Source organism: Methanoculleus sp. UBA374 (genome assembly GCA_002508705.1).
GTDB lineage: Archaea > Halobacteriota > Methanomicrobia > Methanomicrobiales > Methanoculleaceae > Methanoculleus > Methanoculleus palmolei.
Window position 1 is genome coordinate 1 of sequence record DAYL01000032.1, and the last position, 99,547, is coordinate 99,547.

General features: G+C 61.6%; 100 protein-coding genes and 3 tRNA genes. 49 read left to right on the forward strand and 54 right to left on the reverse strand.

Annotated features, from left to right (window positions below; genetic code table 11):
- The 5 genes from BRA42_RS10350 to BRA42_RS10370 form a co-directional block, all read left to right on the forward strand.
- Positions 1 to 405 (forward strand): hypothetical protein (locus BRA42_RS10350; protein WP_342772151.1); only part of this gene is annotated, 405 nt, incomplete at its 5' end.
- 70 nt (positions 406 to 475) lie between these two features.
- Entirely contained in the window at positions 476 to 1,666 is a 1,191-nt protein-coding gene (locus BRA42_RS10355) for a TolB family protein (RefSeq protein ID WP_292410588.1), read from the forward strand.
- A 1-nt stretch (position 1,667) separates the two neighbouring features.
- The gene (locus BRA42_RS10360; RefSeq protein ID WP_292410589.1) at positions 1,668 to 1,925 is read left to right on the forward strand and encodes a hypothetical protein; all 258 of its coding nucleotides are present in this window, start codon (positions 1,668 to 1,670) and stop codon (positions 1,923 to 1,925) included.
- 289 nt (positions 1,926 to 2,214) lie between these two features.
- Entirely contained in the window at positions 2,215 to 3,333 is a 1,119-nt protein-coding gene (locus BRA42_RS10365; RefSeq protein ID WP_292410591.1) for a TIGR04084 family radical SAM/SPASM domain-containing protein, read from the forward strand.
- A 61-nt stretch (positions 3,334 to 3,394) separates the two neighbouring features.
- On the forward strand, positions 3,395 to 3,559 hold the full coding sequence (locus BRA42_RS10370; RefSeq protein ID WP_292410593.1) for a hypothetical protein: 165 nt from the start codon (positions 3,395 to 3,397) through the stop codon (positions 3,557 to 3,559).
- Between the two features lie 6 nt (positions 3,560 to 3,565).
- On the opposite strand, the gene BRA42_RS10375 is transcribed toward BRA42_RS10370, so the two are convergent.
- Positions 3,566 to 4,141, reverse strand: coding sequence for a flavin reductase family protein (locus BRA42_RS10375; protein WP_292410595.1), 576 nt, complete (start codon positions 4,139 to 4,141; stop codon positions 3,566 to 3,568).
- Between the two features lie 79 nt (positions 4,142 to 4,220).
- On the reverse strand, positions 4,221 to 5,150 hold the full coding sequence (locus tag BRA42_RS10380) for a DUF475 domain-containing protein (protein ID WP_342770603.1): 930 nt from the start codon (positions 5,148 to 5,150) through the stop codon (positions 4,221 to 4,223).
- Between the two features lie 113 nt (positions 5,151 to 5,263).
- Here BRA42_RS10380 and BRA42_RS10385 point away from each other — a divergent pair, with 113 nt between their 5' ends.
- Positions 5,264 to 5,716: a CBS domain-containing protein gene (locus BRA42_RS10385; protein ID WP_292410599.1), complete on the forward strand. Its 453-nt coding sequence runs from the start codon at positions 5,264 to 5,266 to the stop codon at positions 5,714 to 5,716.
- Between the two features lie 44 nt (positions 5,717 to 5,760).
- Here BRA42_RS10385 and BRA42_RS10390 read toward each other — a convergent pair whose 3' ends face one another.
- From BRA42_RS10390 to BRA42_RS10415, 6 genes are all read right to left on the reverse strand, one after another.
- Complete coding sequence (locus tag BRA42_RS10390; protein ID WP_342770604.1) at positions 5,761 to 6,219, reverse strand: YbhB/YbcL family Raf kinase inhibitor-like protein; 459 nt, start codon at positions 6,217 to 6,219, stop codon at positions 5,761 to 5,763.
- 57 nt (positions 6,220 to 6,276) lie between these two features.
- Positions 6,277 to 6,558 carry a YbhB/YbcL family Raf kinase inhibitor-like protein gene (locus BRA42_RS10395; protein ID WP_342770605.1) on the reverse strand — a complete coding sequence of 94 codons (282 nt, stop codon included), beginning with the start codon at positions 6,556 to 6,558 and terminating at the stop codon, positions 6,277 to 6,279.
- Positions 6,559 to 6,607: 49 nt separating this feature from the next.
- Positions 6,608 to 7,066 carry a YbhB/YbcL family Raf kinase inhibitor-like protein gene (locus BRA42_RS10400; RefSeq protein ID WP_342770606.1) on the reverse strand — a complete coding sequence of 153 codons (459 nt, stop codon included), beginning with the start codon at positions 7,064 to 7,066 and terminating at the stop codon, positions 6,608 to 6,610.
- Positions 7,067 to 7,303: 237 nt separating this feature from the next.
- Positions 7,304 to 7,771: a YbhB/YbcL family Raf kinase inhibitor-like protein gene (locus BRA42_RS10405; protein WP_292410607.1), complete on the reverse strand. Its 468-nt coding sequence runs from the start codon at positions 7,769 to 7,771 to the stop codon at positions 7,304 to 7,306.
- Positions 7,772 to 7,825: 54 nt separating this feature from the next.
- Complete coding sequence (locus BRA42_RS10410; protein ID WP_342770607.1) at positions 7,826 to 8,317, reverse strand: YbhB/YbcL family Raf kinase inhibitor-like protein; 492 nt, start codon at positions 8,315 to 8,317, stop codon at positions 7,826 to 7,828.
- A 93-nt stretch (positions 8,318 to 8,410) separates the two neighbouring features.
- Positions 8,411 to 9,115, reverse strand: a complete 705-nt coding sequence (locus tag BRA42_RS10415) for a phosphoribosyltransferase (protein WP_292410608.1) — start codon at positions 9,113 to 9,115, stop codon at positions 8,411 to 8,413.
- 86 nt (positions 9,116 to 9,201) lie between these two features.
- Between BRA42_RS10415 and BRA42_RS10420 the strand changes: the two genes are divergently transcribed.
- The 6 genes from BRA42_RS10420 to BRA42_RS10445 all read left to right on the forward strand — a co-directional run bounded on the left by BRA42_RS10420 (position 9,202) and on the right by BRA42_RS10445 (position 13,065).
- Positions 9,202 to 9,645: a ribonuclease HI family protein gene (locus BRA42_RS10420; RefSeq protein WP_292410609.1), complete on the forward strand. Its 444-nt coding sequence runs from the start codon at positions 9,202 to 9,204 to the stop codon at positions 9,643 to 9,645.
- A gap of 4 nt (positions 9,646 to 9,649) precedes the next feature.
- Entirely contained in the window at positions 9,650 to 10,108 is a 459-nt protein-coding gene (gene tsaA, locus BRA42_RS10425; protein ID WP_292410611.1) for a tRNA (N6-threonylcarbamoyladenosine(37)-N6)-methyltransferase TrmO, read from the forward strand.
- Between the two features lie 139 nt (positions 10,109 to 10,247).
- The gene (locus BRA42_RS10430) at positions 10,248 to 11,144 is read left to right on the forward strand and encodes an Mrp/NBP35 family ATP-binding protein (RefSeq protein WP_292410613.1); all 897 of its coding nucleotides are present in this window, start codon (positions 10,248 to 10,250) and stop codon (positions 11,142 to 11,144) included.
- A gap of 3 nt (positions 11,145 to 11,147) precedes the next feature.
- Positions 11,148 to 11,468: a hypothetical protein gene (locus BRA42_RS10435; protein WP_292410615.1), complete on the forward strand. Its 321-nt coding sequence runs from the start codon at positions 11,148 to 11,150 to the stop codon at positions 11,466 to 11,468.
- A gap of 125 nt (positions 11,469 to 11,593) precedes the next feature.
- Positions 11,594 to 11,998: a hypothetical protein gene (locus tag BRA42_RS10440; protein ID WP_292410617.1), complete on the forward strand. Its 405-nt coding sequence runs from the start codon at positions 11,594 to 11,596 to the stop codon at positions 11,996 to 11,998.
- Positions 11,999 to 12,048: 50 nt separating this feature from the next.
- On the forward strand, positions 12,049 to 13,065 hold the full coding sequence (locus BRA42_RS10445; protein ID WP_292410619.1) for a PDDEXK nuclease domain-containing protein: 1,017 nt from the start codon (positions 12,049 to 12,051) through the stop codon (positions 13,063 to 13,065).
- A 241-nt stretch (positions 13,066 to 13,306) separates the two neighbouring features.
- Here BRA42_RS10445 and glnA read toward each other — a convergent pair whose 3' ends face one another.
- Complete coding sequence (gene glnA / locus BRA42_RS10450) at positions 13,307 to 14,638, reverse strand: type I glutamate--ammonia ligase (protein WP_292410621.1); 1,332 nt, start codon at positions 14,636 to 14,638, stop codon at positions 13,307 to 13,309.
- Between the two features lie 105 nt (positions 14,639 to 14,743).
- Between glnA and BRA42_RS10455 the strand changes: the two genes are divergently transcribed.
- The 5 genes from BRA42_RS10455 to BRA42_RS10475 all read left to right on the forward strand — a co-directional run bounded on the left by BRA42_RS10455 (position 14,744) and on the right by BRA42_RS10475 (position 19,930).
- A complete protein-coding gene (locus BRA42_RS10455; protein WP_292410623.1) occupies positions 14,744 to 15,790 on the forward strand; it encodes a hypothetical protein in 1,047 nt (348 codons plus the stop codon).
- Positions 15,787 to 17,307, forward strand: a complete 1,521-nt coding sequence (locus BRA42_RS10460; protein ID WP_342770608.1) for a glutamate synthase-related protein — start codon at positions 15,787 to 15,789, stop codon at positions 17,305 to 17,307. The genes BRA42_RS10455 and BRA42_RS10460 overlap by 4 nt, the downstream gene beginning before the upstream one ends.
- Before the next feature lie 7 nt (positions 17,308 to 17,314).
- Positions 17,315 to 18,052 (forward strand): hypothetical protein, encoded by a 738-nt coding sequence (locus BRA42_RS10465; RefSeq protein WP_292410627.1) that lies wholly within the window; start codon positions 17,315 to 17,317, stop codon positions 18,050 to 18,052.
- A 4-nt stretch (positions 18,053 to 18,056) separates the two neighbouring features.
- A complete protein-coding gene (locus BRA42_RS10470; protein WP_292410628.1) occupies positions 18,057 to 19,076 on the forward strand; it encodes a Coenzyme F420 hydrogenase/dehydrogenase, beta subunit C-terminal domain in 1,020 nt (339 codons plus the stop codon).
- 206 nt (positions 19,077 to 19,282) lie between these two features.
- Positions 19,283 to 19,930, forward strand: coding sequence for a DUF3267 domain-containing protein (locus BRA42_RS10475; RefSeq protein ID WP_292410630.1), 648 nt, complete (start codon positions 19,283 to 19,285; stop codon positions 19,928 to 19,930).
- 87 nt (positions 19,931 to 20,017) lie between these two features.
- Here BRA42_RS10475 and BRA42_RS10480 read toward each other — a convergent pair whose 3' ends face one another.
- Positions 20,018 to 20,416: a hypothetical protein gene (locus tag BRA42_RS10480; RefSeq protein ID WP_292410632.1), complete on the reverse strand. Its 399-nt coding sequence runs from the start codon at positions 20,414 to 20,416 to the stop codon at positions 20,018 to 20,020.
- Positions 20,417 to 20,522: 106 nt separating this feature from the next.
- Here BRA42_RS10480 and BRA42_RS10485 point away from each other — a divergent pair, with 106 nt between their 5' ends.
- Positions 20,523 to 20,684: a hypothetical protein gene (locus BRA42_RS10485; protein ID WP_342686152.1), complete on the forward strand. Its 162-nt coding sequence runs from the start codon at positions 20,523 to 20,525 to the stop codon at positions 20,682 to 20,684.
- Positions 20,685 to 20,879: 195 nt separating this feature from the next.
- Here the strand turns inward: BRA42_RS10485 and BRA42_RS10490 are convergent, their stop codons facing one another.
- The 9 genes from BRA42_RS10490 to BRA42_RS10530 form a co-directional block, all read right to left on the reverse strand.
- Entirely contained in the window at positions 20,880 to 24,494 is a 3,615-nt protein-coding gene (locus BRA42_RS10490; RefSeq protein ID WP_292410633.1) for an SdrD B-like domain-containing protein, read from the reverse strand.
- A 490-nt stretch (positions 24,495 to 24,984) separates the two neighbouring features.
- On the reverse strand, positions 24,985 to 25,521 hold the full coding sequence (locus BRA42_RS10495) for a type IV pilin N-terminal domain-containing protein (protein WP_292410635.1): 537 nt from the start codon (positions 25,519 to 25,521) through the stop codon (positions 24,985 to 24,987).
- A gap of 5 nt (positions 25,522 to 25,526) precedes the next feature.
- A complete protein-coding gene (locus BRA42_RS10500) occupies positions 25,527 to 26,054 on the reverse strand; it encodes a type IV pilin N-terminal domain-containing protein (RefSeq protein ID WP_292410638.1) in 528 nt (175 codons plus the stop codon).
- Entirely contained in the window at positions 26,048 to 26,980 is a 933-nt protein-coding gene (locus tag BRA42_RS10505; protein ID WP_292410640.1) for a hypothetical protein, read from the reverse strand. Before BRA42_RS10505 ends, BRA42_RS10500 begins: the two co-directional genes overlap by 7 nt.
- The gene (locus tag BRA42_RS10510) at positions 26,977 to 27,444 is read right to left on the reverse strand and encodes a type IV pilin N-terminal domain-containing protein (protein WP_292410641.1); all 468 of its coding nucleotides are present in this window, start codon (positions 27,442 to 27,444) and stop codon (positions 26,977 to 26,979) included. The genes BRA42_RS10505 and BRA42_RS10510 overlap by 4 nt, the downstream gene beginning before the upstream one ends.
- 10 nt (positions 27,445 to 27,454) lie before the next feature.
- Positions 27,455 to 29,251, reverse strand: coding sequence for a type II secretion system F family protein (locus BRA42_RS10515; protein WP_292410642.1), 1,797 nt, complete (start codon positions 29,249 to 29,251; stop codon positions 27,455 to 27,457).
- Positions 29,248 to 30,798, reverse strand: coding sequence for a type II/IV secretion system ATPase subunit (locus tag BRA42_RS10520; protein ID WP_292410644.1), 1,551 nt, complete (start codon positions 30,796 to 30,798; stop codon positions 29,248 to 29,250). The genes BRA42_RS10515 and BRA42_RS10520 overlap by 4 nt, the downstream gene beginning before the upstream one ends.
- Positions 30,795 to 32,483 carry a hypothetical protein gene (locus BRA42_RS10525; RefSeq protein ID WP_292410646.1) on the reverse strand — a complete coding sequence of 563 codons (1,689 nt, stop codon included), beginning with the start codon at positions 32,481 to 32,483 and terminating at the stop codon, positions 30,795 to 30,797. The genes BRA42_RS10520 and BRA42_RS10525 overlap by 4 nt, the downstream gene beginning before the upstream one ends.
- A gap of 2 nt (positions 32,484 to 32,485) precedes the next feature.
- Positions 32,486 to 35,005: a hypothetical protein gene (locus tag BRA42_RS10530; protein WP_342771591.1), complete on the reverse strand. Its 2,520-nt coding sequence runs from the start codon at positions 35,003 to 35,005 to the stop codon at positions 32,486 to 32,488.
- Between the two features lie 247 nt (positions 35,006 to 35,252).
- On the opposite strand from BRA42_RS10530, the gene BRA42_RS10535 reads away from it, so the two are divergent.
- The 11 genes from BRA42_RS10535 (at position 35,253) to BRA42_RS10585 (ending at position 43,146) form a co-directional block, all read left to right on the forward strand.
- Positions 35,253 to 35,975, forward strand: coding sequence for a type IV pilin N-terminal domain-containing protein (locus BRA42_RS10535; RefSeq protein WP_342770610.1), 723 nt, complete (start codon positions 35,253 to 35,255; stop codon positions 35,973 to 35,975).
- Complete coding sequence (locus tag BRA42_RS10540) at positions 35,969 to 36,640, forward strand: type IV pilin N-terminal domain-containing protein (RefSeq protein ID WP_292410653.1); 672 nt, start codon at positions 35,969 to 35,971, stop codon at positions 36,638 to 36,640. The genes BRA42_RS10535 and BRA42_RS10540 overlap by 7 nt, the downstream gene beginning before the upstream one ends.
- 26 nt (positions 36,641 to 36,666) lie before the next feature.
- Positions 36,667 to 37,305, forward strand: a complete 639-nt coding sequence (locus BRA42_RS10545; RefSeq protein WP_292410655.1) for a type IV pilin N-terminal domain-containing protein — start codon at positions 36,667 to 36,669, stop codon at positions 37,303 to 37,305.
- Positions 37,302 to 37,943, forward strand: a complete 642-nt coding sequence (locus BRA42_RS10550) for a type IV pilin N-terminal domain-containing protein (protein WP_292410656.1) — start codon at positions 37,302 to 37,304, stop codon at positions 37,941 to 37,943. The genes BRA42_RS10545 and BRA42_RS10550 overlap by 4 nt, the downstream gene beginning before the upstream one ends.
- 35 nt (positions 37,944 to 37,978) lie before the next feature.
- The gene (locus tag BRA42_RS10555) at positions 37,979 to 38,707 is read left to right on the forward strand and encodes a type IV pilin N-terminal domain-containing protein (RefSeq protein ID WP_292410658.1); all 729 of its coding nucleotides are present in this window, start codon (positions 37,979 to 37,981) and stop codon (positions 38,705 to 38,707) included.
- The gene (locus BRA42_RS10560; protein ID WP_292410660.1) at positions 38,707 to 39,399 is read left to right on the forward strand and encodes a type IV pilin; all 693 of its coding nucleotides are present in this window, start codon (positions 38,707 to 38,709) and stop codon (positions 39,397 to 39,399) included. The genes BRA42_RS10555 and BRA42_RS10560 overlap by 1 nt, the downstream gene beginning before the upstream one ends.
- Positions 39,400 to 39,787: 388 nt before the next feature.
- Complete coding sequence (locus tag BRA42_RS10565; RefSeq protein ID WP_292410662.1) at positions 39,788 to 40,450, forward strand: type IV pilin N-terminal domain-containing protein; 663 nt, start codon at positions 39,788 to 39,790, stop codon at positions 40,448 to 40,450.
- Complete coding sequence (locus BRA42_RS10570) at positions 40,444 to 41,103, forward strand: type IV pilin N-terminal domain-containing protein (protein ID WP_292410664.1); 660 nt, start codon at positions 40,444 to 40,446, stop codon at positions 41,101 to 41,103. The genes BRA42_RS10565 and BRA42_RS10570 overlap by 7 nt, the downstream gene beginning before the upstream one ends.
- Positions 41,100 to 41,711 carry a type IV pilin N-terminal domain-containing protein gene (locus BRA42_RS10575; protein WP_292410666.1) on the forward strand — a complete coding sequence of 204 codons (612 nt, stop codon included), beginning with the start codon at positions 41,100 to 41,102 and terminating at the stop codon, positions 41,709 to 41,711. Before BRA42_RS10570 ends, BRA42_RS10575 begins: the two co-directional genes overlap by 4 nt.
- Positions 41,708 to 42,358: a type IV pilin N-terminal domain-containing protein gene (locus tag BRA42_RS10580; protein WP_292410668.1), complete on the forward strand. Its 651-nt coding sequence runs from the start codon at positions 41,708 to 41,710 to the stop codon at positions 42,356 to 42,358. The genes BRA42_RS10575 and BRA42_RS10580 overlap by 4 nt, the downstream gene beginning before the upstream one ends.
- A 212-nt stretch (positions 42,359 to 42,570) precedes the next feature.
- Positions 42,571 to 43,146, forward strand: a complete 576-nt coding sequence (locus tag BRA42_RS10585; RefSeq protein ID WP_342771213.1) for a helix-turn-helix domain-containing protein — start codon at positions 42,571 to 42,573, stop codon at positions 43,144 to 43,146.
- 58 nt (positions 43,147 to 43,204) lie between these two features.
- Here BRA42_RS10585 and BRA42_RS10590 read toward each other — a convergent pair whose 3' ends face one another.
- The 4 genes from BRA42_RS10590 to thpR all read right to left on the reverse strand — a co-directional run bounded on the left by BRA42_RS10590 (position 43,205) and on the right by thpR (position 47,886).
- Positions 43,205 to 45,184: a cation-translocating P-type ATPase gene (locus tag BRA42_RS10590; protein ID WP_342770612.1), complete on the reverse strand. Its 1,980-nt coding sequence runs from the start codon at positions 45,182 to 45,184 to the stop codon at positions 43,205 to 43,207.
- A gap of 15 nt (positions 45,185 to 45,199) precedes the next feature.
- Positions 45,200 to 45,625, reverse strand: a complete 426-nt coding sequence (locus BRA42_RS10595; protein WP_292410674.1) for a MarR family winged helix-turn-helix transcriptional regulator — start codon at positions 45,623 to 45,625, stop codon at positions 45,200 to 45,202.
- A gap of 351 nt (positions 45,626 to 45,976) precedes the next feature.
- Positions 45,977 to 47,350 (reverse strand): CCA tRNA nucleotidyltransferase, encoded by a 1,374-nt coding sequence (cca, locus tag BRA42_RS10600; protein ID WP_292410676.1) that lies wholly within the window; start codon positions 47,348 to 47,350, stop codon positions 45,977 to 45,979.
- Positions 47,347 to 47,886, reverse strand: a complete 540-nt coding sequence (gene thpR / locus BRA42_RS10605; RefSeq protein WP_292410678.1) for an RNA 2',3'-cyclic phosphodiesterase — start codon at positions 47,884 to 47,886, stop codon at positions 47,347 to 47,349. The genes cca and thpR overlap by 4 nt, the downstream gene beginning before the upstream one ends.
- Positions 47,887 to 48,095: 209 nt before the next feature.
- On the opposite strand from thpR, the gene BRA42_RS10610 reads away from it, so the two are divergent.
- The 3 genes from BRA42_RS10610 to BRA42_RS10620 are packed head-to-tail and all read left to right on the forward strand — an operon-like array spanning position 48,096 to position 54,431.
- Entirely contained in the window at positions 48,096 to 48,353 is a 258-nt protein-coding gene (locus BRA42_RS10610) for a glutaredoxin family protein (RefSeq protein WP_292410680.1), read from the forward strand.
- The gene (nrdD, locus tag BRA42_RS10615; RefSeq protein WP_342686155.1) at positions 48,350 to 53,356 is read left to right on the forward strand and encodes an anaerobic ribonucleoside-triphosphate reductase; all 5,007 of its coding nucleotides are present in this window, start codon (positions 48,350 to 48,352) and stop codon (positions 53,354 to 53,356) included. The genes BRA42_RS10610 and nrdD overlap by 4 nt, the downstream gene beginning before the upstream one ends.
- 43 nt (positions 53,357 to 53,399) lie before the next feature.
- Positions 53,400 to 54,431 carry a DUF1786 domain-containing protein gene (locus BRA42_RS10620; RefSeq protein ID WP_292410686.1) on the forward strand — a complete coding sequence of 344 codons (1,032 nt, stop codon included), beginning with the start codon at positions 53,400 to 53,402 and terminating at the stop codon, positions 54,429 to 54,431.
- A gap of 15 nt (positions 54,432 to 54,446) precedes the next feature.
- On the opposite strand, the gene BRA42_RS10625 is transcribed toward BRA42_RS10620, so the two are convergent.
- The 9 genes from BRA42_RS10625 to BRA42_RS10665 all read right to left on the reverse strand — a co-directional run bounded on the left by BRA42_RS10625 (position 54,447) and on the right by BRA42_RS10665 (position 64,221).
- On the reverse strand, positions 54,447 to 55,685 hold the full coding sequence (locus BRA42_RS10625) for a hypothetical protein (protein ID WP_292410688.1): 1,239 nt from the start codon (positions 55,683 to 55,685) through the stop codon (positions 54,447 to 54,449).
- Between the two features lie 143 nt (positions 55,686 to 55,828).
- Positions 55,829 to 56,278 carry a NusA-like transcription termination signal-binding factor gene (locus tag BRA42_RS10630; protein ID WP_292410690.1) on the reverse strand — a complete coding sequence of 150 codons (450 nt, stop codon included), beginning with the start codon at positions 56,276 to 56,278 and terminating at the stop codon, positions 55,829 to 55,831.
- A gap of 4 nt (positions 56,279 to 56,282) precedes the next feature.
- Complete coding sequence (locus BRA42_RS10635) at positions 56,283 to 56,570, reverse strand: 50S ribosomal protein L30e (protein ID WP_292410692.1); 288 nt, start codon at positions 56,568 to 56,570, stop codon at positions 56,283 to 56,285.
- A 12-nt stretch (positions 56,571 to 56,582) separates the two neighbouring features.
- Positions 56,583 to 57,755, reverse strand: coding sequence for a DNA-directed RNA polymerase subunit A'' (gene rpoA2, locus BRA42_RS10640; RefSeq protein ID WP_292410694.1), 1,173 nt, complete (start codon positions 57,753 to 57,755; stop codon positions 56,583 to 56,585).
- Positions 57,752 to 60,400, reverse strand: a complete 2,649-nt coding sequence (locus BRA42_RS10645) for a DNA-directed RNA polymerase subunit A' (protein WP_292410696.1) — start codon at positions 60,398 to 60,400, stop codon at positions 57,752 to 57,754. The genes rpoA2 and BRA42_RS10645 overlap by 4 nt, the downstream gene beginning before the upstream one ends.
- 23 nt (positions 60,401 to 60,423) lie before the next feature.
- Positions 60,424 to 62,238, reverse strand: a complete 1,815-nt coding sequence (gene rpoB, locus BRA42_RS10650; RefSeq protein ID WP_342770863.1) for a DNA-directed RNA polymerase subunit B — start codon at positions 62,236 to 62,238, stop codon at positions 60,424 to 60,426.
- Entirely contained in the window at positions 62,235 to 63,776 is a 1,542-nt protein-coding gene (locus tag BRA42_RS10655; protein WP_292410700.1) for a DNA-directed RNA polymerase subunit B'', read from the reverse strand. Before BRA42_RS10655 ends, rpoB begins: the two co-directional genes overlap by 4 nt.
- 43 nt (positions 63,777 to 63,819) lie before the next feature.
- Positions 63,820 to 64,071, reverse strand: coding sequence for a DNA-directed RNA polymerase subunit H (locus BRA42_RS10660; protein WP_292410703.1), 252 nt, complete (start codon positions 64,069 to 64,071; stop codon positions 63,820 to 63,822).
- Between the two features lie 76 nt (positions 64,072 to 64,147).
- Positions 64,148 to 64,221: transfer RNA gene (locus tag BRA42_RS10665), tRNA-Lys, on the reverse strand.
- Positions 64,222 to 64,414: 193 nt separating this feature from the next.
- On the opposite strand from BRA42_RS10665, the gene BRA42_RS10670 reads away from it, so the two are divergent.
- Entirely contained in the window at positions 64,415 to 64,846 is a 432-nt protein-coding gene (locus BRA42_RS10670) for a phosphate-starvation-inducible PsiE family protein (RefSeq protein ID WP_292410705.1), read from the forward strand.
- 79 nt (positions 64,847 to 64,925) lie between these two features.
- Here BRA42_RS10670 and BRA42_RS10675 read toward each other — a convergent pair whose 3' ends face one another.
- Together BRA42_RS10675 and BRA42_RS10680 are read right to left on the reverse strand one after the other, a co-directional pair.
- The gene (locus tag BRA42_RS10675) at positions 64,926 to 65,561 is read right to left on the reverse strand and encodes a response regulator (RefSeq protein ID WP_292410707.1); all 636 of its coding nucleotides are present in this window, start codon (positions 65,559 to 65,561) and stop codon (positions 64,926 to 64,928) included.
- Entirely contained in the window at positions 65,561 to 65,938 is a 378-nt protein-coding gene (locus BRA42_RS10680) for a roadblock/LC7 domain-containing protein (RefSeq protein WP_292410709.1), read from the reverse strand. Before BRA42_RS10680 ends, BRA42_RS10675 begins: the two co-directional genes overlap by 1 nt.
- Positions 65,939 to 66,320: 382 nt before the next feature.
- On the opposite strand from BRA42_RS10680, the gene minD reads away from it, so the two are divergent.
- The 4 genes from minD to BRA42_RS10700 all read left to right on the forward strand — a co-directional run bounded on the left by minD (position 66,321) and on the right by BRA42_RS10700 (position 68,338).
- Complete coding sequence (gene minD / locus BRA42_RS10685; protein ID WP_292410711.1) at positions 66,321 to 67,106, forward strand: cell division ATPase MinD; 786 nt, start codon at positions 66,321 to 66,323, stop codon at positions 67,104 to 67,106.
- Positions 67,103 to 67,303: a hypothetical protein gene (locus BRA42_RS10690; RefSeq protein ID WP_292410713.1), complete on the forward strand. Its 201-nt coding sequence runs from the start codon at positions 67,103 to 67,105 to the stop codon at positions 67,301 to 67,303. Before minD ends, BRA42_RS10690 begins: the two co-directional genes overlap by 4 nt.
- A gap of 63 nt (positions 67,304 to 67,366) precedes the next feature.
- Positions 67,367 to 67,440: transfer RNA gene (locus BRA42_RS10695), tRNA-Pro, on the forward strand.
- Between the two features lie 40 nt (positions 67,441 to 67,480).
- Complete coding sequence (locus BRA42_RS10700; RefSeq protein WP_342771214.1) at positions 67,481 to 68,338, forward strand: damage-control phosphatase ARMT1 family protein; 858 nt, start codon at positions 67,481 to 67,483, stop codon at positions 68,336 to 68,338.
- 533 nt (positions 68,339 to 68,871) lie between these two features.
- On the opposite strand, the gene BRA42_RS10705 is transcribed toward BRA42_RS10700, so the two are convergent.
- The 14 genes from BRA42_RS10705 to BRA42_RS10770 form a co-directional block, all read right to left on the reverse strand.
- Entirely contained in the window at positions 68,872 to 70,086 is a 1,215-nt protein-coding gene (locus tag BRA42_RS10705; protein ID WP_292410717.1) for a phosphoglycerate kinase, read from the reverse strand.
- Between the two features lie 20 nt (positions 70,087 to 70,106).
- Positions 70,107 to 70,733, reverse strand: a complete 627-nt coding sequence (locus tag BRA42_RS10710; protein ID WP_292410719.1) for a V-type ATP synthase subunit D — start codon at positions 70,731 to 70,733, stop codon at positions 70,107 to 70,109.
- Positions 70,734 to 70,739: 6 nt separating this feature from the next.
- Positions 70,740 to 72,125 (reverse strand): ATP synthase subunit B, encoded by a 1,386-nt coding sequence (locus tag BRA42_RS10715; protein WP_292410721.1) that lies wholly within the window; start codon positions 72,123 to 72,125, stop codon positions 70,740 to 70,742.
- A 2-nt stretch (positions 72,126 to 72,127) separates the two neighbouring features.
- A complete protein-coding gene (locus BRA42_RS10720) occupies positions 72,128 to 73,882 on the reverse strand; it encodes an ATP synthase subunit A (RefSeq protein ID WP_292410722.1) in 1,755 nt (584 codons plus the stop codon).
- Positions 73,882 to 74,184: a V-type ATP synthase subunit F gene (locus BRA42_RS10725; protein WP_292410724.1), complete on the reverse strand. Its 303-nt coding sequence runs from the start codon at positions 74,182 to 74,184 to the stop codon at positions 73,882 to 73,884. Before BRA42_RS10725 ends, BRA42_RS10720 begins: the two co-directional genes overlap by 1 nt.
- Positions 74,185 to 74,186: 2 nt before the next feature.
- A complete protein-coding gene (locus BRA42_RS10730; RefSeq protein WP_292410725.1) occupies positions 74,187 to 75,242 on the reverse strand; it encodes a V-type ATP synthase subunit C in 1,056 nt (351 codons plus the stop codon).
- 13 nt (positions 75,243 to 75,255) lie between these two features.
- Positions 75,256 to 75,834 carry a V-type ATP synthase subunit E family protein gene (locus BRA42_RS10735; protein ID WP_292410727.1) on the reverse strand — a complete coding sequence of 193 codons (579 nt, stop codon included), beginning with the start codon at positions 75,832 to 75,834 and terminating at the stop codon, positions 75,256 to 75,258.
- Positions 75,835 to 75,845: 11 nt separating this feature from the next.
- On the reverse strand, positions 75,846 to 76,094 hold the full coding sequence (locus tag BRA42_RS10740) for an ATPase (RefSeq protein WP_292410729.1): 249 nt from the start codon (positions 76,092 to 76,094) through the stop codon (positions 75,846 to 75,848).
- Between the two features lie 4 nt (positions 76,095 to 76,098).
- The gene (locus tag BRA42_RS10745; protein WP_292410731.1) at positions 76,099 to 78,063 is read right to left on the reverse strand and encodes a V-type ATP synthase subunit I; all 1,965 of its coding nucleotides are present in this window, start codon (positions 78,061 to 78,063) and stop codon (positions 76,099 to 76,101) included.
- Entirely contained in the window at positions 78,050 to 78,403 is a 354-nt protein-coding gene (locus BRA42_RS10750; RefSeq protein ID WP_394339234.1) for an ATPase, read from the reverse strand. Before BRA42_RS10750 ends, BRA42_RS10745 begins: the two co-directional genes overlap by 14 nt.
- Positions 78,404 to 78,430: 27 nt before the next feature.
- Positions 78,431 to 78,967 (reverse strand): alpha/beta hydrolase, encoded by a 537-nt coding sequence (locus BRA42_RS10755; RefSeq protein ID WP_292410733.1) that lies wholly within the window; start codon positions 78,965 to 78,967, stop codon positions 78,431 to 78,433.
- Entirely contained in the window at positions 78,951 to 79,103 is a 153-nt protein-coding gene (locus BRA42_RS10760; protein WP_248534680.1) for a hydrogenase maturation nickel metallochaperone HypA, read from the reverse strand. Before BRA42_RS10760 ends, BRA42_RS10755 begins: the two co-directional genes overlap by 17 nt.
- Before the next feature lie 145 nt (positions 79,104 to 79,248).
- Positions 79,249 to 81,144, reverse strand: coding sequence for a type II secretion system F family protein (locus BRA42_RS10765; RefSeq protein ID WP_342770860.1), 1,896 nt, complete (start codon positions 81,142 to 81,144; stop codon positions 79,249 to 79,251).
- Entirely contained in the window at positions 81,144 to 82,778 is a 1,635-nt protein-coding gene (locus BRA42_RS10770) for a type II/IV secretion system ATPase subunit (protein ID WP_342686157.1), read from the reverse strand. The genes BRA42_RS10765 and BRA42_RS10770 overlap by 1 nt, the downstream gene beginning before the upstream one ends.
- A gap of 489 nt (positions 82,779 to 83,267) precedes the next feature.
- On the opposite strand from BRA42_RS10770, the gene BRA42_RS10775 reads away from it, so the two are divergent.
- Positions 83,268 to 84,101, forward strand: coding sequence for an RAD55 family ATPase (locus tag BRA42_RS10775; RefSeq protein ID WP_292406825.1), 834 nt, complete (start codon positions 83,268 to 83,270; stop codon positions 84,099 to 84,101).
- Positions 84,101 to 84,793 carry a KaiC domain-containing protein gene (locus tag BRA42_RS10780; protein ID WP_292406821.1) on the forward strand — a complete coding sequence of 231 codons (693 nt, stop codon included), beginning with the start codon at positions 84,101 to 84,103 and terminating at the stop codon, positions 84,791 to 84,793. Before BRA42_RS10775 ends, BRA42_RS10780 begins: the two co-directional genes overlap by 1 nt.
- Before the next feature lie 444 nt (positions 84,794 to 85,237).
- Here BRA42_RS10780 and BRA42_RS10785 read toward each other — a convergent pair whose 3' ends face one another.
- Genes BRA42_RS10785 through lonB form a run of 4 tightly spaced genes read right to left on the reverse strand, consistent with a single transcriptional unit; the run spans position 85,238 to position 90,068 of the window.
- Positions 85,238 to 85,501, reverse strand: coding sequence for a pro-sigmaK processing inhibitor BofA family protein (locus BRA42_RS10785; RefSeq protein ID WP_292406817.1), 264 nt, complete (start codon positions 85,499 to 85,501; stop codon positions 85,238 to 85,240).
- A complete protein-coding gene (locus tag BRA42_RS10790; protein ID WP_342770859.1) occupies positions 85,502 to 86,794 on the reverse strand; it encodes a TldD/PmbA family protein in 1,293 nt (430 codons plus the stop codon).
- Positions 86,791 to 88,119 (reverse strand): TldD/PmbA family protein, encoded by a 1,329-nt coding sequence (locus BRA42_RS10795; RefSeq protein WP_292406837.1) that lies wholly within the window; start codon positions 88,117 to 88,119, stop codon positions 86,791 to 86,793. The genes BRA42_RS10790 and BRA42_RS10795 overlap by 4 nt, the downstream gene beginning before the upstream one ends.
- 5 nt (positions 88,120 to 88,124) lie before the next feature.
- Complete coding sequence (gene lonB, locus BRA42_RS10800; RefSeq protein WP_292406811.1) at positions 88,125 to 90,068, reverse strand: ATP-dependent protease LonB; 1,944 nt, start codon at positions 90,066 to 90,068, stop codon at positions 88,125 to 88,127.
- 81 nt (positions 90,069 to 90,149) lie between these two features.
- Here lonB and BRA42_RS10805 point away from each other — a divergent pair, with 81 nt between their 5' ends.
- From BRA42_RS10805 to BRA42_RS10830, 6 genes are all read left to right on the forward strand, one after another.
- Positions 90,150 to 91,007: a ribose-phosphate diphosphokinase gene (locus BRA42_RS10805; RefSeq protein ID WP_292406808.1), complete on the forward strand. Its 858-nt coding sequence runs from the start codon at positions 90,150 to 90,152 to the stop codon at positions 91,005 to 91,007.
- Positions 90,994 to 91,977, forward strand: a complete 984-nt coding sequence (gene rtcA / locus BRA42_RS10810; RefSeq protein WP_342771215.1) for an RNA 3'-terminal phosphate cyclase — start codon at positions 90,994 to 90,996, stop codon at positions 91,975 to 91,977. The genes BRA42_RS10805 and rtcA overlap by 14 nt, the downstream gene beginning before the upstream one ends.
- A complete protein-coding gene (locus BRA42_RS10815) occupies positions 91,974 to 92,429 on the forward strand; it encodes an NOB1 family endonuclease (RefSeq protein WP_292406802.1) in 456 nt (151 codons plus the stop codon). The genes rtcA and BRA42_RS10815 overlap by 4 nt, the downstream gene beginning before the upstream one ends.
- Before the next feature lie 22 nt (positions 92,430 to 92,451).
- Positions 92,452 to 93,066 (forward strand): orotate phosphoribosyltransferase-like protein, encoded by a 615-nt coding sequence (locus BRA42_RS10820; RefSeq protein WP_292406799.1) that lies wholly within the window; start codon positions 92,452 to 92,454, stop codon positions 93,064 to 93,066.
- Positions 93,067 to 93,216: 150 nt separating this feature from the next.
- Entirely contained in the window at positions 93,217 to 94,818 is a 1,602-nt protein-coding gene (gene thsA / locus BRA42_RS10825) for a thermosome subunit alpha (protein WP_342770857.1), read from the forward strand.
- Between the two features lie 153 nt (positions 94,819 to 94,971).
- Positions 94,972 to 95,056, forward strand: a tRNA-Ser gene (locus BRA42_RS10830).
- Between the two features lie 314 nt (positions 95,057 to 95,370).
- Here the strand turns inward: BRA42_RS10830 and BRA42_RS10835 are convergent.
- Both BRA42_RS10835 and BRA42_RS10840 read right to left on the reverse strand, forming a co-directional pair.
- The gene (locus tag BRA42_RS10835) at positions 95,371 to 95,856 is read right to left on the reverse strand and encodes an HNH endonuclease (protein ID WP_292406793.1); all 486 of its coding nucleotides are present in this window, start codon (positions 95,854 to 95,856) and stop codon (positions 95,371 to 95,373) included.
- Between the two features lie 243 nt (positions 95,857 to 96,099).
- A complete protein-coding gene (locus tag BRA42_RS10840) occupies positions 96,100 to 96,540 on the reverse strand; it encodes a ribonuclease HI (RefSeq protein WP_292406790.1) in 441 nt (146 codons plus the stop codon).
- A gap of 350 nt (positions 96,541 to 96,890) precedes the next feature.
- On the opposite strand from BRA42_RS10840, the gene thiM reads away from it, so the two are divergent.
- The 4 genes from thiM to BRA42_RS10860 form a co-directional block, all read left to right on the forward strand.
- Positions 96,891 to 97,694 carry a hydroxyethylthiazole kinase gene (thiM, locus tag BRA42_RS10845; RefSeq protein WP_342686167.1) on the forward strand — a complete coding sequence of 268 codons (804 nt, stop codon included), beginning with the start codon at positions 96,891 to 96,893 and terminating at the stop codon, positions 97,692 to 97,694.
- Positions 97,694 to 98,329, forward strand: a complete 636-nt coding sequence (gene thiE / locus BRA42_RS10850; RefSeq protein WP_292406788.1) for a thiamine phosphate synthase — start codon at positions 97,694 to 97,696, stop codon at positions 98,327 to 98,329. The genes thiM and thiE overlap by 1 nt, the downstream gene beginning before the upstream one ends.
- Before the next feature lie 223 nt (positions 98,330 to 98,552).
- Complete coding sequence (gene tsaA, locus BRA42_RS10855; protein WP_292406784.1) at positions 98,553 to 99,035, forward strand: tRNA (N6-threonylcarbamoyladenosine(37)-N6)-methyltransferase TrmO; 483 nt, start codon at positions 98,553 to 98,555, stop codon at positions 99,033 to 99,035.
- A 95-nt stretch (positions 99,036 to 99,130) separates the two neighbouring features.
- On the forward strand, positions 99,131 to 99,547 hold a 417-nt coding region (locus BRA42_RS10860), incomplete at its 3' end, for a substrate-binding domain-containing protein (RefSeq protein ID WP_342770856.1).

Genomic DNA, 99,547 nt, shown 5'->3' on the forward strand with positions numbered 1-99,547 from the left:
CCAGTTTTATCCGAGGGGACTTATAATTATCGGATCACCTCTCTCATATTTGCGTCAGAAGCAGTGGTTCTATTCAGTCTGCTCCGGATTATGCAGGTGAAACCTCCTCTGATCCGGACATTCAGCGTCATTTTCTACAGTTGCGCAATAGCCTATTCTTTTATCTGGGTAATATTACGATTAGATCTGCTCTCCGGGCATATTCTGTTAAGAAACTCAGGCAATATCCTCTATTATTTGTATTTACTACCTCTGGGATACCTTGAGTATCTCGGGGTCCGAGATATAGTGAGCGCAAATCGCCCCCGAATTATAGCCGCAACAGTGGTTGCGATTATTATCCACTATCTCCTGTTCGAACCGGAGCTGCTTTTCCTCACGAACCTCTTGAATGGGATATTTTGATTTATGATCGTTAATAGCCGTAACCGTTGCGAGCATCCAAAATCCAGTGCAGGAAGCAGGGGTGCAGAATATGATGAAAAAACTATTGTTACTGCTGCTATTACTGGCCGTTTTTTCTAGCTTTTTAAACCAGTATGGGTTTACTCCAGATCATTCTGCTTACTCGATGACGAAGATTTGCGAACAACTCCCGACTTATAATATCGGCGATCTCAAGGATACAAAAGTCCTGTATTTGTCAAATTCTATTGTTGTACTCGATTATTATAGTAACCAGAAGGTATCGATTCCCTGCAGCAGTCGTACTTTACCCTCACTTCCCGTGATGGATAATACCGGGACGAAGATTGCATATAAAGAGTCACGCTCCGATCCTAATCTATGGGTTTATAACACCGAAACCGGTGGAGCCGTACAGATACCACTCGGTTATACCGGCAGTCCGTGGGATCGTCATAACATTCCGCGTTTCAGCCCGGACGGGGAGCAACTCGCTTATCTCCACAGTATCTCATTTGATAATTATTCACTCTCCGTTGCAGATACCGGTGGAAGCTGGAAAAAGGACCTGATGACCGGTATTGCCGATCTCTCGTACTATGACTGGAACCCTGACAACAAAAGAATCGCAATACTGGCCAAAGCAGGAGGTAACGAGAGGTCTTCGATCTATATCATCGATTCTGCAGGTTCGGATATCATCAAAATAAAAGAGAATGTTGAAACAAAGCAGAGTATCCTGGATGGATTGTACCTGTGGAACCCTGTGGGTCTGGATGGATTATGCCAGTGGAACCCTGCGGGTACGAACATAGCCTATATCTCAGCCGGGAATATCTTCACTATTACCGCCGATGGGAGTCAAGAGCGCCAGGTGACCGATGATGGAAACACATTCTTCCTCCAATGGAGCCCAACAGGGGATAAAATTGCGTACCTGACCCGTGACGGGCTCGGTCAGGAATACGAAACCGGACACGTGAAAAAGGGGGAATACGGTAGATTGCACCTGATCAACCTGGATGGAACGGGCCATGAGGAGATCTTTGCAGAGTACACCGGAGGTTTTCTCCTCGAACTTCCATTCACCTGGACTGAAAATGGGAAAGGGATAATCCTCTTCAATATTGAAGGCGGGTACCTGATGGACCTGGAGAAGCCGGCAGGTTATGATCCGGCTTTAATTGCTCTCGTCGCCCTCTGCGTCGCAATCGTGGCCTGCGCAGTATCGATCATCCTTGAATACTACCGGAGGGCGTGATGTGAGATCCATTGGCAGGTCGTCAACAGTAACCCTCGACGGCAACCCGAGACATACGAGCGAACCGGACGTCCAGCAGGTGTCCCACACCTTCCCGAGCGCTCCGCGGGGAGAGCATATGGTCCGGGTGGTCGCGGCGAATGCCAACGGGACGGGAGCGAACTACTGGACCCAGAACGTATTCTCGACGCCGCCCGTGGTGAAGAAGGTGACCCTGCGAAGCCGGACGTTACCGATACCGTTCGTTACGGCAATTTGAAGCTTCATCCGATCAAACCGTGGTCATGAAGATGTGGATTCCTTGTGGCTGAGAGTACATCCCCCCTGGCGCAACCTGGTTCCCGAGGGGCGCTCCTCTCGATCCTGATACCGAACCGCCTTACAGAAGAAGAGTTTCTCGATCTGTGAAGGGCCTGCTATCGCGGGATTGCCTCCGGGCGTCGGCGGGGTTATAGATCATCCCGGATAGTAAGCCGGGAAACAAGGGAAAGAGGCCCCATATCCTTCACCTTTTTCCGCCCGGGCCTCGAAATAATAAGAGACCATCCGTGTATTATCACCTCATCCTGACCGACAACTGCAACCTCTGCTGCACCTATTGCCGGGGAAAGGCGTTCACCGTCGACCCCCCGGAGCTGCCCGATATCGCCGTCGACGAGAACCTCCCGGTGGACCTCGATATCGATCTTGACGACCTCTACCGGTTCCTCGCAAAGGACCCCGGGGCCGTACTGACCTTCTATGGCGGGGAGCCCCTGCTCGCCGTCGACCGCATCCGCGAGATCGTCCGCGACGCCCCGGTCTCGGCGCTGATCCTGCACACCAACGGCACCCTCCTCGACCGCCTCGACCACGCAACCGCGAACCGGTTCGACACGATCCTGGTCTCCATCGACGGACCCGAAGGGCTCACCGACGCCCACCGCGGGAGGGGGACATTTGCGCGGCTCACGAAAAACCTCCGCTGCCTCGCGGCGGGCGGGTTTGCCGGCGAGGTGATCGCCCGGATGACCGTGACCGAGGATACCGATATCGCAGCGGCCGTCCACTACCTCACGGCAAACGACCGGTTCTCCTTCCCGGCCGTCCACTGGCAGATGGACGCGAACTTCTGGAACGACTACGAAATGCGGGACTACACCACCTGGGTAACGGAGAGTTACAACCCCGGCATCCGGGACCTTGTCGCGTTCTGGGTGGAGACGATGCGGGAGGAGGGGCGGGTGCTCCGGTGGTATCCGTTCATGGACCCGATGCAGGATATGCTGCTATCGCGGCCAAGCATGCTCCGGTGCGGTTGCGGCCACGCAAACTACAGCATCATGACCGACGGGCACATCGCCCCCTGCCCCATCATGGTCGGGATGAAGGACTACTACGTCGGGCATATCGCCACCGCCGACCCGCTCCGCCTCCCGGTGACGACCGTGGGGAGCCCCTGCACGGAATGCGGTCTCCTCGACTTCTGCGGCGGCCGGTGCCTCTACTCGAACATCACCCGCCCCTGGCCCGAAGAAGGGCGGCGGGTCGTCTGCGGGACGGTGGAGAACCTCCATCGGTCGCTCTCGACGGCCCTCCCGGAGGTCCGCCGCCTCATCGAGGCAGGAACGGTCCGGATGGAGGACTTCGACCACCGGAAGTACAACAGCTGCGAGATCATACCGTAGGGGGCGGACCCGCCGGGACAACATTCATCCCCGGGGAGGAGAGACCACTCTCCAGGAGACCATGACGACCATCGGACTCATCCTCTGCAGGATCGGGCTCCATCGCTGGGGCAGGAAGCACGGCTACGACGAGTACTCGTCAAACGTCATTGAGTGGGAGCAGCGGTGCGAACGGTGCGGAAAGCGGAAACGCTGGGTCGAGGCGAAACGAGACCGTCGACGATGAAAAAAGTTATTTTTTGAGTTCCTGCCCCACGGAGAAGGCTTTCGCGAGCGCATCCCCGAACTCGTAGTACTCCTGCCGCATCGAGTCGTAGATGAACGGCCGGATCTTCTCGACAGCGGGTTTGCCGTCCGCGTCGATGACGCTCTCGTCCACCTTCACGTCCAGGATCTCCCCGATAAACTGGGTATGCATGCCGATCTCGACCGTCTGGAGGAGCCGGCACTCGAGGACCACCGGGAACTCCCCGACGTACGGAGCGTTCACCCGGTCGCCTTTCACCGGAGTCAGCCCGGTCGCGGCGAACTTATCCGTCTCCCGGCCGGAGACGATGCCGAAGTAATCCGCCTCCCGGACGTAGTCCGTCGAAGGGATGCTGATCGTGAACTCGCGCCGCTCGACCAGGTTCTCGTAGGTCTGCCGCACCTTCTGGAGCGAAACCGCCACCGCAGGAGGACGGGACGAGCAGATGCCGCCCCATGCGGCGGCCATAGCATCCGGCCGACCGTCGGGGCCGTAGGTCCCGATGATCAGGACCGGGTGAGGATAAAGAAGAGTCCGTGGGCCGATAGATCTCTTTGCCATGGGGTAACCATTCGTCCCCCGGCACGGATAAACCTTTTCAAACCCGGAGAATGCAACGGGGAGGCGACCGGAAACCCGGTCATGCGGCGCCCGCGGCCCCCTTCCTTCGCTCCTGCACCGAGCGGAAGAGGAAGAACCCGACGATGGGGAACGTCGCTATCGGCGAGAGCCAGGTCGGGATATGGAACCCGAAACTGTCCGCGAGCATGATCGTCCCGAGCACCAGGATGGAGTACATCGCCCCGTTCTTGAGGAAACAGTAACTCCGGATCTGGTCGACGCTCCGGACGGTCAGTTCCCGGACCACAAAGGCCCCGATACCGTTCCCGATCAGGATGAGGGGGACGGAAAGTGTGAAGGCGAACGCCCCGATGACGCCGTCGATAGAGAAGGTCGCGTCAAGGACCTCAAGGTAGGCGAGCTTCGAGATATCGGAGATCCCCGCTCCCTTCAACCGGGCTTCCTGCATCTCGGCGTTCTGCCTGAACCCATGAACGATGAAGAAGGTGGTGGAGCCGAGCACGGCCGCAAAGCCCATCATGGTGTTGATCTGAAGGGCAAACCAGACAATGACGGCAAGCAGGATCGAAGCGGTTGCATAGAACCAGACGGCCTGTCGGGAGAAGAACGCCTCGGTCCGGAGGCAGCAGTTCTTCTCCTCTGCAAAGAGCCAGTGGAAGAAGAGGAGGACAAGAAACATTCCCCCGAAGATCATGAGGATCGGGGCGGACTCTTCTATCGCAGCCACTACGTCCGGATCGCTTGAAAACGTCGCGAGCAGCGCACCTATTGCCCCGAGCGACGGGTTTGTCGCCCAGACGATCCCCCACGGCAGAAGCCCCCGGATCACGAAGACCGCGAAGAGCAGGCCCCAGATAAGGAACCATCTGCGGGCCTTCTCTTTCATCGTCGCGAGGACGTCGGCGTTGATAATGGCGTTGTCGATGCTCGATACGGTTTCGAAGACAACGAGGCCCGCTACAGTCAGAACTATCAGCAGCCAGTCCATTTCTGTGAGATGGGATCGGTGCCGATCGTATATAAGAAAGGGTGCCGGGCGAGAGAAGGGTTATGTTCATATATCATATCCGGCATGAATCAGTCGTCAACGGAGGTAACAACATGGGACTTGTGGACTGCTGCCGTGACCAGGTCGTCGCCGTCTCACCGGACACCCCGGCTGTGGACGTGGCGAAGATCATGGGAGAGAAGAACGTCGGAAGCGTCGTCGTCGTGACCGGCGACAACCGGCCCGCCGGCATACTCACCGACCGCGATCTCGCGGTCGGGGTTATGGCGCGGGAACAGAACCCGGGCGAAGTCCGGGCGGGAGATATCGCGACCCGGAGCGTGATCACGTTTCAGGACAGCATGGGGATCTACGAAGCCATCCGGAAGATGACCGATGAAGGCATCCGAAGAATGCCCGTCGTCGACAACGCCGGGAAACTGATCGGGATCGTCACTCTGGACGACGTCATCCGCATGCTGGGCGAGGAGATGGCCACGATTGCAAAGAACATCGAGAAACAAAGCCCGCCGATACAGAAAGAGAGCCCCCCCATACCCCTGTGAGGGGGCCCGACAACCCCTACTTTCGGGCGCACGCCCTTCTTTCCTTACCCGGTTGCGAAGGCGATGACCTCGCCGGCCTGGTTCATCGAGCCCTCCATCGTCCGGACCAGATCCTCCCAGGTCGCCCCCGGCGCGAGCGCGAGGTCGAGGTCGAGCGCGTAGACCCGGAAGAGGTATGCCTCGATCTTCCCGGCCTCCGGGCAGGGGCCCCGATAGCCGATGCTCCCGAAGTCGTTTGTGCCCTGTACGGCGTGGAGAGGTGCCTCCACTACCCCTCCGACCGGAAATCCCTCCGGGATCAGCGGAACGGCGGGTATGTTCCAGGCGACCCACACCACCCGCGACGGCCCCTCCTCGGGGCTCGTCTTCGCAAGAACCGCAAGCGATTTTATGTTCGGGAGGACGCCGTCGACCCGGATTGCGGGCGACCGATTCGCCCCCTTGCAGGTGTACTCCGGCGGGAACTCTTCAAAGTCCAGACTCACTACCAACTTTTGTGCCATATCAAACTCCTATGATACTCATTTTCCAGGACTAGGGTATTAAAATGGTGCGTTTGGTCACCGGGAGGACATAGCGGCGGTATCGCCGAACCCGAGGACGTGGCCCCGCATCGCGTCGATGAGGTCGTGCTTGCCTGCGCCGGGCGCGAGATCGAGCATCGCATCAAGCCCGTAGACCTTGAAGAGGCACCGGTGTGTCTCACCCTGCGGGGGACAGGAGCCGCGCCAGCCGATGCCCCCGCAGTCGTTCGTCCCCTGGACGGCACTCACCGGGGCCGTCACGATACCCTTGCGGCGGGGTGCACGCCGATACCTATCCGAGGTAAGGGAGGGCTTCAATATCTTTTCTTCTCCGGCCGGGAGCTCTCGCTCCCGCACCGGCCGCCCCTTATCCGGTGGCGAAGACAACAACTTCCCCGACCTGGTTCATCGAGCCTTCCATCGTCCGGACCAGATCCTCCCAGGTCGCGCCGGACGCAAGCGGGAGATCGAGATCGAGCGCATAGACCCGGAAAAGATACACTTCGGTCGTTCCGGCCTCCGGGCAGGGTCCCCGGTAACCAAGGGTACCAAAATCATTCCTGCCCTGCCGGGCATGGAGGGGCGACTCCACCGTCTCTCCTTCCGGGAACCCCGCCGGGATCTGCTCGACGGCGGGGAGGTTCCAGAGAACCCACGCCACCCGCGACTCTCCGCCCTCGGGGCTCGCCGTTGCGAGGATCGCGAGCGACTCGATGTTCGAGAGGATTCCCTCGACCCGGATCGGGGGCGACCGGTTCGCTCCCCTGCAGGTGTACTCCGGCGGGAACTCATCAAAATCCAGTTTCACGGCCAGTTTTGGCATCATACAGCAGTCTCTCTCGGTATCCTCCTTCAGGAAACAAGATATAAATAGATATGTGCGTGGGGACCATGACAGCCGTGGACTCCCCGTTTGCTGACCGCGACCTGTCACTGCCTATATCGTCGACGCATGTGAAGATGTGATGACCCGGACAACATTCGTGGCAGACCTCGCGTTCTTCGTGCCTTCGCGTGAGACCTGCCTGAACCGGGTTTTACGCCCTTCAAACACCGATGGCCATCACCGGGAGTACACGGCGGCCGTCTCGCCGAACTGGAGGACGTGCCCCTGCATGGCATCGATGAGGTCCTGCTTCCGGGCGCCTGCCGGCACCTCCAGGGCGGCGTCAAGCCCGTAAACCTTAAAGAGGTAACGATGCGTCTCCCCCATGGGAGGACAGGGGCCGCGCCAGCCGATGGTTCCGTAATCGTTCGTCCCCTGAACGGCTGAGACCGGAGTGGTCACGACGCCCTGCGGCGGGATGCCCTCCGGAATTACCGACGCCGGCGAGAGGTTCCAGATGATCCAGGTAGTGAAGGAGCACCCGGGTTCGTACGGGTTCAAGGCAAAGACCGCTATTGTCTGCGTCGCCGGGATGAGTCCCCGGACCCTCAGTTCGGGCGAGAGGCCGGCACCGTCGCATGTGGTCCAGATCGGAAACTCCGCATCACGGAGAGAGACGATCAGGTTGGTAACTTCGGGGTTCATGATACGTCTCTCGGTATAACGTAAAGAAAAAGATTGTGGAAGCCGCCCGGCGCATCAGGTGCGGGGCCCGGTCTCCGGCGGGGTCTCGAGCGCCTTCCTGCGCTCGTAGACCGCCATAGTCTCGCCGTAGCCGGCGGCGGCTGCCGCGAGCGCACCTTCGAGGAGGGGCCGCCCCGCCCCCGGAGGGAGGTCGAGTTCACGCGCAAGGCTCCATACCCGGATGAAGTAGCGGTGTGATGTACCTCTCGGGGGGCAGGGGCCGCTGTAACCGGTCCTCCGAAAATCGTTCATCCCCTGGACGGCAGAGACCGGGTGGGATATTCGGGGCTCCTGCGGGATACCTGCGGGAATCTCGCCGGTCGACGGGATGTTCCAGGCGAGCCAGTGGGTGAACGTCCCTCTCGGTGCGTCCGGGTCGTCCACGATGACCGCAAGGTAGGGGGCGTTCGACCCGAGGACCCGTATCCGTGGAGAGAGATCTTCCCCGTCACAGGTGTGCTCTGGTGGAAACCGGTCGAAATCGACCGCTATGGTCAGGTTCTGCATGCTCGTTTACCCCTCCGGCACACCATGGGACGGGGCGCATAAATCTGTTGCGGCGGGCGGGACCGGGCCGGACCGACCGTCTTCCTCCATGCGTCAGAAGAGCCCCATGTCCCGGGCCTGGATCAGCAGTTCCTGCACCTCCGGATCGCGAAGATCGTACCATCGCTCGTATGCCTGCGCCACGGCAAACGTGCGGCCGGTCCTGATGTTCAGGCAGACGACGAGGTCCGCCTTTCTGGCGATGAAGTCAACGGCGTGAAGCGAGCCGGTGGGGACCGCCACGATAACCCGGCGGGGCGACCAGGCCCGGGCCGCCTCGACTGCGGCAAACATCGTATACCCGGTTGCAAGGCCGTCGTCGACCAGGATCGCAGTCCGGCCCTCAAGTCCCGGTTCCCGCCGGTCGCCGGAAAACTTCTTCAAGCGCTCCGCCACGTTCGATTTAGCCTTCGCGATCGCGGCGTTCGCCTCGGTCTCCGAGAGATCGAGAGCGGTCATGAGGGCGCGATTCAGGAAGACCCGCCCGTCCCAGGTCACGGCGCCGAACCCGGCCTCTGGGTTCCAGGGTACCTGCACCTTCCGTACCACCGCCATCCGGAGCGGGGCCCTGAGCGCCCGGGCCACCTCAAGCCCCGGCGGCACTCCCCCGGCCGGAATGGCACAGACTACCGGTTCGACGATCATCTCCAGCTGCGAGAGGGTCGCGGCGAGACGCCTCCCGGCATCGGTCCGGTCCTCGAAAACACCCAGCCGGTCCCGCATCGTTTTATCCTCAATGATCCGGCCCGTATCCAGCATAGGTCCGCCTTTACCACACGGGGATATTAACATCTTCCGGTGAGCGATACCAATAACACGCCGGAGAGCGATGATCAACCGGGTAGATGATGGAAAGAGACGAACAGAAGGCCGCGGTGACGACGACGCTGTATACCGACGGTGCTTCAAGGGGAAACCCCGGAGACGCCGCCTGGGCGTACGTGATCGTGCAGGACGGGTCCGTCGCGGCCAGCCGTTCGGGATTTATCGGGACGGCGACGAACAACGTGGCCGAGTATCACGCCGTCATCAACGGTCTGGAGGCTGCACGCGAGTTCACCCGCGGCGGGCTCATCGTCCGGTCCGACTCGGAACTGGTCGTTCGCCAGCTCACCGGGCGGTACCGCATCACGAGAGAGCACCTTGCGGACCTTGCAGGCGAGGTGCGGCGGCTGGTACGCCATTTCAGAGAGGTCAGGTTCGAGAATGTGCCGCGGGAGCACCCCTGTATCCGGATTGCGGACCGGCTCTGCAACGAGACGCTCGATGCGGAGAGGCCGGGGAGGTAACAGCGTGGCCACAATCGAGTGCATTCCCATCGGCGTCGTTCGGTCGCCCTACCGGGTCCGGGGCGACGCCCCCCGCCAGGGGCGGCTTGCGGATACCGTTGCGGAGATCCACATCCATGACGCCTACGTCCCGGGACTCGATAGCCTGGAGCGGAGCAGCCACCTCATCGTGCTCTACTGGCTCGACCGGGCGGAACGCGGGCACCTCTTCGCAAAGCCTCCCGGGGAGACCCGGGAACGGGGGGTCTTTTCAACCCGCTCACCCGCCCGGCCGAACCCGATCGGGTTCGGAGTCGTCGACCTGATCCGGCGGAAGGGCGGCGTCCTGGTCGTCCGGGGGCTCGACGCCCTGGACGGAACCCCGGTGCTGGACATCAAGCCCTACTCCCCCGAGATCGACTGTATCCCGAAAGCAACGGGCGGGTGGCACACGAAAACGTCGACTACTCCCGACAGGGGATAGCCCCTGCCCGAAACGCCGCTCCGGCAAGCCGAGCAGGATAATGTGTCATTACCTATACTTTTTTGTAACGATTGGCGTTAATATATAGTAGCTTCAGGTCCTTCTCAGGGAGGATACTGTATCACGGAGGATAGTTCTGATGGCTCAAACAACCAAACCCGATAACGAAACCTGTGCCGGGAACTGCGCTGGCTGCCCGTCTGCGACCGGATGCAATGATCCGAGAAATGCGGGAGCCCCGAGGGATCTCCCCCCGAAAGCCGATATCAGCGTAAAACATGTCGTCCTCGTCCTTTCCGGGAAAGGAGGAGTCGGGAAGAGCACGGTCTCGGCAAACCTCGCTTTTTCCCTTGCGAACCGCGGCTACAACACGGGTCTCATCGACCTCGACATCCACGGCCCGGACATTCCGAAGATGCTCGGGATCGAGAGCGCCCGTCTCCAGTCCTATGACGGGAAGATCATCGAGCCGGTCAGGGTCACCGGCAACCTTGCGGTCATTTCCATGGCGTTCCTGCTCCCGGAACGTAACACCCCCGTGATATGGCGCGGCCCGATGAAGATGACGGTCATCCGGCAGTTCCTGGAAGACGTCAACTGGGGCGACCTCGATTACCTGATCGTCGACCTTCCGCCCGGTACCGGCGACGAGGCGCTCACCATCGCCCAGCTCGCCCCGAACATCGCCGGAGCGGTCATCGTCACCACCCCGCAGGACGTCGCGGTCCTCGACTCGAGCAAGGCGATTGAGTTCGTCAGGAAACTCGACATCCAGGTGCTCGGAGTCGTGGAGAACATGAGCGGGTTCGTCTGCCCTCACTGCAAGGAAGAGATCGACATCTTCGGCAAAGGTGGCGGGGAGCGAGAGGCAAAGGAGCGTGGCGTGCCCTTCCTCGGCGCCATTCCGCTCGATCCCGAGATGCGGAAGGCGGCCGACGAAGGAAGACCCTTCATCATCCGCCAGAGCAAAGATAGCCCGACCTGGAAGAGTTTCGACGCCATCATGAACGCCATGGTTGAACAGGTCGAGGGGTAATCCATGGACTACTCGCGGGTCCTTGCCGGAAAGGGTGAGGAACCCCTCCCAATATTTTCGAAGGTCATCGGGGCGCTCGAGAACTACGAGGAGTTCCCCTTCCTGCTCGAACCCATCTTCCACGAAGCCGCGGAACTCGAGGACGACGACCTCGACCGACTCCGGTTCGGCCTCGTCCGCCTGCAGGTCTACGCCGACATCCACCGTTACGAGGATATGGAGGTGGCCCAGCGGATGAAGTACGTCGCCACAATTCTCGAACGGATGCTCTTCGGAAGACTCCTCCTCGAAGGAGAAGAGACCGGCGGCAAGCAGTGCTGCTAAACCGGATGGTTCGGCATTTCAAGACCGCCTTCCTCAGATGGCATTCAGATTCACGATAGCGTCGTGAACCGATCAGACGTAGGGGGAGGAGCCACGCCGCCCGAACGACGCGGACACTTGGAGCAATGAAGGTATCGCGCTTCGGAACCTCAAACGATGGAGAGTTGCGGGCGAACTCGAACCATGCAAGCAACGAGTATTTCCTGCCTGTCATGGGTCTGATCTTTCTGCGGCACGCATACAGCCGGTTCCTGACGATGAAAGACACCGTTGAAGCCAACTTTCCCGCGCGTGGCGGGAAGACCCGGGCACTGACCAAGGAAGAGTTCTCCCGGAAGAGCGCCAGTTTCCCCGAAACGAAGATCTGCGACGTCAGGGGGCCGGTCAAACCGGTGGACAGGGCCGAGCTCGAGGCCAATGACCGGTTGCTGACACCCGGCCGCTACGTGGGTGCCGCCCCCGAAGAGGAGGGAGGATTTCGAGGAAGCGCTCCGCGAGATCCACGTGGAACTGGAAGACCTCAACACTGAAGCGGTGCGACTGGCGGCGACGATCAAGAAGAACTTCGAGGAACTGGGATATGACGGTCTCGAATCTGCCGGAAGACTACGGCTCACTGCTTCTCGAAGTCAAAGAGCGCATTCGCGCCGCCCAGTACCGGGCACTCAGGGCGGTCAACAAGGAACTGATCGGCCTGTACTGGGATATCGGCAGGATGATCGTGGAGCGGCAGGCCGGCGACACCTGGGGTAAGTCAATTGTCCAACAGTTGTCTGGAGATCTGCAAAAGGAGTTTCCCGGTATCGGGGGCTTTTCCGCCTCAAATCTCTGGCGCATGAAGTCTTTTTTTGAAGCGTATGCCGGTTCTGAAAAACTCGCACAGCTTGTGCGAGAAATTGGCTGGAGCCATAACCTGGTTATTCTGGAGCGGTGTTCCGAGCCGCTGGAGCGTGAGTTCTACCTTCGCATGACCCGCAAATTCGGCTGGTCGAGGAGCGTGCTCGTCCACCAGATCGAGAACCAGAGCTACGAAAAGACGCTCCTTGGCCAGACCAACTTCGACCGGGCACTCACGCCGGAACTGCAGGTGCAGGCCAAACTCGCGGTCAGGGACGAGTACACCTTCGATTTCCTGGAACTCGGAGAGGAGCACTCCGAGCGCGACCTGGAGCGTGCCCTGATAGGCAGGGTCGAAGACTTCCTGAGGGCGATGGGGGGCGTCTTTGCGTTCGTCGGGAGCCAGTTTCGTCTGGAGGTCGAGGACAGGGAGTACTTCATCGATCTGCTGCTGTTCCACCGGCGGCTCCGCTGCCTGGTGGCCATCGAGCTGAAGATCGGCGAGTTCCAGCCCGAGTTCGTCGGCAAGATGCAGTTCTACCTGGCCGCCCTTGACCGCCAGGTCCGCGAAGAGGGCGAGAACCCCTCCATCGGCATCATCCTCTGCAAGGAGAAGAACCGCACCATCGTCGAGTACGCCCTGCAATCCTCCACCTCGCCCATCGGCGTCGCCACCTACCGGACGGTGAGGGAACTGCCCCGGGAACTCCGGGACCAACTCCCCGGCCCGGAGGAAATCGCGAGATTGCTGGAGGAATGAGAGGTGTTCGCAGTCGGAAGTATCTACCTCTTCCGGGTTCCTGGCTCACCGGGGGTTTGTGCAATGGTGCATTGCACAAATTCCGCGGCGCGGTAATACCGGCCGGCTCGATGAACTGAGATGTATGGATATACATGTATGAGTAACTTATCACGTAAAAAACGCTGTGGCGGATGTGGACTGATCCGGTAGGGAAGAGGTCCAGAAGAACAGACTATCGTCAAAAATTCTGCAAAAAAAGTTAGTATGTCGCCAGATACCGGTCGAGTTCCCAGGGGTGGACCGCCGTCCGGTAGGCATCCCACTCGGCTTCCGCGACGCTCGTGAGGGCGTCGACGACGTGGGGACCGAGCGCCCGGCAGATGAGGTCGTCGGCGAGCAGGGCCTGGTGGGCCTCGTAGAGGTCGCCGGGCAGCGTCTCAATCCCGGCGCGGTCCCGCTCGACGGGGGTCATATGATAGATGTTCTTATCGACGCCGACCGGAGGCTCGATCTCCTCCCGGACGCCCTCCATCCCGGCGGTGAGCATCGCGGCGAAGGCGAGGTAGGGATTGCAGGTGGGGTCGGGGCTGCGGAACTCGACGCGGGTGCTGTTGCCGCGAGGGCTCGGAACACGGACGAGGGTCGACCGGTTGCTCGCGCTCCAGCTGACGTAGCAGGGCGCTTCGTAGCCGGGGACGAGCCTTTTATAGGAGTTGATCGTCGGGTTCGCGACGCGGGTGATGGCCTTTGCGTGCCTGAGCAGCCCGCCGATGAAGTGCATACAGGTCTTCGAGAGCCGGAGGGGTGCATCGGGGTCGTAGAAGGCGTTTTCCCCGTCTTTTGCAAGCGAACAGTTGGTGTGCATTCCGCTCCCGCAGATGCCGTAGATCGGTTTTGCCATGAAAGACGCGTGCAGGCCGCGCATCAGCGCCATCGTCTTCACTACGAACTTGAAGGTGATGACGTTGTCCGCCGTGTGGAGGGCGTCGCTGTACTTGAAGTCGATCTCGTGCTGGCTCTCGGCGACTTCGTGGTGCGAGGCCTCGATCTCGAACCCCATATCGGTGAGGGCGATGATGATCTCACGACGGACGTCCTCCGCAAGGTCGGTCGGGGCAAGGTCGAAGTAGCCGCCGCCGTCCTGGAACTGCGTAGTCGGTCTGCCGCCGAGCATCTTAAAGAGGAAGAATTCGAGTTCCGGCCCGGTGTTGAAGACGTACCCGTCCTTTGCCGCGTCCTCCATCGCCCGCCGGAGCACGTAGCGCGGGTCGCCCTCAAACGGCTTCCCGTTGGCCGCCTTGTAGACATCGCAGACGAACCGGGCTTCCGCGTGCTCCCGGGGCCGCCAGGGCAGGAGGGTGTAAGTCGAGAGGTCGGGTTTGAGCACCATGTCGGACTCTTCTATCCGGACGAAACCCTCGATCGACGACCCGTCGAACCCGATACCGCCGGTCAGCGCCTTTTCGGCCTGCTTCACCGGGATAGCAACGTTCTTCGGCAGCCCCAGGAGGTCGGTGAACTGCAACCGAAGAAATTCGACGTTATCCTGCTCAATGCGCTCAAGCATCGCAGAAGTGGCATCACGGGACATGTGGAATTCTACTTCTATCCGATGCAATAAATACCTATTGACACAAATATTCCCGGGTAGAGTTCAAAACTGTGGCAACAGAGTGTTAACTCAATCGAGGTCACCATGTGCGGCATATTTGGTGTAATAGATAAGAGGCGCCAGATGATGGATGGTTCCGGCATCCGACAGGCCCTCTCCATGATGAACGAACGCGGCAGCGGCGAGGGGGCGGGGTACGTCGCCTACGGCATCTACCCCGACTACCGGGACTGCTACGCGCTCCATGTCTTCTTCGACGACGCCTGCGAGAGCAAGGCGGCTGTCGACGCAACACTGGAGCAGTGGGGGACGATCGAGCATGACGAGGCGATCCCGACCTACGACCAGCAAAACCTCCGGGTGCCCTGCACCCCTTGGCGCTACTTCTTCAAGCCTGACCCCTCGCTCGCACCCGAGAAGGATATCATCACGAACCTTGTGATGAGGATCAACGCGTGCGTAAACGGCGCCGAAGTCGTCTCCTCCGGCAAGAACGTCGGCGTCTTCAAGGCCGGAGGGCCCGGCGGCAGGCCGGAAGAGGTAGCGGACTACTACCGTATCGAGGACTATGAGGGCTACCTCTGGCTCGCGCATAACCGCTACGCGACGGCGAGTCCGGAGAAGTGGGAGCGGCCCGACCCGTTCAACCTGCACGACTGGAGCGTCGTGGAGAACGGAAAGACCACCACCTACGGGACCAACCGGCGCTACGTCGAGGGCTTCGGGTACAGATGCTCGATCTCCACCGACAGCGAGGTCATTACCTACTTAATCGACCTCCTGGTGCGGCGGCACGGCCTCGACATCAACCTCGCCATCCGGGCGCTTGCCCCACCCTACTGGGAGGATATCGACCGGATGCCCGAAGCCGAGCAGAACCTGAATCGCGCCATCCGGTTCGCTTACGGCCCTGCGGCGATGAACGGGCCGTTCACCGTCGTGGCCGCGAACCCCGATATGATGGTCGGGTTCACCGACCGGGGCAAACTCCGGCCGATGGTCGTCGGTGAGTGTGGAGACCGCCTCTACATCGCAAGCGAAGAGGTTGCGATCCGCGCCATGGAGCCGAAGGTCGAGTCGATCACGCGGCCGGCCGCCGGTGAACCGGTGATCGGGAGGGCTGCACCATGAATTCCTGCAACCTCGGCAGCATGCCGCTCCGGTACCGGGTCACGATCGACCGTGAACAGTGCATGGAATGCGGCCGGTGCATCGAAAACTGTTCCTACGGCGTCTTCCGGCGGGACGGGGATAAGATCCTGATCAATTCCCGGAAGTGCACCGCCTGCCACCGGTGTCTCACCTACTGCCCCCGGGACGCCATCATGCTTGAGGAGCACCCCTGCGACTACCGGAGCCACCCGGTATGGAATCGAAAGGTCAGGGAGGCGATCTACAACCAGGCCAGGACAGGGAAGATCATCCTCGCCGGGATGGGCAGCGTCGCGGACCTCCCGGTCATCTTCGACCGCCTGATGCTGGACGCCTGCCAGGTCACCACGCCCCCCACCGACCCGCTCCGCGAGCCCGTCGAACTCCGGACCTACATCGGGAAGAAGCCGGGTAAACTGGACTTCCGGCAGAAGCCGAACGGAGACGTCGAACTCGCCACGGAACTCACCCCGAACCTCATGATCGAGACGCCGATCCTGCTCGGCCACATGAGTTACGGCGCGATCAGCCTCAACGCCCACATTGCGATGGCCCGGGCGGCACGGGAGACGGGCACCTACATGGGTACCGGGGAAGGCGGACTGCATCCCGGCCTCTATCCTTACCAGGACCGGATGATCGTCCAGGTCGCCTCCGGCCGGTTCGGTGTGAACGTCGATTACCTGAACCGCGGCGCCGCGATCGAGCTCAAACTCGGCCAGGGCGCAAAGCCGGGGATCGGCGGCCACCTCACCGGCGAGAAGGTGAGCGCGGATGTCTCCAGGACCAGGATGATCCCCCGAGGGAGCGACGCCATCAGCCCCGCGCCGCACCACGACATCTACGGCATCGAAGACCTCCCCCAGCTCGTCCACGCCGTCAAGGAGGCGACGGGGTGGAAGAAGCCGGTCTTTGCAAAGATTGCGGCCGTCAACAACAACGCCGAGAACGTGGCGGCCGTTGCCCGTTCCGGAGTTGACGCCGTCGCGATCGACGGGTTCCGGGGCGGCACGGGTGCCGCACCGCGGGTCTTCCGCGACCACGTCGGTATCCCGATCGAGGTCGCCATCGCGACCGCCGACCGGGAGCTCCGCAAGCAGGGGCTCAGAAACGAGGTCTCCCTCATCGCCTGCGGCAGCATCCGTGAGAGCCCGGATGTCGTGAAGGCGATCGCCCTCGGCGCGGACGCGGTCTACATCGGTACCGCGGCGCTCGCGGCGATGGGATGCCGGGTCTGCGGGAACTGCTATCAGGGGCTCTGCCCCTGGGGCATCGCCACCCAGCGCCAGGACCTCGTGGACCGCTTAAACCCCGATGTGGCGTCGAAGCAGGTGGCGAACCTGATCCACGCATGGACGCTTGAGATCACCGAACTGATGGGAGCGGCCGGGATCAACAGCATCGAGAGCCTGCGGGGCAACCGCGACCGGCTCAGGGGCTATATGCTGGACGAGGGAATCCTTGACGTGCTCGACGTCAAACCGGTGGGAGCGTGAGCAAGAAATGGCAAAACAAGTCACGATCGATGCGAAGGGGATGCACTACACCCCCTTAAACCAGCAGATCAGGAAGGCCGTTGAAGACGGTGCCGAAGAGATCATCGTCAACAACGTCCTCGGGCAGCGGTTCATCGGCGACGGCCTCCGCGGCAGCGCCACGATCCGGGTCAACGGTGTCGCGGGCGGCGACCTTGCCATGTTCATGAGCGGGCCGACCGTCATTGTCCACGGCAACGCGGAGCATGCACCCGGCAACACGATGGACTCCGGGAAAGTCGTGATCCACGGGAGCGCCGGGGATGCGGTGGCGCACAGCATGCGGGGGGGCACGGTCTTCGTCCGCGGGGACATCGGCTACCGCGGCGGGATACACATGAAGCAGTATGAGACGCAGCGCCCCATACTGGTCGTGGGAGGGTCCGCCCAGACGTTCCTCGGCGAGTACATGGCGGGCGGCCTTCTGATCGTCCTCGGTCTCGACGGAGTCATGAAAGCCAGGGAGATCGGGAGCGGGATCCACGGCGGGGAGATCGTCATCCGTGGGGAGGTGGACGACGCCCGCCTTGCCGCAGGGGCAAAGAAGGTGCTGCTCACCGATGAGGACCGCTCCCGGATCGCTCCGGTGCTCCGTGAATTTGCGGGCGACTTCGGGCTCGACCCCGAGCCGCTGGTCAACGCGAATTACACCCGGATTATTCCGGCGAGTGCAAGGCCTTTTGCCGGGAAGTATACGTGGGAGTGAGAGCATGGAGATGAAGACATTCAAGGACCTGGAGTCGGAGGTCTGGGCTACGAACCTCTGTTCCGGATGCGGAGCATGCGTGGCGGTCTGCCCGGCAGACGCTCTCCGATTCGCGCCGGAGGACAATACAGCGCCGGTCAACATCGGCTACTGCAAGGCCGAGAACGACAACGTGCCCTGCGGGGCGTGCTACGCGGCCTGTCCGAGGACCGACCTTGCGGCGCAGGGGAAGATGCTCGGGGCATGCCAGGAGGTCGTAGCGGCCCGGTCGGTCTTCCCGGTCGAGCGCAAGCAGAGCGGCGGTGCTGTGACGGCAATCCTCGTGAACGCCCTCGACGAGGGACTGATCGACGCGGTCGTCACGGTGACGAGGGACCCCTGGACGATGAAGCCGTCGTCGGCGGTGATCACCTCGTCGGATGCGCTCATCCAGCACGCCGGGAGCCGCTATGCCTGGTGGGTGCCGCTCCTTGCATCGCTCAAGGAGGCGGTGGTCACCCGGAAGTACCGGCGCATCGCCGTCGTGGGCGTGCCCTGCGTGGCACGGGCGACGCAGATGATACGGACGAGCAACCACGACCTCCTCAAGCCCTACGCGAAGGCGATCCGGCTCGTGATCGGCCTCTTCTGCACGGAGACCTTCGACTACGCGAAGCTGGTCGAGGGGAAACTGCAATCGGAGCAGAAGATCGAGCCCTGGGAGATCAACCGCCTCGACATCAAGGGCAAGATGGACGTCTACCTGCAGGACGGAGAGGAGGTCGCCATTCCGCTCGCCGACCTGGAAGAGTCCGTCCGGCCCGGGTGCCGGGTCTGCACCGACTTTACGGCGGTGGAGGCGGACGTCTCGGCCGGAGCCGTCGGGTCGCCGGACGGCTACACGACGCTCATCGTCCGGAACGACATCGGCAAAGGGTTCGTCGACCGTGCGGTCTGGCGGGGGAAGCTTGCGACCGGCGGCAGCGTCGATCTCTCCGCCGTCGAGCGCCTGGCGAAGAAAAAAGCAGAGCGCCAGGCGGAATAACCCTTTTTTTGACGGACCGGAGTTTCGAAAAGTTCCTGCCCGGTGCATCGCCGGGGAGCGGTCGGCTCCCGAAGGGAGGAACGCCGGAATTCGCGATCAAACAGCCCCGGGTGGACTCACCCGGCCGCAGGATCAAGAGGAAGAGTGATATTTGATGAAAAACCATAGAGCATCGGTAGTGTAAGCAGCAGTTTAGAAGATGTCTCATGAGATTTGCAAGGAGCATTCCCCTCACAGATAAAGGATTGAGGATACAGTTACTATCCAGCGGGTGGAAACAGATCAAAGAGCCCGCAAACCTCCGGGCTGCAACGTTGCTGTCACTGCCGTTTGCCTTTATACTCGGGGCAATCACGCTGGCGATCACGTACGGGTTAGATCCTTCGATATATGCTTTCTTAAGAGACGGTCAGCGGTTCTCCGTCACGATCCCTTTCAATCTATCTACCCTGCTTTTTATTCTGGCGGCCCCTCTTTTTATAAGCGCCCACGAACTTATTCACGCCGCGTTCATTCCGAATGTTATGAGATCGGATAAAACGTTCTGGGGAATAAACGGAGTGTTCGGATTTGTTTTTACGACCGAAGAGATCGAAAAAGGGCGGTTTCTCATCATCTCCATCATGCCCTATCTGATATTGTCGGTGATGCTGCCGTACATCCTTTCGATCTTCAGCTGGCTCAATGGATACACCATATTTCTCTGCTTACTCAATGCTATGGGGTCCTGTGTGGATTTTTTGAATGCGGGTCTTATAGTCATTCAGGTGCCCAGCGGGGCCACGATCGTCAACAACGGTTTTGAAACATACTACAAAGCGACCGTTCCCCCTTCACCCGCCGGGGGCATTTAGGGTTTTTTTCAGACCGAAGTGCCCCAATCTCAGCATATCGATCATTCCGTTCCGATCTTGATCCGTCATATGCAGGCGGGGAGGGGGTTACCTCGCTCTCTCCCCCGCCTGCTCTGCCGCATACCCGATCCCGACCGCAATGATCGGAATGACGAGGTAGCGAAGACCGATCTGCGCCATGTAGGTGCCGGCGTCCATCCCGGAGAGAGGCAGGAGGACGACGGCGTCGAGCGCCCAGTTGATCAGGAGCCATACGCCGCCGAGCAGGGCGCCTTCCCGGACGAAGCGGGCATGCACACCCCTGAAATAGACCAGGATGAGGAAGGTGCCGAGCGCGGCGGAGAAGACGAGCAGGATCGACTTGATCAGGAAGAGGTCGTAGAGCGGCTCACCCTCCGGCGAATAGAACGGGATTGAGAGCAGGAAGGGGAGGAGCCAGGTGAGGAAGCCGAAGCCGACGAGTTTTCCGGCCGATGTTGCGTTCATAGAATGAGGTAACTCTCCGACGGGATATACCGATCGAGATTGCCCCGGGGTATGTGTCGCGGTCTGCCCGGCAGCCGCCCTCCGGTTCGCGCCGGGAGATGCCGCGGTGGCGGCGATCCCGGAGAATTCCCTCGCCGGGGGACTGATCGATGCGGTCGCCACGGTGACGGCCGACCCCGGGACGATGAACCGTCGTCCACCTGCTCATGCTGATCGGCGCGGTGGCGCTCGTGCCGAAGGAAGCGCCGGTCCGACGCGACGGTCGTGAAACCGTCTGTGCGGTCAAGACGGACAGTATCAGCGAAACCGTGATCGTCCGTCCTGGAGAGCGGGTGCCGGTCGGACGGCACGGTTGTCACCGGGTCGTCGTACGTCGACCAGGCCGCGGTACACGGGAGAACCGGTTCCCGTGGCCGCGGTCCCCGGCGGGGACATGCCCCGATGCAGCAGAGGTCCGGGTGGCTCAGACCTCCTTTCCGGCCTCCGTCCCTTTCGGTGGCACCGGAGTATCATTCGGTGTTACCGTGTCCCCGTCCAGGGTCACCGGAGTATCATCCGGCGTTACCCGGGTCTCGTTTAGGGTCACCGGGGTCCTGTCCGGCGTTACCGTGTCCCCGTCCAGGGTCACCGGGGTCCCGTCCGGTGTTACCCGGGTCTCCCCCGGAACCTCCCTGATCAGCCCTGCGTTCAGCGTTAACGTCTCCGACGGCGCAACGGAGAACCGATCCGTTGTTCCCGTCCCGGGGTCGACGTCGCTCCCGGAGCCGGGAGCGGTGAAATCAAAGTCCTCCGGCGGCACAAATCGGAGGAAGTAGCGCCAATCCCCGTCGACACGGAAGATGTACTCACCGTCGTCTCCGGTGATCGTGGAGTTCAACAGCCTGTCGTCAGGAGTCCTGAGTTCTACGCGGACACCCGGGAAAACAGGCTCGTCTGTGTCCCGGGCGCCGTTAGCGTTGGTGTCGTTCCAGACGGTGCCGGCAACAAAACTCGGCGGCTGTGGCGGCTCTACATAATACATCCCGGCATCCCTGACGACTGTATCATCCCCGCTGATCGTGAAAGGATCGGTCATACCGGTCGCCGGGTCTGCGTGGCTGTCCCCGCCGGGGTTTGTGAAGACGTAATTCTCCGGTGGAATGAACTCAAGGGAGTACTCTCCGGGCAGGAGGGGACCGAAAAGGTACGTTGCCCCGGCGAAGTAGACCGTACTTCTTGTGTGGGCCGACGCCACCACAGCGCCGTCCGCATCCAGGAGCCGGACCTCGACGCCGGATATGCCCTCTCCCATGTGATCCCAGACACCGTCCCTGTTATTATCGTACCAGGTCGTTCCGTAGACCCAGCCATATGCTGCCGCCGGGGTTTCGGTCTGGTATTCCCCGACGAGACCTGCATTCAGGGTTTCTCCCCCGACTTCCACAAATCCCTCAGTTCCAAGTTCCGCATCTGCGTAACCCCCGTCCCTCCTGGCATCGCTGTCCTGGCCAGGGACGGTGAAAGAGTAGCCGTCTGGAAGAGGGAAGGAGACGCCGCCGTAGCCCCAGTAAGACCACTTCTGGCTCGGGAAGCCGTATGAGCCGTTGGAATCGGTGACTGTACCGCCGATCAGTGAGGGCTTGGGATTGAACAGGTGGATGCGGATGCCGGGGACACCCGGGTCACCCGGGTCACGGATGCCGTCTGCGTTCAGGTCGTACCAGACCCCCCCTGAAAACGCGCGGGCGCCCATGACCAGCCCTGCATCCCGCGTTACGGTCTCTGACGGCACAACGTCGAACGTATCCGTTGTCCCTGTCTCGGGGTCGACGTCGCTCCAAGGGCCGGGCGTGACGAATGTTACCTTGGACCGCTTCGACGGCGCAAACCGGAGGTAGTAGCACCCGGGCTCGTCGACACAGAAGGTGTACACGCCGTCGTCCCGGGTGATCATCGAGTCTACCAGTACGCCGTCGGCACTTCTGAGTTCTACGCAGATACCCGAATAAGCATCATCATTGCCGCGAATTTCATCGATTAAGTCAATGGCAAGCCAGACGAAGCCGGTGACGATACCCGGCTCCCCGGAAGGCGGAGTCGCTGCAACCATCCCGGCATCCAGAGCGGCCTCTGTCCTATTCTCGGTGAGCGTAACGTTCTCTGTCCTCCCGGTCGCCGGGTCCGCGTCGCTGTCAAGGGTGTCATCGCCGCCCTGGCATGCGGCAGTGAAGGTGTAGCCCTGCGGCGGGTCGAAGATCAGGTAGTAGTCGCCCGGCGGCAGACAGGTGAAGAGGTATCGCCCTGCCGTATCGGTCGTCGTGGCGTCGACGGGCGTGCCGTTTGTGCAGTAGAGCGTTATTGAGGCGCAGGGAAGCCCCGTTTCCTCACAGTCCTGAATGCCGTCTTCGTCCGTGTCTATCCAGACAAAACCGTCAACCGACCCGGTTGTCTCCGGCTGCGGCACGATGAATCCGGCGTCCCACCCGTCCTGCGTCTCCCCGGCCCCGAGGGCGATCTGGTTTGTTCTGCCGGTCGTTCGGTTCGCGTCGCTGTCGCACGCATCCTCGTCACCGACATCCTGCCTCGTAAAGACCATTCCCGCCGGGGGCACGAACTTCACGACGTAGTCTCCGGGCGTAAGGCAGGCGAAGAGGTACCTGCCGTCCGCACCGGTCTTCGTTGCGGCGACCTCACAGAGTTCCGCATCCAGGAGCGTAACGTTGACGCCTTCGATCCCCGGTTCTCCAGAGTCCTGGATGCCGTCTCTGTTGGTGTCGTTCCAGACGAAGTCACCGATCGAGGATGGTGCGGCAGTGGGTGTAACAGTAGGTGTAGCAGTGGATGTAGCAGTGGGTGTGGGCTCCGGGTTCGTCGGCGTCGGGCAGTTCTCCGGCAGGTTCAACGGTTGTGAAGATGCTTTCGACACAGCCCGCGGATTTACGGTGAATTTGACGACCCAGGCATCGGTATCCACCGCCCCATCCTTCCCGGTCGCGTTGAACGTCCCGGCAAAGGCGTACTCGGTGTTCGATACCTGGACGACCGATGCCGCCCGGTCTCCCGGGTTGGCCCCGCCGAGCGTCATGCTTCCTTTAACTCCCCCGAAGCTGTCGAGTTTGACGGCCCAGGCGTCACCTCCGGCAGGATTCTGCCCGCTCTCCCCGACAAAGAGATATCCTCCATCGGCCGTGGCGATGATCGATTCGGCGGACTCGTTCGTCCCCGCGTCTCCGTAGGTCCGGTTCCAGGCAACCCTGCCGTTAGACCCCATCCTGACAACCAGGGCATCACTCTCGGTCCGGTTGGCCGCACCCCACCTCACGGAACTCCCGGCAAAGACGAGGCCTCCGTCCGGTGCCGCCGCGAGCGCCCGGGCGGTATCATTTCCGGGGCCGCCAAATGTCGTGTTCCAGACCTCGGCCCCTGCGGGGTCGAGTTTCGCGACCCAGGCGTCGGTGGCGGACGCCCCGAACGACTCAGTGCTCCCTGCGACGGCGATGTTGCCGTCGGTAGTCTCAATGACCGAGTATGCGGCATCAGAGCGGTCCGGTTCGCCGAAGGTCCGTCTCCAGTCTTCACCCCCGGTGGCGTTGACCTTGATCACCAGGATATCGGTGGCAGAGGACCCCCGGGGTGTGACCGTCCCGGCGACGACGTAGCCGCCGTCACGGGTCTTTGCGGCCGCGTATGACGATGCATTGACGTCGGCCCCATAAAACGTCCTGTTCCAGACGATCTCTCCCCGGGGATCGAGGATGAGTGACCCCGCAAAGAGGTAGTTCCCGTCGGCTGTGTTGACCAGCGCCCGCGCGGCATCCCCCCCGCCGGCGTCGAACGTCCGGTTCCAGCGCTCGTCTCCGGTTCCGGTCAGGTTGACGGCCCAGGCGTTACGTTCCCCTACCCCGAGCGGACCGGTATCACCGACGAAGAGGTATCCTTTCTCGTCCGGACACGAAAGGAGGGTGTATGCCGAGTCGTTTGCGTCCGGCCCGCCGTAGGTTTTGTTCCAGGTTACCGAGAAGTGTACTGCGGCCGCGCTCGACGTCGCGACGAGCGTGCAGACCAGCAGCACAATTATCAAACTGAGGTTTCGCATCATATGTCACATCTTCTGGTTTGATGTTGCTCCCTCACACGCCCCGGTGATTGCATGCGTTATCCGAAGATGAGTGAAATGGTGGGCCCTGTTAGGGATGCTGGTTATGGGATCTGCGGTCCTGACGGTCGGTATTCAACTGTGAAGCAGTGTCTGAAACACCGTTCGCGGAGAGGATGGGCCATAGTAAGCCTAGAGGTATAAGAATCTATCTAAGGTTCTCGTGGGGGTCAACACCCCGGTTCGTCGGACCGTCCCGGAAGTCCGGGCGGCAGGAGCCCTCCGGGGCCGGGACTGCCATGCTGCCGTATTCTTGCACGGATCGAGCCACCGACCGCCGCCGGGAGCATCGCAGCGATTCAAAAAAGAAGCGAGGGCCGGCGTCCCGGGTGACCGTGTCACTGCCGCCTTACTATGAAGGGGCGGTCACGCCGGTCAGCACGGCTGGCCCCGCCCCGGGCCTGTGAAGATAGAGTCCTCGGCGCAGTGAACGTCAGGGAGTACCCTCCGGCGGGTCGATCAAAATCTCTCCCGATGATATGGGCGCACCGGCCCGCCGGTCGATGAAGCGGTAGGTCAGGTGGTACTTACCACACTCGATCTCGCTGCCCCCGAGGGTGACGTTGCCATTATCCTTATCATATTCGCCGATGGAGACTTTAAACCGGTCCCCCAGTCGAACGATCGATTCGTCCGGGTCAAAGCACGCGATACGCTCCCCCGTATCGTCGTTACTGAGTATCATGCGCAGGGTAGAATTTTCGCGTAAACCGATGCTCACCGCCAGTTGATCGACGTCGAACGCATCCCCGGCCCTGTGCTCGAAGACGACCTGATATGCATCCGTGTCCTTATCTACCATCGTCCCGGAGGCGACCAGGTCCGCCTTTATCGGCTGCGTGGTATCCCCGGCCGCACCGGTGGCGTAGACCGCCACAAGGGCCACGATGATCAGCGTCACGGAGATCATCAGCATCACGCCGATCACCTCGGACACAGCGTCATCGGAAAAATATCCATCATACTTCATGCCATTCACCGCTCCTTTAAGAGAATGCTGCTCTTATGCAGGAGAACCCCGCTCGGCAGGTGGTAGACCGCCACCTCGACCACGGCCGACCGCCCGATGCACTCCTCCAGTTCGTCCTCCGGAAGGTCGAGGAACCCGGCGGTCTCCTCCTGGTTCCCGGTGCTCGAACCGTTTCCTGTCCTCCAGACATCGGTTCCACCAAGGTTCTCAATGAACTTCAACGGCTTTTCCTTCTCCAGCTCCTCCCTCAAGTCGTACGATGCGGCACGCAGCTCCCCGTCCTCCAGGTGGACCCAGGTGTTGACCCTGAGGTCCCGGAGCCGGACCTGGTCCCCGCCCCGGTGCTCGAAGACGAGGGTGAAGTCATCCCCGCTTCCGGCGGAATACACCGCAAGGTCCACCGAGGGGGGAGGGTCCTTTGTATCGGCGGCCCCGCCGGCGAACGAGGCGACGAGCGCGGCGAGGATGACCACGATTGCGAGAAGAAGGACTACCCCGATAACCGAGGAGACCGCCGCCTCCCGGTCTACCATACGCCCACCTCGACGTTCACGATCCGGAGGGTCACGTTCACGGAAGGCTCGAACGTAAGCGTATGCATGTGAATCTGGGACAATTCCTCAAAATAGTACCTATCGTAGGGGTGGTCCTCGATCGTATCGTTGCAGAGTGTCTCCAGATGACCCTTTATCCCGGCTGAAGGGTTGAGAGTAGTGAGGTTGAGGTAAGGAGTGACGGAATCGTTGCAGACGAGCTTAGTTACGCCGGCGATCCGGTCTGGCTCTGGAATGGTTGCATTCAGCTTGAGCACGGCTCTTCCGCTCCCGGTGACGAACGACCCGCCTTCTTTCGGAGGGGGAGGGGTGAGGTTCACCAGGGTGATCACGATCTCATTCCCGAATCGGGACATGTCGATGAAAGAGCGCAGGAACTCGCCGCTGTCGGCCCGTGCCCCGGAGACGTTGTTGTAACTCGAAGACTGGGGCACCGTCACGTTGTCTTTCGTCACCGCAACGAACCCGTACTCCCAGAGGTAGCCCTGCGGCTCCCAGGCCGTGAACGAGGGCACGTAGGAGACGTTCACCAGGGAGGCATTTCCAGTCATCATCGCATCAGTCTGGTTGGTTACGGTTACGTTCACCAGAGGCACCTGTGTTATCGTGACCGAACCGCTCGACCGGACCGGGCTTAAGAGGATATCACCCCCCCCGAGGGAGAACGGCTCGCTGAACCGGGTGCTCGTCCTGTCCGAGACAACATGACTGCCCGAGACAACATGATCGATATCCGAACCGAACCTGGCAAAGGCGTCCGCCACCTCGCGGGAGTGCTCGATCTCGGACTGCTGCTTCAGCCCGGGAAGATACGTTGCAGAGTAGATCGCGATCAGCGTGACAATGATGCCGAGGACCAGCATCAGCGCGATCACGGTCGAGACCGCGTCGTCCTTCTCCATCATGGGACCACCCTTGGATATGGGACCTCCCCCGAATAGATGACGTTCTTCGGTGTGATCAGCCGTACGATATCCCCGCGTTTAAGCTCGGGGTTGAGCGTGACATTCAGATATCCGCCGAGATCGAACGCTGCGGTCCCGTCGTCGGCGTGGTCGCGGAGGTCGAAGTCACGGTGTGAATACTCCTCCCTGATCCCATCCTCCTTCCGGATAACGACCACCGCGAGGTCCTTCTTCTCCACCCAGTCGCCCCCTTTATGCCAGAAGATCACGACGGTGTCGTTTTCCACCACGGAAGTGCCGTTCGCATTCTTCATCGCGACATCGACGCTCGGCTCCCGGCCGCCCGGGATCAGGGAGAACGCCGACGTGGCAAAGAGGGCTACGAGGATGACGACCAGCGCGATCATGATCATCTCGCCGATGACCGAGGAGACCGCTTCGTCGTGCTGTAATCTGCCTTTCATGAAACCGCCTTCATATTATGTAGACAAAGAGGATCACCGTCGCGGCCAGCATCACGCAGGCATGCTTGAGGCCGGCAAGGATACTGTTCGCAGATAACTGCCCCGCCATGATCCCCGAGAAGAACCCGAGGATGATCCCGACATGGAACATTTCGCGGACGTTCGCACTGATATCGAAGGTAACGTCGTATGCGGAGAAACTTGAGATGAAAGCGACGTTCAGCTGGTACGCCGAATAGAGGTAGATGCCGAACGAGAGGTAGATAACGGCGAGGTAGACGAACGAGACGTTCAACCGCTTCGCCTTCATCTTGATATAGTGCTGGAGGTCGTTGATTGCAATCGTCAGGATCTCGCGGATGTAATCGGTCACCTCGCTTGCCCGCACCAGGAGGGAGATCGCCCGCTTCACCGAGACAAGACCGATACGCTCCTCCATCCGCACAAGCGCACCCGAAACGCTGGAGCCGAGCCTGAGTTCATCGGCCGCGACCTTTATCTCGTGGGAGAGAACGCCCATCTTGGTGTTGGCGATCATGAAGATGGCGCCCTGCAGCGTCATGCCGATGTCGCGCATATCCGCGATCTCGGCGAGGAACTCGGGCAGCTGCTTCTCGACCGCCATGACGTAGCGGCGGCGCAGCTCGTAGGCGATCATCACCGGGATCACGGCCACGATGACGGCAAGACAGAGGAAGACCTCCATGGTGTAGGTGGGGAAGAGCGATTCGAAGAAGCTGAACTGCAAGCTGAGGAACAGCGCACCGAGAGCCCCCACGCCGATCACCGCCCCGACCGTATAGTCGGAGATGAAGAAGGTCACGGGATGGCGGAGGATCTCTAAGATGCGCAGCCAGCGTTTCCGGGACTCGAGGCTTTTGAGGAATTTTTCGTCCGGCTCGCCCCCGGTTTCGGCATCCAGGATCTCGGTGCCGAACTCGGACTCCCGGATCTCGCGGCGCGCGACGTCGAGGTTGTCCGGCGGAAGGAGGACGTAGAGGATGAAGATGAGGGCAATCGCCCCCAGCGGGAGGCCGAGGTACATGAGCGGCATGATGCCCGCGAGCTGGTTCTGTCCGGCGAGGTTCTGCGCCACCAGCATGATGATGATCGCGATCGGCCCGGCGACGAACGCCGTCACGTAGACCTCGGCGATCATCTCCAGGATCTGGAGGAGCGACTCCTGCTCCTGCCGCGCAAGTTCGCGGTAGGTCTCGGACTTGGAGTTGAAGAAACTGGTGAGGTTGCCGCCGCTCCGGTAGACCAGCGCAAGGTCGTTTATCAGTTCCTTGAAGTTGGCGGACGGCGTGACCTCCTGGACGTTTCGCATCGCGGTGAGGAGATCGAGGCCGAAGACCTCCACGTCCCTGACGATGAGCCCGCACTCCTTTGAAACCTCCCCATAGAGGTCGCCCGCCTCATAAACGCTCCGGAAGATGCCGTAGAGCGTCATGGTCGAGGAGAGCGCCTGCATGTAGGTGACGGCATGGGGAAGGTCCGCCTCGATCCGCGTCCGGCGCCCCTGCGCCTGGAGGAGAGGATACAGGTAAATAAGAAGAAGAAGCAGGCCGACGACGGCGACGAAACCGAGCAGGACGGTGACGCCGTAGGGGAGGAAGGGGAGGATGTTCACCTCGACCCCGAGGATGGAGAGGAGGAGAACGGAGAGGATGTAGAGGAAACCGGCAAGCAGGGTTATGACCAGGCCGTACTGAAGATACCGGGAGGCGGGGATCGGTATGTGCGCCGAGAGCAGCGAGTGCGCCAGCTCATCCCTGAAGTTGCGGAACGTCGCTATATCGGTCATTGCTGTTCCCGCACCATCATTTCCTGCACCATCTGCCCGACCTTCAAAGGAGAGAGAGCGCCCTGGTGAATCATATCCGTGAGGGCGTCTCTTCGCACGGCGATGGCGGCTTCGAGCTGCTCCCGGTCCCAGCCGTTCCGGTAGGCGATATCGTCAAAGACGGCCGACCGCTCGTAGACCCTGACGAACCGGTCCGTCCGGTGGTCCCAGGTAAAGAGCGGCTCCCACCGGACCTGGTCGTCGACGACCCGGATCTCGTTTAACGAGAGGCACCGGCGGAACCCTCTCCCCCCCTCGTAGAGGAGGCTCTGCACCAGGATAAGGTCGAGGGCGTTGAACATCGCCACCGGGACGTTGATGGGTTCGTGGGTCAGGCGGTTCACCGTCTCCTGCACGTTTCCTGCGTGAACGGTGGAGTAGGTGGTGTGTCCGGTGTTCATCGCCTGAAAGAGGGTCTGCGCCTCTTCGCCGCGCACCTCGCCGACAATGATGTACTCGGGCCGCTGACGCAGCGCCGCTTTGAGGAGGTAGAACATGCCGACGTTGCCGGTGCCGCTGACGTTGGCGCTCTCCCGCGTCCGCATCGGCAGCCAGTTGATGTGTGGGAGCTGGATCTCACGGGTATCCTCAATGGAGACGATCTTTGCCACCGGGGGGATGAAGAACGAGATGGCGTTCATCGTCGAGGTCTTTCCGCTTGCCGTTCCCCCGGTGACGATCATGCTTTTGCGGTTTTCGACCGCGAGCCAGATATGCGCCATCAGGTCGGCGTCGTAGGTGTTGTTGTCGATGAGGCTGACCGGAGTCAGGGGGTCGGCGCGGAACTTCCGGACGGTAAACGAGCTCCCCCGGGAAGAGACGATGTCCGAGTAGGTGATCTGTGCTCGCGAGCCTTCGGGAAGGGCGGCATCGATGAGCGGGGTCGAGAGGGAGAGTTGTTTGTCGGCCTTCTGGGCGAGTTTGAGCACGAATTTGTTCAGTTCTTCGCCGTCAAAGACGCAGTTCGTCTGGATGTTGGCGTACCTCCGGTGATAGAGGAAGATCGGGATCTCCGGGCCGTTGCAGGTGATGTCTTCGATCCGGTCGTCGTTCATCAGCGGGTCGAGCTTTCCGTAGCCGAGGAAATTGCGCCGGAGGTAGTACATGAGTACCTCCACCCGGTCGTCGGCGATCTCCGGGTCGAAGGAGCGGATCACTCTCCTGAGGAGGTCCGGATCGAGACCGAGTTCGCCTCTTTTGCGGGCGGTGTCGTAGATGAGCGTTGCCCGGAGCTGCTCGAACGTCTCTTCCAGGACGATCAGTTCTTTCTCCGTTACCTTTGGCTCGACAACCTCGTAGCCGAGGGTGATCGCGTCCTTTCGGAAGATGTTGACGTAGGAGAACGGGGGGACCAGCCAGTACCGTTCTACAATGTCCAGGGCCGGGTCGGCGGGCGGGAGTTCGAGGATCATCGGGCCGGGGTCGGGGACTTCGTCTGCGACAACACCGTCCCCGGCAGGGGTCGTTTTCACCCTCCTGCCGAACAGGGAAGAGAAGTCGAACATCATATCCCTCCGTGGTAGGCTGTTTCTGCCGGTTTGCCGTGATACTCGACGGTCACGTCCACCTCGCAGTTCCGGACAAAGACCGCCAGCGCGTAGTCGCCGGGACCGAAAACCGCCTCATTCTTTCGCATATCTGCACCGTAGACCGTCTGCCAGCCGAAGGTTCGGTCAAAGACGGCGGCACCGTCTTCGATGCGGTAGAGCGCGAACCGGACGTCGCTGTACGGGGTCATCTCCTTATCGGAACGGTCTTCGTCCATATTCTGCACGGTGTAGGCGACCCGCCAGGGAACCGGGGCGATGACTTCGGTGACGCCCCAGAGCGAATAGGCTTCCCGGTTCTGGAGCAGCGGGTCCCGCATCTCAAGGAAGTTGTCGTGGATCCGCCATTTGTCGTCGTAGGTCCAGGAGATCCCGGCCGGGTACCAGGTGCCCGTGTAATAATCCCGGACCGGCTCAAGCCAGGTCAGCAACGGCGGGGAGGGATTGGAGACCGGGATGCGAAGAGCCGACGTGAGACTTTCGTTCGCCGAGAACGGGGGCGCCTCCCCGAGAGGCTGGCTCCCGGCGACGGTGGTGCCGGCATCGAGCCGGTCGTCGCGCGAGAGGACGTGACCCAGCCAGAGGCCGTCTCCGCCGTTGAAGAACGGGTCCATCCCGTCGTAGGCGCTGCGGTCGACGCCTTTCTCCGTGGTGTTCACGGCCCAGGCCGCCGAGACGATGATCGGCTGGTTCCAGACGGCATCCTCCACGACGACCGTATGGAGACCCGGCACTTCCGCCCCGGCGACGAACGTCCGGTTCGCCGGATAGTAGCGCACGTCCTCGAAGGTGCCCGATCCGGTGGCGTTCTGCCAGACGGCTTCGCCGGAGAACCACCCCGATGCAGGATCGCCGCTCGCGGGGAGAGACCCGTCATATGTCCCGTTCTCCGGGAAGTAGGCGAACCTGCCTGCGGGGGCCTCCGCCACGGCCCAATAGAGCCGCCCGGGGATTGTACCGTCGGTGACGAGGCCGAGAGCGGTGGCTTCGGGGATGATCGTGCGCCGGTCATGCGTTGCGGGGTAGTAGAGGAGGGAGACGCCGTAGCCCATCCGGTCAAGGATGGCGGCGGCAAGGATGGCATGGTCCTCGCTGTCGCCTCCCTGCCCGGCAAGGGTTACGACGGGGTAGTTCGAGTAATCGGCAGAGGCGAGGCGTTCCGCGTCCGTGGTGTAGTTGAGGCTCGCCACAAAGGCGAGGACGTTAGAGACGGTATCGCTGTCGCCGAACCCCGACTCACGGGACGTGGCAAGGAACCAATCTGCAACGGCGTCGACGACCCCGTCGTCGCCGTCGGTCACGACATACTCCGCCATGCGCTGCGGTTTGTCTTCGCCCGACCCGTATGCCGGGGAGAGGAAACGCTCGTAGGTATCTTCCGGGATGTAGAGGTCCATCGTCATCCCGGCTCCCTGATACGACCAGTTGTAGGACTTCGGCCCGGCGGGCGTCTCCTCCGGAGGCTCCTCTTCGGTCCCGGGGTCCGGGAGATAGGGGTCCGGGGTGACGGGGGCCGGCTCCTGCTCCTGGCCGGGAAAGCCGATGCCGGAAAACCAGAGGACGGCAACGACACCGACGACGGCGATGGCGATCACAAGAACCCCGATGACCTTCTTGAACAGAGACTCGTCAAAGGCGAGGTCCACGGTTACCGCCTCCTCGCGAGGAACACTCCGACCATCGCGGCAATTGCGAGGTACACCGCAAACCCGGGGGACTGGGTGGACGTGGGCAGGGATATGGGCGTAAAGTCGGGCCTTTCGCCGGCGGTGGAGTCCGGGGAGCCCTGCGGGGAATACTGGTTCCACGTCTCGGTGGCCGCGGGGGTCAGGGAGGGGAATGGATTTGGCGCCTCAGTGACCGTGGCGTTTCGCTGGCTCCCTTCAGGGAGGAGTTCAAAGGTGCTGGTCGTCTTGTAGTTGACCTCCTTACAGGTGACGGTGATCTGGTAGATCCCCGGATACCAGGAACTGGTATCGATAGGATGCTCGTCGTAGGAGAACGGCCGCGCCTTCTGGACCGGGTCATATTTTCCGGGGATGGTCTCGTTGATCGGGATCTTCATCGCGGTGTTCGCCTTGCCCGACTCATAGAGGTCGAGCGCGGCGATCGTCAGGACCAGGTCGTCGTGAATGTCCGTTTTGTCGGCGGTCGTTCCTTTTCCGGCAAGGTTGGTGGTCCCGCTGACGATCAGTTCGTCCCCGACGAGCACTTCCCCGACCGGTTTGATCCGGACGATCGGGTCTTCGACCGTGAAGGTGTCCATCACGTAGAGGTCGTCCCTGGACGACGAATCCAGCGCCCGTACCAGGGCCTCGGCAGCAGCCCGGCCCTCGAGCATCCCGATATTCACGACCTCGCCGCCGTCGACCATGTACAGCCGGTTCACGTTACCCCTGAAGTTGAGGTTGTTCTCGGGCAGGACGTCGAACTCGTTGTCCGTTCCCGGGTGGTGGTAGACGATGAAATAAGTCCCCGGGGAGAGGTCGTAAGTGAAGTTCCGCGCGAGCGTGATCCCGTAGGACCCGTCGTCGTCGAGGGGGAACCGGGGGTTATAGTCGGCGTACTTGAAGTTCGGGCCGAAGATGTACCACTTCATATGCCCCACGGAACTGGAAGTATGACCGGGGCTCCCGCGGCCGTACCACCACGAATAGAGGTAGTCTCCGCGGGCGAACACTCCCCCCGTCTCTTCATCGAACTTTGCGTGAAGGGACGGCATGTTGAGCTCGTAGTCCCACGACGGCGGGACCTCGCCGTCGATGGAGCCCGGGGCTCCCGGATAATTGCTTCTCTCCTCGCCGATCGGCTGAAAGTTGACATGGACGGTGTAGGTCCCCGCATCGCAGGAGATCAGCGAGGTGTCCCACGAATATCCCCAGATTCTGAGGAGCGGGTTATAGTAGGTCACGGTGAACGTCGCGGGTACGCCGTCTTCAACGGCCCGCGAGAGGTCGGTCAGGGGCGCGCCGTTTGGGGGCAGGTTGGGCCCCGTGACGTAAAGGTAGAGCGGGACGAGGGACAGCGAGTCCGAGGCTCCGAGGCCGGCTACGGTCCCGCTCAACTCGATGATGTCGCCGATGGCGTAGAGCTGCTGGTCCGGCTCATCGAAGACCAGCGTCATGACCTTCTGATCGATACTGAAGGTTGCCTTCACCGGCTGGAAGATATCGGGGCCGGTTGCCTGGATCGTATAACTGGTGACCGGAGCCCCGTCCGGGATATGGATCTGCAGCCGGACGGTGCCGTCCCACCCGGGGTGAACGCGCACATGGTAGTCGGAGAACCGGGTGTCCCACCCGCCGCCGTCAAAGATGGGGTAGTCCTCCCCCGCCGGGGGTTCGGGGAGGGTAATGTCGTAGTACGTGAAGGGCGTCCCCTGGACCGTGAAGTAGAGGTCTCCGCCGCGCTCCGCGGTCGTCTCATTGAGAATGATTGCGGGCGGGTAGTCCCGCACCGTGAAGGTGTATGGCACTTCGCGGTTGAGGTCGTTGAGGGTCATCCGGAAGACCATCGTCACCTGGGTGTCCCGGGAGACGCCGCCCTGATCCGCGAACCGGAAGACGAGGGTGTCGTCCCAGACTGCAGGGTCTGCGGAGAGGTCCTCAAGCGAGACCGTGTCCCCGGCAATGTTCGTGATGCTCGATGTTTTGACGTTGCCCTGCAGTTCATACTCGTACCACGGGCCCTGGAACTCGCTGAGCGGGAGGTTGTGGTCGGGGAGCAGGAACTGCATTCCCATCCGGTAGGGCAGGGGATTCTGCCTGCTGGGGTTCGGTACAGGCTCGACATCCGTCCCAAAGGTGCGCATCATCACCTGTCCGAGACTGCCGGCAACATCCTGCACCAGGCAGTATCTGCCCTGATCAACCGTCCCGTCGCTGTAAACAGGATAGTATTGGCCGGGACTTCCACGGATGTAATTCGCGATGCTGCTGGTGAGAGAGATCGGGTCGGTCTGCTGCCCCCCGGAATCGATCCTGACCATCCGGACCGGGTTCCCCTTTACCGGGTCGGAGAACGCCGAAAAGTTCACGGTCCTCTCTCCCTGAAAAACGGTATCGCCGGGGCTGATCCCGGCGTTGGGTCCTTCGGGTGTTACGAACCGTGCCGAAGCCGCCGGAGCGAAAACAGCCAGGAGGAGGAGCGCCGCTGCGAGTACCACCATGATCCGATATCTGTCCATATATCTGAGACTCCTTGGGGCGGGGATGCACCACATTGTCAAATTTATTTGTTATATCGCTATTTCACTTTGTTGCGATGCAGAGGTGCATTGCATCAGAGAATTTCAGTTTTGAAAGGCATGTTTTCGAAAAATAAGGCAATCAATGGGGTATTTAGAAAAGTTAATGCCATATGGAAGAGATAAAGCATTTAAACATAATTTTATCTAACTAAAATTAATTTGTCTGATGGAGAACAACGACATGGACATGTTATCCTGGAAAGAACACCGATGCCGGGGAAAAGAGCACATCTGCGCCCCGGTGAACGATGATGCGGTCTCGCCGGTCGTCGGCGTGATGCTGATGCTCGTCGTAACGATCATCATCGCCGCGATCGTCAGCAGTTTCGCCGGGGGCCTCGGGTCCAGCAGCAGTAAGGCACCGGCGGCGACGCTGGCAATCAAGATGGTTGCCGGGCCGAACGACACGAACGTGACCATCGAACACCTGGGCGGCGATCCTCTGGCGACAAAGGACCTCCAGATCGTCAGCTCGTACACCGTTCCGGAGATGTGGGGCGCGGGCCATGACGGTAGCTCGCTGCAAGAGGCCGGGCGCGTCATTAAACACGCCATCGACGGACGGCTTGCCCCGATTCCAGAAAACGCCCTCGACCAGAGCGCCGCAGGGTACCCGTTTACTCCGCAGGTGACCAACGACGACAGCATCGTCTCCACGCGAACCGCGGACCAGACGTTCGGGACGGCGATTCTTGTGCCAGGCAGTCGGCTCACGTTCGACCGCGACAACTTCCTTGGGTTTGAGACGGACCAGCGTTGCGTCTACGACTGGCATACGAAAAAGTCCGCGGGATACGGGTTCGGCGAAGGGGTTACCGTGCACGTGACGATCATTCACACCGGCAGCGGGAGCATTATCTACGACAGGGATGTGATTGTACCATGGTGAGGAGAGGAAACGAAGATGCAGTATCCCCGGTCATCGGTGTGATGTTGATGATCGTCGTCACGATCATCATTGCAGCAACGGTGAGCGCATTCTCCACAGGGTTCGTCTCGGATACGCACACCGCACCCCAAACCCAGGTCGCATACGTCGGGGTGCTGACGGGGCCGATAGACGGCCTTGGGGAGATCGGTCTCGTGTTCGAGAATAAAGGCGGAGAGACGCTGCTCCTCTCGGACCTGGAACTTCACCTGAAGTCGACGATGGCCGGGGGAGACGAGGCCTCGATCGCGTATGCCGACGCACCGTCGGAGACATATCGCGAGGTCACTGCGCCGAATGAAGTCCGTCTATCGGAAGATTTCACCTACCGGATGAAGAAGGTCGGGGTCCTTAATGATGTGAGGAATGCCACAACCGTGGCCAACTCAAAGATCAAGGCCGGGGACCGGTTCATCATCCACGCTGACCGCTACATCACGAACGGAGACAGCACCTATGGACGTGTGGCCTATGTTGCGGATCGCCGCGGCCTAGGAGCACCCCCAGGAGCGCCGCCGTATTCCAGCGGCGAGTTCGAGGTGAGCGGCAGGACGGCCTACACGCTCATCGACAGAAATACTGGAACTGCCATCTCCTCGGGCACTCTCGTGGGAAGTGTATTATGAACAATCAGATCAGGAACGGAAAACGTATGAATTCAGATAAGAACGACGCGGTCTCGCCGGTCATCGGCGTGATGCTGATGCTCGTCGTAACGATCATCATCGCCGCATTCGTATCGGTCTTTGCCGGAAACGCCTTTGGGAACACCGAAACAGCACCGGCAGCGGCCCTTGACGTAAAGATCCTGTCCAACGGCGGGAGCAACTCGGCGGACCCGCAATATGTCATGCTGATCGAGCACCACAGCGGGAGCAGCATCCCGACGTCCGATATGCGGATCGTCAGTTATTATACGCCGCCGTCGACGACAGGGAAGACCATGCAGCGCGGAGAATTGACGGCTATGACAAGAAATGCGACAGTGGCGAATATGAAGATCAACGGCGAGACGATCGCATCCGTAAAGGTCCCGTACCTCAACGACATCGCCCGGGGTAAACCCGGAGACGCGGGCACGAACTTCGGGGAGTATACGTTCGCTCCCGGGGACGTACTCAGCACGGGGGCCTCTCTAGGGACCGGAGCCGCCCTTGTCGGCTTGAATGATCTCACGACGCAGGAGCTACGCGAAGAATACGGGTTTAAGAGAGGTTCCGCAGTCGATATCGAGATCATCCATCTCCCGAGCCAGAAAAACCTCTACAGCGGGAGGGTGATTGTACAATGAAGGACAATGCTGTATCCCCGGTCATCGGGGTGATGTTGATGCTCGTCGTGACGATCATCATCGCCGCCATGGTGAGCGCATTCTCCGGCAGTGTTGTGCGGGACGAGACGCTTGCGCCGCAGGTCACACTCGCTGTATCGTATACCTCCAGTATCACGGATGAGGATAAGGAGAATGGGGTCCCGGATCATGGCGCAGACTTCAAACCGAACAACGGCATTGCGTTCCGCCTCTCCGGCGGGGATTCGTTCTCCCTCAGGGATATCACCATCCAGTTGAGACAGGGGGAGAACGTCATCAACTTCGATATGAACACGTATCTCAACTCGTCGGCGGCGGTCGATACGGAGAAAGTGACGATCGTAGAGAATCCCGATGGCAACGATACATACTTTGGACTCCCGGGAGGGGGCGATGAGTTGATAACCGTCGGCGATTCGTTCATGATCGTTGCCGACGACTGTTACGACAGCACAATGACCACCGACGCAACGATCGTGAAGGGACGGTTCCTCACCTGGTCTCCCGAGGATTCGGGAAGCACGTTCAGGGTACAGACCGATATACCCTTCAAGTACACGATCACCGACCAGCTGAGCGGCAAGCCCATGCAGAGCGGCACAATCATCCTCAGGTGATTTTGCGCTCCGGAACAGAAACGAGGTAACCGACAATGTATAGAGGTAAAAGAACTCTAAAGGCGTTCGTCGAAAACGAGCGTGCGGTCTCGCCGGTCGTCGGGGTGATGCTGATGCTCGTCGTAACGATCATCATCGCCGCTCTCGTCAGCAGTTTTGCCGGCGGCCTCAGCGACTCTGCCGAGCCAGCGCCGACGACGGCGTTCGAGATCAGCATGCGCGCGGGAGATGCCGTCGGCCGCGGGGCAACAACCAACGGGCCGGGTGCCGGACCGGAGTGCGTCGTGCTGACCATGGTCGCCGGGGAGACACTCCATTCCAAGGATATTCAGATCATTACGACCTACACGGTTCCAGAGACCTACAACGGGGTGGACGTGGTAAATGCCGGCAAGACCATCAAGCACACGCTGGACGGTGCGATCGGCAGCGTCCTCGACGAGGACGTGATGGAAGACGCCGCCTGGGACCCGAACTCGGACCCCTTCGTCCCCCAGGTGAACGCGTATTGGCCTGATGATCTGACTCACAGAAGCCTGGCTCCCGGGAACGGCATGGTCGGTTCCGGGACGCCCAGCTTCGGCGCCTGCCAGTTCAAACCAGGCGAACAGTACTGGTTCAAGGACCGGAGGGCGTTCCTCGGGTTCGATGTGGACGACAGGGTGAAGTACGGGTTCCAGGAGGGGTCCGTCGTCCACGTGACGATCATCCACACGCCGTCGGGTCAGACCGTGTACGACAAGGATGTGGTGGCAACATGGTAATGACGGAAAAATTCACGGAGCATGCGGTCTCGCCGGTCGTCGGCGTTATGCTGATGGTCGTGGTGACGATCATCGTCGCGGCGGTTGTCAGTTCGTTTGCAACCGCCCTACCGGCGAATGTTGGTACGGCGTCGAACGCCCAGGTCGAACTGGTCGGGGTGTCTTCGGCGGGCTACAAAGATACCGAACCACCGTACTGGACCTATGGACAAATAGGAGTTGTCTTTAAGAACGCCGGCGGCGGCTCCCTGGACCTCCGGAACCTCAACCTCTGGGTCGGAGGTATAGGCTCGGGTTCATCGGGAGCGGCTACGCTGACCTACAACGACGCCGTCGATCCACGCTACGTCGAGGACAGCGGGGAACAGACCGGTGCAGGAAGGTGGTTTGTCACACTTCCCAAGGAAGCGGCAGGCTCTCGTATGCAGAGGTTCGGGAGCGGCCTGACGCTCGAAGAATTGCAAGACCCGATCATCGAACCGGGGGAGCGGTTCATCATTTACTGTGAGTTTTATTATAAGGGTGATTCTTCGAGCAACTACTTCCCGTACCTCGGCTTCTCAAATCCCCGAGGCAGTGGTTGGTCAAGCGGTAGAGTCAATGTCGACGGCGGCAGCAAGTACGCTCTCTCGGACCTCAAGACCGGCGTGGTGTACTCCGAGGGATACCTGGAACAGGAACACGTGTTCTAACCCGGCATGCCGGTTTTCACTTTTTTTGAGAGACACGCTCCCTCCTACTTATCATAGGAATTGGGCGCGGTTGTATGCCGGACGGAGACAGCAGTCACCCAGACGTTGCACCCGTCCCACAAGAAGGTTCCATTCAAGCGCCGGATACTGACGCTTTCTTCGGTACGGACGAAACCCCCGACGCACCTCTCCTGGTGAGGCTTCGGAATGCCGATGCAATGCAAAGACACGATGCAAGTTTGAAATGCGGGTTTAGAAAGCATAATTTTTAAAAATCCCTGAGAAAATGGAGTATTTAAAAAAGATTAATATGATGTAAGAGCCCACAGGTTAATGAAAAATTCATTGATATAACGAAATTAAACTTGTTGGATCGGAGAACGACAACATGACTCTAACACACAAGACAGCATCGGGGGCGGGAAAAGGTCATACTCTCCCAAGGCGAGACGATGCGGTCTCGCCGGTCGTCGGGGTGATGCTGATGCTCGTTGTAACGATCATCATCGCCGCCGTCGTGAGCAGCTTTGCCTCGGGCATAGGTGGAACGAATGAAAAAGCACCGGTTGCATCGCTTGGATTTGATGTCCGTGCCGGTGAAAAGGGCACTGTGGTACATATGGAAAACCTGGGCGGAGAGGCGCTTTATACCGGAGACCTGCAGATCGTCACCACCTATACCCTGCCTGAGGCGTATGGGACCGCTAAACTAGGAAACGCAAGTAAAACCATCAAACACACAACCGACGGATCTCTGCCGTCGGACGGAACGGCTGCGTGGGATAAAAACGCCGACCCGTTCACTCCGCAGGTGAGCAACGAGAATCAAAACGTTGTGTTAGGGCCCGGTGACACGCAGGCACGAAAATTTGGAAAGGTTATCCTGCGCCCTGGCGAGCGGCTTAAACTTTCGAGAAATCCCTTCTTAGGATTCGATGCCACTGAGAGGAATAAGTTCGGGTTTCAGGAAGGATCGGTCGTACATATCACGGTAATCCACAAACCGAGCGGGAAATTCATCTACGACAAGGATGTGATGGTGAGATGGTAAACAACAACGCGGTATCCCCGGTCGTCGGCGTTATGCTGATGCTCGTCGTAACGATCATCATTGCGGCCACCGTCAGTGCTTTCAGCGGAGGGTTGATGGAAGACACAAAGAAAGCCCCGAATGCACAGATCCGTTACGTCGGTGTGTCCTCGTATGTCGACAACGCTGCAACGATGGCCCCGGGCATGGTGTTTGAACATGTCGGCGGCGACACAGTGGACCTCACGACGTTGCAACTCGATCTCAGTTATGATGATGGGACTATGGCGGTTTGCTTGGTCACGTACAACGACCCGCCCTCCAGGGGCTACACCCAGGGATACCCGGACCGTGAGAGAAAGGATGTCCGCATGGAGAAGTTCGGCGCGGGGCTCTCGGCGACCGAGAGAAAAAACCCCCTCTTAAACGCGGGAGAGAGGTTCATCATATATTCGGATGGTCATAATAGGATTCCTGATCTCTGGGAAAAGCAGCGGATATTGAGATACCAGGCAGATCGTCAAGATCCCTCCGTCGAACCAGGCTACCATGGTGGCAATACCTACTCGAGCGGTCAGTTCTTGATGACAGACGGCCGCACCGAGTATACATTAAGCGACCGGGACTCCGGGACAATACTCGCACATGGCTTTTGCTACGGAGAGACGGTATGAGCATAGACAATGAGAGACCGGACCGGAACGATGCGGTCTCGCCGGTGATCGGCGTGATGCTGATGCTCGTGGTGACGATCGTCATCGCCGCAGTCGTCGCATCTTTTGCCGGCACATTCGGAGAAACAGCCCCAAAGACACCTTCTGCAGCGCTGGACGTGAAGATCGTCTCCGACGGCGGGCCGGACAGGGATCAGTACATCATGCTGATCGAGCACCTCGGCGGAGACCCCATCCAGACAAAGGATATGAGGGTCTTGAGTTACTATACTCCGCCAAACGGTACCCAGACGCGGGGTGACGTCACCTCAATAAAGAACGCGGCGACGATCAGCGGCGTCAAGGTGAAGATTCCCTACCTCAACGACCCCACCCGGGGCGGCCAAGGAGATCCGAAGGTGGACTTCGGCAACTTCACGTTCGTATCCGGGGACGTACTGACTTCGGGCACGACAGCTGGTACCGGTTCGAAGTCCGGGACCAGCATGCTCGGGTTCGATATCACCGACTCTAAATATGAGTTCGGCCCGGGCAGCATCGTCGAGGTTAAGATCATCCACATCCCGAGCCAGAAGACCATCTACCAGGGCGAGGTGTACGTACAATGAAGGACAACGCAGTCTCCCCGGTCGTCGGCGTTATGCTGATGCTCGTCGTAACGATCATCATCGCGGCGCTGGTGAGTTCGTTCTCCGGGTCCATAACCTCCGGCCAGAAGCAGGCCCCGAGTTTGACCTTTGAAGTCACGCCGATGATAACGGAAATCCGTGATAACGACCCGACCAACGAAGTCCCGGACTATGGGGGAGGATTCACGGTCAACAACGGGATCACGCTCCGGCACACGGGCGGAGACCCCATCTCCCTCCGGGACATCACCGTCCAGCTCAAGAGCCGCGATACTACTGTCATTGCCATCGGCTACGATACCGTCTTTGACCCGTCACAATCGACGAAGTACTGCGCCGATGCCGGCAAACTGATTGCGAAGGACGACACCTACTCGCGCTACTTCGGGCGCGTCGGCGGCAGCGCCAGCGACGTCCTCATGGCCGGGGACGCGTTCATCCTGACGGCGGACGGCTGCTACGACAACTCCGAAAGCACCAGCGTTGAGAAGGGCAGGTTCATCACCTGGACGCCGGACGGCGCAAGCGGCACTTTCAGGGCGATGGTGAACACGCCTCTTGAGTATTCGATCATCGACCGGGTCAGCGGCAAAACCGTTCAGACAGGTTCGATTGTACTCTGGTAAGGTGCCGAAAACCCATTTTTTCCCGGGATCTTGCACCCCCGGACGGTACAATCCCCGGCACCGCGACAAACCGGTGTCTCACCCCGGAAGAGACAGACCGCCGCATACACCGGCATCTCAACGGAGCGCCCCTCCCCACCTCCGGCGGGCCACGAGCAAGCAATCTTTAACTAAATCAATATATATTGAGCCAGATAAAACAGATCTGGACAATGACAGCAGAATTGGGCGACCCCCACCGCAACCTTCCCGGGTCGGGGAATGGGGCGGCACGAATCCTGAGTCTCCTGAAGGAAGAGGCGCACGGCCTTTCGATCTCCGATATCTCCCGGAGGATCAGCCTCAACCGCAGCTCGACGGCCAAGTACCTGGGCATGCTCGTGACGGCGGGCAGGGTCGAGATGTGCACCGTCGGTTCGGCGAAGGTGTACCTCCTCTCCTCCCGCCCCTCGCTCCTTGAACTCTTCGATTACATCCAGGAGAGCGTGATCGTCGTCGACGCGGACCTTGCGGTGCGGGCCATCAACCCGGCCTGCTGCACCCGCCTCGGCCTCGTAAAGGAGGAGACCGTCGACAGAGCCGCTGCTTGCGTACCGTTTCTCAAAGATCTGGTCATATCGAAGACCTTCTCCCGGGCAATCCGTGGGACGGAGCGGGTAGAGGAGATTCGGGCGGACCCGAAAACCGGGGCGCTCACCCTGACGACGTATGTCCCGGTCGTGCTTTTCAACGGCCAGTATGGGGTCGCAATAACGCTCAGGGACGCGCCGGAAAAATTGCGTGAATGAGAACCGCGCCCGAGCAAAAACGACAACGGGGGGGTTCTACCCCTCCTTGCCACCGGCATTACAGACCGTCCGCTGCCGGACAGGACCCGGGCCCGTGCCGGCCGAACCGCCCGCCGGGAAGGTCCACGAACGCTCTCCCGGCGAGGCTTGCCGAGTTCGCGAGCACGATGAGCGTTCCGGCCTGGTGCGCTATCGCGCCGCCGGCAGGAGAGAGGATGCCGAGAGCGGCGAGCGCTATCATCGAAAACGAGAACGCGAGAGCGAAGAGGACGTTTGCGGTGATCGTCCGCGCCGCCCTCTTCCCGAGCCGGAGGAAGTCGGGAAGCTCTGCTAAGCCCCCGCGCATCAGGACGACGTGCGAGGTCTCGAGGGCGACCGTATCCTCTCTCGAACCGATGCTGACCCCGATATCCGCCCGGGCGAGCGCCGGCCCGTCGTTGGTCCCGTCGCCGACGAAACAGACCGTCCGGTCGCCGGTCTGGAGGGTTTCCACATACTCCTGTTTCTGGCCGGGCAGCAGACCGGCGTAAACCGCATCCTCCAGTATTCCCGCCTCCGCCGCGACCCTGCGGGCGACCACCTCGTGATCGCCAGTGAGCATGGCGATAGTCTCGATCCCCTCGCGCCTGAGGCGCTCGATGACTTCGACGGACTCGGGGCGGAGCCGGTCCTGCAGCCCGATCACGCCGACGACCTCCTCATCCACCGCCACGAAGACCGGCGTGACGCCGGAAGCCGCAAGGGTGTCCCGAACCGCGCGTGCCTCCTCCGGCAGCGGGATGCCGGTCAGGGCGAGGAGACGGGCGCTCCCCACGACGATGCGGGCCTCCCCGGACCGCGCCTCGATCCCCCCTCCCGGGTGCAGGTGCATCTCCGTCGCGTCCGCCGCGTGGCTCCCCGGCTCGGGCGCCGCATCGAGGATAGCCCGGGCGACGGGGTGCTCCGATCCCGCCTCCGCAACGGCCGCGACCCGGAGCACCCCCTCAACCGTTCTCCCGCAGAACGGCACCACCTTCGTGACGTGCAGGTCTCCGAGGGTAAGGGTGCCGGTCTTGTCGAAGACGACGGTATCGATCTTTGAGCAGGCCTCCAGGTACTCGCCGCCCCGGATAAGGACTCCTCGCCTGGCGCCGGCGCCGATCGCTGCAAGCACCGCAGACGGGGTTGCAAGCAGGAGGGCGCAGGGGCAGGCGACGATGAGAAGCGAGATCGACCGTTGCAGGTCGCCCGTCGCGAGCAGGACCACACCGGCGGCCGCAAGCATCACCGGGGTGTAGACGACCGCGAGCCGGTCGACAAGCGGGCGGGAAGGAGGGCGGCGCTCCTCCGCCTCCCGGACCATCTGCATGATCTTCCCGTAGGCCGAGCGGTCCCCGACGCGGAGGACCGTCACCTGCAGTGCGCCGTCGTGGTTGATGGTCCCGGCATACACCGCATCCCCCGGCCCTTTCTCAACCGGGATGCTCTCCCCGGTAAGGTGGGATTCATCGACGGCCGATGTGCCGGTCGCGACTGTTCCGTCGACGGGCACGACGTCGCCGGGACGGACCAGCACACGGTCCCCGGGGCCGATCTCGGAGAGAGCCGCCCGGACGGTCTCCCCGTCCCGCACGACAAAAGCATACCTCGGAGTATCGGCCGCAATCGCCTCGATATCGCGCCGCGACCGCCGGTGGGCGTACTCCTCCGCCACTTCGCCCAGGGCCATGATGAAGCCCAGTTCCGCGGCGACGGTGAATTCACCCAGGTACAGCGCAGCCACAATCGCAATACTCGCAAGTTCTCCCACGTTTCGCTGCCGCTGGAGGAGCCCCTGCACCGTCCCCACGATGATCGGAAGACCGGTCAGCACGAGCGACCCGAGAGAGAGGACCGCGACCGGGATCGGGAGAGAGAGCGCAAAGTGCTCCGCCGCGAGAGCCGCGCCGAGAAGCACACCGGCCGCCCCGATCCTGACTGCCTCGCGGGCGTCCAGACCGCCAGACCCGCAGCAGGAGGGCGAGCAGGACCACCCGTGTGTGTCGCATTCCAGAGCCATGATACCGCGGTCCCTTCAGATGATCGCGTTGATCTTCTGCAGGATCGCGACGAGTCCGGCGATCTCCCCGTCGTCCAGGGCCGATGCGATCTCTTTTGCGAGCTGCAGGTGGTGGTGGTGGTGGTCGAGAAACGCAGCCTCCCCTTCAGGCGTGAGCTCGATAATGTAGGACCGCCGGTCTTTCTCCGCCGGCGTCCGGCGGGCGAGCCCCCCCTCCTCCAGCCGGTCGACCGTGACGGTGACCGTGCCGGTCGTCACGCCGAGCCTCTGCGCCAGGCTCTTCATGTTCATCCTGCCGTGGTGGCCCAGGACCTCGATGGCATGCGTCTCCGCAAGGGTGAGAGGGCCCGGCTGAATCACCGATGCTTCCCAGGACGAAAAACGGTTGAAAAATTCGACCAGTTCCGCATTCAGCTGCTCAATCGTCTCCATGTCCGTCATATGTTCACACTCAAACTATTTGATATTCAAACTATTTGTTTATCAAATGATCCCTTAAGGCAAGGTGGGTGAGCAGATTTTGAGGCGGACGGGGTGACGGGGGGGAGGCGGACCGAAGCCTCACGTGAAACACGGTCCCCCCGAAGAGGCGGGAACTCGAGAAGCCGTCGGGTTTCGAAAAAAAATCGGCAATTTGACCTCCCGCGGCTTCTTCAAAGAAGTTCGACGAAGTGCCGCCTCATGGCGATACCCGCCGGGATCACGACCGACTATCGAGAGAGGGGGCCAGCAAGGCTCGAAAATGAGCCGACAGGCAATATACAGGCCGCCGTGAAATTCGGGAACGCCGCCCTACCGTCTCGTCGTCCGCCAGATCCTCGCAAGCGGCGACGACCGCTCCAGGAACCCCGAAAGGAACCCGGCAAACTCCTCATCCCAGCACTCCGCACCGGCGCGCACCGTCCATCCCTGCTGCATCGAGCCGCGGACGTGTTTCCCGAGCGCGACGTCAAAGAGGGCGTTCGACCGCAGCAGGTCGGCGGCCCGGGTGAACGGACGGGCGATCTCCACAACGTAGCGGCCGTCCTCGACGTAGGGACCGGCGAAGACCTCTTCCCGGACGTACTTTTCGAGAAATTTCCCGGCGTTCCCCTTCGACGAGACCGGCGGCCCGATATGCCGGCGCATCGCCGGGACGGTCCCGGCCATCAGCTCGAAGAGGAGCATGCACCGCTCCTCCCCCATACAGACATCGATGCGGTTTACCGGAAACCCGCTCCGTTCGAGAAGTTCCCGGATCGACCCCGCAGACTTCCGGAGCTGGGGCACCACCGTATCGGGCGTGTAGTCCGGCGTGGCAAACGTGATGGAGAAGAGGTGCGTCCCCCGCGCTGCGAGCAGGCGGGAAAAGACCTCCCGGGTGAGCGGCGGAGACGGCGGCCGGCAGAAGAACGCCACTGACGGCTCCGCGAGATAGCCGCGGGCGAGCTCCACGAACTCGAACATCCGTGATGTCGAGAGCGCCGCCGCCACGTTCCGCTCCGGGTCGACCGGGTCGATGACGACGAGCGGGTCCTCGAACCGCTTTGCCCCGTGCTCCTCGATATCGATCACCTCCCCCGGCCTCCAGCGGGCGGCGGCCAGAAGGAGCGGACGGAACCCGCCGTAGTAGATCGTCAGGACCTCACAGAGGTAGCCCGAAAACCCCTCGGTCATGTGGTCCGACCCGTAGACCCCCCCCGCCTTCGTAAACTGCTTCGCAAGGAGGACGTCGTCGGTATAACCGTCAATGTGAGCGAGGATGTAGCGGGTGTGGAACGGGGTCCGGTCCACGGCGCTCTTGATCTCGGTGGCGCTCGGGACGGCGTAGCAGGGAACGAGATCGATATCGAGCGAATCGATCGTTGCGTTGACGTAAGGGTGCTCCGCGTACTTCTCGCGCCAGGTCGCGCCGAACTCTTCCGCGATCCGGTGCGCGAGGGAAAGCCCCTGCTCCTGCAGTTCCTCCCGGGAGAGAGCGGGGTCGAAGAGCATGAAGATGTCGAGGTCCCGGTCGCCCCGGACGAAGGTGTCGCGGGCGACCGACCCTACCATCATCGCCTTCGCCATCCCCGACCGCTCCACCGCCTCGATCAGGCGCTGTCCGATCGCCCGGACGTAAGCCTGCTCTTCAGGCGTGGGGCGGATCTTCGCGAGCACCTCCTCCTCGCAGGGGCACCGGGTCAAAGCGGCACCTCCGCAAGGTCCTCGTAGACCGATCCCCGGGGCGTAAGCGTGCTCTTCTTGAGCCTGATGCTCTCCACCCGGCAACGGCCGAGCGGTTCGGGAGAGAGACAGGCCACCCCGTCGGCAAGCGAGGGGTGGAACTCCTTCACCCGTGCGAGGGTCACGTGGGGGCGGAAGGGACGCTTCTCCCGGGGAAACCCGAGCGGCGCGAGGAGGTCGTCCATCTGCCGGGCGAGAGAGGCGCTCTCCCCGGCGTCCGCAACGTCGCACCAGACCACCCGCGGCCGTTTCGGGGGGTTGCAGACCGGATGTCCGACCGTCAGATCGAAGGGGTCGACCCGAACGCCCCCGAGCGCCGCGACGATCGGCTCGATCAGCGCCGGATCGACCTCCCCGAGAAACTTCACCGTGATATGGAGATTCCCGGGATCGACGACGGCGAGTCTTCCCTCGGACCGTTTCAGGACCTCCAGGGACCCGCGAGCCCGCTCGCGGATATCCTCCGGCAGATCGATTGCAACGAACGTCCTGACCATAGTATCTACTATCGCACCTCACGCTACAAAATGGTGATTGTGCGGGGATGCCGCACCGGGCAGACGGTGGATGCGCAAACCCGGCGCGAGAGATCGCGACAGCCCCTCACCGGCAGCGAACGGCACCCTCACACAAATAACAGAGGATATATCCGTTCTGAGCCAAAATATAACGACCGTTCTTGGGGGTAATCATCATTTCCGATACAATGCAATTCATCGTCTATACACTCGAATTTTGCCCGAATTGCGAAATTCTCAAGGAGTTCCTGGCCTCCAGGGGTGTTTCCTTCGTCGAGTGCGACATGGCGTCCGCTGAGGGGCTGACGGAACTCCGGATGAACGGCGTATTCGTCCAGGAAGCGCCGGTGCTGCAGAAAGGCGACGCCTTCTATACGGCGGGCGACCTCTTCGCCGGCGGCGCGTTCCAGGAGGACCTTGTCGCCGACCTGATCGCGGGGGCATGAGGTTGGCGGCGCACAGGTCAACGCAAACAACCCTGTTCGGGAAATTCCTTCCCACCCTCCCCAAAGTCCGGACCACGGGAGGGTATCTCCTCAACTGGGACCGGGACCGGATCATCCGGCAGATCACGGAGGAGACCCGGCTGGTCGAGACCTTCTACAACTCCCGGGGAGCCGGCGAGGAGACGGCGAAGGAGATCGCCCGGCTGGTCGAGAGGAAGATCCAGATGCTCGGCCTTCAGACGCTCTCCGGGCCCCTGATCCGCGAGATCGTCAACATGACGCTTCTCGAACGCGGTCTTGTCTCCTACCGCAACGTCTGCACCAGGGTGGGAACCCCGGTCTTCGACGCGCACCTCATCGACGTCGGGCGGGGATTCGAAGCCCACGACAACGCCAACCTCCAGGAGAACGCCGAGACCTCGCACAAGAAGAAGGCGGACAAGATCAGCAAGGAGCAGTACCTCCTGCAGCTCCCGCCGGCCCTTGCGGACCACCACCTCCGTGGTGACCTCCATATCCACGACCTGGAATACTTCGGGACGCGCCCGTTCTGTATCGACGGGAGCACGGTCGTACCCCTGCGGATGGAGAACCGGATCCGGAGTCTTCGCCTCGACGAACTCCCGATTGAGGGCGATGTATGGCACCCGCGTGACCTCTCCGCGCTCACGCCGAAGGGCTGGAGGCGCGTCGCAAAGGTGACCCGCCGGAAGGTGAACCCGGGCGAGATGCGCCGGATCCGGACATCGGGCGGACGGTCGCTCCTGGTCACCGGCGAGCACCGGATCCCGGTGCGGACCGGAGAGGGGATGGCCATCCGTCGTGCCGACGAGATCCGGCCCGGAGACGTTCTCTACCGGATCTCCGGGACCGACGGTCTCCGCGGGGAGACGATCGGATCGATCGACCTCGTCCGGGAACTATCTGCATCGGTTCCGGCCGAACTCCTCGATAACGTCTACGTCCGCGGGGCCGAAGAGGTCTTTAGTCACGTGGTGCAGAGCGGGCGGGCCGCATCATACACCGAGATCTCGCGGGAACTCGGCGTCGAGCACCAGAAACAGTGGTATACGCGCGGAATCATGCCGGTCGCGCTCTTTGCAGCCCTCTCCCGCCGCTACGGCATCGAGGACTACGCCGGGATCACCATCGGGGTTACGGGGAGCGAACACGAACTGCCCGCACTCCTTGAACTTACACCGGAACTCGTCCGGCTCCTCGGGTTCTTCGTCTCGGAGGGGAACTATAACGCCGTCCCGGCAGTCGGGCAGTACAACCTCGCGATAACCGAGAACCACCAGGCGCCCGCGATCACGGCCTCGGCGCGTACCTGCCTGAACACCTACGCAACGATCGCCGGCGGCGCTCCCGATACCACGACCATCTACGGGGTCGAGGTGGAGCGAAACCGGGCGCTGCAGGTCTACTTCGGCGGCAAGGCGGCCTATCTGCTCTTCCGCTACGTCTTTGCCATCCCTGAGGGAGCAGCAGGAAAACGCCTCCCCTGGATCGTCTACCACTTAGACGACGTGCTCCTCCACGAGTTCCTCTCCGCTCTCTTCACCGGAGACGGTTCGACATACTACCGCCCGGAGAAGTCGGACTGCATCGTCAACTACACCACCGCATCGCCGGAACTCCGGCAGGAACTCTCGCTTCTGCTCGCCTCACTCGGGATGTCGCCGTATATCGTCGAACCCTACGGCGAGGAGGAGCGACGGACGCTCTACCGGCTCCAGCTCAACGGGAGAAGGAACATCGAGACGTTCGCCCGGTACGCCACGTTCCTCGACGAACGGCAGGACCACATCGACAGGTTCCTCTCCACGGTGAAGGGAATACAGACCGCCGGGCGGGAAGAGACCGTTCTCGATAACGGGCCTGCGGAGCCCACCGGCGAGTACGTTTACGACCTCTTCCTCGACGGCGACGGGAGCGAGGAAAGCCACACGTTCTACGCATCGGACGGCCTTCTCATCCACAACTGCCAGGACTGGGACCTGCGCTACTTCTTCTACTACGGCCTGATGCCCGATGGAAACGGGACGAAAGCATCGGTCGCCGGCCCCGCGAAACGGGCCGAGGTGGCGGTCCTCCACGCGGTCAAGGCGCTCGGCTCGGCCCAGACGAACTTCGCCGGCGGCCAGGGCTACTACAACTTCCTCACGTTCATGGCGCCCTTCTTCGAAGGGATGGACTACGGCGAGATCAAGCAGTTGATGCAGATGTTCGTCTACGAGATGACCCAGATGATGGTCGCCCGGGGCGGCCAGGTGGTCTTCTCGTCGGTCCAGCTCTCCCCGGGCGTCCCCACCCTCTGGAAGGACAAACCCTGTGTCTACCGCGGCAAGGTCTGGGACGGAAAACAGGCGCCGCTCCGGACCTACGGCGAGTTCGAGCGGGAGGTCCGGCTCCTCTTCAAGGCGCTGATGGAGGTGATGCTCGAAGGGGACTACTGGGGCAAGCCCTTCTCCTTCCCGAAACCCGAGATCAGCATCGAACCCGACTTCCTCGTCGAGAACGAGGAGTTCAACCGCGAGCACCCCGACCTCCCGACCTACCAGGACCTCTACCTGATGACCTTCGAACTCGCGTCCAAGTACGGCACCCCCTACTACGACAACCAGATCCCCGGCTACCGGGGCGCCGGGGAGGGGATCTCATGCTACCAGTGCCTTGCAGGCGACGAACTGGTCCCGGTCGCCGACCCTGACGGCAGGGTTGCCGTCAGGGCGATCCGGGACCTCTTCGATGCCGCGGCGACGAACGGACGGCGGGTCGATCCCTTCGGCACGGAACTCGCCTACTACGACGGGAAGGCCCCGAGCGTCGACTTCACCACTCTGGAAGCGTCGCTCCGTCCGTTTCGGGGCGTGATGCGCCGGCGATATACCGGGGACCTCCTCCGGATCACCCTGGAGTCGGGACGGAAGATCACCGTCACCCCCGATCACCCGGTCTATGTCCTGAACGGCGACGGGTTCACGAAAGAGACCGCCGGGGACCTCGAGACCGGCGACTACCTGCCGGTGTTAAGAACCAGCGGATTCTGCGAAGACCCGATCACGGAGCTCGATGTTCTCGAGGTCCTCACACGGGCGGGATACGCCGATTCAGTCCGCGTCACCGAAGACGGCGTGAGGCTCCGGAGCGCCGGACGGCCCGGTCTGCCCCGCACCCTCCCGGTCGGCCGCGACCTCGTAACGCTCCTCGGCTACTATCTCAGGGATGGGTCGAGCGACCGTGCCGGGCGGCGGTACACCGTCAGGCTCTCGTTTAAGGGGCACGAATCGGAGATTGCGGCGGACGCCGCTGCCTGCGTCCGCACCGCTCTCGGTTGCGTCCCGCAGGTCCGCAAGTCGGCGACGGGAACCACCGTCGTCATCAACAGCAAACTCGTATATCTCCTGGTCGACGCCCTCGGGTGCGGTTCCGGGGAGAATAAAACGGTGCCCGACCTTCTCTTCAACCTCGACCGCACCCTCGCGGGCAACTACCTCGGTGCGGCCTTCTGCACGACGGGGAGGACGACCTCCGGCCGCCGTGCCCGGAGCATCAGGCTGAATACAGCCTCCCGGGACGCTGTCCAGAAGTTGATCTGGCTTGCGGGACAACTCGGCGTGCAGATGAGCTACGCCGAGCGGGAAACCAGGAAAGCCCCGCAAAAGACCTATATCTGCAGGATCACGGCTCAGGAGCAGATCGACAGGTTCTACGCGGAGACCGGATGCCGTGCGGAGGTGCCGCAGGGCCGGCAGACCGACGGGACCTTCACGCACCTCCCGGAGAGAGAAGCCCGAACCGGGTGCGTCGGCATTGCCTGCGCGAGCAGATGCAATTTCGGCGGAATAGAGGGAATCCAGGTATCGCTGGTCCTCCCCCCCGTCGTCCGCGATGCCGGGACGGGAAGGCTCGCCCGGGGAGATATCCACCCGCTCCGCATCCGCTCGATCGAACCGGTCGATTACAACGGCTACGTCTACGACCTCGTCGACGTCACCGGCACCCATACCTTCTCGACCGCGCTCGGCATCGTGACCGGAAACTGCTGCGCCTATCAGTTCTCCTCCCTCGCCAACGAGGACGACGAGTTTGAAGACAAACTCTACTTCCGGGAGGGGAAGCACTTCTCGATGGGCTCCTGGCAGGTGATGTCCATCAACTGCCCGCGGGCGGCATATAAGGCGGAAGGCGACCAGGACCGGCTCTTTGCCGAGCTGAAGTCGCTCATGGACACCGCCGTCGAACTCTACCGGATCAAGCGCCGGTGGATGTCCCTCATTCGAGCGAACGGGCGGATGCCGTTTGCGATGCAGCGCCCGAAAGACCCGAATACCGGTGAACGCGGTGCGGTTGCCGTCGACCTCGAAGGACTCGTCTACACCATCGGCGTCGTCGGTGTCAACGAGATGGTGCAGCACTTCACCGGCCACCAGCTTCACGAGTCAAAAGAGGCGTTCCGCCTCGCCGTCCGGGCCATGACCGAACTCGAGATGTACTCCCGCGAACTCTCAAAGAAGCACAACATGACGATTGCTCTTGCCCGGACCCCGGCGGAGACGACCGGCCAGCGGTTTGCGGTCGCCGACCTCCTCGACGAGCGGTTCCGGGACCACGCGATCAAGGTCGTCAAGGGCGACGCGGATCGGGCGCTCGAGATGCTCGGCACGACGCTCGACCTCCCCATCTACTACACCAACGGGACCCATGTCACTCCGGCGGCCCCGGTCCCGCTCACGAAACGGATCGAGATCGAGCATGTCTTCTTCCCCATCGTAGACGGCGGGAACATCTTTCATATCTGGCTCGGAGAGGCACGCCCCGACCCCCGGGGGCTGATGGAGATGGCGATGAACCTCTGCCGGACGACCCAGATCGGCTACTTCGCCTTCACCCGGGACCTGACGGTCTCCCTGAAGGAGTACCGGGACCTCAGGCCGAAGCACCCGGACCAGGGGAAGGTGGGCGGGGTGTCCCCGGCGGCGAACCGGGCGGACGCCTGACCGCTATCGTACCTTTTTTGGCCGTGTAAGGAGATTCTGATCGATGATTGATCTGACGGCATCACTTCTCGCTATCGACGTCGGCCGGGGCACCCAGGACATCCTGGTCTACGAACCCGGCCGAACGATTGAGAACAGCATCAAACTGGTCCTCCCCTCCCCGACCGTGGTGACGGCAAAGAGAGTCCGGCAGGCGACCGAAGCCGGGCGCCCGGTCTTCCTGGAAGGGTTCCTGATGGGCGGCGGCGCAAGCACCGACGCGATACGGGCGCACCTCGCAGCAGGTCTTCCCGTCTATGCCACTCCCGAAGCCGCCGTGACCATCCACGACGACTTAGAGAGGGTGCGTGCGATTGGCGTTACGATCAGGGACACCCCGCCGGAGGACGCGGCGAGGGTTCACGCCACCGACTATATGGAACCGGAGATCCGAAAAGCGCTCACGCTCTTCGGCGTCGAATACCCGGAGAACGTCGCGATCGCGGTCCAGGATCACGGCTATTCCCCGCACCGGAGCAACCGTATCCACCGGTTCGAGCTCATGCGGGACCGGCTGGAAGACGGGGACTGGAACCTCCTCTCGCTCGCCACCGACCCGCCCCTTCCCGATATGACCCGGATGCAGGCGGCGCTAAAGCAGGCCCCGGGTGCGCTCGTCACCGACACCGGGCCGGTCGCCCTCATCGGGGCGCTCTGCGACCCGAACGTCCGGCAGATGGCGGAGACCGGGGTGACCCTCGTCAACGCCGGGAACGGGCACACCCTCTGTTTTACCCTGAAAGGACACGAGATCTACGGGCTCTTTGAACATCACACCGGCGCGCTCGACCCCGCAAAACTGCAACACTACGTCCGGCGGCTCACCGACGGCACGCTGACTTCGAAGGAGGTCTTCGACGACGGCGGTCACGGGGCGGCGATCAGAAAACCCCTCGCCACCGATGCCGTGGTCGTCACGGGCCCAAACCGGCTCCGGCTGCTGCCGGAGGCCTACCAGGCGGCACCTTTCGGGGACATGATGCTCTCGGGGTGTTTCGGGCTCGCATACCTCTGGAAGCGGTTTCGGGAGGGGTGATCGGGGTAACATGTCTCACGAAGAGCCTGCCTCTGTCGTCCCCGAGATCTGACCCATGAGCCCGCGGAAGAACTTCGCGAACAGGTCGAGCGGCGACGACGGGGACACACCCGATTCCTCCGCCGCGCCGCCCTCTTCTTTGTCGTAGATGACCCCCAGGTGTTCCGTCCCGAGGCCCTGCAGGGCCTCAAGGTGCCCGGTTGCCCCGGCGACGATTGTTTCGTGGCCGACGCCCCGCCCCCACGCGTCGGTCAATGTCTCCGACGGGAGGAGCGTCGAATTTTCGATGCCTGCAAGCGTGTAGAGTTCGGGGAGGGGCAACTCCGCCGCCGCTCCCGCTCCCGCGTCGGGTCGGACGGCGATCACCGGGTCGGAGAAGCCTGCAGAGGGGACCTCCTGGTCGCCGGTAAAAGCGTATGCCTGGAAGGCGAAAACGTCCGGGTTCGACGTCAGGTTGGTGACCAGCCGCTCCTCCGGGAGGGTGAGGTTGTCGAGCGTCAGCCTTCCGGTGCGGGTGGTGACCGAGAACTCCCAGGCGCCGCGCTCCCCGTCCCGGAGACCCGATAGTTCGCGTGTCCGCGTGATCTCGTAGACCCCGGTCTCGCCCGGCGGCGGCACCAGGACGACATAGGCCGGGTTCTCTTCGGTGATCGACACGTTCCGGGCCTCAACCGTCACGGTGACGGTGAACGTCTCCCCCTCGAACGCGACCCGGGGGTGCCGGCCGCCGAGGTGCATGGCGGTGTCGAGCAGCCATTCGAGGTTTGCAATCTCAACCCCGTTCCGGGTGAGGGCGACGTCCTCCGGAGTCCGGGGGAGGAGCACCCCGACACCTTTGACGAACAGTCCGTCGCGCGGCCCGGCGGCTTCAAGCGGCGTTTCGGTCTCATTCTCCTCCGAGGTGCGGGAGGCTGCGGCGGGGCCGACAAGGTGGTGACTGCTCTGGACCAGCGGGCGGTCGTGCGACTGGTGCGCTTTCGCCATCGTTGCGCCCGGTCGCGGCGGTGCATACCTTTCCAGGGTCGGTATCGCCGTCTCTTCAGACTCCTCGTCGTCGAAGTCGTCCGTCTCGGGGACGGTCGTTGCCGTCACAGTCGCATTCTCCCCGGTGTCCGGGAGAGCGGACGCGGGAGGAGCAGCCAGGCCGACACAGAGCACCAGGGCCAGGGATGCGAGGAGAAGGCCCCCTGACAACGCTGCCCGTTCCACTGCAGAGACGTGAAGATCCACGCGCCCACCGGACCCCCTCTTCATGAGAGTCTCATGGAGCACGGACGAATATAAATAGATTTCTGATCGGGAAACACCCGGGACTTCCCGGATAGAGATGCCCCTCCGGAATTTCCGGATCGCTCACCCGCGGGGTGGAACACGAACAACGACCAAAAAAGAGGGATTCAGGCAACCTCATTCTGTGCCAGCTGGACATCGGCGATATCGTGCTGCCGCTGCGCAAGAACCTTTGCCTTGAAAATATTCTTCCCGCCCTTACCGATGGCAAGACCCCGGTCTTCATCCCGCACCTCGACAAGGGCGACCTGCAGATCCTCCTCATTGGTAGAGAATTCGATACCGGTGACCTGAGCGGGGAGGAAACAGTTCCGCAGGAACTGGGCCGGGTCAGGAGCGTACTCCACGACCTCGATCCGTTTACCCATCACGTCGGACGCCTTTTTGATGCTCGACCCGCCCTTGCCGATGGCAAGTCCCATATCGCCGGGGTTGATCACGAAGATGATGCGCTCGTTGCGGTTGTCAACGATGCAGTCGCGGCTGCCTGCGCCGGTGAGGCTCTCGAACTGGGAGATAAGGCGCATGCACTCCTCAGTCAGCACGACCTGTGGCATAGTCCTACACTCTCGCAGCATTCAGGATATCGGATTCACCCGGCTCGATCACAGCAAGCGCACTGACGACGTACGGCATACCGCAGGCTTTCCCGAGCTGGACGCTCGAGCCTTCGTAGACGTAGACAGGGATATCGATCTCTTTCACAAGGTTTTTGACGGATTCGGGGCTGTTGGCGGCCACCACAACAAGTTTGGCCTTGCCCTCTTCGATGCATTCCCGGGTCTTGTTCTGGCCGAGGAACACGGTTCCGGTCTTCACAGCTTTACGTAGCGAAGCATTAAAGTCCATACTGTAATTCTCCTAGGTTTTCAGGTTTACGGGTTTTGCGATGAGTTTCACATCACCGGTGCCAAGCTGAATGGGCTGACCCACGATCACGTTCTCCGTGACGCCGTTCAATTCATCCACTTCGTTTGCGATTGCTGCATCCAGCAGATGGTTGACGGTGACTTCGAATGCGGCCCGGGAGAGGACGCTTTCCTTCTCACCGGCAATACCGTGCCGGCCGATCTGCTTGACCTCGCCGTCCATGCACATCATGTCGGCGACGAGCATGATATGGCGGACGTCGACGCCAAGACCCTGTTCGTTCAGGGTGCTTAAGGCTTCCTGGATGATCATGTTCCGGCCCGCCTCGATACCGAGCACATCGGCGATCTCGCTGATGTTGTTGCTCCGGGTGCGGGAGGTATCGACTCCCTCAACTTCGAAGACATCTTTTAGGTTGGAGCCCTCAGTATAAAGGATATACTCCCCGCCTTCTTTTCTGACAACGACCCGCTCGATGTCGTCGATGCCCTGGACGATGACGTTTCTGACATGCTCTGCAAGCTGGAAGAGATTCTGGTAACTTTCCCGGTTTTTCGGGGTGAACGTGAGTGAGGCCTTCTTCACGTCGCCTTCGACATCGAAGTCGCGGAAGTGCCGCTTCTCCCGGATCTTCCTCGGCGCCGTCTCGAAGATCTCTTCCACCGCAATCTTACGCCGGTCGCAGACCGATTTGTTCAACAGGACGAGAACCTGCATGTTCTCCATGTCGATGGTGATATCCCCGAACTCGTGGAGCGGCGCGGCCTCGATCTGCCAGCTCACCTCACGGGCGCGGTCACGGTTGAACGCCCAGTCGTCCAGAAGGTAGACCGCCATCGTGGGGGTGCTCGGCTCGCGCCGGGCGTCCATGATCTCGATGAGACGGGGAAGACCGAGGGTAACGTTGATCTCGGCCACACCGGCGTAGTGGAAGGTTCGCATCGTCATCTGGGTGCCGGGCTCGCCGATGGACTGCGCCGCCACGATACCGACCGCCTCGCAGGGCTCGATCCGGCTCTTCTCGTATTCGGAGAAGACCATCGAGAGGATACGGTCAAATTCTTCTTCCGTAACATCCACGCCCGAAAGACTCGTCATCAGGTCCTGCCGGGTCCGGTAGGGCAGATCGAGGGCATCGATCCGCTGCTCCATATCGCTGTTCATTTGACCTCCTCCTTTAAGACGCTCTCAACGATCCCTTTCACGTCCACCGGGGCGCCGTAACTGCTCCGGCCGGGGTCGGTTCCATCCTCGCCGTAGCGGAACTGGATGATCCGGCCTCCCGTCGTTCGGACGGTACCGTCGTATTCCACCTTGAGGTCCTGCAGGGCGTTGATCATCCGCCGCTGCAGGTAACCGCTCTGCGACGTCCGGACCGCCGTGTCCACAAGACCCTCACGTCCGCCGATTGAGTGGAAGAAGAACTCGGTCGGCGTAAGACCGCTCTTGTAACTATTGGTGACGAATCCGTGCGCCTCAGCACCGCGGTCGTTCCTCCGGAAGTGCGGCAGCGTCCGGTCCTCGTAACCACGCATGATCCGCTCGCCACGGACAGATTGCTGCCCGAGACAACCGGCCATCTGCGTCAGGTTCAGCATCGAACCGCGAGCGCCGGAGACCGCCATCACCACGGCGCTGTTGTCCATCCCGAGGTGCCGACCGGCGATCTCACCGGTGCGGTCACGGGCCTTGCCGAGCACCTGCATGATCTGCATCTCGAGCGTCTCCTCAAGCGTCCGGCCCGGCATCGGTTCAAGTTGCCCCTCATTGTAGATCTTGATCCGGCGTTCGACATCGCCGAGAGCACCCGAAAGGACCTCATCGATCTGGCCGTATTCGGTCCGGGTCAGGTCTTCGTCGTCAATGCCGAACGAGAACCCCCTGAGCATGATGCCCCGGATCGAGAGTTGCGTCACGTCGTCGATGAACTGAACCGCCCGCTTCATGCCGTGCTGCCGGATGATCCGGTGCAGGATCTGGCCGTCGAACGCGCCGATACCCTTCTTGTCGATGGTGCCGGAGAGCAGGTTCCCGTCGACGATCCGGACGTACGCATCGTTCTCGCACATCTCCCGCCGGCAGGTCTCGCAGTTCTGGCACGACGAGGCACGAAAGATCATATTCAGGCTGTCGGGGAGGATGAGCGAGAAGATCTGTTTGTTGGTCCAGAGAGGCTTACCGGCCTCATCCATCTTGGCCGGTGCGGGGAGGTGCTCGATCGGGAGGTGCTGGGTGAGGTAGAGCGTCGTCTCCTTGTCGAAGTAACGGACCGTGTGCGTCAGGAGGAAGATCCCCGAGATGTGGTCGTGAATACCCCCGATGATCGGGCCGCCGGTCCTCGGCGAGAGGATGTTTGCCTGCACCGAGACCAGGATCTCGGCCTCGGCCCGCGCCTCCTCGGTCTGCGGGATGTGCAGGTTCATCTCGTCGCCGTCGAAGTCGGCGTTGTAAGGAGGACAGACGGCCGGGTTCAGCCGGAAGGTCCTCCCGTCCATCACGACGATCCGGTGCGCCATGATGCTCATCCGGTGCAGCGAGGGCTGCCGGTTGAAGAGGACGATATCCCCGTCTTTTAACTGCCGCTCCACAGTCCAGCCCGGCTCGATCATCTCCGTGACCGTCTCCAGGTTCGTATCGGAGAGGCGCATCCTCCGGTTGTCCGGCCGGATGACGTAGTTTGCACCGCAGGGCGACCTGATGGTGGGGCGCTCGGGACCGTTCAGGATGTACTGTTTCATCTCCTCGATGTTGAACCGGGTTACCCGGATCGGGACGGTCATCTCGTTTGCGATGGCAAGCGGTATCCCGACCTGGCTGATGGAGAGGTTCGGGTCGGGAGAGATGACCGTACGGGCGGAGAAGTTCACACGCTTGCCGGAGAGCGAGCCGCGGAACCGCCCTTCTTTCCCCTTGAGCCGCTGTGAGAGGGTCTTTAAGGGCCGGCCGCTCCGGTGCCGGGCGGGCGGGCACCCCGCCACCTCGTTGTCGAGATAGGTGGTGACGTGGTACTGCAGGAGTTCCCAGAGGTCCTCGATGATCAACTGAGGCGCGCCGGCATCCTGATTTTCCTTGAACCGCTGGTTGATCCGGATGATATCCACAAGTTTGTGGGTCAGGTCATCTTCAGACCGCTGCCCGTTTTCAAGGATGATCGAAGGGCGCATCGTGACCGGCGGGACCGGGAGGACGGTAAGGATCGTCCACTCCGGCCGTGCGACGTCCGGGTTGACCCCCATCGCCCGCAGGTCCTCGTCCGGGATCTTCTCAAGGCGCGCCCGGATATCCGCCGGGGTCAACTTGTGCTCCACCTTCCTCCCGTCTTCCACAAAGACTTCGGAGAAGGTGGTGGGTTTCTCGAAGTTGATCTTGAGTTGCTGCTCTCCGCAGTGGGGGCAGACACGCTCTTTCTTGATATCCTTCTCGGAGACGATATCTCCCGCAAGCTCGCCTTCATCGGGCCCGGTGATCTTCTCGACCTCTTCCTCGGTCATCAGCAGCCGGGAACAGGACCTGCAGGTCACCCGCAGGAGTTTCCGGATCAGCCGGGTGTAGCCGACGTGGATGACGGGCTTCGCGAGTTCGATATGCCCGAAGTGACCCGGGCAATCGGCCGCCTTCTGGTCGCAGGTCTTGCACCGGAGCCCCGGGTCGATGACGCCCAGGTTTAAGTCCATCAGGCCCTGCGGGTAGGGAAACCCGTCGTCGTCGTAGGTATCCGCCCAGATGATCTTCCGGACGCTCATTTTGCGGATCTCCTTCGGGGAGAAGAGCCCGAATTCGATCCTTCCAACACGTTTTGGACTGGTCATAGTTTGAAACTGCCCCCTTGTCGTTACACCATATCGTCGAGTCTCAGGCGGGGAGCAATGCCCATGCTCTTCATCTCATCGAGGAGGAGTTTGAAAGCGTAACTCATCTCGACGGGGTAGATGTCGGTTTCGCTGCCGCAGGCAAGACACCGCGTGACCTTTCTCTTCCGGTCGAGCATCGCCACCATGCCGCACTTCGCACAGACCCACTGGGTCACCTTATCTGACTCGTCGAGCAGCCGCTCTTTTAAGGCCATGGCCGCACCGTGACCGATCATCACATCCCGCTCCATCTCACCGAACCGGAGACCGCCCTCACGGGCACGCCCTTCGGTCGGCTGGCGGGTGAGCACCTGCACGGGGCCGCGCGACCGCGCATGCATCTTGCTCGATACCATGTGGTAGAGTTTCTGGTAGTAAATGACACCCATGTAGATGTCGGCGTCGAACTGCCGGCCGGTTATGCCGTCGTACATCACTTCGCGGCCGTTGTGGGAGAAACCGAGTTCCTTGAGCGAATGCCGAAGGTCGGCCTCGCGTTCGCCGCGGAACGCCGTCGCATCGATCCGGCGGCCCTCGAGGGAGCCGACCTTGCCGCCCAGCATCTCGAGCATATGCCCGATGGTCATACGGCTCGGGACTGCATGGGGGTTGATGATCAGGTCGGGCGTCATGCCCGACTCGGTGAACGGCATGTCCGCCGAAGGCTGGATGAGCCCGATGACACCCTTCTGACCGTGCCGGGACGCGAACTTGTCGCCGATCTCCGGTATCCGGAGGTCCCGGGTCCGGACCTTTACGAGGCGCGAGGAGTTCTCGCCCTCCGTGATGATGACGGTATCCACGATACCGTGTTCGTTGCTCCGCATCGTGACCGAAGTGTCGCGCCGTTTCTCGACGGAGATCAACTCGCTTGTCGGTTCCTCAAGGAACCTCGGCGGAGAGGTCTTTCCGATCAGCACATCCTTCTCGCGGACGACCGTCTCGGGGTTGATGACGCCGTCGACATCGAGGTTCGCGTAGTACTCGGCACCGTGCGCGCCGGAGACTTCTTCGTCCGGGATCTCGATCCGGTCGACCTGGCCGCCGGGGTAGCGCCGCTCCTCGCCGTCGTAGGTGCGGAAGAAGTGCGAGCGCCCGAGGCCCCGGTCGATGGAAGCCTGATTCATGATCAGAGCGTCTTCAATGTTGAAGCCTTCATACGAGATGATCGCAACGACGAAATTCTGGCCCGCAGGCCGTTCGTCGGAGCCGATCACGTCGGAGGTCTGGGTATAGGTGAGCGGCTTCTGGACATAGTGGAGCAGGTGCCCCCGGGTATCGGGGCGGAGCTTCATGTTTGCCGCCCCGAACCCGAGCGCCTGCTTGACCATCCCGGCACCCATGGTGACCCGGGGACTTGCGTTGTGCTCGGGGAAGGGGACGTGCGCCGCACCGATCCCGAGGATGAGCGAGGGGTCGATCTCGAGATGCGTATGCTCGGGGGTAAGGTCCTCTTCGTTGATGGCGATGTAGAGGTCTTCCTCCTCCTCGGCGTCGACAAACTCAATCGCGCCCTTGTGAACGAGATCCACAAAAGCCATCTCACCGTTTCGGAGCTGCTCGATGTCGTCTTCGGTCACCTGCGGCCTGCCGTCGCGCACCACGATCAATGGGCGGCGCGCCCTTCCGCGATCGGTGTGAATGATGACATCGTTGTTGAACTCCTTGTAGGAGACATTGACCTCGCCGGAGATCTCGCCGTGTCGACGCATATCGCGCATCCGGGCGACAAGGTCACGGGGGTCGTCCACAAGCCCGATCAGGGCTCCGTCGACGAAGACACGCGACTGCCTCATGCCGTCTCCCTCCGGAGGGCAATGACGCCTATATCATAGAGAATATTCTTCACTTCCTCTTCATCGATGACGCCCTTACTGATCTCGACCATCTGGGCGAAGTTCTTTACCAGACCACAATTCGGACCCTCAGGGGTCTCGCTCGGACAGATCCGGCCCCACTGAGTCGGATGCAGGTCACGGGCCTCGAAGTGCGGCTGCGAACGGGAGAGCGGGGAGATCACGCGCCGGAGGTGCGAGAGCACCGCCATGTGGTCTACCCGGTCCAGGAGCTGCGAGACGCCGGTGCGCCCGCCCACCCAGTTGCCGGTGGCAAGCGGGTGCAGCAGCCGTTCGGTCAGAACGTCCGCGCGCACGGCGGTGCCGATCGAGAGGTCGCGGTGACGCATGCTGGCCCGTTCGAGTTGATACTTCACGTCTCTTGTCAGGCGGTTTAACGAGATCCGGAAGAGGTCTTCCATAAGGTCGCCGGCAAGTTTCAGCCGTTTATTCGAGTAGTGGTCCTTATCGTCGATCCGGCGCCGGTCAAGCACCAGGTCGAAACAGGCTTCGGCCATCCGGCCGAGGAAATGCGCTTTTGCGAGGCGGACACCCTCGACCGCCGCGCGGTATCCGGGGTCCTCCTCTTTCAAGCCCACCGGCATCAGGTAGTTTAAGTGCGGGAGGAGGTAGTTATCGAGGACGAACTCCGCCCGTTTGCGCTGGTAGTCGCGGGTCTGGTTCGGGGCGAGTTTCTTCCCGACGTACATGACGCCGTCGTCGACCGTGTCGCACTCGCTCTCCTCCAGGTTCTGCATCATGAAGGTGAGGATCTCCTCGTCGGTGGAGACCGCCTCCACGATGTCGTGGTCGCCCTGGAGCCCCAGCGCCCGCATCAGGTCGACGAAGCGAAGGTGCCCGGCGACCGAGGGGAACGAGACCTCAAGCAGGTTCTTCCTGTTGCGCTCGACGATCACAAGCGCACGGTAACCCCGGAACTGCGAAAAGACCTTTGCGACGTAGATCCGCTCGTTGTAGCGCTCGGTAAACTCGGTCATGATCTTGTTCGAGGCAAGGTCCTCAAGCGTCATCAGCACCCGCTCCGTACCGTTGACGATGAAGTAACCGCCGGGATCGAGGGGATCTTCACCGTGCTCGGTTCGCTCGGCGTCGCTCATGTTGTAGAGGTTGCAGGCGGCCGAGCCCACCATCACCGGCAGCTGCCCGATGGTGGTGACGATCGGGTCCGATCGAACGTCGCCCTGGACGAGCGTCATCGCAAGTTGAATGGGTGCCGCATACGTGAGGTTCCGGAGGCGCGCCTCACTCGGAAAGAGCTCGGACTGCGAGCCGTCTGCCTCACGGACAAGCGGCTTTTTCACCTCAATCTTACCCAGCTCAACCCATACGGCCTCTTTACCTTTACCACGGGTCTCGATATCGGTCTCGATAACACGCTGTTCATCGACGACCTTCTGGAGGTTGTGCAGAAGAAAGTAGTTGTAAGAATCTAACTGGTGACGTGCTACGTGTTCCCGTGAAAAGTATGCTCTCGACAAAACACTTCTATCTAACAGATGGATCAGCTCCCGGCCTAATGTATTATTTCTTCGGTCTCTTCACGACGAGGCGATACGCCTCGGCTCTGCCCGCCGTACGACTTTCACGGGTAATCCGGATGACGTTCCCGACATCGGCCCCGATAGCTTTTACTGCAGGATCGTCGTGATAAATTTTAGGCAGTTGTTCTAAGGAGATATGGTACGTCGCAAGGAGGTCCGAAACCTCCGCTTCACCCATAATCTGATGGTCCGGAACCATCTCATGTTTGAGTACGTCAAGTGGTGTGCCCATCGCCTTACACCCCACCGACGAAAAAGTTGCGTATCAGATGCATCACCTTAAAATCCATAGACATCGCCCATGGCAACGGGCCCAAGGGGATTTGAACCCCCGACCACCTGGTTAAAAGCCAGGCGCTCTACCTAACTGAGCTATAGACCCCGCGCGTACTTGCCATCCAGCATTATTACAATGCAAGAATAGTATAAATAACTTACTTCCAGGCGTATCATATAATTCGCAGTCCAACGATATAAACTTTTCAATTCTCTATCCCCGCGAGACCAACCGGAACGTTTAATGCCCCCCCGATAGCCTGTTCATAGGTATATCTTACCGGAGCAAGGGTGTCCGCATGAATCCCTATAAAGACCATGCCGATACGGTCACATCCGCCATATCATGGGTATCTCAGGGCATATACCTGCTCATCGCCGTCTCACTCTCTCTGCTTGCGATCATCTCGTTCTACGACGTCGCCCTGCAGATAGTAGCGCTTGTCCATACCGAAGACATGACCGCGGGCGTGCTCCGGGTTCTGCACGCGCTCCTCCTGACCCTCATCATCGTCGAGATCCTGGAGACGGTAACGGCGTACTTCAGGACCAATCGGGTGCAGGTGACACCGATCCTGATCGCGGGCATCACCGCGATGGTGCGGCGGGTACTGACCTTCGGGGTCGAGTCCGTCGCGCCCCTCGATATCGGCATGACGCTTGCTGCAATCCTCGTCCTGACAATCGCGATCATCTACATCGGGCGGCAGGAGCGCGAAAACAGTTATTAAAAACGGCATTCTCCTGGCAGGAAAAGGCCGACGCGCCGCTCTAAGAAAGGGTTTCCCGGGAGCGGGAAGATAAACGCGATCACCGGGCCTCCAGGAGATCCGCAAACCTGATCCTGACCTGGTTCAGGCGCTCTTCCTGGAGTTTGATGCTTGCCGCCATGCTCTTTATGGCCCGCGTGATGTCCTCGCCGATTCCCGTCCGGGCATCCTTGATGCTGTAGGTCGTTTCCAGAATCTTCAGGAGGCGTTTGTTGATATCGACGCTCCGCGAGAGGCGCTCATACTCATCGACGAGTTGGGGGTCGACGCCGGCCTTGCGCGCCCGCTCGATATCGGCGGCGATGGAGTGTCGACGTGCCAGCACACGTTCGATGGCCTCGTAGAGCTGGTGGTGGGTTGTGGGTTTGAGAATGTAGTCCTCGATATAGGGCCCGTATTCGTTGGCCTCCTCGGGGGTGAGGGGCTTTGCGGTCAGCATGAGCACAGGGATGTCGCGCGTCTCGGGATCGGCCTTGATTCTCTCGAGCGTCTCCCAGCCGTCCATCGGCTCCATCATAATATCCAGAAGGACCAGATCCGGCGGAGCCGTTTTCATGACCTTCAGGCACTCCTCACCACTAAACGCGGTGACTGGCCGATAGCCACCACGCTCCAGCATGGTACTGAAAACGTCGACAATCATGGGGCTGTCGTCGACGATAAGTATCGTATACATTATGCCACCTCTCCAAACCTGACCGCAAGTTCCGATAACCGTCTCTGTACTGTAGGGAGATCTGCAGACTTATGTATTACCGCTGCGATCAGAGCGGCCTCCCCCGCACTCACGATGAAGATAGTAGCGTCGGCCGCGGCGACGGTAACGGAGGATGGCCGCCGAACATGAACGCTGCCGCACGCTGCATCTGCCGACGCAAGAACCGTCGCACACATGACCGCAAAGAGGGGCGACGACTGTTCATCTTCCCGGAAGTGCCTGCCTAGAACCGTACCCTCACTGGATACAAGAGCGCAGGAAACGACACCGGCGACGGACCGAACCTCATTGATACATCTTTGGGCGTTTTCTACAATGGAAAGCTGATGATTCATACAGGTAACCCCAGGCACATCACATGTATATCTGCATTGCACAATATATGAATATCGAATCTTTCTTGCCTTCGAATTGCCTTTTTCCTGGATTTCACTGCAATTACAAGGGTATTCCTGCCGCAGAGCGCAGGATATACACGCTATCGCAGCACCCTATAGAGCCCGGAGCCGATCCGCAGGTACTCCCGCCCGCAAGCGGCGTTCGCCTGCAGATCGACTCCGGGAGAAGACCGCGCCGACCCCGTAACCATATAACCGGAGATATGCCCCAGAAAGGATATCATACGGCGTTAAAAGTGTATTTGAGTCTCCCCAGGGGGAGGGCAAAACAAATAAGATTAAATATAACGGCTGCTATTTATCCTTGAGACGGTTTTAGATGATCAGGGCTTACACCATCGCCTCAGGAAAGGGCGGGACCGGTAAGACGACCGTCACCGCGAACCTGGGAACGGCACTGGCCCAGTACGGTAGAGAGACCTGCGTCGTCGATACAGATATGGGTATGGCCAACCTGGGGCTGGTGCTGGGGCTCACGGAGACACCGGTCACGCTCCACGAAGTCCTCGCGGGGAAGGCATCGATTCAGGATGCGATGTACGAGGGCCCGTACGGTCTCAAGATCGTGCCGAGCGGCCTGTCGCTCCAGGGGTTCCAGAACGCCGACCCGCAGAAGCTCAAAGATGTGATGTGCGACCTTACCGACGCTTGCGACTTCCTATTCTTCGACGCGCCCGCCGGCATCGGCGCGGACGGGGTCATACCGCTCACCGTTGCGGACGAAGTGCTGCTGGTCGTAAATCCCGAGATATCCTCGCTCGTGGATGCCCTGAAGATCAAGATCCTGACGGAAATGATCGACGGCGCCGTCGGAGGAGCCATCCTCAACCGGGCGACCCTGGAGAACAGCGACGTGAGCAGGGGAAAGATCGAGAAGACTCTCGGCGTGTCGATCATCGATACGATCCCCGAGGACGTGAACATACGAAGAGCTGCAGCGGCGAGGACACCGGTCATCGTCGGGTCCCCCGGATCCGAATCGTCAAAAGCATTCCGAAGAATTGCAGCTCGTCTTGTGGGGTTCCCCGCTGAGGAGGAGCCCGAAAAGGTACAAGAAGGCTTTATCGAGCGGCTTGCCCGCGCACTTTTCAGGAGAGAAACATGATGGACATCAATGCAATCATGATAGTCCTGCTCTCGGTGATCATCATCTGTCTGCTGTTTATCATGTACATTATGTACGTGCGTATTCAGCAGCTTCTCGCCGAGGTCAACGCACTGACAGGCAGGATGGAGATTACCGGCAGCGAACTGGAACAGTTGACACGAAGCGTTGAGGAGTACAAGAGAACGCGGGGCTAAGGGTCGGATCACGCCCCGCCGGAAGAGAAGATATATGTGCAATTCGAGCATATACTAGAGGGAGGGGCCATAGGGTAGCCTGGCCATCCTAGGAGACTGGGGGTCTTCTGACCTGCGTTCAAATCGCAGTGGCCCCATCATACCATTTTTCCCGTATCAGGTTCCAGTACCTGTAGCATGAGATTTCAGGGGAACTGCACGGATTGTCTGATTTCCCGGGTAGAATATGAAAGCCGGCTCGCGGTCGACGATCCTGCGCGCGTGCGAAAGACCGTCGAGGCGTGCCGGGCCCTTCTCCAGCGCATCGCCGCCGACCCGGTGCCCGCACCGGTCATCGCAAGCAGGGTGCACCGCCTCGCCTACGAGATGATCGGCGACGCCGACCCCTACCGGTCCCTGAAGAGGGCCAACAACGAAGACGCGGCGGCGGTCTCTCTGGCGGTGCGCGGCAGCCTCTCGACGTTCCGCGACCTCGTCCTTGCATCGGTCGTCGGCAACACGCTGGACTACGGCTCCTCGGCTCACACCGTCACCGACAACTTCGTCGAGTTCTTTCGTCGGGAGTTTGCGGCGGGGCTGACCGTCGACGATACCGATGCGATCGAAACCCTCGCCTCCCGGGTGGTCTACCTCACCGACAACTGCGGGGAGATCGTCTTTGACGCCCTCCTTGCCGACCGCCTCAAGAAGAACGGGTCGCACGTCACGGTTGCCGTCCGGGGCGCACCGATCTTAAACGATGCGACCCTTGAGGATGCAACGGCGCTCGGCCTCGACCAGCGGGTGGACCTGCTCACCACCACCACCGACGGCGTCGCCGAACTCGGCCTCAACCGGGAACTCGCCCCGCCGGCCCTCGTCGACGCACTCGACCGCGCGACGCTCGTCATCTCAAAGGGCATGGCAAACTACGAGTCGCTCTCCGATGACCGCGACCTTCCTCCCGTAGCCTACCTGATGTCGGTCAAGTGCGGCCCGATCGGGGCGGACCTCGGGCTACCCGTCGGCTCCAGGGTCGCCCTCCTCCGCGAGTAGCCGGCCCCGGGTTCCGGCGGAGGCCCCGGCATCCTTGTCCGGCAATCACAGCAATATAAGGATGACGGTGGCAGTTATCGGGGTATAACGCTCCCTTTTGCATGACGACGCGTTCAATGACGCCGGATAGCGATTCGACAAGCATATTGTTTGAAATATTCTTTGGAAATTATTATATCATCCAAATATAGATACAGGTGTGGGGAAAACCACACCCGACGACCATCAGTCACTCATTCATTACCAGTCAGCAATCACCACAACCGTCCACACCTCCCAAGACCAGGGGCACAACGGGTTCGGTCGGGATACGGCCCGAAGACAGGGCCGTTCCACCAGCATTCCAGCGACCACAAGTGAGATTACACCGGCCCATGAAACCTCCGGGTGTGGTCCCCGCCTCATTTTTCGCGGTCACTGAGAACCGCAGCCATTGCCACGCGGTGCCCTTCTCCTATCAAGCACCGACGGCATAGGCAAGATCTCCCGCCGAAAAAAGGGAAACTCAGGGAAAAGAGGAGCGAGGGTGCGCCTCACCAGAAGATCTTACGGGACATCTCCAGCGCCTCGATGGCGGGCATCTTCTTCCCGGTCAGGAACTCGATTGCCGCCCCGCCGCCGGTGGAGATGTGCGTGAACCGGTCTTCGATGCCGAGCCGCTCGATGGCCGCGCCGGAGTGTCCGCCGCCCACCACCGAGAATTCCACGGTAGAAGCGGCCTTCAGGAGTTCGAACGTGCCGACGGCGAACGATTCCTCCTCAAAGAGCCCGGCCGGCCCGTTCACCACAACCGTTCCCGACCCCGTTATCTCCTTTGAGAGGCGGGCGATAGACTCGCTCCCGATATCCAGCACCTGAGCGTCCTCAGGAACGGCGTCCACCGGGTACTCGACGCGCCTGTCGTCTTCACGGACGGCGACCGAGTCCGGCAGAAAGAGACGGTCCCGGTAGGTCGAAAGGAGGTCTCGGGCCTTCTCGATCTCGTCGCGGTAACCGAGCTGGTCGATCAACTGGGCCGATGGGCGCCCGATCTCGTGGCCTGCCGCAAGCAGGAAGACATTGCCGACCACACCGACCACGATCACGTGGTCGGCGGTGCCCCGCTCGAGAACGTTCCGTGCGACCGCGATCGAGTCGTCCACCTTCGTCCCCCCGAGGACGAAGGTGACCGGGCGCGGCGCACCGGTGAAAACTCTTGAAAGGTTCGCAACCTCCTTCTCCATCAGGAGGCCGGCCACCGACGGGAGCACAAGCGGCAGCCCCACGATCGACGGCTGCGACCGGTGCGCCGTGCCGAAGGCGTCGTTGACGTAGAAGTCGGCCATCGACGCCAGTTTTCGGACAAGAAGGGTCTTCTTCGCTGCGTCGGGTTTTAAGGTCAGGTTCTCCTCGGCGGCGAACCGGAGGTTCTCGAGCATCAGGACGTCCCCGCGCTCCGCGTTCCTGATCGCTTCCCGGGCGCACCGCCCGAAGATGTCGTCGACGTAGGTCACCGGACGGCCGAGGAGCCGCTCCAGTTTAGCCGCATGCGCTTCAAGCGTCGTATAGTCCTTTTTGCCGGGCCTGCTCTGGTGCGTGAGGACGACGAGCCGCGCGTCCTCAAGTGCCTGCACCGTCGGCAGATGCTCACGGAACCTTTTGTCGTCCAGGATCTGGTTTGACGAGGGATCGATGGGTGAGTTGAAATCCACCCGCAGCATCACCGTCCCCGTCAACGTCCCCACATCTGCAAGCGTACCGATCCCCACCGGATATCACCTAACCCCGATCAGGCGCTCCTTGCCTTAACCCTTTTCAGGCGGAAGAGCTCCTCACGCTCCATCTCATCGAGCCGCATCTTGATAAAGTCTCTGGCCTCAGTGAGCTCGGGGATCACCTTGAACTCAAGCGCGTTCACGCGCCGCTTGGTGCCCTCGATCTCATCGAGCAGCCGCTTCATGGTCGTCTCGATCTCAGCAGCCTCGATGACGGCTTCAAGCAGGTCCTCGAACGCCTCCGCGGTCTCGTCGATGACGGCCGAGGTGCCGAGCATCCCGTAGCCGCGGTCGAGCACGCCCTTCCGGACGGACGACGCCTGGATCTCCGGGACGACGACGCCCATGATGTTCTTGCTCTTGACGGAGATTGCGGGGATGTCCGCCGTCGAGAAGGCGGCTGCTTTCACCCCGATCGCACCTTCGACCGTCTCGGCGAGGGCGATCATCTCCATCGCGTGGCGATAGCGCTCCATCAGTGCGCCGCGGCTCTCTTTTGCCTGCTTGAGCACCTTGAAGAACTCCAGGATCAGCCCATCGCGCTTCATCTTTAAGATGTTGTAGCCGCGCTCCGAGAGCTTGATCCGCCGCTTGACGTTGATCAGCTCCGACCGGGTCGGCTTGATATCCTGCAGCGCCATGGACACTTACTCCTGGGCCTTCTTCCGGTACTTCGGGTGATACTTCTGGATCAGTTCGCGGTCGATGCGCACGAGCTGCTCTTCGGGGAGCGTCGCGAGGAGTTCCCAGCCGAGGTCGAGCGTCTCCTCGATCGACCGGTCTTCGTAGAGGCCCTGCCTGACGAACCGGTCCTCAAAGAGGTCGGCGAACTCAAGGAACATCCGGTCGCGCTCCGAGAGCGCGTCTTTCCCGACGATGGCGACAAGCCCGCGAAGGTCGTTACCCTCCGCGTAGGCCGCATAGAGCTGGTCCGAGACCTTCTTGTGGTCTTCGCGGGTGTGCCCCTTCCCGATACCGAGGTTCATCAGACGGGAGAGCGAGGGCAGCACGTTGATCGGAGGGTAGATACCCTTTCGGTGCAGGTCACGGCTGACCACGATCTGCCCTTCGGTGATGTAGCCGGTCAGGTCCGGGATCGGGTGCGTGATATCGTCGCCCGGCATCGTCAGGATCGGGATCTGGGTCACCGAGCCCTTGACGCCCTTGATGATGCCTGCACGCTCGTAGATGCTGGCGAGGTCCGTGTACATGTACCCCGGATAGCCGCGCCGGCCGGGTACCTCTTCACGGGCCGCGCCGATCTGGCGGAGCGCCTCGCAGTAGTTGGTCATATCCGTCAGGATGACCAGCACATGGTAGCCGAGGTCGAACGCCAGGTACTCGGCGGTGGTGAGCGCGAGACGCGGCGTGATGATCCGCTCGACCGCCGGGTCGTCCGCGAGGTTTAAGAAGACGACCGCCCGCTCAAGAGCGCCCGTCTTCTCGAAGTCGGCCATGAAGTAGTTGGCCTCTTCCCGGGTGATGCCCATGGCCGCAAAGACCACGGCGAACTCTTCCGTCGAGCCGGGCACCTTTGCCTGCCGGGCGATCTGGAGCGCCACATCGTTGTGGGGGAGACCCGATGCCGAGAAGATCGGGAGTTTCTGACCTCGGACCAGGGTGTTCGTCCCGTCGATCGTCGAGATACCCGTCTGGATGAAATCCGCGGGAGACGAACGGGCGTAGGGGTTGATGGCCGCACCGGTGGTCTCGAGCCGCTTTTCCGGCACGATCTCCGGGCCGCCGTCGATCGGCTTGCCGCCGCCGGAGAGGATACGACCGAGCATATCCCTTCCCACCGGCATCTTGATCGTCTCGCCGGTGAAGCGGATGCCCGAGTCCCTGCCGATGCCCGCGGTGGTCTCGAAGACCTGAACGACCACGATCTCGTCGCTCGTGTCCAGCACCTGGCCGCGCTTGACCGTACCGTCGGCGGTCACGATGTTAACGAGTTCGCTGTAGCCCACCGGCTCCGTCTTCTCGACGAAGACCAGGGGGCCGGCAATCTGTGAAATCGTCCTGTACTCCTTCATGGTCACGCCGCCCTCAACGCATCGAATTCAGATTCCATGTCTTTCATGATCGCATCGAGCATGGGCTCGTAGTCCCGGGTGAACTTGATCTGCGGGAGCTCGTTCTTGCTCTTCACGCTGATGACCTGCTGCGGGGTCGCTCCGCCCGCCTGGGCGGTACGGGCAAGGTCGGCGTAGTGCTTGATCGCCCGCATCATGTCGTACTGCTTGGTCATCGAGCAGTAGGTGTCCACGGGATCGTAGGCGTTCTGCTGCAGGAAGATCTCACGGAGCATCCTCGCCACCTCGATGGTGACCTGCTCCTCGTCGGGCAGGGCGTCGGAACCGACCAGCTGGACGATCTCCTGGAGCTCGGCTTCCTTCTGGAGGACGCCCATCGCCCAGGACCGGAGCGTGTTCCACTCGGGCGAGACCTCGCGGTCGTACCACTCGCTGAGCGAATCGAGGTAGAGCGAGTAGGAGTTCAGCCAGTTGATGGCCGGGAAGTGCCGGCGCTGGGAGAGCTTTGCGTCCAGTGCCCAGAAGACCTTGACGATACGCAGGGTGTTCTGGGTGACCGGCTCCGAGAAGTCGCCGCCGGGCGGCGATACCGCGCCGATGACCGAGACCGAACCGCTCGTGCCGTTTGTGTTCACCACGCGGCCGGCCCGTTCGTAGAACTCCGAGAGGCGGGCCGCAAGGTATGCAGGATACCCTTCCTCGCCGGGCATCTCTTCAAGACGGCTCGAGATCTCACGCATGGCTTCGGCCCACCGGGAGGTGGAATCCGCCATCAGGGAGACGTCGTAGCCCATGTCCCGGAAGTACTCGGCGATCGTGATCCCCGTGTACACGGATGCCTCACGGGCGGCCACAGGCATGTTCGAGGTGTTTGCAATCAAAACCGTCCGCTCCATCAGCGGCCGGCCGGTCTTCGGGTCCTCAAGCGCCGGGAACTCGGTCAGCACCTCGGTCATCTCGTTTCCGCGTTCGCCGCAGCCGATATAGACGACGATCTCGGCATCGGACCACTTCGCGAGCTGCTGCTGGGTGACCGTCTTGCCGCTCCCGAACGGTCCGGGGATGGCCGCCGTTCCGCCTTTAGCGATAGGGAAGAGGCCGTCCAGGATTCGCTGGCCGGTGACCAGCGGGACGTCCGGGTTCAACTTCTCCTTCACGGGACGGGGCACACGGACCGGCCAGCGCTGGAGCATGGTGACCTCGGTGCCGTCCTCGAAGGTGCAGATGGTCTCATCCACCGTGAAAGTACCGCCCGAGATCTTCTTGATCTTGCCGCCCTTCGACCGGGGCGGGACCATGACCTTATGGACGATGTTCGTCTCCTGGACCGTGCCGAGGATATCCCCGGCCCGGACCTCGTCGCCGGCCTTCACCACGGGTACGAACTCCCACTTCTTCTCGTGGGAGAGGCCCGGGGCCGATACGCCGCGCTCGATGAAGTTGCCCATCTTGTTCACGAGCACCTCGAGCGGCCGCTGGATCCCGTCGTAGATACTGGTCAGCAGCCCGGGCCCGAGCTCCACCGAGAGCGATAGGCCGGTATTCTCCACCGGCTCGCCGGGCCTGATGCCGGCGGTATCTTCGTAGACCTGGATGATGATGTTCTCACCCTGGATCTTGATGACCTCCCCCATCAGTGCTTCATTGCCGACCTTCACCACGTCGTACATGTGTGCGTCGAGACCGACGGCAGTGACGACCGGCCCTGAAATCCGTTTCAGGACTCCCTGAGTCCTGTTTCCTTTTGCTTTTTCCATTACTTCCACAGATCAACACCCACCGATCTCTTGATTCTCTCTCTCATCGACAGGCCGCCCGCCTCTCCGCCAATCGCGATCACCGTCGGCTTGACGGAGTTTTCAAGGGTGGTGCGAAGCCGCAGAGGGATCCGCTCCATGTCGCTGCCCTTCAGTACGAGGATGCCGACATCTCTGTCATCCAGCACCTGGTTGATGTACTCGACCAGCCGCTCGTCGGTCTCGGCCGTATAGGTCTTTCTTACACCTGCAAGCCGAAAACCGAGGATGAATTCACCGGTACCGACAACTGCGATCTCCATTTCTACATCACCAGGTAGCCCTGTAACCGCTCACCGGGGAGGCCGGCTTCCTTGCCCCGGGCGAGGGCGCGAAGGTTCGCGACCTCGTATTTCTTCTCCTCCAGGTAGACGAGGACCGGGAGGATCGAGAACGGATACCGTTTCGACATCCGCTCCATCTGCTCAAGCTGGACCCGGGTCAATGCAACCTCGATCTCGTGGATGGCACTCTTGTCCCGGACCCCTTCGAGCGCATTCAAGAGCGGGACCATCTTCACCTGCCGCTTAAGAGCGTCGATGAACTCGTCCCGGTTCTCGATCCCCGAGAGCCGCTGCAGTTCCTCCACCGAGAACGAGCCGCCGGGAAGCATCAGTTCCCGGACATCCTCATGAACGTGCCCCGCCCGGAGGCGGAAGAGGTTCTGGATGTTCCGGATATCGATCTCGAGCTCGATGTACTTCAGGAATATATCCCCGCCCTTCACGCCCGCTTTCGCGTCGGCGATGAGCCGGGCATAATACCCTTTGTAGAGTTCGTTCTCCAGATGGGCAAACGACCCGGTCTCCGTCGCGCGGGGAAGTTCCCTCTCGATGACGGGATAGAACCGCTCGCCCCTGAGCGCCTCGGCGACCCTCTCCGGCGACTCTTCGGCGAGAAGACGATCGAGAGCGACCTTGTCAAGCCCGCCGGCCGGAACCAGGACCTCCTTGATCTTGCCCGGCTGCATCCCCTGCAGCTTACCGCGCAGGATCGTGACGACGTTCTGGATATCCCAGCGGCGCAGATAACTGACGGTAAAGTGCTTCAGGTCTCCCGGGACAAGTTCCAGGATGCTCTGATATTCTTTCGCGAGGTTCCAGCTCAGGGCCACCTCGACAAGGTTGATACCGGAGAAGGAGGTGCCGAGTTCATCGATCTCGGACCGGTAATTGGTCTCGCCGATGAACCGGGTGATCTCAGGCAGGCTCATATTCAGCATGCGGAGATAATCCTCGCGCGGTATCAGCAGCGATTTACGCACCCGCATGCGGGTGCAGGCGTAAATGTACTGGGCCGATCCGCTACTTACTCCTGCCATTTATGAACCCTCCTCATGTAAACAGGATATCTGACGCATCCTTCAGGTCGGACTCCCAGACTTCGTCCAGGAACGTGCGGTAACTGTAATCGATCTGCAGTTCGCCGTCGTTGCTCTCGACGATGACGCCTCCGGCAATCTCGACCGGGTCGCCCACGGTATAGCCGGAGAGCGTCCTTTGCCGGGAGATAATCGCCTCGACCATAGGAAGGTCCCGCTCGTTCGCATGGACGACGCCCTTCTTGATCACCTTCGCCGCTCTTTTCAACAACTCGGTGAGCGCCTTCTCCTGGAATTCGGCCGGCAGCGAACCGACAGCGGCGAGCGAGGCCGAATAGACCTGGTCAAGGAGCGTCTTCTGGGCGTTTAAGACCTGTCGTTTGACGACGAGGTTCGCCGCAGAGGTCTCCTGGTTGATGATGTGGGTGGCCGCCCGGTCCGCTTCCTCCTGTGCCGACACCTTGATCCCGGCAGCACGTTCCTGTGCGTCCCGGAGGATCGCGTCGACTTCGGCCCGGGTCTCCGCCCGGGTCGCCTCGACCTCTTTTCGCCCTTTCTCCCGGATCTCGTTGACGACTGCTTCGAGTCCCATGGTTCACTCCATCAGAACAGAAGCAGCAGTGCAACCACAAGACCAAAGATGACGATGGTTTCCGGAATCACAGTGAAGAGCAGCGCAAGACCAAACATATCCCTGTTCTCTGCGGTCGCACCGACGGCCGCCGCACCGATGCCCATCTCAGCAAGGCCGGTACCGACGCCGGTGAGACCCACTGCGAGACCTGCGCCGACTGCGCTCATTCCTGCCTGCGATGCCTGTACCATTTCAAGAGTTGTGCCAACATCTACCATTTTCTTATTCCTCCGTAAACTTGGGTTTCATACCGAATGGGTTGTACTTTTTGCCTCCACCTTTGTAGAACTTGGTGAAGAACTCAACATAATGAAGACGAATCGAATGCAGACCGCCGCCGAGGAGGCCGAGTGCCGTGTTCAGCACGTGCCCCAGCAGGAAGACGAGAATGCCGACAATAATGAGGACCACGCCGACCGGCGTGATTGCTGCAAGCTGGGGCTCGATCATCATCCCGATCGCGATGTAGTTGACCACCATTGCGATTGCGACCGAGGATAAGCCCACCGCCGTCAAACGGGCGTACGACAGCACGTGACTGACGATCGTCGGAAGTTCGACGATCTCGAGCGGGTTCTCCTGCGCGATCCCGATGACGCCGGCCACTAAGAGGACGATCCCCGCCACAGCGGAGACGTTGAATCCCATGGCGACAACGGGCAGACCCGTCAGGTCGGGCATCAGCGGGATGGGGAAGAACGCCCAGATCAGAAGCAGGATGCCCCACATGACCCCGAGCCAGCCGAGGTTGGAGATCATCGCCTTTGTCGCGTGTTTGCCGTGATAAAGGCTCCGTGCGTTGCGAACGCCGATAAGGCGCCCGAGCGTGATGTGCAGGATACCGATCCAGATCGCAACGATCATCAGTTCGACAACCTGAGGCCCGTGACCGCTCGCGGCTCCCCCGATGTTGAGGTGCCGGGAGAAGATCACCGGCGCCCACGGGAGCGAGAACCCGAAGAACTCGCTGTAGAGTACGCCGAAGATGATGCTTGATATGCTTGAAACCCCGAGCACCTTGAGCAGATTTCTTCCTCCTTCGCCCTTCAGGAACTTCCGCAGCCCGAGACTCAGGGCCAGCAGCACGGCGCCGTAGCCCACGTCTCCGAGGATCATCCCGAAGAAGATGGGGAAGACGATGGCCAGCAGCAGCGTCGGGTCAAGCTCGGAGTAGCGCGGCCGCCCGTAGAGGTCCATGAGCAACTGCGACGGTCTGGCGAACGACGGGTTCTCGTACTCCACCGGGACCGCGGTGTCGTCGTCGATCTCCAGGTCTTCGATGTAGATCTTCCCGTCGGTCGCTTTCTCCAGCGCATCCCGGACCCTCTCCGCCCGGTCTTCCGGCACCCACCCTTCGGTAATGAAGGTCTCTTCCGTGGTAGCAAACCGCAACGGGGCTTCCGCCCGCTCTACGTCAGCCGTGAGTAGTTCATCGCATGCTACCAGGAAGCCGGTGTGCTGCTTACAGATACCCGCGATCTTTGCATTGACCGCAGTTACTTCGTCGCTAATCCTCCGGGCTTCTTCTGCATGGGACTCCAGGCGCTCTTTCGGGGAGCCCGTCTCATCGGGAACGGGGATCGCCTGGAAACCGGCATCGAGGAGAAACCGCTCGACCTGCTCGCGGTGTTCGCTCTGCACCACGACGACGATCATGTTGCCGTCCACCTCGCCGGAAAAAAACTTCTCGTTGGGGACGTCGATCTCGACATCGTGTGCGATATGCCCGGTAAAAACGGTAAACTGCGTGTACCCGCGATAGAGTTCCAGGTCAAGGGGGACCACGGTAAACGGTTCGAGTTCCTTTACGCGCTGTTCGTGCTCCTTCTGCCGCGTCTCCAGTCTCGAACGCGTTGAAACGAGGTTTTCCACCTCGTTCTGGATGGCGGGGAGGTCCGTCCGGATCATCGCCCGAACCTTCGATGCGGGGACCTTTTCCCCGACTTCTACGCTCTCCGGGTCTACCCCGCACGCATTCTCGATTGCCCTGACCTTGATCAGCGCCGAAGCCGCATCGCTCGCCCCGGGGAGGGGGTGACCGATCGACAGCGCTTCGTCTGACGCGCTCTCCGGCACAAAGTCTTCGATATGATAGACGTTGTGGCGGTAGAGAACTCTCACGATGGTGTCGATCTCACCCTTCGGGGCCGCGATGAGCAGCCGGCGCATCCGTTCAGGCCTTAGCATGCAGCTGCTCCTTGAACCGTGCGACAATAAAGTCTACAGCTTTTGTAAGGTTCCTTTCGCCCTGCTGTTGCAAGGCATCCGCGCGTGCTTCACCCTCCTTGACGATCCCTGCATACCTGTTCTGCGCCTGGGCCCGCGCCTCGGCAAGACGCTGATTCCTGTATTCTTCGGCATCTTTCTGCGCCTTCTGGATCAGGTTGTCAGCCTCCACCTCGGCATCCGAGAGGCTCTTCTTCCTCCCGGCCTGCGCATCACGGATCATTGCCTGATACTCTTCTTCAGTTTCCCTGATGCTTTTCAGGACATCGGTCTTCATCAAACCCTCCTTCTCACGGCTCATGAATATTTGAGGAAATTGAGCATATATTTATTGTTGTTTGTCTGCGGAGGATTTTTCCGCATCCAGATGCTTCACCACCGCCCCGGGCGGCAGGTTTTTCACCGCAACGCCCCCGGGAATTCCTGCAATCGAGACTCCGGAGAACTCCCCGGACGAGCAGAGCAGGTGCTGTCCGGGATGGGTCCCCCGCCGGATGTCGCAGGCAAGAAGGATCTCCGGGGCGACCGAGACGACCATCGACAACCGTTTCGAGCCGGGATGGTCTTTCGGAAGGACGACGAGCGGGACGTGGTATCGCCGGACCAGTTCAAGCATCATGCGTGCCTGCTCAACGGGGCCGCCTTCCGGCATGGAGACGGCGACCAGGTCGTCGGGGTCGACCGCGAGACAGTACTCGTCGTCCGGGGTCTCAATACAGAGCGGAAACCTTGAGCCGGCCTTCGCAACAAGTAGAAAAGAGCATTCTCCCCGGATGAGGAGAAGTTCGTCGCCGAGGGGCAGGGTCGTCACGCCCGGCCCGGCAGACGACCTCCCGGCAGCGCCGCTTTCAGACTTCTTCGACATCTTCCGACTGGCAGCTCGGGCACATGGGCCGCTTTCCTACGCCCTTGAACCGTTCGCCGCACTCTTTGCAGCGGTAACTCTTGCCCTTCACCCGCTCATTGAACTCGATATCGACGGGTCCACCGACTGTACACATCTGGCATCACCGAAAGAGAGATGGAAGGCAGAGGGTATAAAACCTATTGCGGCACCCCGACACCCGCATGAGGGAGGGTTGGACGATCCGCGGAGGCGCCGGCCCTAGAGAAAGACCGTGAAGACCACGAACGCGATGATGAGCATCACAGCTGCGTGTTTGACGCCCGCCGGAGCGACGCTTCCCCCATCTGCCCGGCGATCAGGCCCGAAAAGAATGCCTGGATGATGCATCCGTGGTAGAGGAGACGCTCGAACGTTATGAGGGGCGTCTTCCCGATAGGCACCGCGCCAGCTCCCGCATCCGCGACCAGGACGCTGACGTCGGCCAGCACGGAGAGGAACTGGAGATCGATAACGGCCACGACGAAGAGGAAGACGATGAAGACCAGATAGACGATAGCGGTGTAGATGAACATTTCGGCCCGCCTCTCGCGCTTGAGGTTCTCCGAGATCGCGGCATCGCGCGCCGCGATGGAGAGCACTTCACTGATATTCCCGGTCATCCGGCTCGCCGTCGTGATCAGGGTCACCGTCCGGGCGATGGTGGGGGTGCGTATCCGCTCCTCGAACCGCACAAGCGCCTCCTGGACGCTGGCGCCCCACTCGATGTCACGCTTGATCTTCCTGATCTCGTAGGTCAGCACCCCGAGGTCCGCCTTTACGAGGAGCACAATGGCCTGCGCGAGCGTCAGGCCCACCTGGTTTATCCCGGAGAGGCGATTCAGGAACTCGGGGATCTCCGCCTCGAGTTCCATCACCCTCTTTTGCCAGAACCAATGGAAGACGCCGAAGGGAATGAGGATGATCAGCAACCCCACGACCAGATGGTCGTCCAGCACATCGATGAGGATTTCAGTGTCGGGGTAGGCCGGAGTCGCGAGGACGGTGAGAGCGACGTACGCGAGCGCAACCGGCACCGTCACGTAAAACGTCCGGTTCGGCTCGACGAGGAACGCCTGGAGGGGATGATGCAGAAACGACCGGATCTTCCTGACCCGGTCGTAACGCTCCAGGCGCTGGAAATGCGGCTCGTCACCGGACCGCTCTTCGACCCGGACATCGTCGAACTCATGGAGCCATTTCATACTGGCATACCGCTCGACCGGCTCGCTTTTGATTGAGATCGCGTCGATAGCAAGGAGGAAGAGGAGTGAACCCAGCGGGACGAGGAGATAGATGACGATCGAAAGTTCCATGAGCGGCGTGCTGCTTATGAAACCCAGGACGACCATGACGATGATGATGAAGAGCGGGCCGGCAACGAAGAGCGTCACGTAGACTTCGGCTGCCATTTGAAGCGTGGAGAGGAAGGTCTTCTGCTCGAATCGGGCATCTTCCTGGTAGATCCGCACCCGCACGTCAAGGAACGCGAGGATGTCTCCCCCGCTCTCGACCACGGAGATAAGGTCCTCGACGAACTCACGCAGTTTCTCCGACGGGGTCGTCTCCTGCAGGTGCCGGAGCGCCGTGATCTGGTCGCAGCCGAAGTAGTCGGCGTCCCGGACGACACGCCGGAACTCGTGGGCCGCTTCACCGTAGACCGCCGGGTTCGCGCTGATCGCCCGGAAGACCTCCATCATCTCCGTCCCTCCCTGGCGCATGGCATACATGTAGGAGACGACGTTGTGGAGCAGCAGGTTGATCCGGGTCGCCCGGCTCTTCTTCAGAATGGACGGGTAGTACAGGAAGAAGATATAGGCCGCATAGGCGGTGAGGACGAAGATGACCGCGCTTGCGGCAACCTGCAGGAGATCGATCCAGGTATCCGTCAGTTCGAACCCCGGCAGACGGATGGCAAACACGTTGTAGACCCCGACGCTCACCCGGGGGAAGACCGCAAGGCGCATCGCGAGGAACGCGAGAACGGCCCAGAGCACGCCGAAGAGCACGGAGACGAGGTATGCCCGGAGGAGGTAGCGGTCGAGCGTCACCCCCATGTTCACCGCAACAAGGTCTTCGTGGAGGCTCCGGTATCGTACGGGGTCGCGCTCCACCCGCCGGCGGACAAAGCGGCGGAGGTGCGCGCCGGCGGGCAGCATCACCGGACCAGCCCGCCGAGGTCGTCAAGGGAGGCGATCACCCGGTCGCGATCAACCGCAAAGATCTGGATGATCCGGGCGACCGCACCGTAGTCTCTGATACCCTGCGCGGCGAGAGCGAGGAGAACGCGGCGCCGGGTTTGCAGTTCCTCTTCGAGCCGGGTCCGGCTCCAGCCGCGGTACTCCATGATTTCGCTGTAGATCCGGGACCGCCCGCTGTAGGAGAAAGTGTCGGGTACGGGGTTGTACTCGAAGACCGTGTTCACCTGGAGGTTGTCGGTGAGCGGGTCGATACCGGCAATCTCGACGATCTCCCGGCAACGCCTGACACGGTCGGGCCCCCGGTGGGTGAGCGCCTGGACGGATATGATGTCGAGCGCCTGGAGCATGTTCCTCGGCACGTTGAGCGGGTCGCTCCCCAGGCGGTGGATGGCTGCATCGACGCCGCCGGCGTGCATGGTGGAGAACGTCGTGTGCCCGGTGTTCATCGCCTGAAAGAGCGTCCGGGCTTCGCTCCCCCGGACTTCTCCGACCAGGATGTACTCGGGACGCTGCCGCATCGCGGCCTTGAGGAGGTCGAACATCCCGATGACGGGAGCGCCGGGCCCCCCGGATACCGTCTCACGCGTGACGCTCGCGACCCAATTCTCGTGATAGAGTGTGATCTCCCGGGTGTCCTCGATGGAGACGACCTTCGCAAGCGGCGGGATGAAGAGGGCGACCGCGTTGAGCGACGTGGTCTTTCCTGACGCGGTGCCGCCGATGAAGAGCAGGTTCCTGTTGTTCTCGATCGCCATCCAGAAGTAGACGAGCTGGTCGACGTCGAAGGTGTTCGTCTCAATCAGCTCCACGGGTGTAAACGGCACCTCGCGGAACTTCCGGATCGTGAACGACGTGCCGCGGGTGGTGATTTCACTGCCGAAGGTGAGTTGCAGCCTCGACCCGTCGGGGAGGGTTGCATCCACGAGCGGGCTTCCGATGGAGATATGCTTCCCCGAACGCTGGGCGAGCGTGATCGCGAGCGAGTTCAGAGCCGGTTCGTCGAACCTGATGTTCGTCTTGATGTTCTGGTGCCTGCGGTGATACAGGAAGAGCGGAACCCCCGCGCCGTCACACGAGATATCCTCGATCAGGGCGTCCTTCATCAGCGCATCGATGCGCGACCAACCGAGGAAGTTGCGCTCGAGGTAGTAGCGGAGCCGGAAAATAGAGGCATCGGGGAGGGCGAGGCCGTACTCCGCGAGGAGTTTCTCCATCTTCCCGGAGAGGACCGTCCGGCGATCAGAAGCCATGGCGTGGTCGTCGAGGATCAGGACGTCGTGGAGGTCGTCGAAGAGCCGTTCCAGGAGTTCGTACTCAAACTCCGAGAGCACCGGCTCGAAGAGGAGGAACTCGACCTGATTCGTCTGTGCATTGCGGGCTATCACGGCGAGGGCAAGGCCCCGGGTGATCCAGTAGCGGTCGATCTCCTCGTAGCCCGCCGGGACCTCCGCTTCCGCGAGGTGGCCGTGTACCATGGGGTCGTACCTGCCCACGGTCGCGCCACCCTTCCGGAAGCGGAGAAGGCGATCCAGAAGATGGACCGAACCGGACCGCTCCCGGGCCGCCGAAGAGCCTTCTCTCTCTGCCGTCATCGCGGCATCCCGGGCTCTCTCAATTGCCGGTCATAGGCTACTTTCCGCATGTTCCGTGACCCATCCCATCCCGGATACAGGCCCCCGCCGCCATTCACCAGCGTTCGGGGTGACGGGCAGCGCACCGGGGGCTGTGCGGGAGACTATGTATATATGTGTGGAGCGGCACCCATGATAAACCTGCTTTTTCAGCAATGGATGCCATTTATTCCTGCGGGACCCTTCGGCAGCATGAGCGAAAAGACTCTGCTCAAGAACGGGACGTTCGAGCCCTCCGTGAAGACCTGTTCGGTCTGCGGCTACCGGGCTATCAATGCCGCAATTATCAAATAATTCGCATTTCCAGGCGACGGATCAGCGCCGTCGAGCCGATGGACACGCTCCCGCCGGGATGGCCTCCTCTTAAGGGGCGGGGCGGTTCACGGACGCAACTTTCTCCCGTACCACGAAGCGGAACGTTTTAACGGCGATCAACGTATACTGGTTACCATGTACGACCGCCTCCAACTACGGATGCCGACGGGAATCGCTTCGCTCGACCCCGTGCTGGACGGGGGGGTCCCGCCGGGATCGGTGGTGCTGCTCCTCGGGGAGGACGGTGCCGGCAGCGTTGAGTTTGTACAGACCTCGCTCATGAGCTTCGCTATCGGGAAGCAGGGTGCGGCCGGGGAGCACCTCATGCTCCCGGAGAGCGTCTCGTACGTGACGCTCACCCGGATGAAGGAGGATATCCTGGAGGAGATAGCCCTCTCGTTCAACCCGGACCTCTACGAACAACTGGAGAAGGAGATCGTCTTCCACGACCTCTCGAACCTCTACTTCGATGCCAGCACCGTCCCCCCGGGCTGGTACGGGGAGGGGAACGTCATCGAACGCATGCAGAAGAAGCAGCGCAGGGAGGAAGACAGCATCCTCGCGGAGATTGTCCGGCTGTTCGACGAGTGCCCGAAGAACAGCCAGATCATCCTGGACTCGCTGACCGATATCGCCCCGCCGCTGATGGAGGGGACACGGCGGCATGCGTTCGTCGCCTTCCTGCGCGGACTGCAGCGAGCGACGAAACGCTGGGGTACTACCGTCTATCTCCTGCTCACCTCCGGCATCCTGGACCGGTCGCAGGAACTTGAGATCGCCGACTGCGTCGACGCAACGATCTTCTTTCACTGGGAGGAGGCCGGTGCGCAACGCCGGCAGCGGGTCATGTACTTCGGAAAATTCCGGGGCGTGATGCCCCACCTTGAGAGCAAGGATCTGGTGAAGTTCGCGGTCTCGGTCTCGGCAACGGGGGGGTTCGAGGTGCGTAACATCAGGGTGGTGGTGTAATGGCGGACCGGGTGAAGTTCGGGGTCGAAGGACTGGACGAGATGCTCCTCGGGGGGCTTCTTGAGGGGAGTATCTGTGCGGTCGTCGGGACCTACGGCACCGGCAAGACGATGTTTGCCCTCCAGTTTGCGTACGAGGGGCTCCGCCGGGGCGAAAAAGTCATTTACATCAGCCTCGAAGAACGCGAAGAACATCTCCGCACCACCATCGCGCAGAAAGGGTGGGATACCGGGGTTTTCGACGACCGGCTGTACCTCGTGAGGCTGGACCCAACCGACTTCAACCTCGCTATCAACAGCATCAAGAGCGAACTCTCTTCACTCATCAAGAGTTTCGGGGCCGCACGGGTGATTATCGACCCGATATCGCTCTTCGAGGGGCTCTTTGAGGACGCATCCGTCCGGCGGCGGGAGATGTTCGGGTTCATCGAGATAATGCGGGACGAGGCCTGCACCCTGATGCTAACGAGCGAGGCCAACACGGCAAACCCGGAAGAGAGCAAGTATGGACTTGCCGAGTACCTGGCGGATGCGGTGATCCTCCTTCACCGTATCCGGTCTCCGGGGCTCACCGAGGTGCACCTGGCCCTTGAGGTCGCGAAGATGCGCCGGTCGGCCCATTCGCGCGAGATCAAGCCGTTTGAGATCCTCCAGGACAAGATCATGGTCTACTCGGAAGCGATTCTCTTCTAGTGCTCATGGTCATTTAATACTATGAATTCCATAGCACGACCATCTGTGTGGAACCATACTTCGTCCCGGGTTGCCTGACGCGAAGATGCCAAAGTTCGTTCCGCTGAATCGGATATGAATGTGGGCCCGATGAAGGGATGAGGACTCACCCCGGGCATGCCTCCCCTGTTTCACCCACCCCGCCCGCGCTTTCAGCGCTCCTCCCCCGCCATCGGGACGGGGGCAGTGCGGGGCGATAGCCATGGAAAGCCGTGCCAGTGCGATCAATCGAAAGTGACTGATGCGCTCCTGCGCATCAGAATTCCTAAAATTAGGGGGCACGATGCACTAGTCCGCGGGAAGCACTGGAGAAACCCGTATGATCGGGTCTCCGGTAGTGTGCCCCCCTTGAAACGGCGGGGATTAACCCGGCCGCCGAAAAGAAGAAGTGTCCGGGAGGCCCTCTCAGATCGTGATCCCCACGAGATGCAGCAGGACGAGGACCAGGGCGCCGGGGAGCCCGCCGAGGGCGCATATGAGGATCGTCACCAGGTTGATCTGGAGGTCGGGGGCGCCGAACCACGCGAGGATATTGAAGTAATTCAGGAGCCAGAGCGTGACGAGCCCCGCGACGGCGTTGATGAGAAGCGTCAGGGCCTTCTTCATCAGATAGTAGAGCGCGGCGGCTATTGCAACCGCAAGAAGGATGGCAAGGATCTCTTCCATCATCTATTTACCAATGATCTGCTGGTTATTTAATCGTATTGATGGAATCGTCAACCGTCCGACGCGCCTTGCATCTTTTCCAAGCCCCCCGATCTCCCGGAACATCTCAAAGACGTTCCCGGAGAACATCGCCGTCCGGATGGGGCGGGCGAGGTCCCCTCCCTCCATCCAGAAGGGGTTGGAGACCTCCACCGAGAAGTCGCCGGAGAACGGGTTTGCGGTATGGGCGCCCACGACATCGTGGATCCAGACCGCCCGCTCATCGCCGAGATCCTTCATCCGCGGCCCGTCGACGAAGAGGTTATGGAACCCGATGTCGGGGACCCCGCTCCTGGACCGGACGGCGCTTCCCGTGCTCTCTTCGCCGTAGCGGTATCCGGTCTTGAGGTCGTAGGCGAACAGTCTGAGCACACCCCGCTCCATGAAATCCAGGCGGTGGGTGAGGACGCCCTCCGCATCCCAGGCGGTGCTTCCGAGGCCGGGGGCCAACGGGTCGTCGTAGATGGAGAGATTCTCATCAAAGACCGTTTCGCCGAGTTTATCCGCAAGAGGCGACCGGCCGGCCTTCACGTTCCGCCCGGAGAGGGCCGGGAGGAGGATCTGCCCGAGGAGACTTCCCGCCGCGATCGGGGAGAGGACGACGTCGTAGCGGCCCGTCTCGATATCGCGGCCGGAAAGAGAGCGTGCGGCAAGGTCCGCAGACCGCTCCCCGACCGACCGGGCGTCGATATCGGCACGGAACGGGGAGACATCAAACTCGTAGCCCGTGGACTGCTCCCGGATCGTCTCAAGGGAGACCGACGCCGCCGTCCGGTCCATGCCGTAGAAGACGCCGCTTGTGTTTGCAACCGCCAGATACGCCCGGGCGAGATCCGCCGACCCGCCGACGACATCCACCGGGTGCTCCGCGGCACCGGACAGGAGGTCGTCGACCATCCTCGCCGCGTCCTCCACCGCAACGACGAGATCCGGGTCCGATGAAGGTGCCGCGCCCGGGATCTCGGCCGGCTTCGGGAGACCGCCCCACTGCTGGGGGGTGGCCATCCGCCCGCTTGTAAGCGCCGCGTCCAGGCATTCCTTCCACCGGTCGGGGTCGCCGGTGCTTGAAAACCCGATCCGGCCGTCCTTGATCGTCCGGACGGCCATGCTCCAGGCCTCCGACTCCTCGGCGGCGCCGAGGATCCCTTTCTTGATATCGGTGCCGACGCTCTCTTCCCGGACGTAGAAGACCTCGACCTCGTCGGCCGCGCGTCCACCCGCCCGAAGAACTTTCTCGATAAGGTCTTCGCCGTTCATTCTCCGCGCCCCCCGATGATTGCGCCTTCAAGCAGGAGATGGGGCGCTCCGTCGCTTACCGGGACGTTCTGCCCGCCCTTGCCGCAGTATCCCGGGCTCATCTTCCGGTCGTTCCCGATGAGGACGATGTTATGGAGGGTCGAGAGGATCTCGCCCGAAAGCGAGACGTCACGGACCATATCGGTCGTCTCGCCGCCCTCGACCAGGTAACCGTACTCCGCATTGAACTGGAAGACGCCCCGGCCGGGGTCGACCTGGCCGCCCCTTGACCCGATCAGCAGAATGCCGTCTTTGCACTCGGCAAGGATCTCGTCGTAGGCCGCATCGCCGTTCTCGATGAAGGTGTTGCTCATCCGGACGATGGGCGGCGCCCCGTGTTCGGCCCGGGCGTGCCCGGCGACGCCGTTCCCGACCGCCGCGAGGGTTTCCCGGTTGTGGAGGTAGGAAGAGAGGACGCCGTCGCGGATGATCTCGGTCCGCCGCACCGCCACGCCTTCGGCGTCCACCGGCATGAACCCGAACTCGTGGAGGGAGGGATCGTCGACGATGACGAGCCCCTCGCGCCCGATCCGCTCCCCGATCCTCCCGCTAAGGACCGATGCGCCTTCGCGGACAAGGTCCCCCTCGCTCGCATGGCCGACCGCCTCGTGAGTAAAGACGCCGGCGAGTTCCGGGTCGAGCACCGCCCGTCGGGTCCCGCCCTTTGCGAGTCTGGCGTCGAGCAGCGAGACCGCGATCTCGCCCGCCTTCCGCCCGAGGTCCTGCCTGTTCCGGAGGTTGAACCCGGTGATGACGTGGTCGCGTTCGCTCCCCATCTGCATCACTCCGTTTCGGGACGCAATCGCGAGGACCGAGAACCCGGACCGGGTCGCCTCGTAGGATGCCTCATTCCCGCTTGAATCCAGGAACCGGACCGAGTCGATCCCCTCGGTGTAGCGGGCCCGGGTGTTGGCGACCTCCGGGACCCGTGCCGACGCCTCGATCCCGGCGAGCAGCCGGGTCTTCTCCTCGAGGTCGACGTCCCGGGGGTCTTCCCCGAGAGGGGGGACGGGGAGGATGCCGCGCGGCGCATCCGCAAGGTCGAGGCGGTCCTCTGTGACCGCCGCAAGGCGGGCCGCCGCCTCGACGAGGGCATCGATCTCACGCTTCGAATCGATATCGACGTGATCGCGGGTGAGGACGCCCCAGCCTTTTTGCCCCAGCACCCGGACCACGGTTCTGTCAAAGAATGAGGTGCCTGCGGACTCGACCACCCCGTTGTCGATATCGATCAGGGTGTTCTCGCCCCGCACGCACCGAAGGTCGTAGTAGCGCACATCAACCATAGGCATCAGATCAGGGAACGCCCGACGTTCGAATCGAAGATGCCGCCGGTCGTCGGGTTGACCGTCAACTTTCGGAGTTTCGAGAGGAACCCTTCGCGGTTCTCGGGCACGAGCGCGTTCCGGAGGACTTCGTCGATGTGTTCGACCGGCACCACCTCGACCATGTCGCGGTAGCGGTCCTCGATGAGGACGTCTTCCAGGTTCGACCGCGGGATGATCACCCTCTTGATCCCCGCCTTTGCAGCCGCCTCGATCTTGTAGGTGACGCCGCCGATGGGGAGGACGTCGCCCCGGACAGAGAGCGACCCCGTCATCGCAACGTCCTGGCGCACCGGGATGTTCTCGATGGCGCTGATCACCGCCGTCGCGACCGTCACGGAAGCCGAGTCGCCCTCCACACCGCCATAGGTGCCGATGAACTGGATATGGATATCCATGTTCCGGATATCCCTGCCGGTGAACTTCTTGATGAGCGCGCTGACGTTCGTGATCGACTCTTTCGCGATATCTTTGAGCATCCCGGTCGCGATGACCGTGCCGGCCGCTCCCTGGCTCGGGGTCACTTCGGCCATCACCGGAAGGACCGAACCGGAGTCGTTTCCCATCACCGCAAGCCCGTTCACCCGTCCTATTCGGGTGCCCTCCACGACGGCGAGGTCGTAGTCGCGGCTCTGCCGGATGTACTCGTCGGAGATCTGGTCCTCTATCGAGCGAGAAGCCGATTTCGCGGCGATGACGTGCCGTGCCGAAGTGACCTCGGCCCCTTCCTGCCGGGCGAGGTCCCCCGCCACCCGGATGAGTCCGCCCATGTCGCGGAGCTTTAAGGTCAGGTGACCCTTCCGGTTCGAGCGGCGCCGGGCTTCCCGGAGCACCTCGAGCATGGCGCTGCGGTCGAAATGCGGGATCTTCCCGTCGTTTTTGACTTCCTGGGCGATGAACCGGAGGAACTTCTTCCGGTTCTCCGGGGTGTCCTCCATCGTCTCGCGCATGTATACCTCGTAGCCGTAGCCGCGAATACGCGACCGGAGCGCCGGGTGCATCCCCTGGATGGCATCGAGGTTGCCGGCGGCGATCATCACGAACCGGCAGGGGACCGGTTCGGTCCGGACCATCGCGCCGCTTGAGCGCTCGCTCTGGCCGGTGATTGGAAACGAGCCCTCCTGAAGCGCGGTCAGCAGGTTCTGCTGGGAGTGCGGAGTGAGGGTGTTGATCTCGTCGATGAAGAGAACTCCACCGTGTGCCCGGTGGATGGCTCCACCCTCGACACGGTCGTGAGACGGCGTCTCAAGACCGCCGCTCTGGAAGGGGTCGTGCCGGACATCACCGAGCAGGGCGCCTGCGTGCGAGCCGGTGGCGTCGACAAAAGGCGCGGAGGTGTTGGGGTCATGGGAGATCAGGAGCTTCGGGACCATTGCCTCCTCGCGGGGCATCGAGTACCGGAGCGCTATGAAGACGAAGGCGGCGGCGATGATGCCCATGAGCCACTGGTAGGTGATGATCGCGTAGCCGATGATACCGACGACCAGAAGCATGACGAGAGTGCTCCGCATCTGGATCTTCTTTTTCGCCTCTGCCCTGTGCGCATTGACGATCTGCTTGCCGCGGCCGGCAGGCACGGTCCTGATGATGGGGTTATTGTTATCCTCGGGGTTTGGGTAGACCAGAATATCCTGGAGTTCCTCTTTCGGGAGGAGTTCGGCCATGGCCTTCGCCAGCATCGATTTGCCGGTTCCGGGAGTGCCGATCATCATCACGTGCCGCCGCTGGACCGCAGCTTTCCGGATCACCTCGACAGCGTGTTCCTGGCCGATAACCTGATCGATGAGATGCGGAGGTACTTCAATATCCGACGATGTACTCAGTTCAAGACCTGAAAAGACGTCTGTATCCGTCAATTCGTCGTTCGTGAGCTCGATATTGGGTATTTCGTTTGAAACTGTTGAATCCATCGTTGAGTTTACCTCTTTGCTGCACTGATACTTATATAATTTATTCATGCTCGTTCAAATACTTTCTAGCAAAGGTGACCTATGAGAATAATCAGTACAGAACGGTCCCAGGTCCTGGCAGCTCGTATTGCCGAAAAGTTGGGAGTTCCTCTGGTTGAAACAAAATTCACCCGGTTTCCCGACGGCGAGATGTATCTTCGGTGCGGAGAACTGGACGGTGAGACCCTGATCGTCAGCAGCATCGTGGATAACGATATGCTCGTGCAGACCCTTCTTGCGATCGATGCCGCTGATCAATCGCGGACCACGCTGATAGTCCCGTACCTCGGCTACTCCCGGCAGGACAGGCGCTTCTTTCCGGGCGAGCCGATCAGCGCCCGGGCAGTCGCACGAGCCCTCTCGGCCGGCATCGAGCGGGCCTTTGTGGTCAATATTCACGACCCTGGCGTACTGGACTTCTTCAGCGTTCCGGCGGAGAACGTCACTATCGCGTCGGCCGTCGGCGGATACATTGGCGACCTGAACCTGAATGATCCCCTGATCCTCGCTCCGGACGAAGGGGCGACCGCGTTTGCGGCCAATGTTGCGGCGGTCGGCGAGTGGGACTGCGACCACCTCGAAAAGACCCGGCTCTCGGGTGAAGAGGTCAGGATTGCCCCGAAATCCATCGACGTCGACGGGCGGGAGGCCGTCATCGTGGACGACATCATATCCACCGGCGGGACCCTCGCGACCGCCGCCTGCATGCTCCGGGAGCAGGGAGCGGTGTCCATCCACGCGGCCTGCGTTCACGGGGTGTTCACGAGCGGGGCCTACACCCGCCTGCGGGCGGCAGGAATCTCTTCGGTCGTCTCCAGCGACACCTACGAGAACGCCTCAAGTTTCATATCGGCCGCGAACGCCATCGCCACCGCGATCAGAGAAGATGCTCACCATTGACGGGTCTTACCTCGAAGGGGGCGGCCAGGTCCTCCGCCTTGCAGTAGCCGTGTCGGCGATCTCCGCCACCCCGGTCACCGTCACCCGGGTCCGGCAGAACCGGCAGAATCCCGGGCTCGCCCCCCAGCACGTTGCCGCGGTCCGGGCGGTCGCCGGAGCCTGCGGCGCCGAATGCACGGGGCTCGTCGTCCGGAGCAGCGAAATCACCTTTATCCCGGGCCGGCTCCGGCGCGCCGATCTCGCGATCGACCCCGGGACCGCCGGGAGCATCCCCCTCATCCTCCAGGCGTGGCTCCCGGTCGCCCTCCACGCCGGCGGGAGCATCACGGTCACGGGCGGGACCGAGGTGACGTGGAGCCCGACCATCGACTACCTGGAGTACGTCCTCGCGCCGGTGCTCCGGCGCGCCGGGGCCACGGTCGAGACCGAAGTGCTCGAACGCGGCTACTACCCGGAGGGCGGTGGGCGGGTGCACGTCCGGGTGGAGCCGGGCCGCCCCGGCCCGATCGTGATCGGGGCGAAAGAGCGGGAGTGCGGGATCGTCTCCTGCTCGGCGGGCCTCCCAGTGCATGTCGCGGAGCGCCAGGCTGCCGCTGCCCGGGCTCTCATCGAGAGCGAACTCAACCTCTCCTGCGCTGCAACCCTCGACCCCCGGGAAGGCGGGGCAAGCACCGGGAGTTCCGTCACCGTATGGAGCGGGGCGAAGGGTGCCGTCGCTCTCGGAAAGAGAGGGCTTCCCGCCGAGAAGGTGGGCCGGGCGGCCGCCCGGGCCCTTGTTCGCGAGGTCCGCAGCCCCGGCACGGTCGACGTCCACCTCGCCGACCAGCTCCTCGTCTACCTTGCGTGCTACGGCGGGGAGTACAGCACCCACACCCTCTCGATGCACGCAAAGACCGCCTGCTGGCTGCTGTCGGCGTTCGGCTACGAGGTCCGGTGCCGGGAGAACGGGACCGTGGAGTTCTCAGCATGACGCTGGTCCTCGACGCCTCCGTCTTCTTCTCGGAAGTGCCGGTCGTCGGCCGGGCCTGGACTACCCCGTCGGTTGTCGAAGAACTCGGGGACCTCCACGCGAAGTGCCGGTTCGAGGCGCTCTCCGCTACGGGGCTCCTCGTCCGGGAGCCCCGCAAAGAGGACCTTTCACGGGTGGAAGAGGCTGCGGCCCGGACCGGGGATGCCGGGGTGCTCTCCGCAACCGACCGGGAGATCCTCGCACTGGCACTGGAACTCTCGGCCGTCCTCGTCACCGACGACTTCGCGGTCCAGAACGTCGCCCACCGCCTCGGGATCGAGACCCGGAGCATCCGGCAGCGGCCGGCCCGGGCGATCCGGTGGCGCTACCGGTGCAGCGGGTGCGGCCGGTACTGGCGCGAGCCCGGCGACTGCCCGGTCTGCGGCGCACCGATCAAAAGAAAACTTAAATAGATTACTTGGAGATCTCTTCTCCATGTCCTCCCTTGAAGAGTTGATCACGAAGGCAAAGGCGCTCCAGGCAGACGGGCACACCCCCGGCCAGATCTCCGATGAACTGGGCGTCTCAATGGAGACAGTCACCTGGCTGCTCACCCAGCAAAAAGGCATGGAGGCCCCAAAAGACGTCCATATCGACTGGACGGCAGTCGGGAGCCACGGGATGCTCCTCTCCGATATGGCAATGATGATGCTCAGGCGCTTCTTCTACTTCGGAGAGGGGGAAGCCGTCCGTCCTCCGGGAGAACTCCCGGAGACGATCGTCGGTGTCGCGCTCTCGGGCGTCCCGCTCGCGACCCTCATCGCCGCAGAGGAGGGGCTGCGACTCGCGGTCTACCTCCCGGCAAAGCACAGCCGGAGCGAGACGCCCACCGGGTCCCTCTCGGGCACCTTCTCCACGATCACCGGGCAGCGTTGCATCATCGTCGACGATGTCGTCACGACCGGGGCGACGCTTGCGGAAGCGATAGGGTTCCTCCGGCAGCACGGGGCCATGCCGGTGGCGGTCTGGTCACTCTTCGACAAGCGGGGCGTCCGGGAGATCGACGGCGTCCCGGTCCAGTCACTCTTTACGATATCGCGGCTCGGGTGACCGCACCATCACGGCCGACGGGCGCGGAGCGCCAGCCGATGGGCGATCCACCCATACCGATAGGCCCGGGCACCCGGGGAGGACCGGGGTCTATCGACGAATATATATAGAACCTCTGAACAAACCTAACGAACAAAGGAGGATTATACAATGCTTGCTGGACAGCCCATCGTTATTTTGCGGGACAACGTTGAACGTACGCGCGGATTTGAGGCGCAGCGCTCGAATATCATGGCCGCAAAGGCAATTGCGGCCGCCGTTCGGACGACGCTCGGTCCCCGGGGAATGGACAAGATGCTGGTCAGCTCCAGCGGTGATGTGGTGATCACGAACGACGGGGCAACCATCCTGCACGAGATGTCCGTGCAGCACCCCGGCGGCAAGCTGGTCGTGGAGGTTGCCGAGACCCAGGACGACGAGGTCGGCGACGGCACCACGACCGCGACCGTGCTCGTCGGATCGCTGATGGAGGAGGCGGAAGATCTGCTCGCCCAGGAGGTTCACCCCACAATCATCGCGCAGGGTTACCGGCTCGGCATGGAACAGGCCCTCTCGATCCTCGACGAACTGGCCATCACGGTCGGGTTCGACGACCGCGAGAATCTCCTCAAACTCGCCGACACCGCCATGACCGGCAAGTCCATCGAAGCGGCCAAGGAGAAGATCTCCGGCATCGTGGTGGACGCGGTGCGGCAGGTCGCCGTCAGGAACGACGACGGCACCTACTCCGTGGACGAGGACGACGTCAAGATCAAGAAGCAGGTCGGCGACACGATGCGCGACGCTAAGTTGATCCGGGGCGTCGTCATCGACAAGAAGCGTGTCTTTGAGCAGATGCCTGATGCGGTCACGGACGTTAAAGTGGCCCTGCTCGCCCAGCCGCTCGAGGTCACGAAGACTCAGGTGAAGTCGAAGATCAAGATCACTACTTCCGACCAGATGAAGGCGTTTACCGAGCAGGAACGCGAGTCACTCCGGAAACTCGCCGAGCAGGTCGTTGCCTCCGGCGCAAACGTCGTTCTCTGCCAGAAAGGGATCGCCGACGCGGTGCAGTATTACCTCGCGAAGCACGGCGTCTACGCCATCGAAGACGTGAAGGAAGAGGATATGAAGTTTGCCGCGAAAGCGCTCTGCGGCACTATCGTGAACAAGCCCGACGAACTCACCGCGGCGACGCTCGGCCACGCGGAAGCAGCCGAGGAAGTCCCCGACGCCGATCTCACCGTCATCTCCGGCTGCGAGAACCCGAAAGCCGTCACGATCCTTCTGCGGGGCACCTCCCAACTCCTGGTGGACGAACTCGAGCGGGCGGTCTACGATGCAGCCAGGGTCGTTCAGGACGCCATCGAGGACAGCAAATTCCTCGTCGGCGGCGGCTCGGTGGAGACCGAACTCCAGATACGCCTCCGCGACTACGCCGCAACCGTCGGCGGCCGGGTCCAGCTCGCCATCGAGGCGTTTGCAAATTCTTTCGAGGTCATTCCGAGGACGCTTGCGGAGAACTCCGGGTTCGACACGATCGACAAGGTCGTCGCCCTGAGGAAGGCCCACGCCGACGGCGCGAAGCACACCGGGCTCAACGTCTATACCGGCGAGGTTATGGATATGCGGGAGGCCGGCGTCATCGAGCCCCTGCGGGTGAAGACCCAGGCGATCAAGAGCGCGACCGAGACGGCCATGCTCCTCGTCCGCGTCGACGATATGATGGTTACCCAGTCCGGAAAAAAGGCGGGCGCAGCGGGCGCACAGTAAGTTGACCGCATGAGGAGGCCGGCACTTTCCGGCCCTTCTTCTTCGATCCTTTTTATTCTGCGGCAGGCTTCCTTCCGTGATAGAGGTGAGCCCCGCGAGGCTATCGCGATACCATTATAGCCGAAGAGCCCAAATACTGTAGGCTGATTCTGTGCCGAGGTAGTCTAGTCCGGGAAGGCGGTGGCCTCGAAAGCCACTGGTGTTCGGCACCTCGGGAGTTCAAATCTCCCCCTCGGCGTCCATTTTTGATGGTTTGACCTGGAAATTTCACCGCTATCCGATCCTTGCTCTATGTCCGGCCAATCTGGAGCCGGTTACTGCCGTCCCGGGTTAGCCACGTCGCTTGCCGTTGCTTGCGTCCGCAGTAAAAGGAAGGAGGGGAGCCTTTCACAGACAGGCCACCGGGTGAACCGTGCCGGCGCTCGCGCGATCTCCCACACACCGGCCCCCGCAGGTGACCCCGGGAAAGGGGAACTGTCGGACCATGGCCCGGGGCGAAGTCGCGGAAGGTCCGGGGTTTCCTCCGACGGTGAGTGGACACCCGTCAACTGCTCACGGAGCGGTTCCCGCGGACCACGTCATCCGGATGGGTTCCATGGAGGAGGTATCGAAGAGTGGGACGGCGCTCATCTGCAGTATCGGGGTCTCGATCCCGCAACCCTTCTCACTGTTGCAGTGCTCGCACATCGTCTGGTAATTCTCAAGGGAGGAGGGGCCGCCTTTGCACTTCGGGACGATATGGTCCTTCGTGAACATTACCTCTCTCCCGTTTTTGATCCCGTAAAGGTTCAGGCGATACTCGTCAGCCTCGCAGAACCGCTCCAGAGCGAAGTACCGGGCTTTGAGTCCGCAACAAATACAGACTGTCCCCGAATACAGGAAGCAGCGCATCCGATCGGAAGCCATGTTGACGAGGACGCCCTCGAATCGAACATGGTGCCGGTTCCCGACTCGCTCCGAGAGGTCGGAGACGAAGGGCATGACGGCATCGACCGGATACGTGCCGAGCCGATCCCTTACGCGACACGGTTTTTTCACTCTCCGGGCACGGGCCGTAGTAGCCGGTCTCCCCGAATGCCGTGAACCTCTTCCCGGGGTTGGTCCGGTTCGGCTATGGACATCCCGTGGCGGGAGGCCCGCCTTCGCAAAGCCGGAAGCGACGAAACGCGATGATGAATGCCCGGGTTTCACAACGGTCCATGTACCGTCCCGATTTTCCAACGGTGCATTCATTCCTTTGCATATACCCTTCTTACGCACCGTAGCGCCCCGCCTGCCGTATCATTGCCATGGTGTGCCCGTCAGAACTCTATCAAGGGTCTGGTTGCAGAGTCGGTCGGCAATCTGTACGCCGGGTTCCGTCCGTCGGACGTGGCAGAAACGAACTCTCTCATGCCCTATCTGCTGCACCAGGTCGGCAATGAGCTCACGAAGCCGCAGATGAGTACGGCACGTACACACGCTTTCGCCGGTGATCTGCCGGATAGCCACCTGACTATCGCTGTAAAGGGCAACGTTCTTCCTGGGGTCGTGTTCCGCCAGGGAGCGAAGCGCGTGGATGATGCCCCAGTACTCGGCCTCGTTGTTCGTTGCGACGCCGATGTAGCCGGAATCCTGCATCACCCGTGAGAATGCGTCAAAAGAGTCGAATCTGACATACGCCCACGCGGAGTCGCCCGGGTTGCCTCGGCAAGCCCCGTCGGTGTAGATCCGCGAGTACATACAAAACTATAGTACGGCCTTCAAAACTATATAGTTATCCGCCCCCGGTATGCCGTCCATGGCGGTGCGGTGTGGAGAGGGGTGAACGGGACTACCGCTTCGCTGCAGCGGCAATGAACCGGGAGAGCCCCAGGACTCGACTGATCATCCGTGGCCACTTTGCGAATCTTGGGTCTACCCTGTCGGCGCGCCGTAGCGCGGTGCGGATGCAGAAGACGCTCCGAAAAGCAGGGGCAACGATGACGATGCCGCCCCGGCTCCATAGCGTGGTGCCGGACGACGGGTGTTTTATTGGAGTACGATCCAAACAGATAACGGCAGATATGATGAAGAAATCCCCGGCAACATTCATGGACGGCACGGTCCCCGCCGGTCTCCTCGCCTCCGTGCGGGAGCGGCGGCCGCTGGTGCACCACATCACGAACAGCGTCACGATCAACGACTGTGCGAACATCACGATCTGCACCGGGGCCGCCCCGGTGATGGCCGAAGCCCCCGAGGAGGTCGCCGAGATGGTCGCCGCCGCCGGCGCTCTCGTCCTCAACATCGGGACGCTCTCCGCCGTGCAGGTGGAGGCGATGCTCATCGCCGGCCGCCGGGCGAACGAACTCGGCATCCCGGTCGTCGTCGACCCGGTCGGTGCGGGGGCAACGACGTTCCGGACCGGGACCGTGCAGCGTCTCCTCGAGGCCCTCGACGTCGCCGTCCTGAAGGGGAACGCCGGGGAGATCGGTGTCCTTGCCGGGACCGGCGGGAGCGTCCGGGGGGTCGATTCCGGCGGGGTTGCAGGCGACCCCGTCGAGACGGCGCGGGAGTGCGCCCGGGTCACCGGGACCGTGGTGGCGATGACCGGAGAGGTCGATATCGTCGTCGATGGAAAACGGGCATACCTGGTCAGAAACGGCGACCCGGCGATGGACCGCCTCTCCGGGACGGGGTGCATGGCCGCATCGATGGTCGGGGCGTTCGCCGCGGTCGCCGACGATTACGCGGTCTCGTCGGCGGCGGCGCTTGCAGCCTTCGGCCGGGCCGGGGAGCGGGCCGCTATGGCAGGAGCGCGCGGCCCCTACTCGTTCCGGACGGCGCTCTTCGATGAACTCGCCGGGCTTGAGCCCCGGGACCTCGCGGAGCACGCGCGGATCGAGGAGTTGTGATGGCGTATGACCTCTACGTGATCACCGACGAGGAGATCGGGCGCGGCCTCTCCCACGCGGAGATCGCCCGCCGCGCCGTCGCCGGCGGCGCTGACGTGGTCCAGCTCCGCGAGAAGAGGCTCTCCGGCCGGTCTTTCTTCAATGCGGCGGTCGCCGTCCGCGAGGTAACCCGGGAGGCAGGAGCGCTCTTCATCGTGAACGACCGTCTGGACGTGGCCCTCGCGGCCGGCGCCGACGGGGTCCACCTCGGCGCAACCGACCTCCCCATAGAGCAGGCCCGGCGTCTCGCCCCGCCGGGGTTCATCGTCGGGGCATCGGTCGGGTCCGTCGCCACGGCGGTCCTGGCCGCGGAGGAGGGGGCCGACTACGTGGCGCTCAGCCCGACGTTTTCGACCACGTCGAAGGACGATGCGGGGCCAGGCCACGGGCTCGCCACCCTCTCGGCGGTCCGTTCCGCGGTCTCTCTCCCGCTCGTCGCCATCGGCGGGATCACCGCGGGGAACGTCGCCGACGTCATCGCCGCCGGGGCGGACGGGGTCGCGGTCATCTCAGCGGTCGTCGGGCAGGACGATGTCACCGCCGCCGCACGGGACCTCCGGAGCCGGATCGCCGCCGCAAAGGCGAGAAGCCGCTAACTCTTTCTTTAGGAGTTCCGGAGAGGGGGGACGGCAACGGAGGCTTCCGGTGGAGATCAACGCCCGGACATCGGCCGCCATCCCGGGTCTGCTTCCCATTTCCGATAAAACCGCCCGACAGGTCCTCCGGAGGAGAGGCATGGGTTCATACAGCCGGCGATACCATTCCCCGCGGTCCTGCCCGAACACAAACCCTCTTTGTCCCGCCCGGAGAGTGGTACGCATGACAGAGATCGTATTCAACCCCATCGGCACCGTCCATTCCCCCTTCCAGGACCCGCGCGACATGCCGATCCAGCCCATCGGCGCCCGGGGCGTCCGGGGCAGGATCGAACTCGACCCGGCCTACACCGCCGGATTAAAGGACCTCGAAGGGTTCTCCCGCGTCATCCTCCTCTACCACCTCCACCGCTCGAAGGGGTACGCACTCGAGGTCGTGCCGTTTCTCGATAAAACGCCCCACGGCATATTTGCAACCCGGGCGCCCCGCCGCCCGAACGCTATCGGGCTTTCCGTCCTCAAACTTGTCCGTGTCGACGGCGCAACGCTTACCGTCGAGGATGTGGATATTCTGGACGGCACCCCGGTCATCGACATCAAGCCCTACGTCCCGGCGTTCGACGCCTATCCCGACGAACGTGCCGGGTGGCTTGCCGCGACATGTGAGACCGCACGCACCATGCGGTCGGACGACCGGTTCTGTTAATGGGAAAGAGATCGGGTAAACCAAAAAACATTAACATTAGACTTAGGTAAATTGCAGTACTTTAATACAGCCGAAATGGATATTAAATGCTATCCATGACAGGAAAAGCCGTCACACTGATAGCCATCGTTATCCTCGTCGTCTTTCTCTGTACGGCGGGATGCACCACCCAGCCGTCGGCCACGGTCACCACCGACGACAACACCAACATCACGCTGCTCGTCTACTCCGGCGCAGGCCTCAAGAAGGCGATGACCGAGATCGGAGAGGTGTTCACCGAGAACTACGGTATCGGTGTCGATTACACCTTCGCCGGATCGGGCACGCTCATCACCCAGATGGACCTCTCCCGAAAGGGCGACGTCTTCATTCCGGGCGGGACACCCGATTACCGGATCGCACAGGAGAAAGACCTTGTCGAAGAGCCCGGGTACGTCGCCTACCATGTCCCGGTGATCGCCGTCCAGAAGGGGAACCCCCACAACATCACGTCGGTGAACGACTTTGCCCGG

Bases quoted from the DNA above. Each gene is read 5' to 3' on its own strand.
- BRA42_RS10805 (WP_292406808.1), top strand. From the start codon at position 90,150: ATGAGAATAATCAGTACAGAACGGTCCCAGGTCCTGGCAGCTCGTATT.
- BRA42_RS10675 (WP_292410707.1), bottom strand. From the start codon at position 65,561: ATGTATACGATACTTATCGTCGACGACAGCCCCATGATTGTCGACGTT.
- BRA42_RS10555 (WP_292410658.1), top strand. From the start codon at position 37,979: ATGTATAGAGGTAAAAGAACTCTAAAGGCGTTCGTCGAAAACGAGCGT.
- BRA42_RS10540 (WP_292410653.1), top strand. From the start codon at position 35,969: ATGGTGAGGAGAGGAAACGAAGATGCAGTATCCCCGGTCATCGGTGTG.
- BRA42_RS10580 (WP_292410668.1), top strand. From the start codon at position 41,708: ATGAAGGACAACGCAGTCTCCCCGGTCGTCGGCGTTATGCTGATGCTC.
- rpoB (WP_342770863.1), bottom strand. From the start codon at position 62,238: ATGAGGCAGTCGCGTGTCTTCGTCGACGGAGCCCTGATCGGGCTTGTG.
- BRA42_RS10635 (WP_292410692.1), bottom strand. From the start codon at position 56,570: ATGGACTTTAATGCTTCGCTACGTAAAGCTGTGAAGACCGGAACCGTG.
- BRA42_RS10745 (WP_292410731.1), bottom strand. From the start codon at position 78,063: ATGCTAAGGCCTGAACGGATGCGCCGGCTGCTCATCGCGGCCCCGAAG.
- BRA42_RS10545 (WP_292410655.1), top strand. From the start codon at position 36,667: ATGAATTCAGATAAGAACGACGCGGTCTCGCCGGTCATCGGCGTGATG.
- thiE (WP_292406788.1), top strand. From the start codon at position 97,694: ATGGCGTATGACCTCTACGTGATCACCGACGAGGAGATCGGGCGCGGC.
- BRA42_RS10625 (WP_292410688.1), bottom strand. From the start codon at position 55,685: ATGAAGAGGGGGTCCGGTGGGCGCGTGGATCTTCACGTCTCTGCAGTG.
- BRA42_RS10610 (WP_292410680.1), top strand. From the start codon at position 48,096: ATGCAATTCATCGTCTATACACTCGAATTTTGCCCGAATTGCGAAATT.
- BRA42_RS10520 (WP_292410644.1), bottom strand. From the start codon at position 30,798: ATGATGTTCGACTTCTCTTCCCTGTTCGGCAGGAGGGTGAAAACGACC.
- BRA42_RS10735 (WP_292410727.1), bottom strand. From the start codon at position 75,834: ATGGGACTCGAAGCAGTCGTCAACGAGATCCGGGAGAAAGGGCGAAAA.
- BRA42_RS10565 (WP_292410662.1), top strand. From the start codon at position 39,788: ATGACTCTAACACACAAGACAGCATCGGGGGCGGGAAAAGGTCATACT.
- lonB (WP_292406811.1), bottom strand. From the start codon at position 90,068: ATGGATTCAACAGTTTCAAACGAAATACCCAATATCGAGCTCACGAAC.
- BRA42_RS10390 (WP_342770604.1), bottom strand. From the start codon at position 6,219: ATGGCACAAAAGTTGGTAGTGAGTCTGGACTTTGAAGAGTTCCCGCCG.
- rpoA2 (WP_292410694.1), bottom strand. From the start codon at position 57,755: ATGAACAGCGATATGGAGCAGCGGATCGATGCCCTCGATCTGCCCTAC.
- thsA (WP_342770857.1), top strand. From the start codon at position 93,217: ATGCTTGCTGGACAGCCCATCGTTATTTTGCGGGACAACGTTGAACGT.
- BRA42_RS10680 (WP_292410709.1), bottom strand. From the start codon at position 65,938: ATGAATCATCAGCTTTCCATTGTAGAAAACGCCCAAAGATGTATCAAT.
- BRA42_RS10755 (WP_292410733.1), bottom strand. From the start codon at position 78,967: ATGTCGAAGAAGTCTGAAAGCGGCGCTGCCGGGAGGTCGTCTGCCGGG.
- BRA42_RS10820 (WP_292406799.1), top strand. From the start codon at position 92,452: ATGTCCTCCCTTGAAGAGTTGATCACGAAGGCAAAGGCGCTCCAGGCA.
- nrdD (WP_342686155.1), top strand. From the start codon at position 48,350: ATGAGGTTGGCGGCGCACAGGTCAACGCAAACAACCCTGTTCGGGAAA.
- BRA42_RS10405 (WP_292410607.1), bottom strand. From the start codon at position 7,771: ATGAACCCCGAAGTTACCAACCTGATCGTCTCTCTCCGTGATGCGGAG.
- BRA42_RS10790 (WP_342770859.1), bottom strand. From the start codon at position 86,794: ATGAACGGCGAAGACCTTATCGAGAAAGTTCTTCGGGCGGGTGGACGC.
- BRA42_RS10690 (WP_292410713.1), top strand. From the start codon at position 67,103: ATGATGGACATCAATGCAATCATGATAGTCCTGCTCTCGGTGATCATC.
- BRA42_RS10725 (WP_292410724.1), bottom strand. From the start codon at position 74,184: ATGGAGATCGCAGTTGTCGGTACCGGTGAATTCATCCTCGGTTTTCGG.
- BRA42_RS10460 (WP_342770608.1), top strand. From the start codon at position 15,787: ATGAATTCCTGCAACCTCGGCAGCATGCCGCTCCGGTACCGGGTCACG.
- BRA42_RS10515 (WP_292410642.1), bottom strand. From the start codon at position 29,251: ATGACCGATATAGCGACGTTCCGCAACTTCAGGGATGAGCTGGCGCAC.
- glnA (WP_292410621.1), bottom strand. From the start codon at position 14,638: ATGTCCCGTGATGCCACTTCTGCGATGCTTGAGCGCATTGAGCAGGAT.
- BRA42_RS10730 (WP_292410725.1), bottom strand. From the start codon at position 75,242: ATGGCAGGAGTAAGTAGCGGATCGGCCCAGTACATTTACGCCTGCACC.
- BRA42_RS10440 (WP_292410617.1), top strand. From the start codon at position 11,594: ATGAAGGTATCGCGCTTCGGAACCTCAAACGATGGAGAGTTGCGGGCG.
- BRA42_RS10465 (WP_292410627.1), top strand. From the start codon at position 17,315: ATGGCAAAACAAGTCACGATCGATGCGAAGGGGATGCACTACACCCCC.
- BRA42_RS10795 (WP_292406837.1), bottom strand. From the start codon at position 88,119: ATGGTTGATGTGCGCTACTACGACCTTCGGTGCGTGCGGGGCGAGAAC.
- BRA42_RS10495 (WP_292410635.1), bottom strand. From the start codon at position 25,521: ATGAAGTATGATGGATATTTTTCCGATGACGCTGTGTCCGAGGTGATC.
- thpR (WP_292410678.1), bottom strand. From the start codon at position 47,886: ATGGTCAGGACGTTCGTTGCAATCGATCTGCCGGAGGATATCCGCGAG.
- BRA42_RS10385 (WP_292410599.1), top strand. From the start codon at position 5,264: ATGGGACTTGTGGACTGCTGCCGTGACCAGGTCGTCGCCGTCTCACCG.
- BRA42_RS10570 (WP_292410664.1), top strand. From the start codon at position 40,444: ATGGTAAACAACAACGCGGTATCCCCGGTCGTCGGCGTTATGCTGATG.
- minD (WP_292410711.1), top strand. From the start codon at position 66,321: ATGATCAGGGCTTACACCATCGCCTCAGGAAAGGGCGGGACCGGTAAG.
- tsaA (WP_292406784.1), top strand. From the start codon at position 98,553: ATGACAGAGATCGTATTCAACCCCATCGGCACCGTCCATTCCCCCTTC.
- BRA42_RS10720 (WP_292410722.1), bottom strand. From the start codon at position 73,882: ATGGAAAAAGCAAAAGGAAACAGGACTCAGGGAGTCCTGAAACGGATT.
- BRA42_RS10660 (WP_292410703.1), bottom strand. From the start codon at position 64,071: ATGGGCACACCACTTGACGTACTCAAACATGAGATGGTTCCGGACCAT.
- BRA42_RS10560 (WP_292410660.1), top strand. From the start codon at position 38,707: ATGACGGAAAAATTCACGGAGCATGCGGTCTCGCCGGTCGTCGGCGTT.
- BRA42_RS10505 (WP_292410640.1), bottom strand. From the start codon at position 26,980: ATGATGGAGAAGGACGACGCGGTCTCGACCGTGATCGCGCTGATGCTG.
- BRA42_RS10455 (WP_292410623.1), top strand. From the start codon at position 14,744: ATGTGCGGCATATTTGGTGTAATAGATAAGAGGCGCCAGATGATGGAT.
- BRA42_RS10710 (WP_292410719.1), bottom strand. From the start codon at position 70,733: ATGGCGCTGCAGGATATCAAGCCGACCCGGTCGGAGCTGATCAACGTC.
- BRA42_RS10380 (WP_342770603.1), bottom strand. From the start codon at position 5,150: ATGGACTGGCTGCTGATAGTTCTGACTGTAGCGGGCCTCGTTGTCTTC.
- BRA42_RS10375 (WP_292410595.1), bottom strand. From the start codon at position 4,141: ATGGCAAAGAGATCTATCGGCCCACGGACTCTTCTTTATCCTCACCCG.
- BRA42_RS10760 (WP_248534680.1), bottom strand. From the start codon at position 79,103: ATGTGTACAGTCGGTGGACCCGTCGATATCGAGTTCAATGAGCGGGTG.
- BRA42_RS10590 (WP_342770612.1), bottom strand. From the start codon at position 45,184: ATGGCTCTGGAATGCGACACACACGGGTGGTCCTGCTCGCCCTCCTGC.
- BRA42_RS10535 (WP_342770610.1), top strand. From the start codon at position 35,253: ATGGAGAACAACGACATGGACATGTTATCCTGGAAAGAACACCGATGC.
- BRA42_RS10550 (WP_292410656.1), top strand. From the start codon at position 37,302: ATGAAGGACAATGCTGTATCCCCGGTCATCGGGGTGATGTTGATGCTC.
- BRA42_RS10500 (WP_292410638.1), bottom strand. From the start codon at position 26,054: ATGGTAGACCGGGAGGCGGCGGTCTCCTCGGTTATCGGGGTAGTCCTT.
- BRA42_RS10430 (WP_292410613.1), top strand. From the start codon at position 10,248: ATGGCTCAAACAACCAAACCCGATAACGAAACCTGTGCCGGGAACTGC.
- BRA42_RS10420 (WP_292410609.1), top strand. From the start codon at position 9,202: ATGATGGAAAGAGACGAACAGAAGGCCGCGGTGACGACGACGCTGTAT.
- BRA42_RS10370 (WP_292410593.1), top strand. From the start codon at position 3,395: ATGACGACCATCGGACTCATCCTCTGCAGGATCGGGCTCCATCGCTGG.
- BRA42_RS10620 (WP_292410686.1), top strand. From the start codon at position 53,400: ATGATTGATCTGACGGCATCACTTCTCGCTATCGACGTCGGCCGGGGC.
- BRA42_RS10400 (WP_342770606.1), bottom strand. From the start codon at position 7,066: ATGATGCCAAAACTGGCCGTGAAACTGGATTTTGATGAGTTCCCGCCG.
- BRA42_RS10780 (WP_292406821.1), top strand. From the start codon at position 84,101: ATGGCGGACCGGGTGAAGTTCGGGGTCGAAGGACTGGACGAGATGCTC.
- BRA42_RS10840 (WP_292406790.1), bottom strand. From the start codon at position 96,540: ATGTACTCGCGGATCTACACCGACGGGGCTTGCCGAGGCAACCCGGGC.
- BRA42_RS10480 (WP_292410632.1), bottom strand. From the start codon at position 20,416: ATGAACGCAACATCGGCCGGAAAACTCGTCGGCTTCGGCTTCCTCACC.
- BRA42_RS10585 (WP_342771213.1), top strand. From the start codon at position 42,571: ATGACAGCAGAATTGGGCGACCCCCACCGCAACCTTCCCGGGTCGGGG.
- BRA42_RS10490 (WP_292410633.1), bottom strand. From the start codon at position 24,494: ATGATGCGAAACCTCAGTTTGATAATTGTGCTGCTGGTCTGCACGCTC.
- BRA42_RS10815 (WP_292406802.1), top strand. From the start codon at position 91,974: ATGACGCTGGTCCTCGACGCCTCCGTCTTCTTCTCGGAAGTGCCGGTC.
- BRA42_RS10530 (WP_342771591.1), bottom strand. From the start codon at position 35,005: ATGGTGGTACTCGCAGCGGCGCTCCTCCTCCTGGCTGTTTTCGCTCCG.
- BRA42_RS10510 (WP_292410641.1), bottom strand. From the start codon at position 27,444: ATGAAAGGCAGATTACAGCACGACGAAGCGGTCTCCTCGGTCATCGGC.
- BRA42_RS10410 (WP_342770607.1), bottom strand. From the start codon at position 8,317: ATGCAGAACCTGACCATAGCGGTCGATTTCGACCGGTTTCCACCAGAG.
- BRA42_RS10595 (WP_292410674.1), bottom strand. From the start codon at position 45,625: ATGACGGACATGGAGACGATTGAGCAGCTGAATGCGGAACTGGTCGAA.
- BRA42_RS10775 (WP_292406825.1), top strand. From the start codon at position 83,268: ATGTACGACCGCCTCCAACTACGGATGCCGACGGGAATCGCTTCGCTC.
- BRA42_RS10575 (WP_292410666.1), top strand. From the start codon at position 41,100: ATGAGCATAGACAATGAGAGACCGGACCGGAACGATGCGGTCTCGCCG.
- BRA42_RS10645 (WP_292410696.1), bottom strand. From the start codon at position 60,400: ATGACCAGTCCAAAACGTGTTGGAAGGATCGAATTCGGGCTCTTCTCC.
- BRA42_RS10700 (WP_342771214.1), top strand. From the start codon at position 67,481: ATGAGATTTCAGGGGAACTGCACGGATTGTCTGATTTCCCGGGTAGAA.
- BRA42_RS10470 (WP_292410628.1), top strand. From the start codon at position 18,057: ATGGAGATGAAGACATTCAAGGACCTGGAGTCGGAGGTCTGGGCTACG.
- BRA42_RS10765 (WP_342770860.1), bottom strand. From the start codon at position 81,144: ATGCTGCCCGCCGGCGCGCACCTCCGCCGCTTTGTCCGCCGGCGGGTG.
- thiM (WP_342686167.1), top strand. From the start codon at position 96,891: ATGGACGGCACGGTCCCCGCCGGTCTCCTCGCCTCCGTGCGGGAGCGG.
- BRA42_RS10630 (WP_292410690.1), bottom strand. From the start codon at position 56,278: ATGCCACAGGTCGTGCTGACTGAGGAGTGCATGCGCCTTATCTCCCAG.
- BRA42_RS10415 (WP_292410608.1), bottom strand. From the start codon at position 9,115: ATGCTGGATACGGGCCGGATCATTGAGGATAAAACGATGCGGGACCGG.
- BRA42_RS10770 (WP_342686157.1), bottom strand. From the start codon at position 82,778: ATGACGGCAGAGAGAGAAGGCTCTTCGGCGGCCCGGGAGCGGTCCGGT.
- BRA42_RS10435 (WP_292410615.1), top strand. From the start codon at position 11,148: ATGGACTACTCGCGGGTCCTTGCCGGAAAGGGTGAGGAACCCCTCCCA.
- BRA42_RS10475 (WP_292410630.1), top strand. From the start codon at position 19,283: ATGAGATTTGCAAGGAGCATTCCCCTCACAGATAAAGGATTGAGGATA.
- BRA42_RS10355 (WP_292410588.1), top strand. From the start codon at position 476: ATGATGAAAAAACTATTGTTACTGCTGCTATTACTGGCCGTTTTTTCT.
- rtcA (WP_342771215.1), top strand. From the start codon at position 90,994: ATGCTCACCATTGACGGGTCTTACCTCGAAGGGGGCGGCCAGGTCCTC.
- BRA42_RS10670 (WP_292410705.1), top strand. From the start codon at position 64,415: ATGAATCCCTATAAAGACCATGCCGATACGGTCACATCCGCCATATCA.
- BRA42_RS10445 (WP_292410619.1), top strand. From the start codon at position 12,049: ATGACGGTCTCGAATCTGCCGGAAGACTACGGCTCACTGCTTCTCGAA.
- BRA42_RS10750 (WP_394339234.1), bottom strand. From the start codon at position 78,403: ATGAGCCGTGAGAAGGAGGGTTTGATGAAGACCGATGTCCTGAAAAGC.
- BRA42_RS10785 (WP_292406817.1), bottom strand. From the start codon at position 85,501: ATGATGGAAGAGATCCTTGCCATCCTTCTTGCGGTTGCAATAGCCGCC.
- BRA42_RS10740 (WP_292410729.1), bottom strand. From the start codon at position 76,094: ATGGTAGATGTTGGCACAACTCTTGAAATGGTACAGGCATCGCAGGCA.
- BRA42_RS10715 (WP_292410721.1), bottom strand. From the start codon at position 72,125: ATGAAGGAGTACAGGACGATTTCACAGATTGCCGGCCCCCTGGTCTTC.